This window comes from Gloeocapsopsis sp. IPPAS B-1203, assembly GCF_002749975.1.
Classification (GTDB): Bacteria; Cyanobacteriota; Cyanobacteriia; order Cyanobacteriales; family Chroococcidiopsidaceae; genus Gloeocapsopsis.
Map to the genome: position 1 here is coordinate 1 of NZ_PEIG01000006.1, position 115343 is coordinate 115343.

120 protein-coding genes, 4 tRNA genes and 3 pseudogenes (1 of these 127 running past the window's edge) are annotated in these 115343 nt (G+C 42.1%); 84 read left to right on the forward strand and 43 right to left on the reverse strand.

Features of this window, described 5'->3' with window-relative positions; translation table 11 throughout:
- Both CSQ79_RS27710 and CSQ79_RS11725 read right to left on the reverse strand, forming a co-directional pair.
- The coding region (locus CSQ79_RS27710; RefSeq protein WP_502693928.1) for an IS1/IS1595 family N-terminal zinc-binding domain-containing protein at positions 1-108 on the reverse strand (108 nt) is incomplete at its 3' end.
- Positions 109-338: 230 nt separating this feature from the next.
- A complete protein-coding gene (locus CSQ79_RS11725) occupies positions 339-974 on the reverse strand; it encodes a phage integrase N-terminal SAM-like domain-containing protein (RefSeq protein ID WP_502693926.1) in 636 nt (211 codons plus the stop codon).
- A gap of 427 nt (positions 975-1401) precedes the next feature.
- Between CSQ79_RS11725 and CSQ79_RS11730 the strand changes: the two genes are divergently transcribed.
- Together CSQ79_RS11730 and CSQ79_RS11735 are read left to right on the forward strand one after the other, a co-directional pair.
- Positions 1402-1602, forward strand: a complete 201-nt coding sequence (locus tag CSQ79_RS11730) for a hypothetical protein (RefSeq protein WP_099701375.1) — start codon at positions 1402-1404, stop codon at positions 1600-1602.
- A complete protein-coding gene (locus CSQ79_RS11735) occupies positions 1602-1862 on the forward strand; it encodes a ParE family toxin-like protein (RefSeq protein ID WP_099701376.1) in 261 nt (86 codons plus the stop codon). Before CSQ79_RS11730 ends, CSQ79_RS11735 begins: the two co-directional genes overlap by 1 nt.
- 100 nt (positions 1863-1962) lie before the next feature.
- Here the strand turns inward: CSQ79_RS11735 and CSQ79_RS11740 are convergent, their stop codons facing one another.
- The 7 genes and pseudogenes from CSQ79_RS11740 to CSQ79_RS11765 all read right to left on the reverse strand — a co-directional run bounded on the left by CSQ79_RS11740 (position 1963) and on the right by CSQ79_RS11765 (position 7664).
- Positions 1963-2724, reverse strand: coding sequence for a pentapeptide repeat-containing protein (locus tag CSQ79_RS11740; RefSeq protein WP_099701377.1), 762 nt, complete (start codon positions 2722-2724; stop codon positions 1963-1965).
- A 214-nt stretch (positions 2725-2938) separates the two neighbouring features.
- A pseudogene (locus tag CSQ79_RS28890) lies at positions 2939-3019 on the reverse strand (hypothetical protein); the annotation flags it as partial.
- A gap of 277 nt (positions 3020-3296) precedes the next feature.
- On the reverse strand, positions 3297-3935 hold the full coding sequence (locus CSQ79_RS11745; protein WP_099701378.1) for a peroxiredoxin: 639 nt from the start codon (positions 3933-3935) through the stop codon (positions 3297-3299).
- Between the two features lie 129 nt (positions 3936-4064).
- Positions 4065-5531, reverse strand: a complete 1467-nt coding sequence (gene glmM / locus CSQ79_RS11750) for a phosphoglucosamine mutase (protein ID WP_099701379.1) — start codon at positions 5529-5531, stop codon at positions 4065-4067.
- A 624-nt stretch (positions 5532-6155) separates the two neighbouring features.
- Entirely contained in the window at positions 6156-6455 is a 300-nt protein-coding gene (locus tag CSQ79_RS11755) for a DUF7734 family protein (RefSeq protein WP_099701380.1), read from the reverse strand.
- Between the two features lie 188 nt (positions 6456-6643).
- The gene (locus tag CSQ79_RS11760) at positions 6644-7240 is read right to left on the reverse strand and encodes a DUF3177 family protein (RefSeq protein WP_099701381.1); all 597 of its coding nucleotides are present in this window, start codon (positions 7238-7240) and stop codon (positions 6644-6646) included.
- Between the two features lie 202 nt (positions 7241-7442).
- Entirely contained in the window at positions 7443-7664 is a 222-nt protein-coding gene (locus CSQ79_RS11765; RefSeq protein ID WP_193931333.1) for a Calvin cycle protein CP12, read from the reverse strand.
- Positions 7665-8137: 473 nt separating this feature from the next.
- Here CSQ79_RS11765 and CSQ79_RS11770 point away from each other — a divergent pair, with 473 nt between their 5' ends.
- The 5 genes and pseudogenes from CSQ79_RS11770 to CSQ79_RS11790 all read left to right on the forward strand — a co-directional run bounded on the left by CSQ79_RS11770 (position 8138) and on the right by CSQ79_RS11790 (position 11944).
- Complete coding sequence (locus tag CSQ79_RS11770; protein WP_099701383.1) at positions 8138-8926, forward strand: SAM hydrolase/SAM-dependent halogenase family protein; 789 nt, start codon at positions 8138-8140, stop codon at positions 8924-8926.
- 63 nt (positions 8927-8989) lie between these two features.
- Positions 8990-9580: pseudogene (locus tag CSQ79_RS11775) on the forward strand (Uma2 family endonuclease).
- 236 nt (positions 9581-9816) lie between these two features.
- A complete protein-coding gene (locus CSQ79_RS11780; protein ID WP_099701384.1) occupies positions 9817-10110 on the forward strand; it encodes a type II toxin-antitoxin system RelE/ParE family toxin in 294 nt (97 codons plus the stop codon).
- A 23-nt stretch (positions 10111-10133) separates the two neighbouring features.
- Positions 10134-10448 (forward strand): HigA family addiction module antitoxin, encoded by a 315-nt coding sequence (locus CSQ79_RS11785; protein WP_099701385.1) that lies wholly within the window; start codon positions 10134-10136, stop codon positions 10446-10448.
- A gap of 137 nt (positions 10449-10585) precedes the next feature.
- Entirely contained in the window at positions 10586-11944 is a 1359-nt protein-coding gene (locus CSQ79_RS11790) for a TrpB-like pyridoxal phosphate-dependent enzyme (RefSeq protein ID WP_099701386.1), read from the forward strand.
- Positions 11945-11988: 44 nt separating this feature from the next.
- On the opposite strand, the gene CSQ79_RS27720 is transcribed toward CSQ79_RS11790, so the two are convergent.
- The 3 genes from CSQ79_RS27720 to hemC all read right to left on the reverse strand — a co-directional run bounded on the left by CSQ79_RS27720 (position 11989) and on the right by hemC (position 14761).
- Complete coding sequence (locus tag CSQ79_RS27720) at positions 11989-12150, reverse strand: hypothetical protein (protein WP_289501066.1); 162 nt, start codon at positions 12148-12150, stop codon at positions 11989-11991.
- An 11-nt stretch (positions 12151-12161) separates the two neighbouring features.
- The gene (glgA, locus tag CSQ79_RS11795) at positions 12162-13610 is read right to left on the reverse strand and encodes a glycogen synthase GlgA (protein WP_099701387.1); all 1449 of its coding nucleotides are present in this window, start codon (positions 13608-13610) and stop codon (positions 12162-12164) included.
- A 170-nt stretch (positions 13611-13780) separates the two neighbouring features.
- Positions 13781-14761 carry a hydroxymethylbilane synthase gene (hemC, locus tag CSQ79_RS11800; protein ID WP_099701388.1) on the reverse strand — a complete coding sequence of 327 codons (981 nt, stop codon included), beginning with the start codon at positions 14759-14761 and terminating at the stop codon, positions 13781-13783.
- Between the two features lie 377 nt (positions 14762-15138).
- On the opposite strand from hemC, the gene CSQ79_RS11805 reads away from it, so the two are divergent.
- A complete protein-coding gene (locus CSQ79_RS11805) occupies positions 15139-16119 on the forward strand; it encodes a cysteine synthase A (RefSeq protein ID WP_099701389.1) in 981 nt (326 codons plus the stop codon).
- A gap of 60 nt (positions 16120-16179) precedes the next feature.
- A complete protein-coding gene (locus CSQ79_RS11810; protein WP_099701390.1) occupies positions 16180-16497 on the forward strand; it encodes a (2Fe-2S) ferredoxin domain-containing protein in 318 nt (105 codons plus the stop codon).
- On the opposite strand, the gene ygfZ is transcribed toward CSQ79_RS11810, so the two are convergent.
- Entirely contained in the window at positions 16482-17546 is a 1065-nt protein-coding gene (gene ygfZ, locus CSQ79_RS11815; protein WP_099701391.1) for a CAF17-like 4Fe-4S cluster assembly/insertion protein YgfZ, read from the reverse strand. The genes CSQ79_RS11810 and ygfZ overlap by 16 nt on opposite strands.
- Positions 17547-17574: 28 nt before the next feature.
- A complete protein-coding gene (locus tag CSQ79_RS11820; RefSeq protein WP_099701392.1) occupies positions 17575-18078 on the reverse strand; it encodes a hypothetical protein in 504 nt (167 codons plus the stop codon).
- 529 nt (positions 18079-18607) lie between these two features.
- On the opposite strand from CSQ79_RS11820, the gene CSQ79_RS11825 reads away from it, so the two are divergent.
- Positions 18608-20914 (forward strand): NACHT domain-containing protein, encoded by a 2307-nt coding sequence (locus CSQ79_RS11825; RefSeq protein WP_099701393.1) that lies wholly within the window; start codon positions 18608-18610, stop codon positions 20912-20914.
- A gap of 64 nt (positions 20915-20978) precedes the next feature.
- Here the strand turns inward: CSQ79_RS11825 and CSQ79_RS11830 are convergent, their stop codons facing one another.
- Complete coding sequence (locus CSQ79_RS11830) at positions 20979-21467, reverse strand: NAD(P)H-quinone oxidoreductase subunit N (protein ID WP_099701394.1); 489 nt, start codon at positions 21465-21467, stop codon at positions 20979-20981.
- Between the two features lie 848 nt (positions 21468-22315).
- Between CSQ79_RS11830 and rplC the strand changes: the two genes are divergently transcribed.
- From rplC to prfA, 31 genes are all read left to right on the forward strand, one after another.
- On the forward strand, positions 22316-22954 hold the full coding sequence (gene rplC, locus CSQ79_RS11835) for a 50S ribosomal protein L3 (RefSeq protein WP_099701395.1): 639 nt from the start codon (positions 22316-22318) through the stop codon (positions 22952-22954).
- Between the two features lie 83 nt (positions 22955-23037).
- A complete protein-coding gene (gene rplD, locus CSQ79_RS11840) occupies positions 23038-23670 on the forward strand; it encodes a 50S ribosomal protein L4 (protein WP_099701396.1) in 633 nt (210 codons plus the stop codon).
- Positions 23663-23977 (forward strand): 50S ribosomal protein L23, encoded by a 315-nt coding sequence (locus tag CSQ79_RS11845; protein WP_099701397.1) that lies wholly within the window; start codon positions 23663-23665, stop codon positions 23975-23977. Before rplD ends, CSQ79_RS11845 begins: the two co-directional genes overlap by 8 nt.
- Positions 23978-24046: 69 nt before the next feature.
- The gene (gene rplB, locus CSQ79_RS11850) at positions 24047-24910 is read left to right on the forward strand and encodes a 50S ribosomal protein L2 (RefSeq protein ID WP_099701398.1); all 864 of its coding nucleotides are present in this window, start codon (positions 24047-24049) and stop codon (positions 24908-24910) included.
- A 29-nt stretch (positions 24911-24939) separates the two neighbouring features.
- Complete coding sequence (gene rpsS / locus CSQ79_RS11855) at positions 24940-25218, forward strand: 30S ribosomal protein S19 (protein WP_099701399.1); 279 nt, start codon at positions 24940-24942, stop codon at positions 25216-25218.
- Between the two features lie 41 nt (positions 25219-25259).
- Positions 25260-25628 (forward strand): 50S ribosomal protein L22, encoded by a 369-nt coding sequence (gene rplV / locus CSQ79_RS11860; RefSeq protein ID WP_099701400.1) that lies wholly within the window; start codon positions 25260-25262, stop codon positions 25626-25628.
- Between the two features lie 18 nt (positions 25629-25646).
- The gene (rpsC, locus tag CSQ79_RS11865) at positions 25647-26399 is read left to right on the forward strand and encodes a 30S ribosomal protein S3 (protein ID WP_099701401.1); all 753 of its coding nucleotides are present in this window, start codon (positions 25647-25649) and stop codon (positions 26397-26399) included.
- A 43-nt stretch (positions 26400-26442) separates the two neighbouring features.
- The gene (rplP, locus tag CSQ79_RS11870; RefSeq protein ID WP_099701402.1) at positions 26443-26862 is read left to right on the forward strand and encodes a 50S ribosomal protein L16; all 420 of its coding nucleotides are present in this window, start codon (positions 26443-26445) and stop codon (positions 26860-26862) included.
- A gap of 3 nt (positions 26863-26865) precedes the next feature.
- A complete protein-coding gene (rpmC, locus tag CSQ79_RS11875; RefSeq protein ID WP_099701403.1) occupies positions 26866-27093 on the forward strand; it encodes a 50S ribosomal protein L29 in 228 nt (75 codons plus the stop codon).
- Between the two features lie 6 nt (positions 27094-27099).
- Positions 27100-27351: a 30S ribosomal protein S17 gene (rpsQ, locus tag CSQ79_RS11880; protein ID WP_099701404.1), complete on the forward strand. Its 252-nt coding sequence runs from the start codon at positions 27100-27102 to the stop codon at positions 27349-27351.
- 18 nt (positions 27352-27369) lie between these two features.
- Positions 27370-27738 carry a 50S ribosomal protein L14 gene (rplN, locus tag CSQ79_RS11885; protein WP_099701405.1) on the forward strand — a complete coding sequence of 123 codons (369 nt, stop codon included), beginning with the start codon at positions 27370-27372 and terminating at the stop codon, positions 27736-27738.
- A complete protein-coding gene (rplX, locus tag CSQ79_RS11890; protein WP_099701406.1) occupies positions 27738-28094 on the forward strand; it encodes a 50S ribosomal protein L24 in 357 nt (118 codons plus the stop codon). The genes rplN and rplX overlap by 1 nt, the downstream gene beginning before the upstream one ends.
- A 45-nt stretch (positions 28095-28139) precedes the next feature.
- Positions 28140-28685, forward strand: coding sequence for a 50S ribosomal protein L5 (gene rplE, locus CSQ79_RS11895; RefSeq protein WP_099701407.1), 546 nt, complete (start codon positions 28140-28142; stop codon positions 28683-28685).
- Positions 28686-28704: 19 nt separating this feature from the next.
- The gene (gene rpsH / locus CSQ79_RS11900) at positions 28705-29106 is read left to right on the forward strand and encodes a 30S ribosomal protein S8 (protein ID WP_099701408.1); all 402 of its coding nucleotides are present in this window, start codon (positions 28705-28707) and stop codon (positions 29104-29106) included.
- A gap of 41 nt (positions 29107-29147) precedes the next feature.
- Positions 29148-29687, forward strand: coding sequence for a 50S ribosomal protein L6 (gene rplF, locus CSQ79_RS11905; RefSeq protein ID WP_099701409.1), 540 nt, complete (start codon positions 29148-29150; stop codon positions 29685-29687).
- On the forward strand, positions 29687-30049 hold the full coding sequence (rplR, locus tag CSQ79_RS11910) for a 50S ribosomal protein L18 (RefSeq protein WP_099701410.1): 363 nt from the start codon (positions 29687-29689) through the stop codon (positions 30047-30049). Before rplF ends, rplR begins: the two co-directional genes overlap by 1 nt.
- Before the next feature lie 62 nt (positions 30050-30111).
- Positions 30112-30639: a 30S ribosomal protein S5 gene (gene rpsE / locus CSQ79_RS11915; RefSeq protein WP_099701411.1), complete on the forward strand. Its 528-nt coding sequence runs from the start codon at positions 30112-30114 to the stop codon at positions 30637-30639.
- Between the two features lie 48 nt (positions 30640-30687).
- Positions 30688-31143 carry a 50S ribosomal protein L15 gene (rplO, locus tag CSQ79_RS11920; RefSeq protein WP_099701412.1) on the forward strand — a complete coding sequence of 152 codons (456 nt, stop codon included), beginning with the start codon at positions 30688-30690 and terminating at the stop codon, positions 31141-31143.
- Positions 31144-31211: 68 nt separating this feature from the next.
- Positions 31212-32525 (forward strand): preprotein translocase subunit SecY, encoded by a 1314-nt coding sequence (gene secY / locus CSQ79_RS11925; RefSeq protein ID WP_099701413.1) that lies wholly within the window; start codon positions 31212-31214, stop codon positions 32523-32525.
- Positions 32525-33082: an adenylate kinase gene (locus tag CSQ79_RS11930; RefSeq protein WP_099701414.1), complete on the forward strand. Its 558-nt coding sequence runs from the start codon at positions 32525-32527 to the stop codon at positions 33080-33082. The genes secY and CSQ79_RS11930 overlap by 1 nt, the downstream gene beginning before the upstream one ends.
- 221 nt (positions 33083-33303) lie before the next feature.
- Positions 33304-33528 carry a translation initiation factor IF-1 gene (infA, locus tag CSQ79_RS11935; protein WP_006276978.1) on the forward strand — a complete coding sequence of 75 codons (225 nt, stop codon included), beginning with the start codon at positions 33304-33306 and terminating at the stop codon, positions 33526-33528.
- Between the two features lie 109 nt (positions 33529-33637).
- Positions 33638-33751, forward strand: coding sequence for a 50S ribosomal protein L36 (gene rpmJ, locus CSQ79_RS11940; protein WP_099701415.1), 114 nt, complete (start codon positions 33638-33640; stop codon positions 33749-33751).
- A 76-nt stretch (positions 33752-33827) separates the two neighbouring features.
- The gene (rpsM, locus tag CSQ79_RS11945; protein ID WP_099701416.1) at positions 33828-34208 is read left to right on the forward strand and encodes a 30S ribosomal protein S13; all 381 of its coding nucleotides are present in this window, start codon (positions 33828-33830) and stop codon (positions 34206-34208) included.
- 52 nt (positions 34209-34260) lie between these two features.
- The gene (gene rpsK, locus CSQ79_RS11950; protein ID WP_099701417.1) at positions 34261-34653 is read left to right on the forward strand and encodes a 30S ribosomal protein S11; all 393 of its coding nucleotides are present in this window, start codon (positions 34261-34263) and stop codon (positions 34651-34653) included.
- A gap of 178 nt (positions 34654-34831) precedes the next feature.
- Complete coding sequence (locus CSQ79_RS11955) at positions 34832-35779, forward strand: DNA-directed RNA polymerase subunit alpha (protein ID WP_099701418.1); 948 nt, start codon at positions 34832-34834, stop codon at positions 35777-35779.
- A gap of 77 nt (positions 35780-35856) precedes the next feature.
- The gene (rplQ, locus tag CSQ79_RS11960) at positions 35857-36207 is read left to right on the forward strand and encodes a 50S ribosomal protein L17 (RefSeq protein WP_099701419.1); all 351 of its coding nucleotides are present in this window, start codon (positions 35857-35859) and stop codon (positions 36205-36207) included.
- A 32-nt stretch (positions 36208-36239) separates the two neighbouring features.
- Positions 36240-37133: a tRNA pseudouridine(38-40) synthase TruA gene (gene truA, locus CSQ79_RS11965; RefSeq protein ID WP_099701420.1), complete on the forward strand. Its 894-nt coding sequence runs from the start codon at positions 36240-36242 to the stop codon at positions 37131-37133.
- 70 nt (positions 37134-37203) lie between these two features.
- A complete protein-coding gene (gene rplM / locus CSQ79_RS11970) occupies positions 37204-37656 on the forward strand; it encodes a 50S ribosomal protein L13 (protein ID WP_099701421.1) in 453 nt (150 codons plus the stop codon).
- A complete protein-coding gene (gene rpsI, locus CSQ79_RS11975; RefSeq protein ID WP_099701422.1) occupies positions 37656-38075 on the forward strand; it encodes a 30S ribosomal protein S9 in 420 nt (139 codons plus the stop codon). Before rplM ends, rpsI begins: the two co-directional genes overlap by 1 nt.
- 94 nt (positions 38076-38169) lie before the next feature.
- A complete protein-coding gene (gene rpmE / locus CSQ79_RS11980; protein ID WP_099701423.1) occupies positions 38170-38409 on the forward strand; it encodes a 50S ribosomal protein L31 in 240 nt (79 codons plus the stop codon).
- 70 nt (positions 38410-38479) lie between these two features.
- The gene (gene prfA / locus CSQ79_RS11985; RefSeq protein ID WP_099701424.1) at positions 38480-39580 is read left to right on the forward strand and encodes a peptide chain release factor 1; all 1101 of its coding nucleotides are present in this window, start codon (positions 38480-38482) and stop codon (positions 39578-39580) included.
- 87 nt (positions 39581-39667) lie between these two features.
- Here the strand turns inward: prfA and CSQ79_RS11990 are convergent, their stop codons facing one another.
- Both CSQ79_RS11990 and CSQ79_RS11995 read right to left on the reverse strand, forming a co-directional pair.
- On the reverse strand, positions 39668-40195 hold the full coding sequence (locus tag CSQ79_RS11990) for a GrpB family protein (protein WP_099701425.1): 528 nt from the start codon (positions 40193-40195) through the stop codon (positions 39668-39670).
- A 53-nt stretch (positions 40196-40248) separates the two neighbouring features.
- Entirely contained in the window at positions 40249-41016 is a 768-nt protein-coding gene (locus CSQ79_RS11995; RefSeq protein WP_289501067.1) for a DUF4198 domain-containing protein, read from the reverse strand.
- Between the two features lie 501 nt (positions 41017-41517).
- On the opposite strand from CSQ79_RS11995, the gene CSQ79_RS12000 reads away from it, so the two are divergent.
- The 4 genes from CSQ79_RS12000 to CSQ79_RS12015 all read left to right on the forward strand — a co-directional run bounded on the left by CSQ79_RS12000 (position 41518) and on the right by CSQ79_RS12015 (position 46107).
- Positions 41518-43206, forward strand: a complete 1689-nt coding sequence (locus tag CSQ79_RS12000) for an ABC-F family ATP-binding cassette domain-containing protein (RefSeq protein ID WP_099701426.1) — start codon at positions 41518-41520, stop codon at positions 43204-43206.
- 217 nt (positions 43207-43423) lie between these two features.
- Positions 43424-45025, forward strand: coding sequence for a 2,3-bisphosphoglycerate-independent phosphoglycerate mutase (gpmI, locus tag CSQ79_RS12005; protein ID WP_099701427.1), 1602 nt, complete (start codon positions 43424-43426; stop codon positions 45023-45025).
- Between the two features lie 34 nt (positions 45026-45059).
- Entirely contained in the window at positions 45060-45293 is a 234-nt protein-coding gene (gene secG / locus CSQ79_RS12010; protein ID WP_099701428.1) for a preprotein translocase subunit SecG, read from the forward strand.
- A 22-nt stretch (positions 45294-45315) separates the two neighbouring features.
- On the forward strand, positions 45316-46107 hold the full coding sequence (locus CSQ79_RS12015) for a peptidase (RefSeq protein ID WP_289501068.1): 792 nt from the start codon (positions 45316-45318) through the stop codon (positions 46105-46107).
- Positions 46108-46166: 59 nt separating this feature from the next.
- Here CSQ79_RS12015 and CSQ79_RS12020 read toward each other — a convergent pair whose 3' ends face one another.
- The 5 genes from CSQ79_RS12020 to CSQ79_RS12040 form a co-directional block, all read right to left on the reverse strand.
- On the reverse strand, positions 46167-47315 hold the full coding sequence (locus CSQ79_RS12020) for a glycosyltransferase family 4 protein (protein ID WP_099701430.1): 1149 nt from the start codon (positions 47313-47315) through the stop codon (positions 46167-46169).
- 192 nt (positions 47316-47507) lie between these two features.
- Positions 47508-49031: an MFS transporter gene (locus CSQ79_RS12025; RefSeq protein ID WP_502693929.1), complete on the reverse strand. Its 1524-nt coding sequence runs from the start codon at positions 49029-49031 to the stop codon at positions 47508-47510.
- Positions 49018-50013, reverse strand: a complete 996-nt coding sequence (gene recO, locus CSQ79_RS28625; RefSeq protein WP_099701432.1) for a DNA repair protein RecO — start codon at positions 50011-50013, stop codon at positions 49018-49020. The genes CSQ79_RS12025 and recO overlap by 14 nt, the downstream gene beginning before the upstream one ends.
- Positions 50014-50077: 64 nt before the next feature.
- Positions 50078-50770, reverse strand: a complete 693-nt coding sequence (gene deoC / locus CSQ79_RS12035) for a deoxyribose-phosphate aldolase (RefSeq protein ID WP_099701433.1) — start codon at positions 50768-50770, stop codon at positions 50078-50080.
- A gap of 257 nt (positions 50771-51027) precedes the next feature.
- On the reverse strand, positions 51028-51663 hold the full coding sequence (locus tag CSQ79_RS12040) for a ribonuclease H1 domain-containing protein (RefSeq protein ID WP_099701434.1): 636 nt from the start codon (positions 51661-51663) through the stop codon (positions 51028-51030).
- Positions 51664-51907: 244 nt separating this feature from the next.
- On the opposite strand from CSQ79_RS12040, the pseudogene CSQ79_RS12045 reads away from it, so the two are divergent.
- A pseudogene (locus CSQ79_RS12045) lies at positions 51908-52207 on the forward strand (DUF29 domain-containing protein); the annotation flags it as partial.
- A 103-nt stretch (positions 52208-52310) separates the two neighbouring features.
- On the opposite strand, the gene CSQ79_RS12050 reads toward CSQ79_RS12045, so the two are convergent.
- A complete protein-coding gene (locus tag CSQ79_RS12050; protein ID WP_099701436.1) occupies positions 52311-53282 on the reverse strand; it encodes a metal ABC transporter solute-binding protein, Zn/Mn family in 972 nt (323 codons plus the stop codon).
- A gap of 127 nt (positions 53283-53409) precedes the next feature.
- Between CSQ79_RS12050 and CSQ79_RS12055 the strand changes: the two genes are divergently transcribed.
- Positions 53410-54213 (forward strand): metal ABC transporter ATP-binding protein, encoded by an 804-nt coding sequence (locus CSQ79_RS12055; RefSeq protein ID WP_502693927.1) that lies wholly within the window; start codon positions 53410-53412, stop codon positions 54211-54213.
- 149 nt (positions 54214-54362) lie between these two features.
- Positions 54363-55259 (forward strand): metal ABC transporter permease, encoded by an 897-nt coding sequence (locus CSQ79_RS12060; protein ID WP_099701437.1) that lies wholly within the window; start codon positions 54363-54365, stop codon positions 55257-55259.
- A gap of 18 nt (positions 55260-55277) precedes the next feature.
- On the opposite strand, the gene CSQ79_RS12065 is transcribed toward CSQ79_RS12060, so the two are convergent.
- Positions 55278-55886, reverse strand: coding sequence for a tetratricopeptide repeat protein (locus CSQ79_RS12065; RefSeq protein WP_099701438.1), 609 nt, complete (start codon positions 55884-55886; stop codon positions 55278-55280).
- 203 nt (positions 55887-56089) lie between these two features.
- On the opposite strand from CSQ79_RS12065, the gene CSQ79_RS12070 reads away from it, so the two are divergent.
- Positions 56090-56551 carry a peroxiredoxin gene (locus CSQ79_RS12070; RefSeq protein WP_099701439.1) on the forward strand — a complete coding sequence of 154 codons (462 nt, stop codon included), beginning with the start codon at positions 56090-56092 and terminating at the stop codon, positions 56549-56551.
- Positions 56552-56648: 97 nt separating this feature from the next.
- Here CSQ79_RS12070 and hpf read toward each other — a convergent pair whose 3' ends face one another.
- The gene (gene hpf / locus CSQ79_RS12075) at positions 56649-57284 is read right to left on the reverse strand and encodes a ribosome hibernation-promoting factor, HPF/YfiA family (RefSeq protein ID WP_099701440.1); all 636 of its coding nucleotides are present in this window, start codon (positions 57282-57284) and stop codon (positions 56649-56651) included.
- Positions 57285-57921: 637 nt separating this feature from the next.
- Here hpf and lipB point away from each other — a divergent pair.
- The gene (lipB, locus tag CSQ79_RS12080; RefSeq protein WP_099701441.1) at positions 57922-58644 is read left to right on the forward strand and encodes a lipoyl(octanoyl) transferase LipB; all 723 of its coding nucleotides are present in this window, start codon (positions 57922-57924) and stop codon (positions 58642-58644) included.
- Positions 58645-58712: 68 nt separating this feature from the next.
- Here lipB and CSQ79_RS12085 read toward each other — a convergent pair whose 3' ends face one another.
- Complete coding sequence (locus tag CSQ79_RS12085) at positions 58713-59480, reverse strand: amino acid ABC transporter ATP-binding protein (protein ID WP_099701442.1); 768 nt, start codon at positions 59478-59480, stop codon at positions 58713-58715.
- 140 nt (positions 59481-59620) lie between these two features.
- Here CSQ79_RS12085 and CSQ79_RS12090 point away from each other — a divergent pair, with 140 nt between their 5' ends.
- From CSQ79_RS12090 to CSQ79_RS12105, 4 genes are all read left to right on the forward strand, one after another.
- Entirely contained in the window at positions 59621-61153 is a 1533-nt protein-coding gene (locus CSQ79_RS12090; RefSeq protein WP_099701443.1) for an ABC transporter permease subunit, read from the forward strand.
- A gap of 128 nt (positions 61154-61281) precedes the next feature.
- Positions 61282-61551, forward strand: a complete 270-nt coding sequence (locus CSQ79_RS12095) for a hypothetical protein (protein ID WP_099701444.1) — start codon at positions 61282-61284, stop codon at positions 61549-61551.
- Between the two features lie 15 nt (positions 61552-61566).
- Positions 61567-62448, forward strand: a complete 882-nt coding sequence (locus CSQ79_RS12100; protein ID WP_099701445.1) for an SDR family oxidoreductase — start codon at positions 61567-61569, stop codon at positions 62446-62448.
- A 15-nt stretch (positions 62449-62463) separates the two neighbouring features.
- Positions 62464-62643, forward strand: a complete 180-nt coding sequence (locus tag CSQ79_RS12105; RefSeq protein WP_289501069.1) for a cysteine hydrolase family protein — start codon at positions 62464-62466, stop codon at positions 62641-62643.
- Positions 62644-62796: 153 nt separating this feature from the next.
- Here the strand turns inward: CSQ79_RS12105 and CSQ79_RS12110 are convergent, their stop codons facing one another.
- Positions 62797-63381: a thermonuclease family protein gene (locus CSQ79_RS12110; RefSeq protein ID WP_289501070.1), complete on the reverse strand. Its 585-nt coding sequence runs from the start codon at positions 63379-63381 to the stop codon at positions 62797-62799.
- A 232-nt stretch (positions 63382-63613) separates the two neighbouring features.
- Complete coding sequence (locus CSQ79_RS12115; RefSeq protein ID WP_099701446.1) at positions 63614-63952, reverse strand: hypothetical protein; 339 nt, start codon at positions 63950-63952, stop codon at positions 63614-63616.
- Between the two features lie 161 nt (positions 63953-64113).
- On the opposite strand from CSQ79_RS12115, the gene CSQ79_RS12120 reads away from it, so the two are divergent.
- Positions 64114-64857 (forward strand): rubrerythrin family protein, encoded by a 744-nt coding sequence (locus CSQ79_RS12120; RefSeq protein WP_099701447.1) that lies wholly within the window; start codon positions 64114-64116, stop codon positions 64855-64857.
- On the opposite strand, the gene CSQ79_RS12125 is transcribed toward CSQ79_RS12120, so the two are convergent.
- Entirely contained in the window at positions 64854-65198 is a 345-nt protein-coding gene (locus CSQ79_RS12125; RefSeq protein ID WP_099701448.1) for an S-layer protein, read from the reverse strand. The genes CSQ79_RS12120 and CSQ79_RS12125 overlap by 4 nt on opposite strands.
- A gap of 91 nt (positions 65199-65289) precedes the next feature.
- Positions 65290-66024, reverse strand: a complete 735-nt coding sequence (locus tag CSQ79_RS12130) for a sulfite exporter TauE/SafE family protein (protein WP_099701449.1) — start codon at positions 66022-66024, stop codon at positions 65290-65292.
- 824 nt (positions 66025-66848) lie between these two features.
- Between CSQ79_RS12130 and CSQ79_RS12135 the strand changes: the two genes are divergently transcribed.
- From CSQ79_RS12135 to purF, 3 genes are all read left to right on the forward strand, one after another.
- Positions 66849-67499 carry a hypothetical protein gene (locus CSQ79_RS12135; RefSeq protein WP_099701450.1) on the forward strand — a complete coding sequence of 217 codons (651 nt, stop codon included), beginning with the start codon at positions 66849-66851 and terminating at the stop codon, positions 67497-67499.
- A 77-nt stretch (positions 67500-67576) separates the two neighbouring features.
- Positions 67577-69898 carry a phosphoribosylformylglycinamidine synthase subunit PurL gene (gene purL, locus CSQ79_RS12140; RefSeq protein WP_099701451.1) on the forward strand — a complete coding sequence of 774 codons (2322 nt, stop codon included), beginning with the start codon at positions 67577-67579 and terminating at the stop codon, positions 69896-69898.
- Positions 69899-70133: 235 nt separating this feature from the next.
- Positions 70134-71621 carry an amidophosphoribosyltransferase gene (gene purF, locus CSQ79_RS12145; protein ID WP_099701452.1) on the forward strand — a complete coding sequence of 496 codons (1488 nt, stop codon included), beginning with the start codon at positions 70134-70136 and terminating at the stop codon, positions 71619-71621.
- 122 nt (positions 71622-71743) lie between these two features.
- Here the strand turns inward: purF and CSQ79_RS12150 are convergent, their stop codons facing one another.
- Positions 71744-72379, reverse strand: coding sequence for a DNA-3-methyladenine glycosylase family protein (locus CSQ79_RS12150; RefSeq protein ID WP_099701453.1), 636 nt, complete (start codon positions 72377-72379; stop codon positions 71744-71746).
- Between the two features lie 51 nt (positions 72380-72430).
- Positions 72431-73798 (reverse strand): MATE family efflux transporter, encoded by a 1368-nt coding sequence (locus CSQ79_RS12155; RefSeq protein ID WP_099701454.1) that lies wholly within the window; start codon positions 73796-73798, stop codon positions 72431-72433.
- Between the two features lie 426 nt (positions 73799-74224).
- Here CSQ79_RS12155 and pdxR point away from each other — a divergent pair, with 426 nt between their 5' ends.
- Positions 74225-75688, forward strand: coding sequence for a MocR-like pyridoxine biosynthesis transcription factor PdxR (gene pdxR / locus CSQ79_RS12160; RefSeq protein WP_099701455.1), 1464 nt, complete (start codon positions 74225-74227; stop codon positions 75686-75688).
- A 104-nt stretch (positions 75689-75792) separates the two neighbouring features.
- On the opposite strand, the gene CSQ79_RS12165 is transcribed toward pdxR, so the two are convergent.
- The gene (locus CSQ79_RS12165) at positions 75793-76410 is read right to left on the reverse strand and encodes a chorismate lyase (RefSeq protein WP_099701456.1); all 618 of its coding nucleotides are present in this window, start codon (positions 76408-76410) and stop codon (positions 75793-75795) included.
- A gap of 213 nt (positions 76411-76623) precedes the next feature.
- Here CSQ79_RS12165 and rpsP point away from each other — a divergent pair, with 213 nt between their 5' ends.
- From rpsP to CSQ79_RS12205, 8 genes are all read left to right on the forward strand, one after another.
- Entirely contained in the window at positions 76624-76884 is a 261-nt protein-coding gene (rpsP, locus tag CSQ79_RS12170; protein WP_099701457.1) for a 30S ribosomal protein S16, read from the forward strand.
- The gene (locus tag CSQ79_RS12175; RefSeq protein ID WP_099701458.1) at positions 76847-77278 is read left to right on the forward strand and encodes a KH domain-containing protein; all 432 of its coding nucleotides are present in this window, start codon (positions 76847-76849) and stop codon (positions 77276-77278) included. Before rpsP ends, CSQ79_RS12175 begins: the two co-directional genes overlap by 38 nt.
- Before the next feature lie 127 nt (positions 77279-77405).
- Complete coding sequence (locus CSQ79_RS12180) at positions 77406-78359, forward strand: PhoH family protein (protein WP_099701459.1); 954 nt, start codon at positions 77406-77408, stop codon at positions 78357-78359.
- 45 nt (positions 78360-78404) lie between these two features.
- Positions 78405-78812: a ChuX/HutX family heme-like substrate-binding protein gene (locus CSQ79_RS12185; protein ID WP_099701460.1), complete on the forward strand. Its 408-nt coding sequence runs from the start codon at positions 78405-78407 to the stop codon at positions 78810-78812.
- Between the two features lie 28 nt (positions 78813-78840).
- The gene (locus CSQ79_RS12190; protein ID WP_099701461.1) at positions 78841-79611 is read left to right on the forward strand and encodes a DUF6816 family protein; all 771 of its coding nucleotides are present in this window, start codon (positions 78841-78843) and stop codon (positions 79609-79611) included.
- Positions 79612-79760: 149 nt separating this feature from the next.
- Entirely contained in the window at positions 79761-81575 is a 1815-nt protein-coding gene (locus tag CSQ79_RS12195; RefSeq protein WP_099701462.1) for an ABC transporter ATP-binding protein, read from the forward strand.
- 179 nt (positions 81576-81754) lie between these two features.
- Positions 81755-81837: transfer RNA gene (locus CSQ79_RS12200), tRNA-Tyr, on the forward strand.
- Between the two features lie 11 nt (positions 81838-81848).
- Positions 81849-81920 (forward strand) — tRNA-Thr (locus CSQ79_RS12205).
- A 242-nt stretch (positions 81921-82162) separates the two neighbouring features.
- On the opposite strand, the gene CSQ79_RS12210 is transcribed toward CSQ79_RS12205, so the two are convergent.
- Positions 82163-82927, reverse strand: a complete 765-nt coding sequence (locus tag CSQ79_RS12210; protein WP_099701463.1) for an SDR family NAD(P)-dependent oxidoreductase — start codon at positions 82925-82927, stop codon at positions 82163-82165.
- 242 nt (positions 82928-83169) lie between these two features.
- On the opposite strand from CSQ79_RS12210, the gene CSQ79_RS12215 reads away from it, so the two are divergent.
- Entirely contained in the window at positions 83170-89076 is a 5907-nt protein-coding gene (locus tag CSQ79_RS12215; RefSeq protein WP_099701464.1) for a hybrid sensor histidine kinase/response regulator, read from the forward strand.
- Between the two features lie 6 nt (positions 89077-89082).
- Positions 89083-91194, forward strand: a complete 2112-nt coding sequence (locus CSQ79_RS12220; RefSeq protein WP_289501074.1) for a PAS domain S-box protein — start codon at positions 89083-89085, stop codon at positions 91192-91194.
- Positions 91195-91380: 186 nt separating this feature from the next.
- On the opposite strand, the gene CSQ79_RS12225 is transcribed toward CSQ79_RS12220, so the two are convergent.
- Positions 91381-91453 (reverse strand) — tRNA-Arg (locus CSQ79_RS12225).
- A 426-nt stretch (positions 91454-91879) separates the two neighbouring features.
- Between CSQ79_RS12225 and CSQ79_RS27055 the strand changes: the two genes are divergently transcribed.
- The 3 genes from CSQ79_RS27055 to cutA all read left to right on the forward strand — a co-directional run bounded on the left by CSQ79_RS27055 (position 91880) and on the right by cutA (position 95109).
- The gene (locus tag CSQ79_RS27055; RefSeq protein ID WP_289501075.1) at positions 91880-92863 is read left to right on the forward strand and encodes a helix-turn-helix domain-containing protein; all 984 of its coding nucleotides are present in this window, start codon (positions 91880-91882) and stop codon (positions 92861-92863) included.
- Between the two features lie 168 nt (positions 92864-93031).
- A complete protein-coding gene (locus CSQ79_RS12240) occupies positions 93032-94684 on the forward strand; it encodes a flavin monoamine oxidase family protein (RefSeq protein ID WP_289501076.1) in 1653 nt (550 codons plus the stop codon).
- A gap of 80 nt (positions 94685-94764) precedes the next feature.
- The gene (gene cutA / locus CSQ79_RS12245) at positions 94765-95109 is read left to right on the forward strand and encodes a divalent-cation tolerance protein CutA (protein WP_099701468.1); all 345 of its coding nucleotides are present in this window, start codon (positions 94765-94767) and stop codon (positions 95107-95109) included.
- Between the two features lie 61 nt (positions 95110-95170).
- On the opposite strand, the gene CSQ79_RS12250 is transcribed toward cutA, so the two are convergent.
- Positions 95171-95252, reverse strand: a tRNA-Leu gene (locus tag CSQ79_RS12250).
- A 148-nt stretch (positions 95253-95400) separates the two neighbouring features.
- Between CSQ79_RS12250 and accC the strand changes: the two genes are divergently transcribed.
- Positions 95401-96765 (forward strand): acetyl-CoA carboxylase biotin carboxylase subunit, encoded by a 1365-nt coding sequence (gene accC / locus CSQ79_RS12255; RefSeq protein ID WP_099701469.1) that lies wholly within the window; start codon positions 95401-95403, stop codon positions 96763-96765.
- 15 nt (positions 96766-96780) lie between these two features.
- On the opposite strand, the gene CSQ79_RS12260 is transcribed toward accC, so the two are convergent.
- The gene (locus CSQ79_RS12260) at positions 96781-97071 is read right to left on the reverse strand and encodes a YggT family protein (RefSeq protein WP_099701470.1); all 291 of its coding nucleotides are present in this window, start codon (positions 97069-97071) and stop codon (positions 96781-96783) included.
- A 351-nt stretch (positions 97072-97422) separates the two neighbouring features.
- On the opposite strand from CSQ79_RS12260, the gene psbX reads away from it, so the two are divergent.
- From psbX to CSQ79_RS12280, 4 genes are all read left to right on the forward strand, one after another.
- A complete protein-coding gene (psbX, locus tag CSQ79_RS12265; protein WP_099701471.1) occupies positions 97423-97542 on the forward strand; it encodes a photosystem II reaction center X protein in 120 nt (39 codons plus the stop codon).
- 208 nt (positions 97543-97750) lie between these two features.
- Positions 97751-98617 (forward strand): Ycf66 family protein, encoded by an 867-nt coding sequence (locus CSQ79_RS12270; RefSeq protein ID WP_099701472.1) that lies wholly within the window; start codon positions 97751-97753, stop codon positions 98615-98617.
- Between the two features lie 86 nt (positions 98618-98703).
- The gene (locus CSQ79_RS12275) at positions 98704-99261 is read left to right on the forward strand and encodes a TolB family protein (protein ID WP_099701473.1); all 558 of its coding nucleotides are present in this window, start codon (positions 98704-98706) and stop codon (positions 99259-99261) included.
- 120 nt (positions 99262-99381) lie between these two features.
- Complete coding sequence (locus CSQ79_RS12280) at positions 99382-99918, forward strand: TolB family protein (protein ID WP_099701474.1); 537 nt, start codon at positions 99382-99384, stop codon at positions 99916-99918.
- Between the two features lie 261 nt (positions 99919-100179).
- On the opposite strand, the gene CSQ79_RS12290 is transcribed toward CSQ79_RS12280, so the two are convergent.
- Complete coding sequence (locus tag CSQ79_RS12290; protein ID WP_099701475.1) at positions 100180-101172, reverse strand: succinate dehydrogenase/fumarate reductase iron-sulfur subunit; 993 nt, start codon at positions 101170-101172, stop codon at positions 100180-100182.
- 653 nt (positions 101173-101825) lie between these two features.
- Between CSQ79_RS12290 and CSQ79_RS12295 the strand changes: the two genes are divergently transcribed.
- Positions 101826-102239 carry an AbrB family transcriptional regulator gene (locus CSQ79_RS12295; RefSeq protein ID WP_099701476.1) on the forward strand — a complete coding sequence of 138 codons (414 nt, stop codon included), beginning with the start codon at positions 101826-101828 and terminating at the stop codon, positions 102237-102239.
- Positions 102240-102402: 163 nt separating this feature from the next.
- On the forward strand, positions 102403-103191 hold the full coding sequence (locus CSQ79_RS12300; protein ID WP_099701722.1) for a CPBP family intramembrane glutamic endopeptidase: 789 nt from the start codon (positions 102403-102405) through the stop codon (positions 103189-103191).
- Between the two features lie 54 nt (positions 103192-103245).
- Here CSQ79_RS12300 and cbiE read toward each other — a convergent pair whose 3' ends face one another.
- Both cbiE and CSQ79_RS12310 read right to left on the reverse strand, forming a co-directional pair.
- Positions 103246-104487, reverse strand: a complete 1242-nt coding sequence (cbiE, locus tag CSQ79_RS12305; protein WP_099701477.1) for a precorrin-6y C5,15-methyltransferase (decarboxylating) subunit CbiE — start codon at positions 104485-104487, stop codon at positions 103246-103248.
- A 15-nt stretch (positions 104488-104502) separates the two neighbouring features.
- On the reverse strand, positions 104503-105132 hold the full coding sequence (locus CSQ79_RS12310) for a cobalt-precorrin-8X methylmutase (protein WP_289501077.1): 630 nt from the start codon (positions 105130-105132) through the stop codon (positions 104503-104505).
- Between the two features lie 11 nt (positions 105133-105143).
- Between CSQ79_RS12310 and holA the strand changes: the two genes are divergently transcribed.
- From holA to CSQ79_RS12325, 3 genes are all read left to right on the forward strand, one after another.
- The gene (holA, locus tag CSQ79_RS12315) at positions 105144-106121 is read left to right on the forward strand and encodes a DNA polymerase III subunit delta (protein WP_099701478.1); all 978 of its coding nucleotides are present in this window, start codon (positions 105144-105146) and stop codon (positions 106119-106121) included.
- Positions 106122-106358: 237 nt separating this feature from the next.
- On the forward strand, positions 106359-106856 hold the full coding sequence (locus tag CSQ79_RS12320; RefSeq protein ID WP_099701479.1) for a DUF4168 domain-containing protein: 498 nt from the start codon (positions 106359-106361) through the stop codon (positions 106854-106856).
- 621 nt (positions 106857-107477) lie between these two features.
- Entirely contained in the window at positions 107478-109904 is a 2427-nt protein-coding gene (locus tag CSQ79_RS12325; RefSeq protein ID WP_099701480.1) for a PhoX family protein, read from the forward strand.
- A 112-nt stretch (positions 109905-110016) separates the two neighbouring features.
- Here CSQ79_RS12325 and CSQ79_RS12330 read toward each other — a convergent pair whose 3' ends face one another.
- Positions 110017-111858 carry an ABC transporter ATP-binding protein gene (locus CSQ79_RS12330; protein WP_099701724.1) on the reverse strand — a complete coding sequence of 614 codons (1842 nt, stop codon included), beginning with the start codon at positions 111856-111858 and terminating at the stop codon, positions 110017-110019.
- Positions 111859-112252: 394 nt separating this feature from the next.
- On the opposite strand from CSQ79_RS12330, the gene CSQ79_RS12335 reads away from it, so the two are divergent.
- Positions 112253-113581 carry an alkaline phosphatase PhoX gene (locus tag CSQ79_RS12335; RefSeq protein WP_099701481.1) on the forward strand — a complete coding sequence of 443 codons (1329 nt, stop codon included), beginning with the start codon at positions 112253-112255 and terminating at the stop codon, positions 113579-113581.
- Between the two features lie 68 nt (positions 113582-113649).
- Here the strand turns inward: CSQ79_RS12335 and CSQ79_RS12340 are convergent, their stop codons facing one another.
- Both CSQ79_RS12340 and hisG read right to left on the reverse strand, forming a co-directional pair.
- Positions 113650-114351: a class I SAM-dependent methyltransferase gene (locus CSQ79_RS12340; RefSeq protein WP_099701482.1), complete on the reverse strand. Its 702-nt coding sequence runs from the start codon at positions 114349-114351 to the stop codon at positions 113650-113652.
- Positions 114352-114448: 97 nt separating this feature from the next.
- Positions 114449-115093: an ATP phosphoribosyltransferase gene (hisG, locus tag CSQ79_RS12345; RefSeq protein WP_099701483.1), complete on the reverse strand. Its 645-nt coding sequence runs from the start codon at positions 115091-115093 to the stop codon at positions 114449-114451.
- 66 nt (positions 115094-115159) lie between these two features.
- Here hisG and rppA point away from each other — a divergent pair, with 66 nt between their 5' ends.
- On the forward strand, positions 115160-115343 hold the beginning of the coding sequence (gene rppA / locus CSQ79_RS12350; RefSeq protein ID WP_099701484.1) for a two-component system response regulator RppA. 503 nt of this gene lie beyond the right edge of the window; only the first 184 of its 687 coding nucleotides appear in the window; it begins with the start codon at positions 115160-115162; its stop codon lies off the right edge, out of view.

Below are 115343 nucleotides of genomic sequence, written 5' to 3' on the forward strand. Positions count from 1 at the left end.
ATACGATTCTACAAACTGGCGACCACACTGTTTACAAACATAGTTTTGTTTGCCGTGGTGACGACCGTTTTTACTGATTTGAGTTGATTCACATTTAGGACATTTCATACTCCTATTATGCAACACCTAAAAATAAGATGCATTTATAAATAAAAGCTTAATTCAATCAGCACTCTATCTGCGTAGGCTCAAGTTCAAAATGTCAGTAATATGGGTTCTACATCAACATCGTGGTGTCAATTGACACATTTATCGCCTTAACGATCTAGTGTTGGACTCCGGTTTCCTGCAGGTGATGCCGTCGTGTTACACCACTGCGCGGGTCTTGTGATAGGCGATCAGCAGGAAACACATACTGCCAAATCCAAGCCGCGATCAGCGTGAGGGTACTTGCGCTCCAAGGCAAACGGAAGATAGACTGAGCCATAGCCGCGATCGAGGTCTTGCTGGTGTAACTGCCGCACAGTCTGAAGATGCGCTTGCAGCGGTTCTATCACACGGTTCGGCAACATCGTCACCCGACTCTCTTGGTCCTTCGTATCCCGAATTACTAATTGCTGTTGAGCGAAATCAATGTCTTTAACTCGCAACTGCAACCCCTCACTTAATCGTAGCCCCCTCCCATAGAGCAGTTGACCCACTAGCTTGTACACCCCATACAGATAAAAAATGACTTGCTGTACTTCATCGGGGGTCAAAACTGTAGGCAAATAGCGCGATTTCTTTGCCCGCACTGCGTTAATGCCAACTAATTCTTGTTGCAGGACGACACGATAAAGGAAAACGATGGCATTGAGCGCTTGGTTCTGGGTAGTTGCAGCAACATGTTCAGTCACAGCTAGGTGAGTTAGAAATTGCGTGACTTCTGGTGTACTCATCTCGTTGGGATGGCGTTTGTCGTGAAACAGAATGAAGCGGCGAATCCAGTAAACGTAAGTCTTCTCAGTGCTATAAGAGTAATGCTTAACCCGCACTGCATCCCGCACCTGGTCGAGCAGTTTTCGAGGACGAGGTTCTAATATCAGATGGTTATTATCTTTTGTATAAAATATATCTTTATGTTGTAGTCATTTTACTGATGCTGCTTGAGCGAATATACAAAACTGTAATGCAGACCCACCTTAATTAAGGCAGATACACAGCAGCCCTGCTGTAGATCCAACCATCTGGGGTAAATCTACAGCAAAGAGTTTGTTTATTCACTATCGAAAGGGTGGATCTACAGCTAAACTCTGTACAATAAATTGTTATGCCGATAGTCCTTTGGTGGGGGCGCAGCCGTAATCTTATCTATCGGTGTTCAAGAGATGTCAGTGAAGACTTGGTAGCCAAAAGTGCAGAGTGTTCTACCCTTTTTGGTGAAGCTATAATTTCCTCAAGGGCAGAGAAGTACAACTGGTTATGTCAAACCTTGAGCAAATCGAAGCGGCAATTCTTTCATTACCATCCAATGAGTTTGAGAAGTTAAGGTTGTGGTTCCTTGATTTAGACTACGAACGCTGGGATGAACAGATAGAGCAAGATATTGAAGACGGTAAATTAGAGGCATTTGCTCAAGAGGCGATCGCTGAGTTTGAAGCGGGGCATTGCCGAGAAATTTGATGCACTACACAACGCGACGGTTTTGGCAATGCTACAACGCTCTACCCGAAATCGTTCAGCGAACAGCAGACGAGTGCTACGAGTTGCTCAAAGCTGACTCATCCCATCCATCTTTGCATTTCAAGAAGTTGGGCAAGAAGTATTGGTCAGTTCGCGCAGGGCTAAGTTATCGAGCTTTGGGTGTTGAAGTCGAAAATGGTATTTCCTGGTTCTGGATTGGAACACATACAGAGTATGACAAGTTGATTGGCAAGTTATAGCGCAGCATAACAATTCAAATGCAGTGGACATACCGAGATGCTTTCTGCTTCGTTTCAAACCCTCTGCTGCCGCTGATTTGAGCCGTTACCCAAAAAATATTTAAAATAAAAATCTTAATAAAACCGAACCTACCGCGCCTAAAAAGTTTATAAAATTTGGTTTACTTTTTGGGACAGAATCGCTTGGAGGATTTTCTAATTCTGTAATGAAGATTTGTGTTGTTTGTAACCCATCGTTATTAGCTTGCGCCGCAAAAAGTTTTTCGGCTTGTTTAGCATCTTGAAGTGCACCAGGGCGATCGTAAAGTTGGTAACGCGCCACACCTCTTGCGAGATACGCCGCAGCATAGTTAGGCTTAATACTTAATGCTTGATTGAAGTAAGCGATCGCACCTTCTGGATCTCCTTTTTTTCCTTGTACGACACCCCAACCATAAAAATCTTCCGCATTTCCTATTTGCGGTGGTATCCCGACTGCACCTTGTAAATTAGCGCCACCCAACTGCGCACCAGTTAAATTGGCGTTTACTAAAAAAGTATCTCGCAAGTCAGCCGCACTTAAATCCGAACCACTCAAAATAGCGCCACTTAAGTTTGCCCCAAATAAACTTGTACCAACAAGATTTGCACCAACAAGGTTAGCACCAACAAGGTTAGCACGGCTGAGATTAGCACCACTTAAATTTGCACCACTCAAATCTGCACCTGATAGATTAGCCAACACTAAACCAGCACCGCTCAAGTCACAGTTTTGACACTCCTTTGTTGCTAGGAGTTGTTGAATTTGCTCAGTATTAGCCGATGCACGAGGTATGACAGAAAGTGCGAGTAATACAGTAATGGCTATAAAAGAAGCTTTCATCAAGATTAGGATGGCAAAGAATAACTATGCGGCTGAAGATTTATCAAACAAGCAACAACAATAGAGCATTTTTCTAAGCTTAATGTATCAACTAAAAAATGGGTGTAAAAACCGTGCAAACGCGGAGCCAAAGTGTAAATCATTAGCAATAGCTCAGTAGTTTTACTTGAATTACTGGTAGTGCATTAAAGATACAGTGGGATAAGTAACGAGATCATGCCAAGTCCAAGGTTGTTGGGTCAGTCCTGCTCGTTGCGCTGCTATTGAACGTTTGCTGGCATTGCGGGCAGAAATACCGTTGGCTCCCAACGGGGGCTTTACCATGTTGTGGGTGTTAAGATAACCGCACAGACGACATTCCATAGGTTCGGCTTCGCAATAGACACCCTTCTACTTTAACTGCCCCACTATACTTTGATGCACTACCCAAAATTCTTTATAATTCAAAACTCTTGACACTTTGCCTGGATAGCCCCGACTTTAGTCGTAGGGCATCTGTGATTCATGGAGGAAGTCTATAAACTTAAAAAAAAGGTGGGTACAAGCCCACCAAAATCACTCACAAGATTAAATTATTTATTGGGTTGGGGAGTCATCCGCAAGTAAGGTTTAAGTTCGGTATGACCTTTGGGGAATTTCTGCTTAATTTCTTCTGGATCTTTGATAGAAGGAACGATAACACAGTCATCGCCGTCTTTCCAGTTTGCTGGGGTAGCCACGCTGTAGTTATCTGTAAGTTGCAGTGAATCTATGACGCGCAAAATTTCATCAAAATTGCGTCCAGTACTGGCAGGGTAAGTAAAGTTGAGACGCAGTTTTTTGTTTGGATCAATGATGAACACTGAGCGTACTGTCAGAGTATCGTTTGCATTGGGGTGAATCATATCATACAGGTCAGAAACCTTTTTGTCGGGATCTGCCAAGATGGGATAATTCAGACCAACGCTTTGAGTTTCTTCAATATCTCCAACCCAACCTTTGTGAGAATCTACATCATCAACACTAAGGGCTAGTGCTTTGACATTGCGTTTGTCAAACTCTGGTTTGAGACGAGCAACTTCACCAAGTTCTGTGGTGCAAACTGGGGTAAAGTCTTTAGGGTGAGAAAATAAAATTACCCAGCTATTGCCTGCCCACTCGTAAAAATCGATTTCTCCTGCGGTAGAAGCCTGCTTAAAGTTTGGTACTGTGTCACCTAGTCGAAGAGCCATAACTCGTTTCCTATGCTCTGAAAGTCTTTAACTCGTTTACTTTGCGATCATGACATAAAACCCCAGTTCTCCGGTCGGAGTTTAGCGGTTTTCAACAAAATTTTAGGTTTGGTAATTCAGTCTACAGATTTAGTTATTGACGTATTGTTGAACTGCAAGTACTAGGTTTTCTGTCCAATATTGAGTTAAATCGGTACTAGCTGCTTCGACCATGACGCGAATCACTGGTTCAGTACCAGAGGCACGGACAAGAATTCGTCCTTGGTTGCCCATTGCAGCTTCGGCTCGTGCGATCGCTTGCTGTATCGCTGTACACTGATTCCAACTCATGCGGCGATCGCGGTCTTCTACACGAACATTGCGTAACAACTGAGGATAAGTCGCAAAGCTTTGACTGACCATTTCTGACAGCGGTACTCCTGCATACTGAACTAAAGCCGCAATATGCAAAGCTGTTAACAATCCATCACCTGTAATACCGTAGTGACGACAGAGAATGTGTCCTGACTGCTCACCACCTAACATTCCTCCAGTCCTTACCATTTCTGCTTGCACATACTGATCGCCCACTGGAGTACGAATCATTCTACCACCAATCTTTTCCCAAGCACGCTCAAAGCCAAGATTTGCCATCACTGTGGAAATGATCAAGTTCTCTGGGAGTTGTTGCCTTGTTTGTAAAGCTTTACCCCACAGATAAAGAATGTAATCTCCATCAACAGGTCTACCTTTGTCATCTACAGCAAGAACTCGATCTGCATCACCATCAAATGCAAAACCCAGCGTAGCACGATGTTTTTGTACAGCGGCTTGTAAAGATGTTAAGCAAGTAGAACCACACTCGACATTGATGCGATCGCCATCAGCGCGATCGTGTAAACAAATGACTTCAGCACCTAAATCTTGAAATACGGCAGGTGCAAGGTTTACTGCAGCGCCCCATGCTAGATCCAGTACAATACGCATTCCAGCAAAGTCGCGATTTTGTAGCAAAGGTTTTTTGAGTGATTCTGTGTAATTTTGTACTAAGTCTGAACGCAGATAAGAACGTCCCCAAGCATTTTGACCGATATAAAGGTCGGTCTGGCTGCGTACTCCTGCTTCGATTTCGGTTTGCCAAGATTGAGGTAATTTTGCGCCATCTCTACCAAAAAACTTAATGCCGTTGTCTGCTGGGGGATTGTGGCTAGCAGAAATCATGACTCCACCCACAGCATTGGTGATACTCGTCAAGTAGGCAACACAAGGCGTGGGACACAAACCCAAATGCCACACTTCTAGCCCAGAAGAAGCTAAGCCAGAGGCAACTGCCATCGCTAGCATATCGCTTGAGTTACGCGAATCCTGCCCGACAATGACTGGTCCTAAGTTCTGAGAATTTTGACGCAGCACAACTCCAGCCCAAAACCCCACTTGCAACGCTAAGGATGCAGTGAGTAAATCTCCAACTTTTCCACGGATACCATCTGTGCCAAATAAAGGAGAATTTGGGAGAGCGATCGCTGATGATTGATAGTTTGCTGCTGTTTGCAGTGATGCTAACCGAGTAGATGCTGTATCTGTAACACTTTGAATGCCAATAGGAGACGAGACCATAAGTTTTACCCCTCACACAACTAGTTCACGCTAGGAGAATATCATTTTCTAATCTGATGCTTAATATTGTTTTAATGTTATTGCAGCTTTATTAAATAGATATAAAGAATTTATTGTATGAATATATGTTTCACCTCAGTACAATCCGCAATTTCTTTATCGATACTTTACAATTCTGTGATGGTTTAGTTTATAGACAATACGACCTACGATGTCAGGTATTTCGTAATTCAGTAACATATGTTATAAATTATACTTTTGCAATCAAAGATTTCGTCAAGGGCAAACTGAGAAAATACGTAATATAGATATACGTATGAAGAAACAGTTAAGTGTCTGTGGCAGTTTTATTTAAGTTGTAAGATTGTCTGGAAAACCACAAAGCACGCCAAGGAAATACCGCCGTGCAAATCATGGCGTGACGCAAAGAAAAAACATGAAAAGAAATTCTTACAAATAATCTAGCACTGTTCCAGGATTAAATTGTCGTTTCCTTAGTTGGTGCTAAGTACGTTCAATTCATAAAAGTATCTTATCTACCCACACTTCACAGCAAGGATGGCTATCGTGCGTTTAGTTAACTTAGATCCTAATAAATTAATGCTAGTTACTAATCTGAAGACTTTAAACTCCAGCTTCTGACAAAAGTGATTGAATACTGTTCCACGTAAGTCCTTGCTGGATATAATTTGGTGCTTGAGGATTATAGGGACTTGCTACTCTATCAATAGCAAGAATTTTGGCATCATCTGGTAGTACTGGTATTTCTGGATCAAATGCTGTTGCACGCACTAATGAACTAGAAAAACCCTTAAATATTGCAATCTGGTCTATTTCTCCAGAGATGTTTGCTGTTACAATCAGTACTTCTTGAGGTCGCTTTGCAGTATATTGTTCTAAGCGCTTTTCTACAGAATCATTCATCATGACTTGAAAGTGTTGCGTGCTAGAGAAATTCACAAGTGAGGAACTAGGAGCAAGTAAAAGAGTAGTCAATGGCTAGTTTTGAGTTGAACTTCTAATTCAGAACTGATAACTCCTAGTCTCCTTGTTTCCCAAAATCAAGAATACTCTCTTCACCTCTGCACTGCTTGAAGTAACTTCAACCTTCATTATTGCGGTAAAGCAGAACGTCCTTGTTTGCCTAGTTTAAATAGCACAAAATAGCTTAAGCAAACAACGTAAAAGATTAAACCAACTACGCCTAAAAAGCCCAGGAATTGAGGCGTGGAGTTAGCATGAAAGTATTCTCTGAAAAGTAAAGGTGGCTCTCTTAGTATTGTGCACAAAGGAGTAGCTAAGGCTTCTCTAGAAAAGGCACATTGAAGAAAGGGTATGCTAGCGATCGCTCCTAATACACTATATATAGTCATAGCCCAGCGCCAAGAATTAAATGTGAGTTTTAATACTCCTCTTGGTTGATCGTCAATTTCTTCATTAAGATCTATCCAAAACCACAGCGCAATAGGAATCAGAACTCGAGCGATTGTCCCTGAGATATATCCTACTGGTATTGCTGCAATTAGGAGGTAAACCGTGATTGCCAGCAGGCTTGATACACGCCAATAAATAGTTAATAGGCGTTGAATTGCTTCATCTTTTTGAACAAATGCCCATACAAGCAATATCAAAGGTACAAGAACTGTAAATAATACAGCTAAACGATAGTCCATCCAAACTAGGGGACGTAACCAAACTTCATTTTGCATAACTCAGATGATTTAGGCAGTAAAAAATTCTTTTGCGATGCACTAATAAGAAACAATGATTTAGCAAATCAGTTTTTTTAATCTTCAATTAGATGGCTATAATATCTAATTTCAGAAAAATAATAAAAAGGGACACTTTGTCAAGTGCCCTTGTGAATTGTACATTATGCACGTTGTACAGAATTACACTTGATTGATGATTTTATTCATCATAAATGCGGCATTCAGCAGCTTCTGGGTTCTCATCACAGTATTGTTCGAGAGAATTTTTGGGTTTGGTTTGCTTCTGATGAGAAGCTTCTGCTTGTAGTTCTTCTACTGCATCCCAGGCAGCGGCGCATTCACCAGAACTAGCACCACTGGTGTCACAGATAGAACGTGCTTGCTCTCTTTCTTGTTCGATTTGTTCTTGGATGTTGCTCATAGATTTTGTTGTTTCTGTCATCTTTTAATAGTATAGAAAACTTACAATGCTCTATGTTTTGTGCGTTATGGACTTCTAACGTACAACTCGAGCGTTGCACTTCAATAAATATTGATCGCCTTATAGAGGATAACTCTATAAACAGGGATCAGCAATGGTAGCACTTTATTACTACCATTCATTGATACCAAGCCATGAAGACATGTTTTGTAAATTGATTTTAAGTCTTAATATTTCAGCAACGATCCAGCGAAAGAAAGAATCTATGAGATAGAGATTAGGGATAACTGCGATCGCTTGAGCAAGAATTTGCTAACAAGCTCTATCTTAGGTTGTAGCTCTTCTCAAGTAATAGCTCTGAGTTCTGCTAAGTAGAACGCCTTGATTGTCAGCAAAGCTAAAGAACTCTAGAAAATAAGTTTAAACATGAGGCAATATCGTCTAGACTAATCATGCCTTTATGAACTGGCGTTATGCTCATTAGCTTAATTGCAGATTACGGAAACGGCGATCCAGCTTTTGCTGAAGTAACTCAACGTTTATTGTTAGCTTTACCCAAAGCGCAAGTTAGCTTATTGTCTGTTCCTCCCTTTAGCACTTTAGCTACTGGGTTTTGGGTAGCGCAACTTGGTCTTAATCCTGGTCCACAAGAACGTTTAATTTATCATAATTGCGCACCTCGTCAAGATAAGTCTGAACCAAGATTAGACAATGAAGGGGAGGGGTTAACTTATGCCTTGCTAACTAATGGGGTAAAAGTTGTAGGGGTAAATGCTGGATATACACTATCTTTTATCAAGAATTATTCACAAGTTGTTCAAATAGTCAAGGTATCGCGGGGGGGATCGCAATTTCGTTCGCGAGACGTCTTTCCGCAAGCCGCAGCAGCGATCGCTCAAGATGATTTCAGCCTTTTGGGAGATGAGATAAGTTCTGAGCAAATTCCCGATGCACCCAGCGATCGCGTTGCGTGGATTGATGGCTACGGTAATATTAAAACTACGATTCCTGCGCATAGTATCAACCTGAATCCTGAAGATAAAGTCATTATCCGTGTTGGTGATGTTGTGAGTGATGCGATCTATTCTGATGGCAGTTTTAGAGTACCAGAAGGTACTTTAGCTTTTGCACCAGGGAGTTCTGGCTGGCAAGGAAATGACGGTAAGCCAGTACGATGGATGGAATTATTCTTACGCGGTGGGAATGCGTGGGAACGTTTTGGTAGACCAAAAGTAAATCAAGTTGTGACTCGATTAAGCTAGGAGTTGTGGTAGCGATCGCTTCTGAGATTCCTCATCATTTTACTGAGTCTGCAGGTTGCGGATATGGTACAAACACCAAATAAAGCCTTGACACTAGAAGAGTTTCTTCAACTGCCAGAAACAGAACCCGCTAGTGAATACATTCATGGGCAGATCGTTCAAAAACCAGTGCCGCAAGGGGAACATAGCGCGATTCAAACTGAGTTGTCAGCAGCAATTAATGCCGCACTTAAACCACAACGAGTTGCTAGAGCATTTTGTGAACTTCGCTGTACGTTCGGCGATCGCTCGATTGTTCCAGATATTGCAGTGTTTACCTGGAATCGGATTCCGCGCAAGGAAGATGGTGGAGTTGCTAATGTGTTTGCGATTGCGCGAAGCGCAGCGCCAGAGGTGATCGCACCAGATTGGGTTATTGAAATTCTCTCACCTGACCCAAGCCAAACGAAAGTCACAAAAAATATTTTGCACTGTCTGAAACACAATACGCAAATGGGTTAGTTAATCGATCCTGGAGAGCGATCGGTGTTTGTATATCGATCAGATCAGCCAACAGATGTTTTTGATAAACCAGAGATAAATCTACCTGTACCAGCATTTGCACAAGATTTTAGTTTATCGATGAAAGCATTGTTTGATTGGATACTGGAGTAATCAAACGCAGTAATATCAGAACACACTCGCTAGGGAAGGAAATTACAAAAAAAGAGATCGAGTATAAGCTGCGATCGAGAACCATTGAGGTTGTGTAGAAATGGATGGTGTAGTGATAGCAGTCAGCCACAGTGCGACACATACACAAAAAAAACACCAGCCTCTTGTTCAGGTTTGATAAGGATTGTAGAAGCTTAGCTCACTGCGCTAGCATGGTATCCGTATTAATGTAATACATGATATTAAGCTTTAAAGACGAAAGTACAAAGGATGTGTTTGACGGGTTAGACACAAAGAAAGCTAGAAAAGTCTGCCCTCAAAATTTGTTAGCAGTAGCAAGGCGGAAACTAGATGCAATAAATGCTGCTACGAATCTGAATGATTTAAGGGTTCCGCCAAAAAACTACTTAGAATCCCTTAGTGGCGATCGCCTTGGACAGCATAGTATCAGAATTGATGACCAGTACCGCATCTGCTTTGTTTGGACTGAACAAGGCGCTGAGGAAGTTGAAATAGTAGATTATCACTAATTGGCAAAACTAGAGGACGACTTATGCGTATCCCTGCAAACCGCCCGCCTACCCATCCAGGGGAAATTCTCAAACAAGAGTTTCTTATCCCTATGGGCATTACGCAACAAGAATTGGCAAATCAGCTGAAGATGTCTTATCAAAGAATCAATGAAATTGTCAATGAAAAGCGGGGTATATCAGAAAGTACAGCGCTAAGACTTGCTAAATTTTTTGGGACTTCTGTAGAGTTCTGGCTTAATCTCCAACGAGCTTGTAACTTGTACGATGCTCAAAAAAAAGAATCTAAAATACTAGAATCTATAACTACGGTTAGTGAATTTAAAACATCAGCTTAGCGGCTAGAAACCACAGCTTTTGCTCAAGCTTCTCTTAAAATGCCAAAGTGCGATCGCGCTTCACCAAATGTGAAACCTTCTTAGATTATTAAGTGCGTTTCCGGTATAATGTGTGGCTTCTTACCACAACACCACTAATGGAAACAATTAAATATACGCTTACAGAAGACCAAATGCCGACAGCTTGGTACAACATTCAAGCTGATTTACCGACTTCAATGCCACCTGTTTTACATCCTGGAACAGGACAGCCAATTACTCCAAGCGATCTTGAACCTCTGTTTCCGATGGAGTTAATCGTGCAGGAAGTGAGTCAAGAACGATGGATCGAGATTCCTAAACAAGTACAATCAATTTATCGTCAATGGCGACCAACACCACTGTATCGCGCCCGACGTTTAGAACAAGCCCTCGATACTTCTGCCAAAATTTATTACAAATACGAAGGTGTTAGCCCTGCGGGTAGCCATAAACCGAATACAGCAGTCGCGCAGGCGTATTACAACAAACAAGCCGGAATCAAACGTTTAACAACTGAAACAGGTGCAGGACAATGGGGATCGTCACTAGCGTTTGCTGGGGCGTTATTTGGGTTAGAGGTAGTCGTGTATATGGTGAAAGTCAGCTACCGACAAAAACCTTATCGGCGGGCGTTGATGGAGGCTTATGGTGCCAAAGTCATTGCCAGTCCTAGTGAAGAAACAGCAGCAGGTAGAAAAATTCTCGCGCAGTTTCCTGAAAGCAACGGTAGTTTGGGGATTGCGATTAGTGAAGCTGTGGAAGCTGTACAGGATCAGCACACAAAATATGCTTTAGGTAGCGTCCTGAATCATGTACTACTTCATCAAACTGTAATTGGGTATGAAGCGATCGCACAGTTAGAACAAGCCGGAGATTATCCTGATATCGTTGTTGGCTGTACAGGCGGTGGCAGTAACTTCGCGGGAATTGCTTTTCCTTTTATCGGGGCAAAGCTACGCGGCGAACAAAATAATATCAGATTTGTTGCAGTTGAACCAGCAGCTTGTCCGACACTCACCAAGGGTAAATATACATATGATTTTGGCGACACAGCGCATTTAACTCCCTTAGTAAAAATGCACACTTTAGGAAACTCTTTTATGCCTGAAGGCGTTCATGCTGGTGGGTTGCGGTATCATGGCATGGCTCCCTTACTGAGCCATATTGTCGAGTTAGGACTAATTGAAACTCGTGCCGAACCACAACTTAGTTGCTTTGCTGCGGGGCTGACATTTGCAAGGGTTGAGGGTATTCTTCCTGCACCTGAAGCGAATCATGCGGTAAAAGCTGCGATTGATGAAGCGTTGTGCTGTAAAGAGGAAGGAACGAGTAAGACTATCTTATTCAATCTCTGCGGTCACGGTCACTTTGATATGCAAGCTTATATGGATTATCAAGCTGGATTGTTGCGTGATACAGAATACAATGCAGAGGAAGTCGCAATGGCGCTAGCAGGATTGCCTGTGTTTAATTAGGTATAAGCTAATCCAGGTTGAATTGTTAAGTAACTGTAGCCTCTCTAGCCCCCTAAATCCACGCCAGTTGCTCTCACGCGTAGGAACCACTGCGGTGCAGAGGTTCCCCAACTCCAAATCAAAGCCTGACGAGTGGACACTCTTAAGTGCGAGTTTTGTTGATAAGTCCACGCAGGTGGACTTAGTTTTTCTAGCAGCGAATTCATTCGCCAAGCTTTTATTCCGCAGCAACAGAAGCTAATTCTTCTTTGGAGTCAGAATCTTTAGTATCTGGTTCGACAACTTCCTCTTCTGGCAAACCAAGCATGGATTTATACAGCTTGATGTAATCTTTGGCAGATGTTGTCCAACTGAAATCTTGGTTCATACCGCGTTGTTGCAGGGCTTGCCAGTATTCTTTATAGCGGAAGCTTTCCCAAGCTCTTACCATACACGTGTAAAGATCCAAAGGTTCGTAACGGTCAAAGCAATAGCCTGTACCAGCATGATTGATAGGCTCGTGGTGCGATACGGTATCAACTAAGCCACCTGTACGGCGCACAATTGGCACACAGCCATAACGAAGCGCAAGCATTTGGCTAATACCGCAAGGCTCAAAGCGACTTGGCATAAGGAAAGCATCACTACCAGCGTAGATACGTCGTGCTAGGGCATCGTTGTAGAGTAAATAGGTTGCCATTCGACCAGGAAAACGGGACGCCATTTGCCACAATTGGCTTTCATAATAGCGATCGCCTGTTCCTAGTACTACGAACTGGGCATCAGTATAAGCTAAGAACCGATCGAGCGTTTGTAAAATCAAATCGATACCTTTTTGTTCGACTAACCGCGTAACGATACCAATTAAAAAAGCACCCGAATTAACTTCTAAACCGACTTCTTCCTGTATTGCGACTTTATTTGCCTTGCGCTGGTCTAATGTATCAGTCGTAAATGTTTGAGCAATGTATTTATCGGTGACTGGATCGTAAACTTCAGTGTCAATGCCATTGATAATGCCAGACAGCTTACCACTAATAAACGACAACAAGCCTTCCAACGTTTCACCATACTCGACTGTCTGAATTTGCTGCGCGTAGGTGGGAGAAACTGTCGTGACGCGATCGGCATATTGTACGGCAGCTGCCATCGTGTTGTGTCCTTGCATATACCACGGACACCAAGTAATTTTCTCTAAGTACCAGCGCCACGGTCCTTGATAAGCTAAGTTGTGAATCGTAAACACTGTGGAAATATCTGGAGACTGGTGCATCCATACAGGAATCATTCCTGTATGCCAGTCGTGACAGTGAATAATTTCAGGCTTCCAATAGTTCCAAGCAAATTCCGCTGCACCGTTGGCAAAGAATGTAAACCTCCATTCTTCATCTTCCCCAGCATAAATGCGACGGGGTGAAAACGCTGGATGTCCAAATAGATACAAGGGGACATCGGTGCCAGGAAGGACAGATTCGTAAACTGCGAATGACTGAAACATCGCATTACCATGCCAAACTGGATCTTTGGGAATCTCCATTTTGTCGGGCAAAAAGCCATAGTATGGCATGAATATACGGACATCATGCCCCATTGCTCTTAACACTTTGGGTAAAGCACCAACAACGTCTCCCATTCCACCGACTTTGGCGATGGGGGCTGCTTCTGCGGCAACAAACAGAATTCGCATCTTAATATTTATGTCCCCTATTCGTATTGCGTCGAGATCATGATAGCGGATGTGAGGGGCGAGGAGCGAGGGGTGAGTGAGCGTGTAGACGTGTGGGAGTGTTGTAGAGATTAAAAGATTTAATTGCTTTTTTCCCTACTACCCTACTACCCTCTACTCTTTTCATCCACTCATCCACGTTGCACAGTTTGGAAGATCTCTTCGAGGATCTCTTGCGCACCTTGTTGACGAAGGCGTTGGGCAAGTTCAGTTCCTAGTTGTTCGGCGGTGCTAGCGCTACCTGTGACGGTGTCTTTGACAAACTTTGTGCCGTCTACACTTGCAACTATACCTGTTAGTGTTAAAGCATCGCCGTCGAGTTGAGTGTTGACACCGATAGGGACTTGACAACCGCCTTCGAGAGAGCGGAGAAAGGCTCGTTCAGCTAATGTGCGATCGCGTGTGGGTACGTGTTCAATTGCTTTAATTAATGACAATACTTCAGTATCATCAGTACGACATTCGATGCCTAACGCACCTTGTCCAACAGCGTGTAACGAAACTTCTGCGGGTAAAACTTGGTGAACGCGATCGCCCATTCCCAATCGTCGTAAGCCTGCTACGGCTAAAATAATTGCGTCATATTCGCCTGCATCGAGTTTTGCTAAACGAGTATTTAAGTTGCCTCGGATATCTTTAAAAGTTAAATGGGGAAAGTGATAGCGTAGCTGTGCCAATCGTCGTAAAGAAGATGTTCCGACAACTGCGCCTTCGGGTAAAGTATCGATTTGTTTATCTTTATGCTTTTCGTGTACGACTAATGCATCAGCGGGATCTTCGCGTTCAGTGACAACTCCTAACATTAACCCTTCCGGTAAGTTTGTCGGCAAATCTTTGAGCGAATGCACCGCAAAATCAATTTCATGCTGTAGCATTCCGACTTCAAGTTCTTTAGTAAATAGCCCTTTATCACCAATCTTAGCGAGAGCTACATCCAAAATCTTGTCACCTTGAGTAGACATCGTGTGGACTTCAAAGGTGCGATCAGGAAAGGCTTTTTGTAGTTGTTCTTGCACCCAGTAAGTCTGTACTAGCGCAAGTTGACTTTTACGCGAACCAATCCGAATTGTGCGAGTAGAATTGGAAACGGTGGGAGAAGCGTTGGGGGACATATAAGCAGTTCAAAATTCAAAATTTAAATGTCTAACAGCGCGTTGCGTTGTAGCAGCACAAATTAAATCACTTGATCTAGACTACCGCAGTGCTTGACCAAGATAGGCAATACCAATTCGGAACATTTGTAATTCTTTATTCTCTTGTGTACCTAAGCTATCTCTGCTCAATTGGTCCATGCACCATCTGGAATTCGTCTGCCAAGGAATTTTCTCAACTCATAATTCTCTTAAACTCACCTCTCAACGCCACTTGCTACAACAGGGGACACCCCCAAAGGCGCAGTGGCTCCCCCTCACCCCTCTGCAATGTCAAAAGGCAGTATGAGAAAATAGACTGTGAGTAGTAATGTCAGAAAGACTGGAATTAAATCGCAGTGGATATTAAAAATGGTTTTGTAGATACCGTTGGTAACACACCATTAATTCGGTTAAAGCGCTTCAGTGAAGAAACAGGGTGTGACATTCTTGGTAAAGCAGAGTTTCTCAATCCTGGTGGTTCTGTCAAAGATCGAGCAGCACTTTACATTATCAAAGATGCAGAAGAAAAAGGATTGCTCAAACCTGGTGGTACTGTCGTAGAAGGAACTGCTGGCAATACTGGTATTGGTTTAGCCCATATATGCAACGCCAAAGGCTACAAATGTCTAATTGTGATTCCTGAAACTCAATCACAAGAGAAAATGGATGCTTTGAGAACCTTAGGCGCCCAAGTCCGTCCAGTACCAGCCGTGCCCTACAAAGATCCAAACAATTACGTCAAACTCTCAGGTAGAATTGCCTCAGAGATGGAAAATGCTATCTGGGCAAATCAGTTCGATAATTTAGCAAACCGTCAAGCTCATTACGAAACTACAGGATTTGAGATTTGGCAGCAAACCGATGGTAAGGTCGATGCTTGGATAACTTCTACTGGCACTGGTGGGACTTTAGCTGGTGTTGCCATGTTCCTCAAAGAGAAAAACCCAGCAGTTAAAACTGTTTTAGCCGATCCTATGGGCAGTGCGCTATACAGTTACATTAAAACTGGTGAAACTAAAAGTGAAGGTAGTTCGATTACCGAAGGCATTGGGAACAGTCGTGTAACTGCAAATATGGAAGGTGCGCCAATTGACGACGCTATTAGAATTGAGGATCCTGAGTGTATCCGTGTTGTTTATCGATTACTGCGTGAAGAAGGAATCTTTGTCGGTGGTTCTTCTGGAATTAATGTGGCAGCAGCAGTCACCCTTGCTAAACAAATGGGCCCAGGACACACGATTGTGACAATTCTATGTGATAGTGGAGGGCGTTATCAATCACGACTTTTTAACCAAGAATGGCTGGCAACAAAAGGGCTATCACCCAATGTGAATTAGCCGCCCAAGCATAACAATAACATCGTTATCCCTTTCCCTCATGACAACGCTTGAGTATTGATGTCGAACACATTTTTTAACAGGCGATCGCACTCTCAACAAGACAATCTTTCCAGATGCGTCATGGTGTGCCAACATCGCACTTGTCGTAAACAAGGCGCGGCAAAAGTACTTGCTGCTTTTCAATCTCATCCAGTTGCGGGGATTGATATTGTCAGCAGTAACTGCCTAGGGCAGTGCGGTAATGGACCTATGGTACTAGTGTTACCAGAGCAAATTTGGTATAGTCGCGTTCAACCTGCTGAAGTACCAGCAGTAGTAAAAAGACATCTTCTGGGCGGATGTCCTGTAGCAGCAATGCTTTACTCACCTCGGTAGTATTCATGAGTAAGAAAGGGAACATCCACTACTTCTCCCACAATATCTCCTACTTTTACCTCTAAACCAAGTCCGCCTGCTTTGTTGCGGATGTAACCTAATCCAAAGTAACCTTTCTCAATAGCAGTACAACTAGTAAGCTTGCCAACTTTTTCGTCTCCCACTGTAATGACACTTCCAGGTTCTACTTGCGAATCGAGGCGAATACCCCACAGATGTTGTTTGACTCCTTTGTATGTGTTGAGACGGGCAATAGTTTCTTGTCCGATGTAGCATCCTTTATCGAAGGAAATAGAGTGCCATAATCCTGCTTCTAAAGGATTATAGTCTTCGGTAAGTTCTTTTTCTGGTGTTGGGCGACCTTGGAGAATGCGTAGCTGTTCCCAAACCCGATCGCCTATCGGTTTTACTCCTACTTGGATAATAGTACTCCATACATTTGCCGCAGCTTCAATAGGAATAATCAATGTGTACCCTGGTAACGCCAAGCCACTACCGGCTGCAATGCGCACTTCACTTTCTGCAAACTTTACGACTTGATGATGTGCATACGGCTGATTGATAATTGCACTTGCTCCCAATTGCTCTAAAACTGCATCACTTTTTGGTCCAATCAAACTAAATGTTGCTGTTGCATCTGTGATGTCTTTTAACTGCACTTTATCAGCAAAAAAGATATAGCGGTCTAACCAGTCAATCAGAAACTCGCGGCGATTGGGTGAAACAATTAACAAAACTGCATCTTCACCAACATAAGCTGTGACTAAATCAATTGTCCGCGCAGTAGAAGTAATAAAAACAGTATCGCAGCCTTGTCCTGGTTTGAGTTGCTGAAAATTATTAGTACTTTGGTTATGCAAAAACCGCAGGCGTTCCTCATCACTAACTTGAATTCGTCCCCAATGTGAGCGATCGCATAAAACAACCTCCTCTTGAGAAGCCTGCAGTGCAGCTGCATCATTGCCAAAACTGACTGGAACATCACAATCTTGCGTGCTTTCAGCAAACTTTGCTCCAGTATGAAGCTGAATATTTCGCAGTTGCTGCATAAAATTTACCTTTCTACTATTAGCTTATTTATACATCTGGCAGGTTAGCAAACAACTGCGCAACTAACTCTCCTGCTTTTTCATCTAACTGTTGCCAGTCGATATCGCCAGTTTCATCAATCAGACTCGTATCAATTTTAATGTCGTTTGAATGTGTTGTACCTGATGGGTTGTAGCTACAAAAGCAAATTTGATAACACAGTTCCCATAAATTCACCTCAACTTCTGGTACACCCTGATGATGTAAGCACAAGTGATATTCTGGTTGTGGTGTTGGTAAATGAATTAATCTTTGTTCTATCTCTGTCACTTGGTCTGGAGAAGCAGTATCTAAGTAGTGTACGAGTTGTGTTACAGTTCCTTTTACTTCTTCTGTTGTGCCTTCAGGCCAAACCATAACGTCTTTGTATGTTCCTCGCCAATTCGATGCTTCAAGTTGCTTACCAATATGATCAATAACTCGAATGAACGCTGGTTGCATTAATATTTCAGCTTGCTGCCAAGCTAGAGGATCTGTAATTTTGGGTAGCATAAGATGATTTTGTAGGACTAAATGCAATAAAGTACAAAAGCTTTTCTGTATTCTTACAAAAATTTTGTTAGCTTTGCGATCGCCTTATACTGGTATAAATTAGTGTTTGATACTACTGAACAACGTTTATTAAGTATCGATAGTATAAACTCGCTCTTAATTATTCATGTTTTAGCATGTATTTTTAGCTACCACCACTTTTAATACTAGTAAATTTTCCTAATAAATTGCATGGCAAAAAACTATATCCTACGATAGGATACATGGTTAGAAAATGTCATATAATAATTTTTAAGATATAGAGTTAAGTAGAAAATCTAAAGTATTTAAAATACTCCTTTTTAATTATTAAGAGGAGGTCAAATTTTAATAATCTTGTTTACGTAGTAGTTAATAAATCGTTCTTAATAAGAAATTGACTAAACGGCAGTAGTATATTAAATTAGATATTTTTGACTTTATTTATACCTTTTCTTTAAAAAATATATAAAGCAATTTTTTTTATCTTTGTGCAGATTTCAAACATTTTATGAAAACGCGAGCAAGTCGTTCACTAAAAGCTACAGTAGAGGGAATCAAGCAAGCCAATAAAGCTGTACTGAAATTTGCGACAAAAACAGAGTTAGCAGTAGAACTAGAAGTTTCTCGTGCCACTGTACAAAATTTTTTTGCAGGAAAACCAGTTGCTAGAGAAAATTTCCATAAAATCTGTGAAAAGCTAGGCATATCTTGGCAAGAAATAGCAGACTTTCCAGAACAATATCTATTGTCAGAAAGCACAGTAAATATATCTTGTCAAGACTTTTCAGGCTTTATTTCAAGAAACATACAGCAAAATATCCAAACTGTTATTCAGCAAAAATGCGGTAGTTTTAGAGTTTTAGATATGTCACAGCCTAGAACTCTACAGGAAGTTTATACTAGTCTTAACATTTTAGAGAACATTAGTAATCGTAATTGGCTAGAGATAGAGCAACTTCATCAAAATTTTAATTTAATAGATGATAACAAAATAGTCTCGAGCAATAGTAAAATACAGGATTTCTCAGCATTACAAGCTGTCAAAAAATACTCCAAACTAATTCTTTTAGGGAAACCAGGTTCTGGCAAAACAACACTTCTCAAACACATTGCAATAGAATCTGTTTCAGAAAATTTAATAATTCTAAAAATCCCTATCTTTATTACACTCAAAAATTTTGCAGAAAGCCGATATAAACTTAGCTTAGTTACGTATATCAAACAAGAGCTAGCTAGCTATGGCATCAATAAATTATTTGCTACTCAAATATTAAATCAAGGTCAAGCACTAATTTTATTAGATGGACTAGATGAAGTAGGTCAAAAAGATATTTATTGCGTTTTACAGCAAATCAGCGAAATTAGTACTAAATATCACACTAATCAGTTTATTTTGACCTGTCGTATAGGATCAACAGAGTACAATTTAGAACACTTTACTGAAGTAGAACTTACTGATTTTAATCAATACCAAATTAGTAGTTTCGTAAAAAAATGGTTTGCGGGGACAGCGATTGATAAAGGCAAACGTTTTCTTCTCAAATTACAACAAAACCCGCGCTTGCAAGAACTTGCGACAAACCCCTTACTATTAACGTTACTTTGTTTGGTGTTTGCAGAAGCCGGACATTTTCCTACCAATCGGAACAAGTTATATCAAGAAGCATTGGATATTTTACTTAAGAAATGGGACGCTAAGCGCTATGTTGAGCGTGATGAAGTTTACAAACAGCTATCAGTATCGCGAAAGCATGAATTATTAAGCTACATTGCACGAAATACATTTGAGAAAGGAGAATACTTCTTTAAACAGCAGGATCTAGAACGGTATATTGCAGAATATATCTATAACTTCCCAGATGTATGTGCATGTGGGCAGAGTTTATCGTTCAAACCCGAAGCTATACTTAAAGCAATAGAAGCCCAGCATGGTTTACTTGTAGAACGTGCTAAAGGGATTTACTCTTTCTCCCATCTAACATTTCAGGAATATTTTACTGCAAAAAATATTGTTTGTAACGCAGAAGCCAAAGGTGATAAAGCATTAACGCAACTTGCGAATTGTATTACTGATAAGCGCTGGCAGGAAATATTCATACTATGTGTAGGAATGCTGCCACAGGCAGACTATTTATTACTGCTAGCAAAGAAATACATTGATTACTTATTAGCCGACGACATCCAATTGCAACAATTTTTGAGGTGGCTAGATGCCAAGTCATACAATACATCAAGTTCTTGTTCTTTGTTGAACTTGCGAGCCTTTTATCTTGACCTAGAACTTAGTCGGACTTGTGGAATTATAGAAGGCAAATTAGAGTTATCTAAAGCTTGTAATCCCGCATTTACTCGTTATATCAACTCCGAATTATCTCTCGATCTAGCTCTAGACCGCGTTCTTACAATTGACTATATTTTGAAACAAACCACTCAACCCGTATTAATTTATCATCGCGTTTTAGATCGAGCAATTGTGCGTGCTAGTCTTGTTGCGCCTGAATTAAGACAAGTACTACAAGCACTTAAGCAACATACAATAGATTATTGTCAGAGTAATGACAGCTTTATTAAGTGGTGGATAACTGCTGGTCAAGATGAAATAACATTATTGAGAAACGCGGTCATTCAGCAGCGTAACTTTGCTTACGATTGGCATTTTAATCCTCATCAACAAAACTTGTTGAAGCAGTATTACGATACTACTATACTATTGCTCAACTGCTTAAATTCTAACTGCGTTTCTATTGAAGTTCGACAGAAAATAGCAAATTCTATATTGCTACCTTCAGCAAAGCTATCTCAGGTTGCAGTATAAAGTTAAGAGGAGAATCCCCTTACTTTATACTTAAGAATTGCGATCGCACTTTACGTCCAGCAGGCTATGCACTTTGATAGCTACTTGGTAGTGTATCTTTTAGTGGTGTCCACCGAAAATAGCGATCGCCACCTCTTTCTAGCACAACTTTTACTCGTGGTTCTAAGCTTGCTAAATTTGCTAAGTATTCAATCTCTTGACTAGCAAGCAAATGTCCTTCAATCATCCACAGAACTAATCCTTTTGATTTCGGTGGTAGTTGTTCTAGATGATACGTAACTATCGGTGGTGCATAGTAAACATTTCCTACTGCGGCGCCTTTGCCAACACTTTTTTTGCCTAAGTGTGGAGGACGTATTCCGTGAACTCTAGTCAAATATGCTGCTACATCACCCAAAGAGCGAGCTGTAATGTGTAAGGTAGTATATCCTGCTGCTCGTAGTCGGCGTTGATAGCGACCTTCAAAACCTCCCTCCAGTGGTACATAAACTCCAAGTGCACCAGACTTTTCCAAGTCTTTGATAAATTTATTGCCAGTAATAATTAGTGCCATAAGTTTTTTGTTCTCATTGAAACGTCAACGCCTGCTATTGTGATATATCAACCAATAGTGGATGGTTACTGCTATGTCTAGCAAGACTGTTCCTTACTCGTGTATTATCTCTAATTTTAAGTATCTATGCTTAGCTATAAGAATTCTCATTATTTTTTGGATTGATAAAAACAAATTATATTTTGATTCTCAATTTTGATCGCACAAATCTAAGAGAACTTCATAGCACTTCAATTTTCAGCATCCAATGTAGACAAAAAAATCATATTGGTTTATGATGTTAGATTGTGACCAAAATGCCTCAATCGTGAGCCAACAACTTTATTACTAGGGTTGTCGGCAGCGTAAACTATTTGGCAGCACGGACGTGTTGATTGCTAGATTTAAAGGGTAGCGTTATAATTTTTTATGGCGTTATGCTATCAAACTGCGCTCTCCAAATAGAGCAGACGGCAAAGCTAATTGTATTGGCTAGCGCCCAAAGTCGCATGAGGCACATACGCTGGGAGCTTGGCATTTCCAAGCAGTTATCTAATTGAACCTTGGTTCAATGGGCGAGTAGTAAAGCAGAAGTAGACAGCAATGTGTTAACACCTGCGGTACAGTCTAAAGCTCATCAGCATAGATACTAAACGGCAAGCCGTTTAAGTCTAGGTGAGGTCATTAACTGCAAGAGCGATCGCTCTAAATCTGAAGTGTATGTCCATGCGTAGGCATTAAACCAAAAGTGACTTCTTTTTTACTCATACTTTGAGTAGTGGGGAAGAAACTTTCTAGTGAAACCGGTTGCAGCGAATCAGCGTTATCCGGTGCTAATTCAACCTTGAAAAAAGGAGAAACCAGTTACTGTGGCTGTAGGTATCCTCGGCACAAAGCTGGGCATGACCCAAGTGTTTGACGAGGCAGGAAAAGCAATTCCTGTAACTGTAGTTCAAGCCGGTCCATGCACAGTTACGCAAATCAAAACGAAGGAAACAGATGGCTATACTGCCATCCAAGTTGGTTACAAAGAAGTGAAGCCCAAAGCATTAAACAAACCGCTTCTGGGTCATCTTGCTAAATCATCTGCTCCATCTTTGCGTCACTTACGTGAGTATCACTTAGATAACCCAAGTGAATACGATCTAGGTCAAGAAATCAAAGCAGATATCTTTACTTCTGGGCAGATGGTCAATGTCATCGGGACTAGCATTGGTCGTGGTTTTGCCGGTTATCAAAGACGGCATAACTTTGGTCGCGGACCAATGTCTCATGGTTCTAAAAACCATCGATTACCTGGTTCAATTGGTGCAGGGACAACTCCAGGGCGTGTTTATCCTGGTAAAAAGATGGCAGGTCGTTTGGGCGGAAAGCGCGTGACAATTCCTCAATTGACAGTAGTACAGGTAGATTCAGAGCGTAACCTACTCCTGATCAAGGGCGCAGTTCCAGGTAAGCCTGGTGCTTTATTAAACATTGTGCCAGCACGACGAGGTAGTCAAACGTAGGGCGAAGCTATAGGAATTGCCACTACAGGTGATTGGGGTAAATCTTGATACCCAACACCGAGCTACAAAGAAAGGATAAACAAATGGTAGATTGTGTAGTAAAAAACTGGCAAGGAGAAGAGGTAGGACAAGCAACACTCGATTTGCGCGTTGCCAAAGAAGATAGTGCTGCTCATATTGTCCACCGAGCCTTGGTACGGCAAATAACCAACGCCAGACAAGGTACAGCAAGTACTAAAACTCGTGCAGAGGTTCGTGGCGGTGGTCGCAAACCTTGGCGGCAAAAAGGAACGGGTCGCGCGCGTGCTGGCTCAATCCGTTCTCCACTGTGGCGGGGTGGTGGTGTCATCTTTGGACCAAAGCCGAGAGATTATGAAATTAAGATGAATCGCAAAGAGCGGCGGTTAGCTTTGCGTACAGCTTTGACAAGTCGGGCTGCGGATATGGTAGTGGTAGAAGATTTTGCGAGTGAGCTACCAAGACCAAAAACGAAAGACCTCTTAGCAGCGATCGCACGTTGGGGAATTGACCCAGAAACAAAGGTTCTGTTAATTTTGCCTGAGCTTGTAGAAACTGTTTATCTCTCAGCACGAAACGTTGCTCAAGTCAAGTTAATTGCTGCCGATCGGTTGAATGTTTACGACCTATTAAATGCTGACCGAATCGTGACTACGGTAGCTGCCATTGAAAAGATTCAGGAGGTCTACGGTGCCTAAGATAGATCCGCGATCGCTACCTGATTTAGTCCGTCGTCCCATACTAACTGAAAAGGCGACTCGGCTAATGGAGGAAAACAAATTCACATTTGAAGTGATTCCTCAAGCTACCAAGCCAGACATCAAAGCAGCGATCGAAGACTTGTTTCAAGTCAAAGTTATTCAAGTAAACACTCAGCAACAACCACGCAAGCAACGTCGAGTAGGGAGATTTATTGGCTTTAAGTCTCAATACAAAAAAGCGATTGTTACGGTAGCGACTGGGGAAGAAGACAAAATTAGAAAAGTCCTGTTCCCAGATGTTTAGTGCGTTGTCAGTTGTTATATAGACAATTCAATCAACAACTTGAACTTTTAAACACAACAAACAAAACTTATGGGTACACGTTCTTATCGTCCATATACACCCAGTACGCGCCAGCGTATTGTCTCTGACTTTAATGAAATTACTAAAACTGAACCAGAGCGATCGCTAACAACCTCAGTTCACCGTCCTAAAGGTCGAAACAATCGTGGTGTCATTACCAGTCGTCGCCGAGGTGGCGGACACAAGCGTTTATATCGGGCGATCGACTTTAAACGCAATAAACATAATATTCCCGCCAAAGTAGCCGCGATCGAATACGATCCCAACCGCAATGCTCGCATCGCTCTGCTGTATTACCAAGATGGAGAAAAACGGTACATTATTCAACCGAATGGCTTGAAAGTGGGACAAACCGTAATTTCCGGTCCAGATGCACCTTTTGAAGATGGTAATGCTCTCCCACTTAGCAGAATTCCTCTAGGAACAACAGTTCACAATGTTGAACTCTATCCTGGTCGTGGTGCTCAAATTGTTCGTGCTGCCGGTGCTAGTGCGCAAGTAGTTGCGAAAGAGGGTAACTACGTTACACTCAAGCTTCCTTCGGGCGAAGTCCGGCTTGTGCGCCGCGAATGCTACGCCACAATTGGGCAAGTTGGCAACATTGATGTACGCAACCTTAGCTCAGGAAAAGCAGGACGAAATCGTTGGAAAGGACGCCGACCTAAGGTCAGAGGTAGTGTAATGAACCCAGTCGATCACCCACATGGTGGTGGTGAGGGTAGAGCACCAATTGGTAGATCAGGACCTGTGACACCTTGGGGTAAGCCAACCTTAGGAGCTAAAACACGTAAGCCAAAGAAAGCTAGCAATGCTCTCATCATTCGTCGTCGTCGCAAGTCTTCCAAACGCGGTCGCGGTGGCAGAGAATCATAAATCTAAAATCTAACATCCAACATTGAGCTATGGGTCGTTCTTTAAAAAAAGGTCCTTTTGTTGCTGATAGTTTGCTCAGCAAAATCGAAAAGCTAAATACAAAAGGCGAAAAACAAGTCATCAAAACATGGTCGCGAGCATCTACTATTTTGCCTCAGATGGTCGGTCACACAATCGCTGTCCACAATGGACGGCAACACGTGCCGGTCTTTATCAACGAGCAAATGGTAGGACACAAACTAGGTGAGTTCGCTCCGACACGTACCTTTCGCGGTCATGCCAAAAGCGATAAAAAAGCAGGGAGATAAATAGCTGATAGCTGTGAGCTAACAGCTAAAGGAGAAATGTTATGGCTAGTGATACTACAGAAGTAAAAGCAAGCGCCCGTTACATCCGGATGTCTCCCTACAAAGTACGTCGCGTTCTCGATCAAATTCGCGGGCGATCGTACCGAGAAGCGTTGATAATTCTGGAATTTATGCCCTACAGAGCCTGCGATCCAATCCTCAAAGTGCTCAGAAGTGCAGTTGCTAATGCTGAACATAATGCTGGCTTAGACCCAGCAGAGCTAAAAATTACTCAAGCGTATGCAGATCAAGGACCAGTGCTTAAGCGTTTTCAACCAAGAGCACAAGGTCGAGCTTACCAAATTCGCAAGCCTACGTGTCACATTACAGTGGCAGTTGCGACAGACACAGCGTTAGCAGCAGAAAGTTAGTCACAAGAGGAAGTATTTGTGGGACAAAAAATTCATCCAATCGGGTTTCGCCTAGGAGTTACCCAAGAACATCAATCGCAGTGGTTTGCTGAACCAGGGCGTTATCCTGAAATTCTTAAAGAAGATCATAAACTACGCAATTACGTCGAGCAAAAGCTGGGCAGATTAGCGCAAAATAATAACGCAGGAATTTCTGAAGTACGGATTGAGCGTAAGGCAGATCAAATCGACCTTGAAGTCCGCACAGCTCGTCCTGGAGTCGTCGTCGGTCGTGGTGGTACTGGAATTGAATCACTGCGCACAGGATTACAAGAATTACTCGGTGGAAACCGTCAAATTCGCATTAATGTTGTCGAAGTACAACAAGTTGATGCTGATGCTTATCTCATTGCTGAGTACATTGCACAGCAGCTGGAACGCCGCGTTTCCTTCCGTCGCGTCGTTCGGCAAACAATTCAACGCGCTCAAAAAGCTGGTATTCAAGGTATCCGGATTCAAGTCAGCGGTCGGCTCAATGGTGCAGAAATTGCTCGTACTGAGTGGACTCGTGAAGGCAGAGTACCGCTACATACATTAAGAGCGGACATTGACTATGCCTATACGACGGCACGAACCATCTATGGAATTTTGGGAATTAAAGTGTGGATCTTTAAGGGAGAGATTATTCCTGGACAAGAGCAAACACCAACACCGACAACAACTCAACCGCGCCGTCGCCAACCACAACAGCGCCGTCGTCAGCAGTTTGAAGACCGTTCCAACGAAGAATAACAGCCGTTAGCAAGAATGCTAATTGCTTTAAAGGTACCCAATCATGCTAAGTCCTAGAAGAACAAAATTCCGCAAACAACAGCGCGGACGAATGGAAGGAATCGCCACTAGAGGTAATAATCTCAATTTTGGTGATTTTGGTCTCCAAGCTTTAGAACCCGCTTGGATCACTTCACGTCAAATCGAAGCTTCACGTCGGGCAATGACTCGCTATATTCGTCGTGGTGGCAAAATTTGGATTCGCATATTTCCTGATAAACCTGTAACGATGCGCCCAGCAGAAACGCGGATGGGTTCAGGTAAAGGTTCTCCTGAATATTGGGTGGCAGTTGTTAAGCCAGGACGAATTTTGTTTGAAATTGCCGGCGTTCCCGAAGAAACAGCACGGGAAGCAATGCGTTTAGCAATGTATAAGCTACCAATTAAAACAAAGTTTGTTGTGCGTTCAGAGGATGAGGTTTAGAGTATGCCACTTCCGAAAATTTCCGAAGCAAGAAATTTAAGTGATGAAGAAATAGTTGCCCAAATCACTGCCTTGAAGAAGCAACTATTTCAACTGCGCCTCCAAAAAGCCACGCGACAGTTGGAAAAACCACATCAGTTTAAGCACGCTAGACATCAACTAGCACAATTACTCACTGTGGAACACGAAAGAAAAGCAGCAGCACAATCTCAGTCTGGTGCAAAAGAATAGGTAACTATGGCAATTAAAGAACGAGTTGGCGTTGTAGTCAGCGACAAAATGGCAAAAACGGTGGTCGTCGCCGTTGAAAACCGCGCTTCTCATCCCAAATATGGAAAAATCGTCGTCCAAACGCGGCGCTATAAAGCTCACGACGAAGCAAATGAATGTAAAGAAGGCGATCGCGTCCGCATTCAAGAAAGTAGACCTCTCAGCCGCACAAAACGCTGGGTGGTTAAAGAAATCCTTAGTAGTGCCACTACTAGCTAGACAATCGGGAGATTAGCTGTGATTCAACCCCAGTCTTACCTTAATGTTGCTGATAACAGCGGTGCGCGAAAATTGATGTGCATTCGTGTTATGGGTGCAGGTAATCGCCGTTATGGCGGTGTCGGCGATGTAATTATCGCTGTAGTCAAAGATGCCATTCCGAATATGGCAGTGAAAAAATCAGATGTTGTGCGTGCAGTGATTGTCCGGACGCGTAAAGGATTGCGTCGCGATAGTGGCATGAGTATTCGTTTTGATGACAATGCAGCAGTCATTATCAATGCCGATGGTAATCCTCGCGGTACTCGTGTTTTTGGACCAGTTGCCCGCGAACTGCGCGACAAAAACTATACGAAAATTGTTTCCCTGGCTCCGGAGGTGCTGTAATGGCTGCACAGAAGAATGGATCTACACCGATTCGCTACAAAATGCACGTCAAAACCGGAGATACCGTACAAGTGATCTCAGGTAGCGACAAGGGCAAAGTCGGTGAAGTCCTCAAGACATTTCCTAAATTAAGCAAAGTGATCGTTCAAGGCGTGAATGTCAAAACCAAGCACGTCAAACCCACACAAGAGGGCGAATCCGGTCGCATTGTAACTTCAGAAGCACCGATTCATAGCTCTAATGTCATGCTCTACTCGACAAAGCAAAACGTTGCTAGTCGCGTTTGCTACACCTTTAACGAGCAAGGACGTAAAGTCCGCATGCTCAAAAAAACTGGTGAAATCCTTGATAAATAGCTTAATTTTCCTGACCAAGACCAGGAAGTAGTAGAAGTAAAAACTATGACAGCACGACTCAAAAGCTTATACCAAGAACAGATAGTCCCGCAGTTGATGGAGCAGTTTCAGTATATAAATATCCATCAAGTGCCAAAGTTGACAAAAGTAACAGTAAATCGAGGTTTGGGCGAAGCCGCACAAAACGCGAAAGCGCTTGAATCGTCCATTAACGAGATTGCCACAATTACAGGTCAAAAACCCGTTGTTACGCGTGCCAAAAAAGCGATCGCTGGCTTTAAAATTCGCCAAGGTATGCCAGTTGGCTTGATGGTGACATTGCGTGGCGAACGGATGTATGCCTTTGTAGACAGACTTGTTAACTTGGCATTACCTCGTATTCGTGACTTTCGCGGTATCAGCCCTAAAAGCTTTGACGGACGCGGTAACTATACCCTTGGTGTTCGCGAACAACTGATTTTCCCAGAAGTTGATTACGACAGCATCGATCAAATTCGGGGTATGGATATTTCCATTATCACTACAGCAAAAAACGATGAAGAAGGTCGCGCATTGCTCAAAGCAATGGGAATGCCTTTTCGGGATCAATAACGTTTATTAAGAGGAAACGATGGCGGCTAACGACACAATTGCAGATATGCTGACGCGCATCCGCAATGCAAATATGGCGCGGCATCAGACAACACAGATACCAGCCACAAAAATGACCCGCAGCATTGCTCAAGTATTAAGGGAAGAAGGCTTCATTGCCGATTTTGAAGAGACAGGCGAAGGCGTTAAACGCAATTTAGTCATCTCACTCAAATATAAAGGCAGAAATCGCCAACCTTTGATCACTGCCTTGAAGCGAATTAGTAAACCAGGTTTACGAGTTTACTCTAACCGCAAAGAGCTACCACGGGTACTCGGAGGCATCGGGATTGCGATTATTTCTACTTCTAGCGGCATCATGACCGACCGAGAAGCCCGACGTCAAGGCTTGGGTGGTGAAGTGCTTTGCTATGTTTGGTAAGACAGCTAGCTATTAGCTGGTTGATTAGGAGTTAATAAGTCATGTCTCGAATTGGTAAGCGCCCAATTACGATTCCCGCCAAAGTCCAAGTGACTATTGACGGGTCACAAGTTAAAGTCAAAGGTCCGAAAGGCGAACTCTCGCGCATGCTGCCAGCCGCAGTAACAATCGCCCAAGAGGGTGAAACATTACTAGTTAAACGAGTTGATGACTCGCGAACAGCCCGTCAGATGCATGGTTTGGCTCGCACCTTGGTTGCCAATATGATTGATGGAGTCTCGCAAGGATTTCAACGTAGGTTAGAAATTCAAGGAGTTGGCTATCGTGCTGCAGTTCAAGGTCGCAACCTCACACTTAACGTAGGATACAGCCATCCAGTTCAAATCGAGCCTCCTGAAGGAATTCAATTGGCAGTAGAAAATAATACCAACGTTATTGTTAGTGGTTTTGATAAAGAACTAGTAGGCAATACGGCGGCAAAAATTCGCGATGTTCGCCCTCCAGAACCTTACAAAGGAAAAGGCATTCGCTATTCTGGTGAATTTGTCAGACGCAAAGCTGGTAAGGCAGGTAAGAAGTAATGAAGTTAGATCGCAGAGAATCTAAAAAGATTCGCCATCGTCGCATTCGTGGGAAAGTGAATGGTTCCTCAGAACGCCCTCGTTTAGCAGTGTTTCGTTCCCATCAGCATATCTATGCTCAAGTAATTGACGATACACAACACCATACAATTGTTTCGGCTTCAACGCTCGATCCAGATTTAAAACCATCCCTGAAATCTGGTGCTACTTGTGAGGCATCTACAGAGGTCGGTAAATTAATTGCGCAGCGATCGCTAGAAAAAGGTATATCAAAAGTCGTGTTTGATCGTGGTGGTAATCTCTATCACGGTCGCGTTAAAGCCTTAGCTGAAGCCGCACGCGAAGCGGGATTAGATTTTTAATTGTGCTGGTGGCTAACCAATCATTAGCAACAAGCATGAAATTACTAGAAAGGATACAAACTATGGCAACTGGTGGTCGTCGTAAAAGTAACCGCGCAAAAGAAAAAGAAACAAATTGGCAAGAGCGAGTTATTCAAATTCGCCGCGTTAGTAAAGTTGTAAAAGGTGGTAAAAAACTCAGCTTTCGTGCAGTTGTTGCCGTTGGTAACGAACGCGGTCAAGTCGGAATCGGCGTTGGTAAAGCTGGAGATGTCATTGGTGCTGTCAAAAAAGGTGTTGCTGATGGAAAAAAACACCTGATTGATGTTCCACTTACAAACTCTAACTCAATTCCACATCCGACCAATGGTAGCGGTGGTGGGGCAAAAGTAATGATGCGCCCTGCAGCACCAGGAACAGGCGTAATTGCTGGTGGAGCCGTTCGTACTGTATTAGAACTTGCTGGCGTGCGCAATATTCTAGCAAAGCAACTAGGTTCTAATAATCCACTTAATAATGCTAGAGCCGCCGTTGACGCGCTATCGACTTTACGGACTTTTTCAGAAGTCGCAGAAGAGCGTGGCGTTCCAATCGAGAATCTCTACGCCTAAACTCACAAGTTAAATAATTTTGTCCAACTCAGAACTAGCATCAAGTCAATGAGACTAACTGATCCTAAGCCTCAAGCAGGCTCAAAAAAACGCCGTCGTCGTGTTGGTCGTGGTATTTCTGCTGGTCAAGGAGCAAGTGCAGGTCTAGGTATGCGCGGGCAAAAAGCTCGTTCGGGTAGCAGCACCAGACCAGGCTTTGAAGGCGGTCAACAACCTTTATATCGCCGCATTCCGAAGCTAAAAGGCTTTCCGATCGTTAATCGTAAGCAGTACACTACGATCAATGTATATAAGCTGGCATCACTTCCTGCCAACACAGAGGTAAATCTAGCTTCATTACGCGAAGCTGGAATCATTACTGCTGTAAAAGGACCACTAAAAATTTTGGGTGATGGGGAATTAAATGTTCCTTTACAAGTTCAAGCAGCAGCTTTCACAAAGCAAGCACGGGAAAAAATTACCGCAGCTGGTGGAAATTGCGAACTCGAATCGTCCAAAGTATAAGTATCCTGTTTTTTGGTAGACGAGTACCTTAAACAGCGCCAGCTAGATGATAAAAAAGGTACCTCTTTATGATCAGTAGAGACAAAGCCCCGACGGCGCAAGAAACTTTTATGCAGATGGCACAAGCAGCTGGTTTACGAAGGCGGCTGCTTGTCACTGTTGGTATTTTAATGTTGGCTCGCCTTGGCGTTTTCTTGCCTGTTCCAGGAATTAATCGCGATTTATTTGCTCAAGCAAGTCAAACTGGCAATAATGCTTTATTCGGTTTCTTAGATATCTTCTCTGGAGGCGGACTTTCTACCTTAGGAGTTTTTGCTCTAGGAATTTTACCGTATATTAATGCTTCCATTATCATCCAATTGTTGACTGCTGCTATTCCAGCTTTAGAAAATCTTCAGAAAAATGAAGGTGAGGCTGGACGAAGAAAGATCTCACAAATTACGCGTTATGTGTCTTTAGGTTGGGCAATTCTCCAAAGTATCTTTATTGCTGCTTTTTGGTTGCAACCTTATGCTTTTAACCCAGGACCTGTCTTTGTCGCCGAAACGGCGATCGCACTAGTAGCAGGTTCTATGTTTATCATGTGGGCGTCTGAATTAATTACCGAACGAGGTGTTGGTAACGGAGCATCTCTTTTGATTTTTGTCAATATTGTTGCTTCCTTGCCAAGAGCCTTAGGAGACACGATCGCATTTGCTCAAACTGGCAGTCGAGAAGCAGTAGGAGGCGTTGTTGTCCTGCTATTAGTCTTTCTCGTCATGATTGTTGGTATTGTCTTTGTGCAAGAAGGAACCCGTAGAATTCCGATTATTTCTGCACGCAGACAAGTTGGTCGGCGCTTTTTTCAAGAACAGCGTAGCTACCTACCTTTACGACTGAATCAAGGCGGCGTTATGCCGATCATTTTTGCTTCGGCTGTTTTAATATTGCCAGCGTCTTTAGCAAGTTTCACGCGCAATGAATTCCTTTTAAGAATTGCTAATTATCTCAGTCCAAATGGTCCTACGCCTTGGGTCTACGCTCTAGCTTATCTTGTTTTAATTCTCTTTTTCAGTTACTTCTACGCTACTTTGATTGTTAATCCAGTAGATTTAGCACAAAACTTAAAGAAAATGGGAGCTACCATTCCTGGAATTCGCCCAGGTCGAGCGACAAGTGAGTATGTAGAACGAGTCTTGAATCGATTAACTTTTTTGGGAGCAATCTTTTTAGGTCTAGTAGCAATTGTGCCAACGGCTGTCGAAAGTGCGACTCAAGTCCGAACATTTCAAGGATTAGGTGCAACGTCTTTACTGATTTTGGTTGGTGTTGCTATTGACACAGCAAAACAAATTCAAACATACGTCATTTCACAACGTTATGAAGGAATGGTGAAACAATAGTGACGCGATTGATTTTCCTGGGAGCGCCAGGTGCTGGTAAAGGGACTCAAGCTGAAACTTTGGCTCACCACAGGAATATTCCTCATATATCAACTGGTGATATTTTGCGCCAAGCCATGCAAAAGCAAACGCCCTTGGGTGTTAAAGCGCAAGACTATGTTTCGCGTGGTGAATTAGTTCCCGACCAACTGGTTAATGACTTAGTCAAGGAACGCCTTGATGAACCGGATACTGAGCAAGGATGGATTCTTGATGGATTCCCGCGCAAAGTTAGTCAAGCAAGCTTCTTGGATAAACTGCTACAAGAAAAGCATAACCATCAAGTTGTGCGAGTTGTTAACTTGGAAGTACCTGATGATATTTTAATGGCACGATTATTAGCACGCGGTCGTGCAGATGATAACGAGGAAGTTATTCGGCGGCGTTTAGAAGTTTACCGCGAACAAACTGCACCTCTGATCGATTTTTACCGCGATCGCCAACAACTTATTTCTGTAAACGGCGATCAATCTTTGGATGAAGTCACTGCTGAACTACTCGACGTGATTGATTCTTGAGAAGCATGTTGAATTTAGAAGCATCGGTAGTAATACAGTTAACTTCAAATTACAGCTTACTGCCAGCTTCTAGTTTTACATCTCAAATCCCAAGTCAATCTTTAATAAGATATATTAATAGTAATTTGGGATGTTTTAAGGTTTGTCATCGCTCAAAACAACGATGATGCTATTAGCTGCTTTGGATGACAAACAGCTTATTGAGTTGAGGAAAATTCAAATTGTCTAAACAAGATTTAATTGAGATGGAAGGCACGGTAACTGAATCCTTGCCTAATGCAATGTTTCGCGTGGATCTTGATAATGGTTTTAATGTTTTAGCACATATTTCGGGCAAGATCCGCCGTAACTATATCAAAATTTTACCTGGCGATCGCGTCAAAGTAGAGCTAACGCCATACGATTTAACAAAAGGAAGAATCACATACCGTCTGCGTAAGAAATAACTTCTTTTGTTGAGGATTAAAGGCGATTCCTGGCTGACAACAGGCTCTTTGAGCCTTGCTTCACTCATAAAAATATTGATATAATATAGAGTTTGTAATAAAGGAAAAGATGAAAGTTAGAGCATCAGTCAAGAAAATTTGTGAAAAGTGCAGCATTATTCGCCGCAAAGGTCGAGTTATGGTAATCTGCCAAAATCCAAAGCACAAGCAACGTCAAGGCTAAACAGTAACTGAAACAATGTCTGTTAAGGCATTACTAATATTATCGTAGCGATCGCAGGAATAGGGAGAAGTTTATTGTGGCAAGAATTGCAGGTGTAGACCTTCCACGCGATAAGCGTGTCGAAATAGGTCTTACATATATATACGGGATAGGGCTGACTCGTTCAAAAGAAATTTTGGCTCAGACGGGCGTTAATCCGGATACTAGGGTAAAAGATTTAAATGACACAGATGTTGCAGCATTAAGAAGCACAATTGAAAGCAACTATCAGGTCGAAGGAGATCTCAGGCGCTTAGAAGCAATGAACATCAAGCGCTTAGTTGATATTGGGTCTTATCGTGGACGTCGCCATCGTATGGGCTTACCCGTACGCGGACAACGGACTCGGACAAACGCACGAACTCGTCGTGGTAGACGCCAGACTGTAGCAGGTAAGAAGAAAGCACCTGGTAAGTAAGACTTGAATCATGCAGATCCACAAAAAGTAAAGCCAATTATTTCTTAGTGTTATGGCGCGACAACAAAAAAAATCCGGTGCGAAAAAGCAAAAACGCAATGTACCAAATGGCATTGCTTACATTCAATCTACTTTCAATAACAGTATAGTCACGATCGCTGACCAAAATGGAGACGTCATCTCCTGGGCTTCAGCTGGTTCGAGTGGCTTCAAAGGTGCCAAAAAAGGAACACCATATGCTGCACAGACAGCAGCAGAAAGTGCAGCCCGACAAGCAACAGACCAAGGTATGCGTCAAATAGAAGTCATGGTCAGCGGACCAGGCGCGGGCAGAGAAACAGCAATTCGAGCATTGCAAGGAGCAGGGTTGGAAATTACGTTAATTCGAGATATTACCCCAATTCCTCACAATGGTTGCCGTCCACCAAAAAGACGTCGAGTTTAACTCAAAGCAAGCTTCTTAAACAAAGCTTAGACCATGTTGCAAGCAATATTAAGAGCAAATTGTCTCGTCTGCCTCCGCTGCAGTTCATAAACGAGTGACAACGGGGCATTTGCTCAATTTAAGTCAGGCAAACAACTTTGCCTAAATTGGCATCTAAATTACTAAGGGAGGTTACTCCGTGGCGCAGTTTCAAATTGAATGTGTCGAGTCTAATACTCTAGAGAATCAGAGTCAATACAGTAGATTTGTCCTGGAACCTCTTGATCGCGGTCAAGGGACAACAGTTGGAAATGCGCTCAGACGAGTTTTACTGTCTAATCTTGAAGGTACAGCAATTACTGCTGTCCGGATTGCAGGTGTCAGTCACGAATTTGCGACGATTCCAGGAGTTCGTGAGGATGTGCTGGAAATTCTGATGCGCATGAAAGAAATCGTTCTCAAAAGCTATTCTTCACAACCTCAAATTGGGCGTTTACTCGTTACTGGACCTGCGACAGTAACTGCCGAACATTTCGATCTTCCTTCAGAGGTAGAAATTATTGACCCCAGTCAATACGTTGCAACCGTTGCTGAGGGCGCAAAAATAGAGATGGAATTTCGGATTGATAGAGGCAAGGGATATCGCACTGTTGAACGAGGACGCGATGAAGCTACTGCTTTAGATTTTCTGCAAATTGACTCGATTTTCATGCCAGTTCGCAAAGTTAATTACAGTGTTGAAGATGCTCGTGTTGACGGTTCGATGCAGAAAGACCGCTTGATTTTAGAAGTTTGGACTAATGGTAGCCTAACTCCACAAGAGGCACTTTCCTCTGCAGCAAATATTTTAGTGGATTTATTTAACCCACTCAAAGATATCTCGCTTGAGGCAATGAAAGATGAATTGCCAACAGATGAAGATCCTACTAGCCAAATTCCAATCGAAGAACTTCAGCTTTCTGTAAGAGCTTATAACTGCTTGAAGCGGGCACAAGTTAATTCAGTAGCAGACTTGCTAGATTACACTCAAGAAGATTTGCTAGAGATCAAAAACTTTGGGCAAAAATCAGCAGAAGAAGTCATCGAAGCTTTACAAGATCGTTTGGGCATTACTCTTCCTCACGAGAAATCCGCAAAACCTTCATAATTGCTTAGCTGTAGTAAGTTTCTAGCAGTGATTCAAAATATTCACAAAACTTCAAATTGTAGAAATTAAACCTCGCCATGCGTCACCGTCGTCGTGTTCACCAACTTGGAAAGCCAGCTGACCAGCGTCGTGCTCTTTTAAGAGCATTGACTACAGAGTTAATCCGTCATGGACGAATTACCACTACGAAAGTCCGCGCCAAGGCAGTCAGATCAGAAGCCGAAAAAATGATTACTTTAGCCAAAGATGGTTCTCTAGCTGCTCGTAGAGAAGCACTAGGTTACATCTACGACAAACAACTTGTTCATGCCCTATTTGAACAAGCACCTAATCGTTATGGTAGTCGAGCTGGGGGATATACTCGAATCTTACATACTGTCCCGCGTCGAGGCGATAATGCTGAAATGGCGATTATCGAACTCGTGTAGATCAATCGAATTTCTTGTTTTTGAGAAGTTGTATGGTTGCCCCAAACTACGAGCTAAAATACCGAGTAGCCTTAGTAATTCAATACTTGGGTACTCACTTTCATGGCTGGCAACGGCAACTTCAGCTACGTACTGTACAAGCAGAAATTGAAAAAGCTATCGAGCGCGTACTCGGTTATCCAGTGACGCTTCACGGTGCAGGGCGAACTGATACTGGTGTTCATGCAGCAGCACAAGTTGCACATTTCGATGCCACTAGTCCAATTCCAGCAGAGCGTTGGGCACCAATTCTTAACAGTTATCTTCCTGACGATATTTTGATTCGTGGATCTGCATCTGTCAACAGTAACTGGCACGCTCGATTTGATGCTAAGTGGCGGCGCTATCGCTACACGCTATACACCGAACCTCGACCGAACTTGTTTGTTAAACCTTTTAGTTGGCATTATTATTATGCAGCTTTAGATGAAAATCTCATTCGCTCGGCACTACAACCGTTACTTGGGAAACATCACTTAGCAGCCTTTCATCGGGCAGGTTCTCGTCGAGTGCATTCATGGGTAGAAATACAAGCAGTGGAGTGCGATCGCCAAGGAGCATTTATCAATATTGAAATCCAAGCGGATGGCTTTTTGTATGGGATGGTACGGTTACTAGTAGGATTACTTGTTGACGTGGGGAGAGGTAGTTTATCGCTCGATAAGTTTACAGAACTTTGGCAGCAGCAGCAACGAGAGTATGTTAAGTACGCTGCACCTCCTCAGGGTTTATGCTTATTGCGGGTTGGTTATCCTGATTTTCCTTTTTCTCAAGAAGTTTGGTACGAAACTCTACCACAATTAGTGCTGCCAGCTATCAACAATGTTGCACAAGAAAAGAGGCAAGTCATAAACCAAGACATCCTTTCATCAAGTATCAACATTTAAGTACCAGTAACTCAATCGTAAACAAAATATTACATCGTTTTTACAATATCAAGAGGATACTAAAACACTAATGAACAAAACCTATGTCCCAGCCCAAGATTCCGTCAAACGTGATTGGTATGTCGTCGATGCAGCTGATCAGCGTCTAGGTCGGCTAGCTACTGAAATCGCGATGATTTTACGCGGTAAAAACAAACCAGAATTTACACCGCACATGGATACAGGCGGCTTCGTAATCGTGCTCAATGCCGATAAAGTTGTTGTGACTGGGAAAAAGCGCAGCCAAAAGCTTTATCGTCGCCACTCAGGACGTCCAGGCGGAATGAAAACAGAAACTTTTGCGCAACTACAATCTCGAGTTCCCGAAAGAATTGTAGAACACGCTGTTAAAGGAATGCTGCCCAAAAACAGTTTAGGACGGCAATTATTTACCAAACTGAAAGTTTACGCTGGTGCAGATCATCCTCACCAAGCACAGCAACCACAGGAAATTAAAATTCAGACAATTCCAGGAGAGCAATAATGCAAGCAATAGATACGACTACTAGCGATCGCGTAATGTATAGAGGAACTGGTCGCCGTAAATCTTCCGTAGCGAGAGTGCGCTTAGTTCCTGGCGATGGACAAATGATCGTCAATGGTAAACCAGGAGATCTGTATTTTCAATTTAATCCTAATTACCTCTCAGTCGCTAAAGCTCCACTAGAAACCTTAGGGTTAGAAAGCGAGTACAACATTTTAGTCACTGCTCATGGAGGCGGATTAACCGGACAATCTGATTCAATTCGTTTAGGAGTCGCCCGCGCACTGTGTCAGCTCGACCCAGAAAACCGCTCGCCATTGAAATCTGAAGGCTACCTAACACGCGACCCCAGAGCAAAAGAGCGGAAAAAATACGGCTTACATAAAGCACGGAAAGCGCCTCAGTTCTCCAAACGATAAAAGTTCACAGCTTTTAGATTTTAGTGTTCTGAAGGTATGTTGAGCGCTGAAGTCTAAAAGTTACAATAGAGATAAACATACAAAAACATATATCATGGCAAAATCTGATCTTCATCCTCAATGGTATCCAGAGGCAAAAGTTTACTGTGATGGGAAACTAGTTGCTACAGTAGGTTCGACTAAACCAGAACTGCACGTTGATGTGTGGTCAGGAAATCATCCATTCTATACAGGTACGCAAAAATTAATCGATACCGAAGGTCGAGTAGAACGCTTCTTACGCAAGTATGGCATGATGGACGCTGAGCAATCTACAGGCGACGACAAGAAGTAGCTGGGTTAGATAGTTGAACCGAAGACTGCTTTTGTGAACTTCTACTATCTTGCTTGAGCGATCGCACTTTATGCCTGAAACTTACCTGCTAAACAAACTCAAATCTGTCGAACAAACTTTTAACGAACTCACTCGCCGCCTGGCTGATCCCGATATTGCTAGAGATCCTAGTGAATATCAAAAGATCGCTAAGGCACGTTCTTCCTTAGAAGAAGTCGTAACTACTTATGAAACCTGGAAAACTACTCAAGATGAATTAGTGGGAGCCAGGGAAGTCATGAAAGAAGCAAATGGTGACTCAGAGCTACAAGAAATGGCAGCTTTAGAAGTCGCAGAACTAGAAGAACAACTAGAGCAGTTAGAAGTTCGCTTGAAAATCTTGCTACTACCACGCGATCCTAATGATGAAAAGAACATTATGCTCGAAATTCGGGCGGGAACTGGTGGTGATGAAGCAAGTATTTGGGCAGGTGATTTAGTACGAATGTACTCGCGCTATGCTGAAAGCCAAGGGTGGAAAGTTAAGCTCGTGAGTGAATCGCTAGCAGAAATGGGCGGCTTCAAAGAAGCCATTTTAGAAATTCAAGGCGATCAAGTTTATAGCAAGCTAAAGTTTGAAGCAGGAGTTCATCGCGTCCAACGAGTTCCTGTTACTGAAGCAGGCGGACGAGTCCATACATCAACAGCTACTGTAGCAGTGATGCCAGAAGTTGATGATGTCGAAATTGAAATCGACCCGAAAGATATTGAAATGTCAACAGCGCGTTCGGGTGGTGCGGGTGGACAAAATGTCAACAAGGTAGAAACAGCGGCTGACTTGTACCACAAACCCACCGGAATTAGAATTTTTTGTACCGAAGAACGCAGCCAGTTGCAAAATAAAGAACGCGCCATGCAAATCTTGCGGGCAAAGCTGTATGAAATGAAGTTACGCGAACAACAAGAATCTGTGACTTCGATGCGGCGATCGCAAGTTGGTACAGGATCGCGTTCGGAAAAAATTCGTACGTACAACTACAAAGATAACCGCGTTACCGATCACCGCTTAGGGCAAAATTTCTCTTTAAGTCCATTTTTAGAAGGAGATTTAGAGCCAGCCATTCAGGCTTGTATTTCTCAAGATCAGCAAGAACGTTTGGCAGAATTAGCTACTTCGGGTACAGCTTCCTAGTTAAGGTGAAGTGATTGTAAATAGTGGCTAATGCATGAATTTTGTAGAGCAAGTGTGTTTTAAGTAACAATCTAGCTAGTTCGCTTATTAGTTTTTATTATTGTGGTGGCGTGCTTTTGCCATGATAGCTTGAATATAGTCAGTCTTGGCATTAGTATAAGCTTCGCGATCGGTTTTGAAACGTTCGGCTAATTGACGTTTCAGAGCGGTGTAATATTGTACTTCTTCGGGATGCGATCGCAAATAATCGCGAAATAACACACGTTCCCATAAAGTACTATCTGCCTGAACTATATGTAGGTGGTGAGTGCGCTGCAAACCATAAGGTGGCATTCCTTTAACTAAGAACATTCGCTCGTCGCGATGGGGATCTTCTTGCCAGTAAACGTATTTCAGTGCTTCTAATAGTGAAACGTGACGTTTAGCTTCTTCTAAAGAATGCACGCCAACCAAAAGATCAAGAATTGGTTTCGCGGCTAAGCCAGGAACTGCAGTGCTGCCAAAGTGTTCAATTTGTGTAACTAATTCTCCCAGTACTTGCCAAATCGTTGTGGCTTCCTCTTCAAACTGCTGCGACCAACGGGGATCGTATTCAACAATAATTATTTCATCCATAGATCATATCTAAAGCTAGGGTTTAGCAATGCCAAACCCTACTTGTCTAACTTCTAGAATCCTCTTTTATCAATTGTTAAACTGCTAGCATGACCAATTTCATCAGCAGCGGGATCTTGCGAAGGTACACTATACTCTGACTCAATGACATGAAATGATCCTTGCCCGAGTGTTACAAACGCAAATCCATTTCCATTTGTTGTTAACATTTTGCCTCTATATTCCACAGTAGCTCCCTGCTGGGGTTTACCTCTGTACAATACAAGAACTTTTAAAGTTCCTCCTGCGCCAACTGTAAAGGGGTCTTGCTGTGGAATGATTTCTAAAGGTAAACCGAACCACAACGAAACTAATCCTGATGATTCATAAAAGGCTTTTGCATACTTGTAAGTATGAACAACATTGGTTTGTTCGTTGTTAGCCGCTAGCGCATCAGGGCGAAAAACATTGATATAGTTATTGTCTCTAACAACGAAGTAGCCATTATTATGGCGAGCAGTTAAAGCAACAATCTTACGTTGTGGAACTAAAGTCACACCATTATATCTGCGCTGCACCGAAAGCTGAACAGGATGTACTGCTTCATCGTAAGCTCTGGCACTTTGAAACTTAATTGAATCATACGGGTCTGCTTCGTTAAGTTCTGGATGACCGTATAAAATCTTTAATTCTCCTGGTTTTTCTTCTCTATCAATCCAAATACTATGAGCAAAAGCAGGTTGAATTAATAATGGGAGAAGTGTTGCACTCAGCACCAATTTTAAAAACTTGAGCGCCATTTGAGTTTCCTCGTCAGTTTTTGTTGTTCGTACTTGAACCACAAACTTATTTTTTGAGAATGATAATCAAGTACTAAAGCTATAAATAAACGGTGTTTTGATCGCACCACAATCCCTGGGCAGGGCATTTATTTGTTAGTTGTAAAATAAATAAAATAAACTTTAAAAATAACAACAAAATTAATTGATTTTTATAACTTAATTGAATACTGTTTATCTTGATTTAATTGAATTTTAATGTATTGCGTTGTACGTAATACGTAAAATGTTGAGGAATAAATGAAGATAAAGCTATATAAAGAAATGCTTATTGAGAGATTTAACTCACCATATTAAACTTATAAAATATATCAAGGTGATAATCAATTTTGAAATAGTAAATACGCAGGCGATCGCAGTCGCAGCCGAATAATGCTATGACTGAGAACAATCGGTTTTTCGAGCAAAATGTAAAGAGTCACCAACAGCCGAAATTTGGAATTAAATTTTGTTAAGATTGGAGGCGACGAATAGCGATCGCCTTTTTGCGCGTGGAGACTTTGAATGCTGCGACTAGAACATATCAGTAAAATCTACCCCACTGGCGAAGTTCTCAAGGATGTTAACTGGGAAGTCAAAAGTGGCGATCGCATTGGTTTAGTTGGAGTGAATGGTGCAGGGAAATCCACTCAACTAAAAATTATTGCTGGAGAAATTGAACCAACATCAGGAGAGGTTATCCGTCCAGCTAGTCTACACGTTGCTTATTTGACGCAAGAATTTGAGGTCGATCCTGGGCGCACAGTCCGCGAAGAATTTTGGACAGTATTCAAGCAAGCTAATGAGGTGCAACAATTGCTTGCACAGGTACAGCGCGATATGGAAACTGCGACGCCTGAAGAATTAGATCGCTTAATTCATAAACTTGATCGCCTGCAACGTACCTTTGAAGCATTAGATGGATACGGACTCGAAGCACAAATCGAGAAAATTTTACCAGAAATGGGTTTTGAGCCAACTGACGGCGATCGCTTAGTCAGTTCTTTTAGTGGCGGTTGGCAGATGCGGATGAGTTTAGGCAAGATTCTCCTGCAAAAACCAGACTTATTGCTGCTAGACGAACCAACAAACCATCTTGACTTAGAAACTATTGAGTGGCTAGAAAACTACTTAAAAAACTTGACCACTCCGATGGTGATCGTTTCCCACGACCGCGAGTTTCTCGATCGGCTGTGTACGCAAATTGTCGAAACTGAACGCGGCGTTTCCACGACTTATTTAGGTAACTATTCTGCCTACTTACAGCAAAAAGCAGAAGCACAAGTTGCACAAATGAGTGCTTACGAACGTCAGCAAAAGGATTTAGAAAAGCAACAAACGTTTGTTGATCGCTTTCGTGCCAGCGCAACACGCAGTACTCAAGCGAAAAGCCGCGAAAAACAACTTGAAAAAATTGAGCGAATTGAAGCACCAGTAGCAAGTTTAAGAAGTCTTCACTTTCGCTTTCCACCTGCACCTCGTAGTGGTAGAGAAGTTGTATTGATCAAGGACTTGGTACATATTTATGCAGAGAAGATTCTCTTTTTAGGCGCGAATCTGTTAATCGAGCGCGGCGATCGCATTGCCTTTCTTGGTCCAAATGGTGCAGGTAAATCTACTCTCCTACGCTTAATGATGGAGTTAGAGCCACCTTCTGAAGGCATCGTTAAGTTAGGAAATCATAACGTAATTCCTGGTTATTTTGAGCAAAATCAGGCGGAGGCGTTGGAACTTCATAAAACTGTGATGGAAACAATTCACGATGAAGTCCCAGATTGGAAAAACGAGGAAGTCCGGACGCTGCTAGGGCGCTTTTTATTTAGTGGTGACACAGTATTTAAGCAAGTTGCTGCCTTGAGCGGAGGAGAAAAAGCACGACTAGCTTTAGCAAAGATGCTTTTATGTCCAGCTAATTTACTGATTTTAGATGAACCGACGAATCATTTGGATATTCCTGCTAAAGAAATGCTTGAAGAAGCAATTCAACACTATGATGGAACAGTAATTATCGTTTCCCACGATCGCTATTTTATTTCTCAGGTAGCAAACAAAATAGTTGAGATTCGCGATGGAGAATTTCGGCTGTATAACGGAGATTATCACTATTATTTGGAGAAAATAGCTGCTGAAAAAGAACAAGCACGGTTAGCGGCGATCGCTGCTGAAAAAGCTGCCAAGAAAGCAGCTAAAGCAACTACCAAACGGAAATCATAAATGCTTTCTCTACGGGGATCAAAGAAAAGCACAAGGATTTTAATGTTAAATCCAAAAAAACTGAGAATCTTGACACAAACAGCGATCCCCACTTTAAAAAGTCACCAAAGTGGCAAAAATATCTGATAATTGCAAGAATAGGCAAAAATATACTTGCAGTAGCAAGTAGCAATGGTATCATTGCGGTGAGTTATTTAAAGTAAAGGGCAACAAAATTATGACCCAAGCACCTGTTGCTCCCGTGGTGCTAGTCATTTTAGACGGGTGGGGCTATCGAGAAGAAGCAGACGGTAACGCGATCGCTGCGGCTAAAGTCCCAGTAATGGATAGCCTCTGGCACACATATCCTCGAACTCTTATCAAAACTTCAGGTAAGGCAGTAGGTTTGCCAGAAGGTCAGATGGGAAACTCTGAAGTAGGGCATCTTAATATCGGTGCAGGGCGCGTTGTACCACAAGAATTAGTACGAATTTCTGATGCAGTAGAAGATGGATCAATCCATCAAAACGCAGCGCTATTACAAGTGTGTCAAGATGTTCGCGAGCGTAATGGCAAGTTGCATTTGATTGGTCTTTGCTCAGAAGGTGGTGTTCATTCTCACGTTAACCATTTGTTAGGATTGCTTGACTTTGCTAAAGCCCAAGGCATGACTCAAGTATGTATTCATGCAATTACAGATGGTCGCGATACAATGCCCACAGAGGGTGTTGGTATCATTCAGTTGATTCAAGACTATACCGCAAGGATTGGTATCGGGGAAATTGTCACAATTAGCGGACGATATTACGCAATGGATCGCGATCGCCGTTGGGATCGAGTTAAACTTGCCTACGATGTGATGGCTCAAGATGGAGAAGGAGATGGTCGCTCTGCTCTTGAAATTTTACAAGCTTCCTACGATGCCGGAGTCACCGATGAGTTTGTCGTTCCTCATCGTGTAGCATCAGGAGCGGTAGCATCAGGTGATGGAGTTATCTTCTTCAATTTTCGTCCAGATCGAGCAAGACAACTTACCCAAGCCTTTGTTGCGCCAGAATTCGATGGCTTTGAGCGCAAAGAGAAGATTAAACCTTTATCCTTTGTCACATTTACGCAGTACGATCCTGAGCTATCAGTAGCGGTTGCTTTTACACCACAAAACTTGAACAATATCTTAGGGCAAGTAATCTCTGAACATGGGCTTAAACAATTTCGCACAGCAGAAACCGAAAAGTATGCCCACGTTACCTACTTCTTCAACGGTGGTTTAGAAGAACCATTTGCAGGCGAAGAGCGAGAACTTGTCATGAGTCCGATGGTAGCAACTTACGATCGCGCTCCGAGTATGTCAGCTGAAGCTGTGACTGATGTTGCTACTAATGCAATTAAACAAGGTATTTACTCCTTGGTGGTGATCAATTACGCTAATCCTGACATGGTGGGACACACAGGACAAATAGAAGCAACCGTCCAAGCACTAGAAACAGTTGATACTTGTTTAGGACGTTTGCTAGAAAGTATCAGTCAAGCAGGTGGCACTGCTATTGTCACAGCAGATCATGGCAATGCTGAATATATGCGAGATCCACAAGGCAATCCTTGGACGGCGCATACAACTAACCCCGTACCGCTGATCTTAATTGAAGGCGAACGAGCTAAAATACCAGGGTATGGTGGAGACGTCAGTTTGCGTAGCGGTGGTCGTTTGTGTGATATTGCTCCAACTATTTTGGACATACTCCAGCTACCGCAGCCATCCGAGATGACTGGACACTCGCTGCTAAAACCAGTTGGGGATCAGAATCAAAGAATACGTACTCCCGTGCAATCGGCTCTATAAAGCCCGTTAGTTTTTATTTTTGGAGTTGATCGGCATGACAGTTTACAACATTGTAGAAGTCCTCTGGGTAATATCTGCGATTGGTTTAACAGTTTTGGTACTGTTACATAGTCCCAAAGGAGATGGTATTGGTGCGATCGGCGGACAAGCACAATTATTTAGTAGCACTAAAAGCGCGGAAACTACCCTAAATCGCGTGACTTGGACACTTGCAGTACTTTTTCTGAGTTTCACTGTTGTTCTTAGTGCTAATTGGTTAACTCAGTAACCTAGTTGCATTGATTTTATTAATGCGAATCAAGTCTGTTTTACGGCAGATTTTTATGTGGGGATTAGCTGCGATCGCAGCACTGTTAGTTGTTTTACACGGCAATAGTGTTGGTAGTAATTCATTGGTTATCGCAGCGGAAACACCTCAATCGCAACACAGTGAATCAGTAATTTTACCACCTTCAAAGCCACATCCTCTTCCCGCTACCTTAGCTCAGTGGTACGATCAAACTAATAGTGATGATTACTTTCTAGAAGTTAAACCAACAAAAATTGGTTACTTGATCTGGTCGCAATTTCCAATTAAGGTTTATATCCAACAACCACAACTAGAAAGTAGCGATGCAGATATCTTACAAAGCTGGGCGAATGAAGTTTTACAGGCAATTCAAGAGTGGAGCGTCTATCTACCTTTGCAAGTGATAGCACAACCCGAAGGCGCTGACATCAAAATTATGCGCTCATCTCCTCCATTAAGAATAGCCCCTAATCAAATGCCACGAGCACGTTCTGCAGAAACAAGCTACGAGTTTTACATTAACAGCAACAACTTGCTATCACATCGTTGCTCTATTTTACTTAGTCCTAGTCAAGCAGGTCAGTATCTTCAAGCGGCAGCACGGCATGAGTTTGGTCATGCCTTAGGAATTTGGGGACATAGTTCATTACAAAGTGATGCTTTATACTTTGCTCAAGTACGCAATCCTCCCCTAATCTCTGCTAGAGATGCGAACACGCTCAAGCGTATCTATGAACAACCAACACAATTAGGATGGTCATTACAGAGACATAGAGCTGATATCAACTCGTAATACTCTCTTCTCCTCTGTCCTACTTCTTCACCCTACGGGCAAAGCACCACCTTGCCCCTCTATGCTCCGCGACTCAAATGAAAATGTTGTTGCTCCAAAACTTGAGCATACAGCTTTTCTAACTGAGTAATGTTCTGGCTAAGCGTATAGCGTTCTACAACTCGCTGACGTGCTTTGTCACCTAATAAAGTGGTTAACTCAGGATGGTCTTGAAAAAGTGGCAGCAAGGTTCGTAGCTGCGATTCTACCCGACGTGGAGTGAGAATAACACCAGCACCAGCTTCTAAAACTTCTCCATCTGCACCAACATCAGTCGCTAAGCAAGCAACACCGCAAGCCATAGCCTCTAGTAGAGAAATCGAAAGTCCTTCGACCAAGGATGGCAAAATAAATACGTCACAACCTCGGAGAATTTCAATTCGCTGTTCTTCTTCTGCAATAAAACCAAGCCAATGAATCCCATGTTCAGGACCATAGAATGGTTCTAGCGAAGGTGTTAAAGGACCATCACCCACAATGAGCAATTTACTCTGTGGATGCATTTCTGAATACTTCCAGGCGCGTAGCAGTGGCTCTACATTCTTCTCTGGAGCAAGGCGACCTTGGTAAATAAATAAACGCTTGGCGTTGAACCTTGCTTTGATTTTCGATGAGCCAGGAGAGTATTTATGAATTTCTACTCCATTGGGGATGACAGCAATATTTTCAGGTAAGAGTCCCAATCGAGATAATAACTCACGCTGCACCTGAGAAAAAACGATGACGCGATCGTAGTTTACTAAAAATGGAGCATAGAGTTGGTAAGCCAAAAGCTGTGTTCCCGATTTCAGCTTCGCTCCCTTGCCAGCAAAAGGAGTATGAAAAGTTGCAATCAGTGGCAAATTCAATTCTCCACAGATATCTGGTAAGAGAAAGTCAAGTGGGGACAATGTTAATGACGCATGCACTAAGTCAGGTTTGAGTTGCCGTAAAGATTGACTCAAGACCTTGGCAGCTTTGAGAGTTGGAATTGTATAAACTTGCGATTTGTACAGAAATGGCAAAGAAACTTCTGGACAATCGGGCCAGTTATCTGGCTCTGCCTCCTCTTGCGCAAAGTGAAGAAAGCTGACTTGATGTCCCCGTTCCAACAAAGCATTGGTGACTTCTCGGCTATACGTGACATTGCCACAAAAGGGTGATTTTTTTCCAATCCAGGCAATATGCATTCAGGTTGAGGTGCGATTTTCTCAGTTAAGTAAGCATGAAGGTGAGAGGCACTAAGGTACTTGTAGGCACTTGGGTGGAAACAGAAATACGCCAGCAACAAATTTTGATTGGCTAACGAGTTATCTTTTCTTACGCCTCATGACTTTTACCGTTAGTCCTTTTCCCATACCTTGTTGATTAAAGTTGAGAGTTTATGTCTCTGTACGGCAAATATACCAGGTTAGGATACCTCCTGCGATCGCAGCTGCGGCTAAACTCAAAAAAACTGCCTGTAATCCGATGAATGTCTCGGCTACTCCGGCTAAAGCTAGTGGTAGGGTTAAAGCAATGTTGATTACATTGTTTTGCAGTCCGAAAATTTTTCCCCGCATTTCTGGAGAAGTTTCCTTTTGAATTGCCGTTTGCATGGGAATCGCGACTAAAGAGGCAAACCCGCCTAAAAGTGTAATCAATAGCAGTACTAACAAAAGATTTTCAGTAAATATAGCTAAACCAATTAGACACCCCGCAATTCCCATCGAGCCATAAAGACTCAGTTGAATCGCAGCAAAGCGCTGACCATATTGACCTAAAAGTGTTGCACCAGCAGCAATTCCCACACCTCCAGCAGCGAGTAAAAAGCCAAACTGAGAAGATTTCAGCCCAGGAATAACTTCAGCCATGCGCACAGCCAAAACAGCAAGTGCTGCAAAAATTGAAAACAAGATCACCAGTTGAATTAAAGCAGTACGAATCCGGTGGTTTTTTCCCAGATATTGGAATCCATCACGCAAATCTTGCCAAACGTGAGGAGATTCTTGCTCGAATCGACGCTCTTTTTCTCCAGTCTTCAACAACATGAGCAAGCAACCAGCGATCGCATAACTACCACCAACGACGAGTTCTTTGCCAATTTCAGACCCAAATTGCATTGTCACTGCATCAGCAATTGCGAGTAGCGGTTCACCTACAGCAAACCCAACGACAACTAATGCCATCATTGTTGTGGTGTACAAAGAATTTGCTGACAATAAATGACGTCGTTCTACTATCAAAGGAATTGCAGCCTGCTCTGCCGGAGCAAAAAATTGTGTCAACGTAGAAACTAGAAAAGACAATGCCAATAAAATGGCAAAACCTGTTGGTAGGCTACCTACTGCGTTCCAGTCCTGAGTCATCCATAAAAGTACTGGAATTGCCAGAACCAAGCCACCACGTAATAAATTAGTGACTACTAGCACTGCTTTTTTTGACCATCTATCTACAAACACACCTGCAACTGAACCAAACAATACTGCAGGAATTGTAAAAGCCATCATAATTGCTGATACCCAACCGCTGATACTTTGATTGCTAGCTTGGAAACGACTGGAAATAATCGCAATCATTAAGACTAAATAAACTTTATCTGCCAGCTGAGAAAAAACTTGACCGCTCCATAAAGCAAGAAAATTGCGATTTTTTAAGACAGGCAAAAAACCTAATTCTTCTGGTTCATTATCAACTGACGTTGTTGCTGTAGAGTCTTCTATAATATCCTGACTGTTGTGTCTAGGAATACTACCGCTAACTCCTCGATCGACTTGGCTTCCAGAACTGCTCGTCGTGTTTTCTTGTGAAACTTGATAAACATAGGAAATATCCGGAGATTGACGAGCAGATGAGTCCTTACACCTATGGATACTATTGCAGTTAGGAGATGGTAAAAAATTTGTATTAAGATTAGACGGTTGCATCATCATTTGTAGAAGTCGGCAAAGCAAAATAACTATCGATTAGGGCAGCAGAGCGAATTGGGCGACCGAAATGATACTGAGCATATTGTCGTAAAATTTGCTCAATGAATATCCAGTTAACATCTGTATTAGTGTCTGTTGTTAATGCTTTGAGTTGATTTAACTCAGCTTGGGATAGCTGTTGTAATATGGTCAGTTCTTGAGAATCAATCCGGCTAATTAACATAGGTGTTTCTTGCCGATGCACAATCGTCTGATAGCTTTGCCCATGCTCTGTTACACTTCTTGGTTGAGGAGTAGTTTTGGTTGGATAAGTTCCATCAGAGGCATCATGGTAAGGTTCTGCGCTCGTGCTTACCGAACCAGTTTTAGGTGATATGTTGCGCCCCTCCTTTTGCATGTGTTCCAGTGCAGTTAAACTGACAATTCCACCTGCAGCAGCACTAAATCCTACTTGCCACTGCGAATTGCTGAAGTCGGGTTTTAACGAAATTCCGCTTAAACAACAACTTTGCACTTGAGGGGCAATTCCTGCGAGTGCAAGCAAGTGAAAAACTGCATGACACAGATGGGCGATCGCCAAACGCGGCTGATTTTTAGGTAGTTTTTCTAATCTACTCAGATGCTCGCTAAGTAAACAAAATAGCTCTTCTTGCGGTTGTTCGCTCAATGCTTGATACAAAGTCATTTCTGCCAAGTATTGGCTAGCAGCTAACTTACCAAGATCTTGATTTAAACCTGGGTATGATTCCTGGGTTTCGGCTTGTGTAATTTTATCAAGCGATCGCCCTTTAGCAATTAACAATTCATTAACAACAAACAAGCCACTTCTGCCACTTAAGCTGGAATTGTGTTTTCGCGAACCAGGCGCTACTGCTCTAATTAAACCAAACTCGCGCGTTAGGATCGTCAGCAATCGATCTGATTCACCTAATGCCATACTTTTCAGATTTATCCCAGTGGCTTTGTAAGTTCGACTCATAAATTAGGTGCTAAGGGCTAGAGATAGAAAATCAATTGTCAATAACGATAAGGCAACAATCCTCTTAGTTACTGATGATTTCCTGATCTATATCCAGGTTATCGCGTTGGCGAATCAATTCTGGACCTCGCGAGGTTCCTAATCGTGTCGCACCGGCTAAAATTAACTCAAACGCTTGTTCAATTGTACGAATTCCGCCGGACGCTTTAATTCCGACACGATCTCTGGCAACTTCTTTCAAAAGTCGCACATCTGCAACTGTCGCACCTCCATGCCAACCAGTACTCGTTTTTAAAAATGCGGCTCCAGCATCCATACATATTTCTGCGGCAAGGCGTTTTTCTGCATCTGTCAGCAAGGCAGTTTCTAGAATAACTTTGACAGTTCTACCCACTTCACAAATCTCAGCAATTTCCCGATGTAATTGCTCAGTTTTACCCGCTTTGAGCCAACCGAGGTTAATGACAACATCTAATTCTGTTGCACCATTATCTACTGCTTCTTGTGCTTCATAAAGCTTTACATTTGAGGTGGTAGCGCCTGTCGGAAATCCAATCACTGTACAAACTCGCGGATTCTTTCCGTGAAGCAGTTCAGCCGCTTGGCGTACATGAGTAGGGTAAACGCACACTGCTGCAAACTGAAAGCGATCTGCTTGTTCGCACCACTGTTGCACCTGCTCTGAAGTTGCTGTGGGATGTAGGAGCGCGTGATCGATTAATGGCGCAATATCTATATCTGGATAATCAGCAGCCATCATTTATCTCCGAACAAAGTATATTTTGATCAGAATCTTAAGGAAATTTAAAATCTTAAGCTCAGAATACCTTAAAACTAGCGATCGCGAAGCAAAAGATTGCTAATCTTCTATATCCCTCTAGTAACTTTTGTGCATTCGTCTGCTCAAAAGTCATGATGACAACCTCTTAGCTTAAAAGCTCTTTTGACTCAAAGACAATTTTCTTGGAGAAGACATCACCATATGCTGGCTCTTCTCAAATAGAGTGCTGTAACTTATTTGCGACCAAAATCAGCAGGAATTTCACCCCAACATGCCGTATTCCATTTCAAAATAGGATTGGTATATTCATTATTCTCTAACCACTTTAATCCTCTTTCTACCAAGTCAAAAATTTCTTTATTGCTATCACTTTTTGGCAGTTTTGTTCGGACTTTCTTGTTCCTAACCCAAAGAATAGCAGTCTCTGAATCCGAATAAATAGGTAGATGACTTCCTTGCTTTTTTAGATAAGCAAGTCCATGAACAATAGCTAAAAACTCTCCAAGATTATTCGTACCATTCGCCATTGGGCGTTTGTGGAAAATTACCTTGTGCGTTGCTGTACACATCCCTCTGTATTCAACATCACCAGGATTACCAATGCACGACGCATCAACACAAACGCTATTTATAATAAATTTATTTACTGGTAAAACTTTATTTTGTGTTTCCCAAAAGCTTACTTGCTTTGGTTCAACTCGAAAAAGTAGCATTTGATCAGTTAGTCCTAATGCTGCTTCTTCTCTAGTTTTGAAGGATTTATATAGTGCACCACTAAACCCTTTAATTTGCTCTTCACATTCTGCCCAGCTTGTAAATATTCCTGTCTCTCTACCTTTAAAAACTGCATAGTATTTCTTGGTTGTCATTTTGTTTCTCTGTGGCCTTCCAAGACTAGGATTCCCCAAATCCTTAACTACTAGGCAAGATAACTTAAGAAGATTACCCCACTAACAAAATCCAAACTGCTCACTGACAAGCTTATGCCAACTCAACCCAATAGAGTTTTTTTACTCAAACATGTATTAGTGTGTAATTAATCATTGATGGCGATTAGTTCATAGCTTACTATTACCCATTACCCTTATCAGATAAATTTCTTTATTGACCAAGATGCATGCACCTTCGCTTTATGAAACTGATTTCTATGCATGGACTGAAGAGCAAGTCAATTTGCTCAAGAATCAGCAGTGGGAGCAAGTAGACGCCACTAACTTAATCGAGGAACAGGAATTGCGAGATAGATTAGGAGTGTTATTAGGACATCTTTTGAAATGGCAATTTCAATCTGAAAAACGTAGTAGTTGGTTAAGTACGATTCGAGAACAACGAATTCAAATCAAATTACTTTTGGCGGATAGCCCCAGTTTAAAACCATACTTAAATCAATTTTTTTTGGCTGCTTACGAACTATGAATCCTGACTTCTTGCCCGAACCAGATATAATGAAGCTTGGCGAGTGAAGTCAATCTTCGTGAACTAATAAAAAATATAGCTGTAAAAATTTTGGGGCTTCTTACAGCAGAAACGGCGTATAGTTTCCGCCTAATGCTTCGACAACAGTGCGAGTATTAGCGATAATCATTTCAATGTAAGAATCTGCATCGCTTCCTGGAGGACCTATTGAGTCTGAGTACAAAGGTTGCGTAGCTAATTCAACTCCAGCTTCTGCAGCGACAGTTTGAATTAAGGCTGGATTAATTGTTGTTTCAGCAAAAATCGTGGGAACGTTTGCGTCTCTAATAGCATCAGATAATTGTCGTACTGTCTGGGCACTAGGTTGCTCTTCGGTACTGATACCAATTAAAGTCCCAAAAATTTTTAAGCCATAAGCATTAGCATAATATTGAAACGCATCGTGGGTCGTAACAAGCCGACGATTTTCGGGAGGAATAGTTTGAATTTGCTGACCAACCCAAGTGTGAAGTTGCTGCAATTGTGTTGTATAGTTTGCCGCATTTTGAGTCAAAACTTCCTGTTCTTCTGGTAATAACTCAATGAAAGCATCTCGAATCGCGTTGACGATCGCGATCGCATTTTGGACATCTCCCCAAACATGAGGATCGGGAACCGTTGTTCCTTGTTCTTCTAGCTGTAGTGGTTGTATAACTTCTCCGACTGCAAGTTTTCGTGCATTAACCCCTGCAGCATTCATGAGCCTAATCAAGCCAGGCTCTAAATTATAGCCGTTATAAAGAATCAAATCAGCTTTTTCAAAGGCAATACTATCTCGCGGGACAGGTTCATACACATGAGGGTCATCGCCTGGTTGTAAAATTCCTGTCAGTTGAATTTGCTCTTTTCCTAGTTGGGTAGCCCAGTCAGTAATAATTGTGCTCGTAGAAACAACACGAGCCTGAGCATTAGCCCCAGGATCGGCGCGATTGGTCATTGCTGCGCCACATGCACTCAACCATAACCCCAGCAAGAAGCCAACGACAACTTGCCATCTATAGTTTCTGCCTTGCGACCGAGTCCTCACTTTCATGGAATTGATACATTAGTTTTCATATTCTTTTCATTTTTCAGCATATACTGTTTTCATATTCTTTTCATTTTTAACCTTAGACGCGTCGACATTGTTACTTCTTACTTCATCGCTATAGAGCAAAAACATGACCCTTCTGCCCTTTCCTAGCCGTACAAAATCACATCTACCAGCGCCAAAAGACACTTTGATGGAAGACGCAGCAATTACTGTCAGCCATCTAGGAGTTCAATATCGAAATGTTGAAGCATTGCATGATGCTAACTTCGAGATTTACCCTGGAAGAATAACTGGAATTATCGGTCCTAACGGTGCTGGTAAGAGTACCTTAATCAAGGCAATGCTAGGGCTAGTTTCAGCAAGCAGTGGCACTGTATTGTATCGAGGTGAGCCGCTCAAGTCTCAGTTAGAGAAAGTCGCTTATGTTCCGCAACGCTCGATGATTGATTGGAGTTATCCTGCTACTGTGTGGGATATCGTTTTGATGGGGCGAGTGCGTAAAGCTGGTTGGTTTCGCCGCTTTTCTCATGTTAGCCGCCAAGTGGCTGCTGCTGCGTTGGAACGTGTGGGAATGAGTGAGTATCGCGATCGCTCAATCGGGCAACTCTCTGGTGGACAACAGCAACGAGTTTTTCTTGCTCGTGCATTAGCAGAAGAAGCAGAGGTATTCTGTTTTGATGAACCACTAGCAGGCATTGATAAAAAAACTGAAGCAGTCATTTTTGAGGTTTTTCACGAGCTAGCCGCAGCAGGTAAAATTGTGCTAGTTGTTAACCATGACTTGGGTGAAGCAATTACTAATTTTGACGACCTCATTTTATTGAATAAAGAAGTTATTGCGAGTGGTTCGCGTACTACTGTCTTACAACCCGAAAACATGAACCGCGCTTATCGAGGACAAGTTGTGTTTTTTAATGGAGAAGCAGCATGAAAAAACTATTAGCAATTAGCTACTCTGGTAATCGGTAATTGGTAATTGGTAATTGGAACTACCGATTCTGTTTCCCAATAAAATATATCTAAAATTTCTGAAGAACTCTAAAAGCCAAAAGCTAACCACTAATTGCTAATCGCTGATTTATGCTAGAAGCTATTATTGAACCGTTGCAGTATGGTTTTATGCAGCGATCGCTTGTGATTGCTGTTTTGGTTGGGGTGATTTGTGCGATTGTGGGTAGCTATTTAATGGTACAACGCCTAGCGTTACTTGGAGATGCAATTAGCCATTCAGTATTACCAGGACTCGCGATCGCTTTTATAGTAGGAGCAGATATTTTTGTCGGTGCTTTTATTGCAGGAGTCGTTAGTACACTTGCTATTGCTTTGATTCGGACGCGATCGCCGATTAAAGAAGATGCCGCAATGGGAATTGTTTTTTCTGCCTTTTTTGCGTTAGGAATTACGTTAATTACTATTGTGCAGAAAACAAATAAAATCGATCTCAACCATTTCTTATTCGGTAACATTTTAGGTGTTACTTCTCAAGATGTTTGGAATACAGCAATTATTTCTTTATTTGTGATTGCTGTTGTTTTTTTACTCTATAAAGAATTATTGTTTTATACTTTTGATCCTGTGGGTGCGCAAGCAGCAGGATTACCTGTCAATCTCCTCAATTTTGGCTTGATGGTGTTAATTGCCTTGACAATTGTAGCGAGTCTTACAGCAGTTGGTGTCATTTTAGTTTTAGCGCTATTGATTACACCAGGAGCAACAGCATACTTACTTGTCAAACGCCTCAATCAAATGATGATTTTAGGTGCAATTATAGGTATTGTTGCTAGTATTAGCGGTATGTATCTTAGCTACTTTTATAATTTACCTTCGGGTCCAGCGATTGTTTTAGTCGCATCTGGCATTTTTGTATTAGCACTATTATTTAGCCCAAGTCAAGGCATCTTAACCTATCCACAGTCTCATTCACAGGGATGGGCTTTTTGGAAAGAAATTAAGAATTTACTGCGATCGCGTTCTTAAGTCAATTAGCTAACAGTTTTAGTCTGCTGGCAATGATATCTGGTTGAGAATAACTCCCACTTCTTCCATACCTGCGGAATTGTTTTGCATAGCATAAAGTTCTCTTGCTTTTTGTAGTGATGCAACTGCTTGAGAAACTTTACCTTGACTCCAAAACGCAACTCCTAAGTTTTGGCGAGAGACTGGATCGCTTGGGTTAATCTGAATGGCACGATTAAACGCCGCGATCGCTTCAGCGAATTTACCTTGACTTCCTAGTGCAATTCCCAAATTGTTGTAAGTTTCAAAATTTTGAGGATTAATTTCAATAGCACGATTGAACGCCGCGATCGCCTCAGCAAATTTGTTTTGATTACCAAGCGCTAGTCCAAGATTATTATGGGCGTTTTCGTATTCTGGATAGATTGAAATAGCACGATTAAACGCCGCGATCGCTTCTGCTAATCTTCCTTGTTCTGCTAATTCTACTCCTTGGTTATTATGAACTTCTGCCTGCTGTCTACTGGCGATAGATGGCATATCAGCCGAAATAATATATGAATCTAACGCTAAACTTGGCTGAATCCATATAAAAACGCTAGTAAATCCTACCGCAATCAACCCAGCAAGAATATAAGGCTTTTTCATAAACAACTCCGCCTGGAGATACAGATAAATGTTGGTATGAAACGAGCTTTTTGATTCTTTTAGCTTAACTGGTTTAGAAAAGTGACTTCTTATAACAAGTTCTACCAGTTTTCCATCTTAGGTACTCGTGACATACTTCTTGCTCCCTACTACTTGGAGATGCGATCGCGTTAAGATAACAAAAGTTCACATTTGAGGGTGCTATGGCAGTTAAAGTTGGAGATACCGCTCCTGATTTTACTCTTCCTTCGCAATCGGGTACAGCGGTTAAACTAAGTGACTTTCAGGGGAAATCTGTTGTTTTGTACTTTTATCCTAAAGATGACACCCCAGGATGTACGAAAGAATCATGTGCCTTTCGCGATCAGTATGAAGTTTTTCAAAATGCTGGTGCAGAAGTCATTGGAGTAAGCGCTGACTCTCCCGATTCACATCAACGATTTGCAGCGAAATATCAATTACCTTTTACGCTTTTAAGTGACGCTGGCAATCAAGTCAGAAAGTTATATGGCGTTCCTGCAACCCTCGGTTTATTACCTGGAAGAGTGACTTATGTGATCGATCAACAGGGAGTTGTCCAGCATATTTTCAACTCCCAGTTTAACTTTCAAGGTCACGTTGACGAAGCGTTGAAGACTTTGCAACAAATAGGGGCGAGAGGCTAGTTGTTAGTTTTGAGTGATGAGTTTTGAGTTAATAGAATTTTCTTAACTCTTCTACACCTCAGATCTCCTCTGCACTCAAATTATGCAAAGCTATAACTTAATGATGTGCTTTCTCTGCTCGTGATGTACTTTCAGCGTTGCCATTGTTGCTGTTGCCGTTACTATTGCGCGGTTGAATCACGCCATAACCACCGTGGTTGCGTTCGTAAATAACGTTGATTTCTCCTGTTTCCGCATTGCGGAACATATAAAAGTCGTGATCGACTAATTGTAGCTGTTCTAATGCTTCCGTAATTGTCATGGGTGGCATAGCAAAGTATTTAGTTCGCACGACTTCTTCAGGAAGTTCAGGAGTGCGATCGCCAATGAGATCTTCTACAACAGGTGTTGGTTCTATTGCTATGCTTGTTTTTTCTGGAACCTGTGTTTTCTTGTCGTGGCGCTTCTCTTTGTATTTCCGCAGTTTCCGCGCAATTTTATCCGCTACCATATCGATACTAGCGTATAAATTCTCACTACTCTCCTCGGCACGAATTACACTTCCGTTGGCGTAAATCGTCACTTCTGCGGCTTGCTTGTCATTGATGCGTGGATTGCGTGCTACAGATAAATGCACATCCACTTCGTTAGTTAAATTTTGAAAGTGATTTACTGCCTTTTCAATTTTCTGATGTACATATTCGCGAATTCCATCAGTAATTTCAATGTTTTTGCCGTGGATGACTAGTTTCATATTCAATTCTCCGGCTAGCGTACTGTCTAAAACGAAACGAAATTTGCAAGAGGAAATACTACTTTTTATGACAACAAATTGTTGTTTGAGCTACTAAGTACTAAAGCAGATGTTTCACTTGTTTAGTGTTTCAGCACAAACCTAAAATTAGTTGCTATTTTTACCACACTCGCATAAGATTACAAAATCTTATCTCTGCGTTGAGATAATGGTTTTGTTACCAGAATTTGCTTTGCTTTCTTGAACTTTTCAGCATAATACATCTATTTTATAACCTTTATAGCACTCCTATCTGAGTTGTCACTGCCCTTACCATAAAGTGTCTGTGATAACAAAAGAAATAAGGGGAGTTTCATAAACAATTTAGGTATTGCTATGGAAGGTTTTCTATTATGCACTCACTTTCTCTAGTAATGCTACTGGTTTGTATATTATCTTCCAACTTGCCAGGTGTGGTGATGTAAGAAGTAGTTCTCTCCATGTCCATTTGAGGTTATATGTTTACCTTAACACTTTGTATTCTCCCAAACATAATACTTTTATACTCTCTTTAAGAACCTTTGCAACTTTTGACATTTCTTGATTTGTGCTTTGAAAATGAAATGAATTGTGTTGGTGATTAAGCTTAAATTCTGTTATGTTTTTTGATACAAAGAAATTATTTCATACTTCAGAAGTGAGCCAAAATCGCAAATGTTTGTTATGCAAACCTGGAGTAGTTCCCTACCAAATAGCATGGCAATGGCAGCGATCGCTACAACAACGTGTCTATGACTCTGACTCGGAAGATGTCTTGATTTTGCTCGAACATCCCCCCGTGTATACTTTAGGGCAAGGTGCCGATCCTAAATTTATTAAATTTGATCCTGACAAGAGTAGATATGATGTGTATCGAGTCGAACGCGGCGGCGAAGTGACGTATCATTGTCCTGGTCAACTCGTTGGTTATCCAATTTTAAATCTGCAGTATTATTACAAAGACTTACACTGGTATCTTCGTCAGTTAGAAGAAGTAGTTATTCAAGTATTAGCCGTTTACGGATTGCCAGGAGAACGTTATCCAGGATTAACAGGTGTTTGGCTAGAAGGCTATAAAGTTGCAGCGATCGGGATTAAAGTTAGTCGCTGGGTGACAATGCACGGATTTGCTTTAAACGTGTGTCCCGACATGACAGGCTTTGAGCGCATTGTTCCTTGTGGTATTTCTGATAAACCTGTTGGTAGTCTATCGCAGTGGATTCCTGACATTACTTTAGAACAAGTCATTCCACACGTCACTCAAGCTTTCGCTACAGTATTTGATGTCAATATGGTAAAAACTGAAGTAAAACATTTACAAATTCTAGCCACTAGTCACTAATCACTCCTCACTCCTTCATTCAACTTTAAAGAGTGAAACATCTGAAGAAGCTGTGTCAACACTAGTCACTAATCACTCCTCACTCCTTCATTCAACCGACTCAAGAAAGCCCGCAAGCGATCGCTTTTAGGATGCGTTAATACTTCACGCGCTGCACCTTGTTCTTCGACTTGACCTTGATTCATAAACATTACCCGATGAGCAACTTCCCGTGCAAATTGCATTTCATGGGTAACGACTACCATTGTCATGCCATCAGCAGCAAGTTGTTGCATCACTTGCAAAACTTCGGATACAAGTTCGGGATCTAAGGCGCTGGTTGGTTCGTCAAATAGTATCACCTGCGGATTCATACATAAACTACGAGCGATCGCCACGCGTTGCTTTTGTCCTCCTGAGAGTTGTTCGGGGTAAGCACTTGCTTTATCAAACAACCCGACTTTTTCTAAATACAATCCTGCAAGTTGGGCGCTTTCTTTGGGTGATTTACCTAATACCTTACGCTGGGCGATTGTCAGATTCTCTAATACGCTCAAGTGCGGAAACAAGTTAAATTGCTGAAATACCATTCCTACTTGCGATCGCAATTGTCGCAATTGACGATAATTCAACTTGGGCTGAGACAAATCCATGTCATTGACAATCAAGCGCCCACCATCAATTGCTTCAAGACGATTAAAGCAACGTAACAACGTACTTTTGCCACAACCTGATGAACCAATAATTGCCACAACCTCCCCACGATGGATTTCACCACTAATTCCTCGCAGTACTCGCAGCGAACCAAAATTTTTTTCGATATTCTCAAACCTAATTGCGGTGGTGGAGTTAACCATATCCCTGTCTCACAAGGCGAAGTTTTGTAGAAATTATTTCAGATACACCACAGTTGATTGTAATCTTGTCTACATCCGAGTCAACCTACTTGAGATTGAATTTGCATTTAGGACGCAGAAATACCGAGGAGAAAAACAATATGGAGGAATCACTAAGGCGTTGGCTGCGTCTGAGTGCGGTTGTTGGGTTGTGTTGTTTACTCTTATTTGCAGGTTGTAACAATAATTCTGGTTCCTCTGGGGGTGACAGAACTTTAACAGTTGCTGTTGAAGGGACATATCCTCCATTTGAGTTTCAATCGCCGGATGGAGAATTACAAGGTTTTGATGTTGACTTGATGAATGCGATCGCCCAAGAGGAAGGCTTTACAATTCAGTATCAAAATTTGCCATTTGCGGGGATGATTCCTGCATTACAGGCGCGAACCATTGATGCTGCAATTGCAGCAATGACGATTACCGAAGAACGTGCCAAAACCGTTTCTTTCTCGCGTCCTTACTTCAAATCAGGACTGGCGATCGCAACTAGTGCCAATAATCAAGATATTACCAGTTTTGAGTCTCTCCAAAATCGGCGCATTGCGGTTCAAATCGGTACAACTGGGGCGCTAGAAGCCGCGAAAGTTCCTGGTGCGCAAGTTCGCAGCTTTGATGACGCGCCGACCACTTTACGCGAATTACTCAACGGTAATGTTGACGCAGTACTCCACGATCAACCTGTCATTTTATACGCAATCCAAACGGGTAACGTCCAAGGAGTTCGAGTTGTTGGCGATCTCCTGACTGAAGAATATTTTGGCATTCCCACGCCCAAAGGTTCGCCAAACTTAGCCTTAATCAATCAAGGATTAACAACTCTACTCGAAAACGGCACGTATAACCAAATTTATCAAAAATGGTTTGGTGTAGAACCTCCCCCCTTACCTGAAAGACTACCTTTCCAAGAAGAAACCGCCACAGGTGGCGCACCGTTTATCGTCACCGCAGTGAACGTCATCGTTCGCGCATTACCATCTTTACTGCGTGGTGCTTTAATCACACTACAACTGACGGCGTTTTCTGTTGTTTTAGGCATGATCGCGGGTTCGCTGATTGGAATTATCCGCCTTTCTAAAATTTTGCCAATTCGTTGGGCTGCTAGAGCATATATCGATTTCTTTCGCGGTACGCCCTTACTAGTACAAATTTTTATGATTTACTTCGGTATACCTGCGATCGCCCAAGAACTTGGTTTTACTTTCAATCTCAATCGTCTCGCCGCCGCTGTACTTGCTTTAAGTCTCAATAGCGCGGCTTATATCGCAGAAATTGTCCGTGGTGGGATTCAATCGATTGAGTCTGGACAATCAGAAGCTTCGCAATCATTGGGGATGAGTTCGGTACAAACGATGCGTTATATCATCTTTCCCCAAGCCTTCCGCCGGATGTTACCTGCTTTGGGCAATGAGTTTATTAGCTTGCTAAAAGATACCAGTTTGGTTGCGGTAATCGGGTTTGAAGAACTGTTCCGCGAAGGTCAACTCATTGTTGCAGAAAATTATCGCTCGTTTGAAATTTATGCCACCGTTGCTGTAATTTATCTCTGTCTGACTCTACTATCTTCACAAGCTTTCAGCTACTTTGAGCGCTGGATGAATCCTGCTGCGCGATCGCGTCACAAAGTCCGTGCCTAATATTATTTTGCCTGATGTCGCATGAAATCTATATAGGGGGCTGAGGAAATAGAGGTTTCGACAATCCTAACTTTCAATTACTTTGCGTTTTCATTCAAAATTTATGACACGAGTTAAGAGTAAGCGCAATGTCAGAAGCACAATCTTTAGTTGTTGACTTTACTCAAGAAGATAATGTTTTAATGTTTTACCCCGCCCGCCGCTGCGATCGAGTGAAAACTTGGGGTGGAATGGTATTTATGTCCAACAACAATGGACAATGGCGATCGGCATCCGATGGCAAAACTTGCCCCACGATTAGCCCGATTACAGATGCCAAACCGAAGTGTAGTTTGATGACCGTTGCGAATCCTGGAACTGCGACTATGTCAGACCAATATGTAAGCGATCGAGAATAGGAGGCTTAGCTTATTATGACGATTCTTGTCACTGGTGCAACTGGAAACATTGGTGGAGAAGTGATTCATCATCTTCTGAACAAAAACGCCACAATTAGAGGATTGGTACGCGATCGCAAAAAAGCAACCAAACTACAATCTCAAGGCGTTGAACTTGCCCAAGGCGATTTTTCACAACCCGACAGTTTAGATGCGGCTTTGCAAGGAATTGAAACTGCCTTTCTTGTGATGCCCAACGATCCGCGCCAGGTTGAATTAGAGTGCAATTTTATTGATTCAGCAAAACGCGCCGGAGTTCGTCATATTGTGAAACTATCGGTATTGCGTTCCGGCGAACTTCCTAGCACATTTCAGCAATGGCATCGCCAAATTGAAGAACATTTAGAAAAATCAGGCATGAGTTGGACTCATCTTCGTCCAAATATGCTCATGCAGAATATGCGTTGGTTTACTTCTACGATCTCGCAACAAGGTGCGTTCTATCACTCGGTAGGAGACACAAAAATCTCCCATGTCGATGCACGCGACGTAGCCGCCGTAGCCGCTGTTTGTTTGAGTGAATCTGGACATGAAAATCAAGCTTATGATTTGACGGGATCTGAAGCGGTTTCCTTTGCTCAAGTTGCCGACTATTTGACAGCAGCCCTCAACAAACCCGTGCAATACATTAATGTTGCGCCTGCTGATTTGAAAGCTGCACGACTCGCAAATGGGGAACCAGAATGGTATCTCGATGCAGAAGCTCAGTTATTTGAGTGTTGGCAAGCGGGAGCAGGATCAGCAGTGACCAGCACGATCGCAGACCTTTTGCATGACTTTCCCACATCGTTTGCAGCATTTGTTCAAGATTACGTCCAGTCTCACGCGCAAGACTTTTTAACAACTGTAGGAGCTTAATGATGCAATCTGCATTTGGACTCTCTATGTTATTTTTTACCTGATTTTACTGCTCACGCTGTCGTTTCCGATTTAGCACCGCTACCGTCAGAAGTTGCGTTTGACAAACTAACAATGTCAGCATTTGTGGGATCGTATCTGGATCTAGCGCTGCGTCATGCTGCAGATTTAGGATATGTACCAGTACAAAGATGACTGTTATCCATTCCCACAGCAGAATCGAACAAATTCTCTCTTAGCCCTTTAATCTACCAGTTTGATTGCTGATATCAATACATTCCATACTACGTTAGAGCGAGTGCATCAAAATGAGGTGAATGTTATTTAGCGCAACAATTTCTACTTCCTTCATTTTCGGCTACGGTACTGCCAAGGCTCGACAAAACGCGCATCACTCCATACACCTGTGCGTTGACTTTTAGCTTTAGCTTCCGCTTGTTCAACAGCAGTAGCACTCGGACAATTTTTAAGATAAGGACGGTAAACGAGTGCGAGTCCTTCACGCGCCAAAACTTCTTGAATCAAAGTTCCATTAGCAAGACGTACTTCACCAATTTGGCGACCGTAGCGATCGCTATCCGTAATCTTTAAAGTAACGCGATCGCCTTCCTGATCGATCAGTTGCTGAACGCGTTGTTGAGCTTTGATACCCCAGTTGAATTGATTACGCGCAATCCTACTTTTCGTGTATTTTTCTTGATTAGAATGCGGTATTTCTGGAGCATCAACACACGCGAAGCGGACGTGAATTTTAGCTCCTTTGGTATCAGTCACAGTAATCGTGTCGCCATCACTGACTTTTTGTACAGTGTATTGTTCGCGTGGAATCAGAAATTGACACCCACTCAACCCGAATAAAATAATAATCGCGTAGATCAGAAAAAGCGATTGCGCTTCGCGCACCGTTAAAAGCGATCGCACAGATAGTTTCACAAACTCAAAACAAAATTGTCACCCGTGCGATATTAGCAAATATGAGGGGCATTGATAGTGACTTGTGGGAGAGTAGGAGTGTGGGAGTGTGGGTAATAGAGTTTTGTTAGCGTAGCGGTGCCTTAGCACGTTTTGTTAGCGTAGCGGTGCCTTAGCACATTTTGAGTTTTCTTAACTCATAACTCATAACTCAACATTCATAACTCTCTTAGTCTTCCCGCCTACCCTCTGCTTACTTCCGGCTACCAACTAACTCGCGTTCTACTTGCTCAACCACCGGAGTATCAATCATTTCTAGTGCTTCGTACTCAGCGCGATCGATAACAGGATCAGAGTGACGCAAACGGCGTGACAGATAGATACCACCCACTGCAAGTAAGCCTGAGAGTAGAGTGAATCCTGCTAAGTTGGAATTATTTGTTGTCGGATTGATGCTTGGTGATGACTGATTTACAGAATTAGCCGAAAGCTTAGAGCTAAAGGGACATGCTTGAGCCGAATTAAAAGTAACAAAAGTGCTACCTGCGATCGCCGCAACCGACAAAAGAGTAATTAGATGACTTGGTTTCATAATGTTTTGTAGTAGAAAGTTGTTCCAGGTTGTTCTTAATTTTGCATAACATTCAAAATACTGCCAAATATAAATTGCTGATGTATCACATCTTGCAACCCTAATCAAAAATTAGCGACTAGGATCAAAGATGTAATCTCCTTACACAGCACAAGTAGCTCATGAACTTTCTCACACACGTTCTACACTTAGCTGGTTCAAGTGCTGCAGCGTTTGTCGCAGCGCAGCAAATTCGCGACCCCCTAACACGTCCTAATGTTCTTGCTGGGTTTCAACTTGCAGAATCAGGTTCAGTTCCGTTTTTAGAAGCACTGAGTCAACGAGCAGCCGCTGAGGGCGATTCTTGGTTAGCGGAAAAACTAACGAAACACGCCGCCGATGAAACAAGACACGGTCATATTTTTGCTCATGCTTTAAAACAACTCGACAAACAAGTTATAGACTTCAAAAACTTACCTAAATCGTCTGATAATAAGCCAAATGAGCGGCGCAGTCCTTTTTTCGCAGCTTACTTCGACGGGTATTCTCCCGAACAGCTTAAACCAGACAATATTGACTGGAAAGTTTTTATGGCTAGCACTTATATATTGGAGCTAGATGCAAGTAAAGACTTTGCGCGAATGGCAAACGTGTTACCAGAAGATGATGCAACTGCACGAAACCTCAAAAAAGGAATGCTCAGTATTGCCCAAGACGAAACAGGTCATGCCGCATATTTATACGAAGCAATGACCCGTAGAATGTCAGTTATTGAAGTACAACAACTCGTTGATGATTGGCGAACCCGTAAAGTTAACGCTTTACTCGCAATGGTTAGTGGTTTGCTACAACGTACTGGACAAATGCCTTCGCTTGTGCAAGATGCTGCACCCGCAGACATGTCTGACGAACTGGCTGCTGCCTAACTATTAGGTGCGACTGGTGCGCTAAACTCGATGGTGCTTTCTGTGGGGTTAGTCTGCTGACTTTGTGTCGGTGTTGATTGCTGAAACAAAGACGGTGGTGCAGCCTGACGGAAGGCACCACAATAATACATTGTCATGACAGCTTTAAAAGCCCAGTGATCGGGCGAAACATCGCTAAAAGGTACAGGTAAGGTTTCTGCTTGGTTTTGAATACAAGCGTTGGCGACTGGATTTGTTGTCGGTGTCGTTGGCGATTCGGTTGCGGGTGTTTGGGCTTTAACTGGAGCAATCAGGCTAACCGTAGATAAAAATACCGTTGTTGCTAAAATTCGTAAGTTCATAAATACTTGAATATGCTGCTTTCTCTAGTCTAGTTTTTATTTTGAGTAGCGTATTGTAGAAGTAGAGCACCTAGAGTGGGAGATAGCAACTTCACCACGAAAAGAGAAGCTTTAGTCCAGCAACAACTAATAAAATGGATAGCAGCCTTTGTAAATTTGCATTTTTGTGCTTGCTGCCATACTCAGCACCAATAAAACCACCAAGAATTGCAGATGGTGCCCAAAATACAATAGCTTTGGGTAATAATGCAGCGTGCGAGAGATGTCCGAGTAATCCAGCAGTTGAGTTGACAAGAATGAATGCTGCAGATACTCCTGCTGATTGACGCGGATTTGCCCAACCCATGAGTAAAAGTAGTGGAGATAGAAAAATTCCGCCACCGATACCAGTGACTCCTGAGAGGAAACCAATCGCTGCGCCTGACGAAAGTGCAGCAAATAGCGGAATCGCTTGATGCGTTACAGCAATTGTGTGATGAGTGCGAAAAAGTTTATACGCCGCAACAAGCAAAGCACTACCTGTAATCGGATTGTAGAAAGCAGCAGGTAACGTTAGATACCCCCCAATAAAAGAGCATGGTATAGAAGCGATCGCCAGCGGTAAAAATAACCCCCAAGAAAAGTATCCGGCACGATAAAATTTCACAGTAGCAATAACTGCAACTAAAATATTCAGCGTCAAAGCAGTCGGTTTCATCACCTCTGGAGCGATACCCATTAATGCCATAATTGTCAGATAACCTGACGAACCTGCATGACCGACTGAGGAATACAACATTGCTGCTACAAAAATTAAGACAGCAAGTATCAAGATTGTGGCATTCACTAAAAATTACTCAAACACGACTATCAGAATTTTTTGAAGCACGATTGCATCCACTTCATTTTTAGTTTGTTACTCTCACTAAGTCAAGATTGCTTCTGACACTTACAACTAATATCATCTCCGGTTAAATAACCAGAATATCGGTATCGTTACGCTGTTATTAGTGGCTAGTGGCTAGTGGCTAGTTACTAACAACCCTTCACCTTTACTGACCATTTTTATTAACACTAATCAACCGGATTTGATATAAAATTTGTGGCTCAAGTTTAATATTAATTAGCAACAAAAGGTTAAACCTCGGCAATACAAGCTAATTTAAGCCTGCTAGCAATTCCCTATTACCAATTTAGTTGACTTAACTAATATTGAAAAATCCGCCAGTGCAGGATAACTGGCGGTGTATCTAGAAGCAGGAGAGGAATCGCGTTAACTGAGCTAATTGTACTTGCTAAGTTCTAGGATAATCTCCAGTATAATCACGGTTTTTTAATTGATAAAAAATTAAGTTTCAGGGTTTTCTGGGTAGTCAAAAGAGTAAAATTGTGACAATTATTTAAGCACTTTTTGTTATGAGCGGTTCGGTTTTAAAAACACTACAACTTAAATAGAAGATATACAAAATAACAAAAACTAAACCAAAGAATCTACTCAAAATTTCAAAAAGCCGAGTTGTATCATTTTAAATCGAAATTCAAATTTATTTCTTTAATCAATCATGAAACATGGGAACAATACACTAAATCAGGCGATCGCTTATACTATATGGGACAAAAAACTGTTGAACCTTCTTAATTCTCTATAGCAATCTTTTGTTTGATAAATTCATGAAAACACATCAGCTTATTTACTTAATAAGCAATATTTTTTTACTAAGTATAACAGCCTGTTCTTTTCCTACTATAAAAAATACAAATAACAGCACTTCCGATATAAACATAAGAGATTTAGCACAGGATACACAACCTACAGACACTCAAAAAACACCAACGAAGACAGCCACTATTGATATTGAAGGCGAACAGACAACTGTTTCTTTACAACTGTATAGCCATCCATTCTTTACTACCTACCCAACTCAAGATTTTCTCTCGGAATCAGTTGCTTCCGGCGAAGGCACCGCAGTTTGGTTTTACGCCAACTTTGGTGGTACAAAAAATGAATCAGCTTATGTTCAATTCTTCTTTCCAGGCTATGCTAAGACACTCGACCAGTTGAAACAAAATTGGATTGAAGGAGAAAACGGTTTACTTGCCTCAAATGGCTGGCAAATTATAGAGGTTGTAGGAGAAGTTGCGTACCCCTGGGCTAAAGAAAAAATTAATTTTCATCAACCTGAAAAAAATATTATAGGTACTGTATATCTCGGAGAAGCCGAAGGCAATGCATTCTATGTTGTTACACACTATCCAGTAGAATACGGAGATGGATTTGTGCCTAGAGCTAATGTCATTCTCCAAAATTTAGAGATTAACTAAGCCAATATAAGCTAAAACTTAAGCGAAGGCATGCGCTCAAATCGATAAAATAATTCTTTATCCTTCCTAATACAGTTATGTCTGTCCTCTCTTCTGCACCTTTTTCTCCTGAAGAAATCGCAAATGAAGGCTTAAAACCTGAAGAATATGAAGAAATTGTGCGGCGGCTAGGACGCCATCCAAACAAAGCTGAGCTAGGGATGTTTGGCGTCATGTGGTCAGAACATTGCTGCTACAAAAATTCAAGACCACTCTTAAAACAGTTTCCTACAACAGGTTCGCGCATACTAGTTGGACCTGGAGAAAATGCTGGCGTGGTAGATTTAGGTGACGGACTGCAACTAGCTTTCAAAATTGAATCGCACAATCACCCTTCAGCTGTTGAACCATTTCAAGGGGCTGCAACAGGAGTTGGCGGCATTCTCCGCGATATTTTTACGATGGGAGCACGTCCGATCGCATTACTCAACTCGCTGCGCTTTGGTTCTCTAGAAGATGCTAAAACACGACGTTTATTTACGGGTGTCGTGGCTGGTATTAGCCACTATGGTAACTGCGTTGGTGTCCCTACTGTTGGCGGTGAAGTTTATTTTGATCCGGCTTACTCAGGTAATCCTTTAGTCAACGTGATGGCCTTAGGATTAATGGAAACCGAGGAAATTGTTAAATCTGGCGCTTCAGGCTTAGGCAATCCTGTATTATATGTCGGTTCTACCACAGGACGCGATGGGATGGGCGGTGCAAGTTTTGCGAGTGCAGAACTTAGTGATGAATCTGAAAAAGATCGTCCCGCAGTGCAAGTCGGCGATCCTTTTTTAGAAAAATCTTTGATTGAAGCTTGTCTAGAAGCTTTTAAAACAGGTGCAGTTGTAGCAGCACAAGATATGGGTGCAGCAGGTATTACCTGTTCAACATCAGAAATGGCGGCTAAAGGAGGGGTAGGAATTGAACTTGATTTAGATAAAATTCCAGTTCGCGAAACAGGGATGGTTCCCTACGAATACCTGCTTTCCGAATCGCAAGAGAGAATGCTATTTGTTGCCGAAAAAGGCAGAGAACAAGAACTCATTGATGTTTTCCACCGTTGGGGACTACACGCGGTTGTTGCTGGTACGGTAATTCGCGAACCAATCGTGCGCATTTTATTTCAAGGTAAAGTCGCAGCAGAAATTCCCGCAACCGCTTTAGCCGAAAATACACCGATTTATCACCGCCAATTACTCAGCGAACCACCCGAATATGCCCGTAAAGCTTGGGAATGGACAAGCGATCGCCTCCCGCCATGTAGTGCATCGGGTATAGAAATTCAAGACAATCACGCTTGGAGTGAGATTTTACTTGCACTGTTAGATACACCCACAATCGCCTCTAAACGTTGGGTATACCGCCAGTACGATCACCAAGTTCAAAATAACACTGTCATGCTTCCTGGTGGTGCAGATGCTGCAATTGTTCGCTTGCGCCCTCAAACAAAATCGACACATTCAAACTCAGCAGTCGCCGCAACCGTTGATTGTAACCCACGTTATGTGTATCTTAATCCCTATGAAGGAGCTAAAGCCGTTGTCGCTGAAGCCGCACGAAATCTTAGCTGTGTCGGTGCAGAACCTTTAGCCGTCACAGATAATTTAAACTTTGGTAGTCCAGAAAAACCTGTAGGTTATTGGCAACTAGCGGAAGCTTGTCGTGGTTTAGCAGACGCTTGTCGAGAATTTCAGACACCTGTCACTGGTGGTAATGTATCACTTTACAATGAAACACTCGATTCTTTTGGTAATCCACAACCCATTTACCCGACTCCTGTCGTGGGGATGGTGGGGCTAATTCCTGATCTGACGAAAATCTGCACTCAAGGGTGGAAAACACCAGGTGATATTATTTATCTTCTCGGCTCATCCTTAAAATCGCATATTACCTTGGGTGGTTCTGAGTATCTTGCCACAATTCACGATATGGTTGCCGGATTACCGCCACAAGTTGATTTTGATTTAGAACGTCAAGTACAAGCGGCTTGTCGCGAAGGAATTCGTCAAGGTTGGATCAATTCAGCCCATGATTGTGCAGAAGGTGGAATTGCGATCGCCTTAGCTGAAGCTTGTCTTAGTGGTAATTTAGGCGCAAATATTACCCTCGTACTAGATACTCAGTTACGCTGGGATGAGCTACTTTTTGGTGAAGGTGGTGCAAGAATTCTTGTTTCTGTTTCACCAGAACAACAAACGCAATGGGAATCTTATTTACAAGAGCATCTAACTACACACTGGCAAAAAATTGGTTTGGTAGAGAATCCTGACACATTCTTACGGATTTCTACGTCCGATCAGCTATTAATCGAAGTTACAATTGAATTGATGCGCGATCGCTACTGCAATGCAATTCCCAGACGTCTCAGCGTTTAGTGAAAGAGGGCTGCTTGAGTGAGGAGTTAGGGAAGATGAAAATTCCAACATAAATATTCTCTTAGACTTCCATACTCGCTCCTTTCTTCCCTGACCTCTTCTACAATAAGCATTCTTACGCTACTGTGGTAAGTGGAATAGTTAACGATTTATTAAGCTCGGTTAAACATTCTGAAATTTCAGCTAGAGATCAACTTTACTGAACCAACACCCCGCTCAGGAGCAAAGCAGCAGCATGATTCCCAACCATTCCCATTTATTGCCCAACGCCGAAGCAGTAGATATTGATGGCGTAACGCGTCCTGATAAACCTGAAGAAGCCTGCGGCGTGTTTGGTGTCTATGCACCAGGGGAAGATGTTGCCAAATTAACTTACTTTGGTTTGTATGCGCTACAGCATCGCGGTCAAGAGTCGGCAGGGATTGCGACCTTTGTCGGGGATAAAGTTTACTTGCATAAAGAAATGGGGTTAGTTTCCCAAGTCTTTAATGAATCAATTTTACAAGAATTACCTGGTGATATTGCTGTAGGTCATACCCGCTATTCCACAACAGGTTCGAGTCGCGTTGTCAACGCTCAACCAGCTGTTGTCCCCACTCGTTTAGGTTCACTTGCTTTAGCACATAATGGCAATCTAGTCAATACGGTGCAACTGCGCGAAGAACTACAAAAAGCACACTGTAACTTAGTTACCACAACAGACTCAGAATTAATTGCATTGGCGATCGCCGATGAAGTCAACAGTGGTAAAGCCTGGTTAGAGGGTGCGATCGCAGCTTTTCAGCGCTGTCAAGGCGCATTTAGCTTAGTTATCGGCACTCCAGGGGGTGTAATGGGCGTTCGCGATCCAAATGGGATTCGTCCTCTTGTGATTGGTACTTTAGCTGATAACCCTCAACGCTACGTATTAGCTTCCGAAACTTGCGGTCTAGACATTATTGGTGCTGATTATCTCCGCGATGTCGAACCAGGAGAATTAGTCTGGATTACCGAAGCAGGACTCGCTTCATTTCATTGGGCACAACAGCCACAACGCAAGCTGTGTATTTTTGAGATGATCTATTTTGCCCGACCTGATAGCGTGATGCACGATGAAAGTTTGTATACCTATCGCCTGCGTTTAGGAAGACAACTTGCCCAAGAATCTCCTGCTAAAGCAGATATTGTCATTGGTGTTCCTGATTCGGGTATCCCTGCTGCAATTGGTTTTGCCCAAGCATCGGGAATTCCTTATGCTGAAGGACTCATCAAAAACCGTTACGTTGGACGCACTTTTATTCAACCAACACAAATGATGCGTGAATCAGGTTTACGCATGAAACTTAATCCTCTCAAAGATGTCCTCGCAGGCAAAAAAATTATTATTGTAGATGACTCAATTGTGCGCGGGACAACAAGCCGCAAACTCGTTCGTACACTGCGAGATGCAGGGGCTACTGAAGTGCATATGCGCGTCTCTTCACCCCCAGTCACTCACCCTTGTTTTTATGGTATTGACACAGATAGCCAAGATCAATTGATTGCTGCAACTAAATCTGTAGCTGAAATTGCTGCCCAAATTGAAGTTGATTCTTTAGCGTATCTCACTCAAGAAGGAATGCTGAAAGTGACTCGAGAAGATACAGATACTTTCTGTACTGCTTGCTTCAATGGCGACTATCCAATTACTGTACCTGAAACTGTAAAGCGATCCAAACTCATGCTCGAAAAAGTTGTCGTTTAACTTGATTTCTTTGGCTGCTGGTTTTGGATTGACTAGCAGCCCTTTGTTTTTAATGCGATCGCAAAACTAAAACTTAAGCATAAGTTGAATCAATTTCGCTTTAGTTAGATGGTATTTGCAATTCATGTTTTTAATTTTAAACTTTGCCACAGATACCATGATGCAACTGTACGGTAAGGTTGCCAAACCTGCCCAAGCTGATTTACAGCTTTCTTATTTGGTAAATCTGGTAGGTTATAAGCTTTATAAATTGCTGCTCGAATTCCTAAATCATCCGCAGGCAATACATCCCAGCGATGTAGGCGAAAAATCAACACCATTTCTGCTGTCCAACGACCAATACCTTTGACTTGAGTTAATGTCTGAATAATAGATTCATCATCCATTGTTTCTAAATCATTTAGCGTTGGTAATCCATCCAGATTTTTTTGTGCTAGTCCTTTAAGATAAGCAATTTTAGGACGAGAAATTCCTGCGTTTCGGAGAGTTTCATCCGAGGTGTCAAGGATACTCTGTGCGGATAGTTCCGAATATAATTCCAAAAAACGTTGGTGAATAATTGACGCTGCTTTGACAGAAAGTTGCTGATAAATAATCGCTTCACACAGGCTAGATAACAAATCGCCTGTTTGTTGTTCTTGCGCTAAAGTACAATCGCCAACTTGCTCAATGATACTTGCTAATATCGCATCAGACTGTTTGAGTGCAGTAGTTGCAATCTGGTAATTGAGGTAAACCAGTTTTTGAGAGTTTATCATTCACTAAAGCCAACACGTTCTTAATCAGAATCGCAGTTTCAACAAATTGAATTAGTCAGTTCCCATTTTCCTAGAGATTAGGTTGCCAAAGCGCCAAACATAGACGGTGGCTGCCATTAAACTGCCAAGGTAATAACCTACCCATAATCCGACACCGCCTAAGCCAACAGTAAAGCCTAAAACATAGCCACTGACTAATCCAACACCCAAAAAAGACAAAATACCAAGCAGCACGGGAATGCGAGTATCTTGAAGCCCATACAGCGCACCCAAAGCTGTCTTTTGTAGTCCATCAAAAACGTGACCGATCGCAACAACGCTGAGCATAGGAATAACAAGTTGCAGTAGTTTGGCATTCTCAGGATTGCGAATATCTACATACAACCCGACAACTTGCTGACGAAAGGCGAGTAGAGCGATCGCAACCACTATTGTCGCCCCTATGACAATGCCAGAACTCACAAATCCTGCCCGTCTTATGCCTTCAAGGTTTTGCCACCCTAACCACTGACCAACACGCGCCGTAGTGGCAAACGACATTCCTAACGGAATCATAAACACAATCATTCCAGTTTGCAACGCAATTTGATGCGCCGCTAGCACATCGGTTCCCAAGATTCCCATAAGATACGTCATTATCAATACCAAGCCATACTCGAAGGTGATGGAAACTCCAATCGGTACACCAATGACGAGCAATTCTCGCAATAAGTTTAATCGAAGCTGATACCACTTCTGAAAGCGGTAGATTCTTAGCTGCGGGTGTTTGAACAGGTAAACAATCAACACCAAAAACATTCCCCACCACGATAGAGTGCTAGCTAATGCCAACCCTGCTAACTCCATACGTGGAAAACCAAATTTACCAAAACCCAAAACGTAGTTGCCCGCTATGTTAAAAAGCGTTCCTCCCATCACAATAAACATGATAGGACGAGCTTGTGACAATCCAGAGACAACTCCTCTGAGCATGGCAAAGCCAACCGCAGGAAACAATCCCCAAAGCATGACATTGAGATAACTACTTGCTAAGGTAACGGTTTCAGGAACTTGCCCCAGTTGCAGCATCAAGACATCCATATGCGCTATTATCCACATGGTTGCAATTGATAACCCGACTGTGAGCCATAATCCTTGTTGTGTAACCTGCTCAATTCGAGTTTTCCTTCCTGCGCTAAAGGCTTGAGCAACGAGTGGACTTACCCCCATCACAACACCGCCTAGAACATTTAGAAAAACTTGAAAAGTGAATGAGGCTAATCCTCCTGCAGCTAAAGCTTTCCATCCTAAATGCCCCATCATTACAGTATCGACAAACCCTGTAGCCGATTGAGCAATTTGGGCACTCACTAGAGGAATCGCCAGTTTCAGAAATGCTCTGATTTCGGCTTGAACTGGAGAAACTGAAATTGAAGTCATGATAAATTTTCAAAAAAACAGCACGACAAATTCAGCAACAATCTGATTGATTAGCAGCGTTTAGAGTATTGCCCACTCTTCCACCCTGAACTAAAGTTCGGGTTAACAGCCAAAGTCTGATTCATCAGACTAAGCCAAGTATTCGAGTCCACTTCAGTGGACTTGACCTATTAGCCTGTGAATTAATTCATAGGCGGGTTGTATGGTTAACTCGTTGCAATTGCCTGCATCAGTTGCGTTTGCTGATCGGCAACTAATAAAATCGCGGTATCTATTTCATCTAATAGCAGTTCCATCACATATCCCTCAGAATTAGCGCAGTCACTGAGTTTAATTGCTCACTCTTTTGTTAAAGTAATAAAAGTTCTGGTATGCCACAAGTACCAGTTTTAGGGTTTTATATCAGACCAGTTATGCAAACTCATGATGGATCTCGCACTCAAGCTGGAAACAACTTCGACAATTCCATTACACAAACAGCTTTATGAAGAAATCCGCCAAGCGATTTTGTCAGGGCGGTTAAAGTCTGAACAGCGGATGCCTTCAACGCGTGCATTAGCAAAGATGTTAGGTATCTCGCGAGCAACCGTTTTGTTTAGCTACGATCAATTACTTAGTGAAGGTTATCTACAAACGATTCCTGCCTCTGGAACCTTTGTGGCTTGCCAACTACCGGATGAACTACTGCAATCAACTTCTTTCCCAATTTCACTTGCATCCCCATCATGGCTTGAGTTATCTACCTATGGCACAACTTTGGCAACAGTAAACTTGCCACCTCCACCAGGACAAAAACCTCTAATCAATTTTAGTTGCTATGGCAGACCTGCCTTTGATGAATTTCCGATCCAAATCTGGCGGCGGTTGTTGTCTCGTGCGTGTTGCTCTAGCACAACGATACTTGATTATCCTGCTGATCCATTGGGATACAAACCATTGCGCGAGGCGATCGCCCGCTATCTTACTCAGTCGCGTGCAGTACGGTGCGAACCCGATCAAGTCGCGATCGTGAATGGTTCTCAGCAAGCTTTGGATCTGATTGCTCGGTTATTTTTGAATCGAGGCGATCGCGTTGTCATGGAAGATCCTGGCTACACTGAGGCGCGGTATATCTTCCAGGTACAAGGTGCAGAGGTATTACCTGTGCGTGTGGATCGCTCAGGATTAGTCATGGAACATCTTTCAGCCCTGACAACACCTATTAAGTTAGTTTATGTCACTCCTTCTCATCAGTTTCCCACAGGAGCCGTGTTGTCGTTACCCAGACGATTGGCGCTGCTAGCCTGGGCGCAACAAACAGGTGCCATTATTCTAGAAGACGACTACGATAGTGAGTTTCGTTATGACGAACGCCCAATTCCTGCGCTGCAAGGGCTAACCAGCAGTGATTCGGTTATTTATATTGGCACTTTTTCCAAAGTTATGTTTCCCTCGTTGCGAATGGGGTATCTTGTTATACCGCAACAACTTGTTTCGGTAGTCGCTCGTGCCAAATGGTTGGTTGATCGCCAATCTCCTCTACTAGAGCAACACGCTTTAACCGATTTCATCAACGAAGGACATTTGGAAAGCCATATTCGCCGCATGCGATTGCTGTATGCTCAACGTCGGAGAACTCTCGTGCAAGCTTTAACTCAACATCTAGAAAATCAAGTGACAATTATCGGCGAGAATGCTGGGATGAATGCGATGGTGCAATTTCATACCGACCAGAACGATGAAAAGATTATCGCTCAAGCAGAACAGAAGGGTGTGGAGTTAATTAGTGCTCGTTCATGTTACATGAATGCTGAAGATGGCAATAGAAAGTTTCTGCTGGGATGTACCGATCTCAATTCAGAGGCAATACAAGAAGGTGTGCAGCGCTTAGCTCAAATTCTTAAGGCATAAGTTGCTGGTTCTTAGTTGCTCAATTTGCGATCGCATATAGGTTTGCGCATGAATCTAATAACTTGAGATAGTGTTTGATTCAGCAATTAGCTAAGCGCCAACAGCTAATCGCTTTCTAAATGCGTCGCGCCGAGGTATTTTGTCAGGTAAGGTGAGAAAACCTCGTAAATGAGCGTTAACGGCTGTCCGTGATGCCAAAATAGGTAATGACGACCCCAAAAAGGACCTAACTCAGAAAAAGCCGACTCTAGAGCTTCTGAGTGACCGTAGTAAAGTCCTTGGACATCTCGATACAACTCAGTACGTAGACGAGTTAAGCTAGCCCAGATTGGTAGATTGCGGTTCTGTAAATACTCATCTACATGACTTGCTTCCCACCAAGAAGTTGCGTACGCCAGTCTTTGTCCTGAAGCAGTCCGCAGCCATACTTGACGTCGCAAACGAGGTCCAGGCACAGCTTGAATTTGCGTCGGTGCGCCATCCAAGTCCATGCCAACTGCAGACATATCGATCACATCGACTTCTGTCGGTTCCCCTGTCAACAATTGCAGGTGTCTTGTCGGAGAACCATCGCCCAACAATAATAGTTGCCAAGCAGGTGCTAACTGAGTATGTGGTAAGCCTTGCTGTACAGCTGCCTCTCCACCTTGCCACAGTGGTGTCAAGCAGTGCCAGGCAGTTGAGATTTTTACGTTATCGGCTGGTTTAAAAAGTGCAGTCAATTTATTTTACAAAACTTCATACCTTCTTATCAAATCATAAACAATTTTGCTTCGCCAAGGAACGAGGTAAAGATTTTGCTTTAAATTTAAACAAGTCTTCTCAGCTATCTGCTTGAAGCTGAAGGAGAATAAGTGGTATTATAATTTATTCAGCTAATCATAAAATATCAATCGATAGCTCATTGCTAGGAACAGGAGTAATTAATTTCCAACATGATCAAACTGCGATTAAAGAGATTCGGTAAAAAACGGGAAGCGAGTTACCGGATTGTTGTCATTAATAGCCGCTCTCGCCGTGATGGTCGCCCCTTGGAAGAAGTGGGATTCTACAATCCAAGAACTGATGAAACAAAGTTGGATGTTCCTGGAATAGTAAAAAGACTTCAACAGGGCGCTCAACCCACCGATACCGTGCGTCGCATCCTTGAAAAAGCCAATGTCTTTGAACAGCTCAGTGCCTCAACAAACCAGTAAAATTAGCTCTAGTCAGGTCAATACCCCTGACTACACTAAATTGGTAAAGTTTCTCATTCAGCCATTTTTAGAAAATCCTGACTCTTTGAGTGTAGACTGCGAAGTGTCTCAAAGTAATAGGAAAGTTTGGGTGCGTGTAGCCTTTGAAAGTGAAGATAAAGGCAAAGTTTATGGTAGAGGTGGACGCAATATTCAAGCAATTAGAACCGTCATTGCAGCAGCCGGTGCAATAGCAGAGCAATCAGTCTACCTAGATATCTACGGTGGTGATGCTCAAGAGCGCGATTTGACAGCGGATACATCTGCAGAGACCGGAACTAAACCATCTCAAGAAAAGCGCAGAACAACTTCTAAACCTAATGTTAGACCGCGATCGCGATCGAGCGTTCAATAGAAAATATCAAGGATTCACTAACGAACTTGATGAGAAAAGCGCAAAGTGAATGATTGGGGGTTGGTTCAGAAGCTCGAACTAACCCCTAAAGTTTAGTTATTAAATTTATCAAGACTTAAGATATTTTATGGCAGAGGCATCAACGATTCAACTGCCGAGTACAGAAAGTGCGATCGCACTTTCTGGAGAGCATGAAGAAAACTTAAAAACTCTATCGCGACAAACTGGCGCAACAATTGTACTACGCGGACAAGAACTACACATTTCCGGAACCGAAAAGCAAATTGAACTTGCCCAAACATTAGTGCGATCGCTATCTGATCTATGGCTCAAAGGAAACAGTATTGCTCTAGCCGACATTCTCACAGCACGTCAAGCATTAGATACTCACCGCGAACACGATCTGCAAGATTTGCAGCGCAATATCTTGGCACGTACCCGCCAAGGAGAAGAAGTTCGCGCTAAAACCTTCAAACAGCGGCAGTACATTCAAGCAATCCATAAAAGTGACTTGACTTTTTGTACAGGACCTGCAGGTACAGGGAAAACCTTTTTGGCAGTTGTCATTGCGGCACAAGCCCTCTTAGCAAATCAGTACGAAAGGCTTATTCTCACGCGCCCAGCGGTAGAAGCAGGTGAAAAACTCGGCTTTCTACCAGGAGACTTGCAGCAAAAAGTTAATCCTTTTTTGCGTCCGCTTTACGATGCCTTACATGAATTTATTGATCCTGAAAAAATGCCCAGTTTGATGGAACGAGGCGTGATTGAAGTTGCTCCTTTAGCTTATATGCGCGGGCGAACTTTAAACAAAGCTTTTGTGATTGTCGATGAAGCCCAAAATACCACACCAGCCCAGATGAAAATGGTGTTAACACGTCTTGGTTTTCGTTCGCGGATGGTAGTTACTGGAGATATGACACAAACTGACTTACCAGGACACCAAGAGTCAGGATTAGCTGTAGCACTAAATATCTTACGTCATGTCGAAGGTATTGGCTTTTGCGAATTTTCTCAAAAAGACGTTGTGCGACATCCTCTAGTGCAAAGAATTGTCGAAGCTTACGAACGCTACGAAAAATAAGCTATTTCTATTACCAATTACCCATTACCAATTACCAATCTATATATGAGTACTACATTAAAAGAATTTCTTGAAGCTTGTGAAACGTTATCAACATTGCGTTTAATTGTGACGAGTAGTGCAGCAGTTTTAGAAGCACGTGGCAAGTTAGAGAAGATATTTTATGCCGAATTGCCTAAAGGAAAATATGCAAATATGCATACTGAAGGGTTTGAGTTTCATCTGAATATGGATGAAATTCAGCAAGTAAAGTTTGAAACGGGCGAGGCAAAGCGAGGTAACTTTACAACTTATGCAATTCGGTTTTTGGATAAAGAGGAAAAACCAGCACTAAGTGCCTTTCTTCAATGGGGAAAACCAGGAGAGTACGAACCAGGACAAGTTGAAGCTTGGCAAGCTTTACGCGAACAATATGGTGAAGTGTGGGAACCGGCTCCCGTGGAGAGTTTGTAGTGGGAATTGAACCACAGAGAACACAGAGATTAGAAAAGTGCAAGTAATTTGGAGTTTGTGTCTCTTTGTTGCCTTGTTTTTGGGTAGTGGAGAGGCTGGGGCTGGGCAATTAGCTGAACGATTGGCAAATTTTCCGCAGTGGGATAAGCCTGCGGTACAGGTAGCTAAAGGAGACTTAGCATATCCAGACTGGATGGCTGGGACTTGGACTGTTAAAAGTACGCTGATTGATGCTGTTGCACCGTTAGCGCCCAATATTGTGTCTCCTGGTTTTGAGAGTAATCGTCAAAATTTACAGCAACCAGTGAGTTTTCAAGTTCGGTTTGGGAAAGATAAGTTATTTAAATCTTCTGCGGTAGTTGCAGATCGAGCTTTTAATGGGTTGAGTTTGGCAAAAGCGTATCTGGGAAACACAGTCATTGCTGTAAAAGTCGATCCAAAGTCTCCTAATCGTCAGATTACGTTACTCAAAGGCGATCGCCAGTTAGTTTCAATTGTCTCTGGTCGTGCTACAGAAACACCAAAAGACGATCAATTTATCACAACCGAAGTGTTTCAACAGTTCTTTCGTGCTGCCGAGTCGCGTCCTTATTTTAATGAAGTTGAATCAACAACTGCTTACCAATACTTGCCACAATCTCCTCCTACGATTGAAGCCGATCAAGTGACTGCTGTCTTTTTATCTCCTCAAGATCCAGATTACTTTACTGCGGCTTCTCGACCTGTGGCACTTTATCGCTATCGGTTAGAATTTAGTCCTGTTGATGTGCCAAAAACACAAAAGAAAGCCAGCGGTTGAAACTGCGGCTACATACACAAAACCTGTCTTCACAGGTTTTTACACCATGAGTTTGTTCTATCTATACAAGAAAGTCACGTATTTTTTGTAGTATTTGTATTACAATGTATTACTAGCTGCGCTCGCAGCCGTTTAGTTGGTACAGCAATATGGCAAATTTGCGCGATATCCTCAATTACTATAAAGATTATCGAGCGATCGCAATTTTTAGTATTGCGGCAGCTAGCGTGTTTGAAATTATCGATCTGATTGTGCCGTATGCGATCGGACAAATTTTAAATGTACTCTCAAATCAACCTGTAGATGGAATTGTCCAAAGTGCGATCGCAACTATTTCCCAGATAACGCGATCGCCTGTCAATCAGTGGTTTTCGTTAGCAGTACTATTAGGTTTAGTCTTCTTAGTGACTGTAGTACGCGCACCACTACAAGTTTGGTTAAGCTGGTGGTTTCATTGGGATATTGCCTTGCGTACCCGTCGCGATCATGCCCAAAAAACACTAGAAAAAATCCTCACACTACCACTAGAGTTTTATGATGAAAATAATCCTGGAAGAATTGCAGGACGAGTAGCAAGAGGACTCGAAAATCACACTTGGACTTATCCTGAAATTGCCGGACAATTGATTCCTAAGTTATTGAGAGTCTTAGGCATTTTCCTGATTATTTGGTTTATTGAGTGGCGGATTGCGTTGTTGTTTCTCGTATCCTTCATCTTCATTCTCAGTTTTAGTCTGAAAGACTTAAAGCAGTTGATGGATCAAGAACGACGGCTAGATCGGTATATGGAAAATACCCAAAGTCGTACCTCGGAGATTGTTACCAATATCAAAACTGTCAAAGCTTTTGCCACCGAAGCCGCAGAGTTAAAACGCCAACGACAACGCTTAGATCGCGAACTGCAAGTCGTTATTTATCGCATTCACTTGGGTTACATCAAGTTATCAACTTGGCAAAGAACTATCGTTCAGTTTTGTGTTTTTGCCGTGTTAGGTTTAGCACTTGCAGCTACTTTAGGAGGACAAATTTCTATTGGACATTTTGTTACGACCTTAACGATTTCTAGCATGGCATATGCCGAACTCGAACCAATCAGTAACTTAGCAGAGATTTTTGCACGCCGTTATGCTTCCATGCTGCGTTTTCATGAGTTTATGCAGCAACCAACAGGAAAAGATGCAGCAAGTTTAGTTACATCTTCAAAGATAGGGACGTATGACTTTACAGGTAAAATCGAGTTTTCTCACCTGACTTTTGGTTATGACCCCGATCGCCCAGTTCTCAAAGATATTAACTTGTTAATTGAACCTTATCAAACTGTGGCACTTGTTGGACGTTCAGGTTCGGGTAAATCGACTTTAGTGAAACTACTGTTTCGTTATTTTGAACCGAATCAAGGTCAAATTCTAATTGATGGTCAAGATATTCACGATCTAGATGTTGCTGGATATCGCCGCCGCTTGGCAATTGTGCATCAAGAAGTTGATGTTTTTAATGGAACTTTGTTCGATAACTTAACTTATGGTAATCCTCACGTCAGTTTCGCACAGGTTGAAGAAGCTTGTCGGATTGCGAGATTAGATGAAGTCATTCAACAAATGCCACAAGGATACAACACAGTAGTTGGTGAAAGGGGTTTGCGGTTATCAGGTGGACAAAGACAAAGACTCGGAATTGCGCGATCGCTATTAGTCGATCCTGATGTTTTGATATTTGATGAAGCCACCTCAAGTCTGGATTACGAATCGGAACGTTCGATTCAACTTGCCATGCGCTCAATTTTGGGTACGCGGACTACAATCATTATTGCTCACCGTCTCAGTACTGTACGCGAAGCGGATAAAATCGTTGTTCTCGACCAAGGTAAGATTGTTGAAGTCGGCAGTCACGATGAATTACTGCATCAAAAAGGTCTTTACCGTCGTCTGCACTCACTGCAAGAAACTGGTGAACTTTTGAGCTAAGTAGACGAGTATAAGTCAGGTAAACGGTAATGGGTAATGGGTAATGGGGACTCTTTTCAATTACCAATCACCAATTACCAATTACCAGTTACCAATTACCAAGCTTTAAAGGCAAATAATTGTAAAAACGCTTTCTTTTTTCAAAAAGTTACGCTATCATAATAAATCGTGGGTTAAAAGGGTCGATGCCCGAGTGGTTAATGGGGGCGGACTGTAAATCCGCTGGTTTACACCTACGCTGGTTCAAATCCAGCTCGGCCCACCTCAAATTTTGCCCATGTAGCTCAGTGGTAGAGCACTTCATTGGTAATGAAGAGGTCACGAGTTCAATCCTCGTCATGGGCTTTTAGGTTTTCTAAAAGCTCTCATAAGTTTAACTCGTCAAGTGTCCTCTTGGTGGTTGTTCAATAATGATGCTTTCGACTGAAGTCGGGGCTACTTAAGCAAAGTGTACCTTCGTACACTAAAGTAAGGTTTAAAGGTAAGTCCGCCTCCGTGGGCTTTGTTTAGTGCATTTTTTTCGAAGAAAGGTGCCGGAGGTATTAGAATTTTCTTAACTTTCTTAAACTCAATACTCAAAACTCTCCTCACCAAGGTAGACGACTGCCATCCCAAGAGAAAAACTGCCCGCTATCATTTGGTTGCAATCCCTCAATGACTTTCAAGAGTTGGGTTACACTCCGTTCGACAGAAAATAACTTGTCTGGGCTGACACTGCGCTGGAAGGGCTGAGACAAACGTGTATCGGTTGTGCCAGGATGAAGTACAACAACAAGAGTACGAGGGCTTTTGCGACTGTATTCGATTGCTGTGGTGCGTACGAACATATTCAAGGCTGCTTTTGAGGCGCGGTAGCCATACCAGCCCCCCAAGTGATTATCTCCGATGCTACCAACCTTAGCAGAAATACAAGCAAACACACTGCGATCGCCGTGCTTGAGTAATGGTAGTACGTGTTTAGCAAGCAGCACCGCGCCGATACTATTAACTTGAAAATAGCGTAGCAAATGTTCAGCACGAATTTGCTGTAAACTTTTTTCTGGTTGAATGCTGCCTTCATGGAGAAAACCGACGCAGTAGAGTACAAGATGTAGTTTGTTAACTTGATGCTTGATTTGAGCTATACCTTGGGTAATTTGCAATTCATCGGTGATGTCCATTGAGATTAAACTGAGGCGTTGCGGATGTTGTTCTTGGAGTGTCGTTAATTCTGCACTCGCTAAATTACGATAGGTAGCATAAACTCGTCCTACGCGATCGCCTTGCAATAGATTTTGCACAAATCCTAGTCCAATTCCTCGATTTGCACCAACAACCAGCACGTTAACTGATTCGCTTTCAAACACAGACATTCTTCAATTTATTCTCCACTGCTTTCTGATCGTACACAGAGCACTGAAGTTTAATTCTGTAACGTTCTACTTAATACAGAAACGTGAAGAGTGCGATCGCCAATAATATAAATCTCATAGTATTCAGCTATATGACTCCTGACAACCTGCTTGCTGCACAATCGCTTTAATTGAGGTAACGTGAAAATACCCTTTGAAAGCTGCCAATTTTGCACTGCATACTTCATAAGCGTTGAAAGAATATGAGCCTTGCGATCGCTGGTTATACACCGCTAGACATTATTTGCCAAAGTACAAACACGATTACCTATCGCGCTTATCGAGAGTTAGACCAAACCTCAGTTATTATTAAAACACTTAAAGCTGAGCAGCCATCCATTGCAGAACTGACTTACTTAAAACACGAGTACAAAATTCTCCAAGAATTGAACATAAACGGACTGCTTAAACCACTGTCTTTGGAAAACTATCAAAATGGTTTAGCTTTAATCTGTGCAGATTTTGCTGGGGAATCTTTAGAGAAATTAATTACCCAACATTTTGAGTTAAAAGAATTTTTAGCGATCGCTATCCAAATAGTCACAACTGTTGCTGAATTGCACCAAAACAGCATCGTCCATAAAAATCTTCAGCCTTGCAATATCTTGGTTAACCACGACCAAATTCTCATTATCGATCTTAGTCTTGCTTCACGCTTATCAAGAGAAAATCAAAGTATTCGTCACCCTCATTTACTTGAAGGTAATCTTGCGTATATATCACCTGAACAAACGGGAAGGATGAATCGCTCAATCGATTACCGAACCGACTTTTATTCTTTGGGTGTCATCTTTTATGAAATGCTGACAGGACAGCGACCTTTTCAAACAAATAATTCCTTAGAACTCGTTCACTGCCATATTGCAAAAATAGCACTATCACCTAAAGAAATCAATCCTGAAATTCCTCAAGTTATTTCAGAGATAGTCATGAAGTTGTTAGCAAAAACCGCAGAAGAGCGCTACCAAAGTGCCTTAGGTTTAAAGGCTGACCTAGAAAATTGCCAAAGAATGCTACAGACACACAAAGAAATTTCTGACTTTGCTGCTGGAAAACTAGATTCATACAGTCAATTTCTGATTCCCCAAAAACTTTATGGTCGCGAACAAGAAGTTGATCTCTTAATTAACGCTTTTAAACGAGTCAGCCAGGGAGCAACTGAAATAATGTTAGTCAGTGGTTACTCTGGAATTGGTAAATCTTCTTTAGTTAATGAAGTTCATAAACCAATTGTTGCAGCACAGGGTTATTTTATTGCGGGAAAATTCGATCAGTTTAAGCGTAATATTCCTTATGCTTCTCTCATTCAAGCATTTCAAGAATTAATTCGACAGTTGCTTACAGAAAGTAGCCATGCAATTACCATATGGCAAACTAAACTTTTAACAGCGCTAGGTTCTAATGGTCAGATTATTATTGATGTCATTCCTGAAGTTGAACGCATTATTGGTACGCAACCAGCAGTTCCTATTTTAGGCTTAACTGAATCTCAAAACCGATTTAATCGAGTCTTTCAACAATTTATTTGCGTATTTACTCAGCCAGAACATCCACTAGTCATCTTTCTCGATGATTTGCAGTGGGCAGATTTAGCTTCTTTAAAACTAATTCAATTAATTGCTAGTAACCCAGATAGTCAATATCTGTTGCTGATTGGTGCTTATCGCGATAACGAAGTTAGTGCAACACATCCATTAATGTCAACTTTGGAAGACATGCAACAAAGCGTGACAGTAAATAATATTGTTCTCCAACCTTTGCAAATCAAGCATGTTAACCAATTAGTGAGCGACACTCTCCGTAGTCATACAAGACAAGTAGCATCATTGGCTGAGTTAGTATTTCACAAAACCCAGGGAAATCCCTTTTTCTTAACTCAGCTACTCAAATCGCTTTATCAAGACAATCTCTTACGTTTTGATTTCAGTGAAGGTTGCTGGCAATGGAACATTGATCAACTGCAAGGTATTGCGATCGCCGACAATGTTGTCGAATTAATGGTTAGTCAAATTCAAAAATTATCGCCAAAGACGCAAAACGTTCTGAAGTTTGCTGCTTGTGTAGGAGATAAGTTTACTTTAGATGTTTTAGCTATTGTTAATGAACAATCTCCATCCAAAACAGCTATCGATTTGTGGGAAGCACTACAAGCTGGTTTCATTCTGCCACTTTCCGAAACTTACAAAATTCCCTTGGCACTCGATCTCAACTCAGTAGCACAATTTGAATCATTAAAAATTAGCTATAAATTCTTACATGACCGCGTACAACAAGCAGCTTACTTGCTTATTCCAGAGTCACAAAAAAAACTAACTCACTTAAAAATTGGTCAATTATTATTACAGAATACCAAAGTTGAAGAACGTGAAGACAATATTTTTTCTTTAGTGAATCAACTCAATTATGGTGCTGACTTACTTACCACTGAATCAGAAAAATATGAGCTAGCCCAACTGAATCTTATTGCAGGTCGCAAAGCAAAAATAGCAACGGCATATGACTCAGCAACACAATATCTCAATGTAGGATTAGGGTTATTAATAGTTAATAGCTGGCTTCATCATTACGAAATCACACTAGCACTTCATGAATTAGCAGCAGAAACAGCTTATCTTAACGGCAATTTTGAGCAAATGGAGAAATGGGCAACAGATGTTCTTCAACATGCAAATACTGATATTGACAAGATGAAAGTCTATGAAGTTAAAATTCAAGCTTGCATGGCGCAAGTTAAACAACTCGAAGCTGTCAAAATTGGATTACAAGCACTGGAGCTACTAGGGATAAAGTTGATAGAGGAGCCTAGCCTTTCAGATATTCAGCAAACATTAAATCAAACAGCCAGCAACCTAACTGGAAAGAATATCGAAGATTTGATCGATCTACCTGTGATGACAGAGGTAGACAAGCTAGTAGCCATACGTATGCTCACAAGTGTAGGTTCTCCTACCTATCAAGCTGCACCTGCACTGTTTCCGCTAATTGTGTGCGAACAAGTGAATTTATCACTTAAATATGGCAATGCACCTTTTTCTGCTTATGGATATGCCTGTTATGGTGTCATTTTAAACGGAGTTGTTCAAGATATTGAGTCAGCTTACAAGTTTGGCAAGTTAGCTTTCAGTTTAGTTGAAAAGTTTAATGCTATAGAACTCAAGGCAAGTGTATTCTTTGTTGCTGGAGCGTGTACAATTCATGGAAAAGTTCATGCTAGGGAAACTTTACCGCTTTTACTTGATGGATATCAAAGCGGGCTAGAAAATGGTCATTTTGAATATGGTGGCTATGCTGGAATGCAAAAAAGTCAATATTCTTACCTGATTGGTCAAGAATTGACAAGACTTGAACAAGAAATGGCAACTACTAGTAGTACTTTGGCTCAACTTAAACAAGAAAATGCCTTAAGTTGGAATCAAATTTTTCAGCAAGCAATTCTTAATCTGTTAGATTCATCTGAAAACCATTGCTATCTACTTGGCAAAGCATACAACGAGCAGCAATCACTACCACTGCTCGAAAAGGCAAATGACCGAACTGGATTACATTATTTTTATTTAAATAAGCTCATTCTTTGTTATTTATTTAGAAAATACGATCGCGCATTCGTCAATGCTGTTCGCGCTGAAGAATATTTAGACGGGGTAAAAGCATTTCTTGTTGTACCAGTATTCCATTTCTACGATTCTTTAACACAATTAGCGCTATATTCATCAGCACCTCCTACACAGCAAGAACACCTTTTGCATAGAGTAGAGAACAATCAAGAAAAGATGCAAAAATGGGCAAACCACGCCCCCATGAATTTTCAACATAAATATGAGTTAGTAGAAGCAGAGAAAGCACGGGTATTAAGTCAACATTGGCAAGCGATGGAGTATTACGATCGCGCGATCGCCCAAGCCAAAGAGCAAGGTTATCTGCAAGAAGAAGCTTTAGCAAATGAATTAGCTGCAGAATTTTATTTTTCCCAAGGTAGAAACAAAGTTGCCCAAGTTTATTTAGTTGAGGCTTACTACGGCTATCTACGTTGGGGAGCAACTGCAAAAGTTAAAGATCTCGCAACTCGATATCCTCACATTCTGGCACAAACGAAGCAAGGCAACAGTGAAGAGGGATCAAGAAACCTAGATTTAGCAACAGTAATCAAAGCCTCGCAAGCGCTTTCAGGAGAAATTGTCTTAAACAACTTACTCACAAAGCTGATCCAAATTGTGCTGGAGAATGCAGGTGCTCAAAAGGGCTTTTTACTTTTAGATCAAGCAGGAGAACTTGTGATTAAAGCATCTGGAGGCGTCGTTGATGAAACAGTAAGCGACGATCGCCTACTTCCTATCTCCGTAATTAATTATGTTGCCAGAACTCAAGAAGCGATCGTTCTTAATCATGCAGCAACAGAAGAAATCTTCTCTAGCGATCTTTACATTATTGAACGCAAACCAAAATCGGTTTTATGCACGCCCATTCTCCACCAAGGTCGATTAACAGGTGTTCTTTATTTAGAGAACAATCTAACAGTAGGAGCTTTTACGCGCGATCGCCTAGAAGTTTTACAACTTTTAGCAGCGCAAGCAGCTATCTCAATTGAAAACGCTCGTCTCTACGAAGATCTGGAAAACTACAACAGAACACTAGAAGCAAAAGTAACAGAACGAACCCTAGAGTTACAAGATAAGAATTCACAACTGCAACAAGAAATTCGCGAACGCCAACGAGCCGAGGAAGTTGCTGAATCAGCGAATCGTGCCAAAAGTCAATTTCTCGCCAATATGAGCCACGAATTGCGCACGCCGCTCAATGGTATTTTGGGTTATGCTCAAATTCTCAAAAAAGAGAAAACCTTAACTGAGCAGCAAAAGAATGGTTTAGACATCATTCATCGCTGCGGCGAGCATCTCCTAATTCTGATCAACGATATTTTAGATTTGTCCAAAATTGAAGCTCAGAAAATGGAACTCGATCCCCATGATTTCCATTTTCCTTCGTTTTTAGAGGACATTGTAGCAATCTGCCAAATTCGTGCAGCACAAAAACAAATTTCTTTAACAGCCGAATTACCATCAACACTTCCTCAATTTGTGCGAGCTGATGAAAAGCGACTGCGCCAAATATTGCTCAACTTATTAGGTAATGCGATTAAGTTTACCGAGAAGGGTAGCGTGAATTTTCGAGTATGCGATCGCGATCGCATACTGTTATTTCAAGTCGCAGATTCAGGCGTTGGCATAGCAACAGAGCAATTGTCAGAAATCTTTTTGCCATTTCAGCAGGTAGGCGAACATCGCCGTCATACTGAAGGAACAGGCTTAGGTTTAGCCATCAGTCGGCAGTTAGTTCAAATGATGGGTAGTGACATAACAGTGCAGAGTACTTTAGGTCAAGGAAGTGTCTTTTCATTTGCATTAGATCTACCCAGGTGCCAATCGACTCAAGTTATTAGCCCAGATGTTCGCCGAATTATTGGTTTTGAAAGCAACAAACGAAAAATTTTAGTCGTAGACGACAAGTCATCAAATCGTTCTGTGTTAGTCAATATGCTAGAGCCACTAGGGTTTGAAGTTGTAGAAGCTACAGACGGTTTAGATTGTCTTACCAAAGTTCAAAGTTTCAAACCTGATTGTATCTTTATAGACTTAGTGATGCCTGCAATGGATGGTTTTGAAACGACTCGTCAGTTAAGGACATTACCCGATCTCGCAGATGTTGTTGTCATTGCTATTTCAGCAAGTGTCTTTGAATTTGATCAACAGCAAAGCCAATCAGTAGGTTGTGACGATTTTCTCTCTAAGCCAATTCGAGAGGCAGAGTTGTTAGAAAAATTAAAAATTTATTTGGGTTTAAATTGGGTGTATGAAGAAGAAACCACAGCGCAAGATATAGATAATTCACAACAGCGAGCGCAAGCAGACATTATTCCTCCTCCAGCAGAGGAAATAGCAGCCTTACTTGATTTGGCAATGATGGGCGATCTTAAAAGTATTCTTGAACAAACCGCTAAAATCGAAGCATTGGATCGGCGATATCTAGCATTTGCCCTCCATCTCCGTCAACTTGCCAAGAGTTACAAAGAAAGACAAATTTTGGAGTTTGTCAAAAAATATGCAGGGGTTTAAATAAGGATGGCGACAACAGAACATGTCATCTTAATTGTTGATGACACGCCTGCTAATTTAGAGGTGTTGTTTAGTTTTTTAACTGATTGTGGTTTCAAAATATTAATTGCAGAAGATGGTGAAAGTGCCCTTCAGAAGGCAGAATATGCTTTACCCGAACTGATCCTGCTTGATATTGTGATGCCAGGTATAGATGGGTTTGAAACGTGTCGCCGTCTCAAAGCGCAAGCAGCTACGCGCGACATTCCAGTCATTTTTATGACTGCTTTATCTGAAACAGTAGACAAAGTGAGAGGTTTACAGGTAGGAGCAGTTGATTATATTACCAAGCCGCTGCAGCATGAAGAAGTTTTAGCTAGGGTACAAACACATCTGCGTCTGCGCAATCTCAATAAGCAACTACAAGCACAAAATCTACAGCTAGAGCAGGAAATTAAGCAACGCCAGCAACAAGAGGAAGCACTGCGCCAAAGCGAGGAACGATTTCGCTTGGCAATTGAAGGTGTTAAAGACTACGCAATTTTTATGCTTGATGCTGAAGGTTGCATTGTCAGTTGGAACACAGGTGCAGAACGCATTAAAGGTTATCAAGCAGCAGAAATTATTGGACGACATTTTTCCTGCTTTTATCCTGAAGCAGATTGGCAGAGTGGTAAACCTCAGCAATTACTCCAGATAGCCGCACAGGAAGGTCAAGTCAAAGATGAAGGATGGCGAGTTCGTAAAGATGGTTCGCGATTTTGGGCTGATGTTGCGATCGCCGCATTACGAGATGAAAAAGGACTGCGTGGCTTCTCAAAAGTGACACGCGACATTACCGAACGCAAGCGAGCCGAAGAAGAACTTCAACGCCAATATCAGCGATCGCAGTTGTTTGCTGAAGTCACACTCAAAATTCGTCAATCTCTCCAAATCGGAGAAGTTCTACAAACTGCTGTGACTGAAGTTCAGAAAATTCTCCACGCTGATCGAGTTTTAATTTATCGCTTTTGGTCGGATGGTACTGGTAGCTCAGTTGCAGAAGCCGTTCTTCCTGGTTGGGTTGCAATTTTAGGACAAAAATTTCCAGAGGAAGTTTTTCCGGAAGATTACCGCCAGTTATACTTGCAGGGACGTATTTGCCGAATTCCTGATATCGAAAAAGAAGAAAACATCTCTCCTTGTTTAGTCGAGTTTGTTCGGCAGTTTAGTGTTAAGGCAAAACTCGTTGTTCCAATTATTATCAAGCAAGAACTTTGGGGTTTATTAATTGCTCATCAATGTGCTAACTCCCGCTACTGGACTAACTTTGAAACAGAACTGCTGCGCCAGCTAGCAGATCAAATTGGGATTGCTTTAACTCAAGCTCAACTTTTAGAACAAGAAACCCGATTCTCGCAGCAGCTAGCCCGCTCTAATGCTGAACTGCAACAGTTTGCCTCGATTGCGTCTCACGATCTGCAAGAACCACTACGAAAAATTCAGGCATTTGGCAACCGACTCCAAGACAAATATCGCGATGTACTCAATGAACAAGGACGTGACTATATCCAGCGGATGCAGAACGCAGCTCACCGAATGCAAACTTTGATTGACGATTTATTAATATTTTCTCGTCTGACTACTAGAGCGCAACCCCTCGTTTCGGTTGTTCTTGCTGAGGTGATCACAGAAGTATTGTCTGATTTGGAAGTGCTAATTCAGCAAACTGGGGGGCGTGTGGATGTAAGCGAGTTACCTACTATCAGTGCCGATCCTTTACAAATGCGTCAGTTATTCCAGAATCTAATTGGTAACGCCCTCAAATTTCGTCGAGCAAATGAACCTCCTTGCGTGAAGATCTCTAGTCAGATCATTGAACAACCACAATTAATTGCAGATTCAGGCGGTGCTGAGCTTTGTCAAATTGCAGTAGAAGATAACGGTATTGGCTTTGACGCGAAATATCTCGACCGCATTTTTCAAGTTTTTCAACGGTTGCACAATCGCAGTGAATACGAAGGCACCGGCATGGGATTAGCAATCTGCCGTAAAATTGTGGAGCGACACCGAGGCACTCTGACAGCAGAAAGTCAGCCAGGGCAAGGAGCGAGATTTATTATTACGTTGCCTGTCAACCAGTTGTCGCTAGACAAATAGTAAGCCCCCTTTGCGGGGGCTGGTTAACATATTGCTTTCCTTATATGCCCTTATTTTGCCTGGTAACTGTGGTGTATAGCTTGAGTGCGATCGCTGAACCAAACATGTTCAGTTTTTTGTGCCTAGTTCCGTAACTTTACTTGCGATCTCAAAATGGTACTTTTATACTGTTGGCTACACTAAAAGCCCTGCCGGAGGGATTCGAACCCCCGTGATACAACTTAGAAGGTTGTTGCCTCATCCACTCGGCCACGGCAGGATAAAAAACTACTTTGCTATGATAGCAACTAGAACTCGTTCTTTAGCATTTTTTTGATTTTTATCAAGCTTAGCCTATAGTATCAAAATTCCATGTAGATCTTTTGACCACCAAGGAAAACTACGGCATCACTCAATACACGATGAAAATTGTCGCTACAATAGGGACAAGTGGCGTTTAAGGCGGAGGTTGTACCAAGCCTTGACAAAGAATTTTGACAAACAGTGTTTTAGTTACTAATTGGCCAATAGGCAATTAACTTGACTACACCAACAAAATTAAAAGCTTTTACAGGTAGACTTCAACGAAGTTGTTTCTATTTCTGATACAGTATTGTCTGTTAATAAGCGCTGCTATATAACATAAAGTACTAATCCGATTTTGCTGCGAGCTGTAAGCAGAAGCGGGCTGTGGAATAACTGTGGTATGACCGTGAAAAAACTATTGGATGCTGACAAAAGTGAAATTCTTAAACTGTATCGGGAAACCGGAGAAACAACCTCGACGTTGGCAGAACGATATGGTGTCAGTAATTCGACAATTAGCCGTCTACTAAAAGTTACCTTACCAGAAGCTGAGTATGAATCTTTAATCGCTTCAAAACGGGCTGCACGCACTCCTCACTCAGAAAGTACGCGAGATGAGGCTCATGCGCCGGAATCAGTTGATAGTAAAATCCAAATAGAAGAAGCACCACAGTCTGAACAAGTCGAACCAGTCCGTACTTCTAGTCGCAGAGGCAGACGCGCCACACCAAAGCCACAGCCAAAATTAGTTAAAAAACCAGCAGCGCAACAACTGCAACTACTCGATACATTGAGTGCAAATGTTGATAGCAACTCAACACCAAACCAAGAAGAGAGTCCTCAGCTTGCGATTGACAACAATCCTGCTGCGATCGCAGCAGATGTCGAAGAGGACACTGACACAATTACAGAAATTCTTGGGGAAGATTTAATTGACGAAGATGAAGATGACGTCGATGACTTGGAAGATGATTTAGACGATGACGATCTTGACGATCTCGACTTGGATGACGATTTTGATGAAGAACCTTTCACAGTTTCTAGACCAATAAAAAATAGTAGAGTTTCACTACAAGTTCTACCGCTATCAGAAGCGTCTTTACCGAAAACTTGCTATTTGGTCATTGATCGAGCATCTGAGTTAATTACACGTCCCCTAAGAGAGTTTGGGGACTTGGGACAAATTCCTACTGGTGAAACACAGGAAAGAACTTTACCTGTGTTTGATAACCATCGAGTCGCACGTCGTTTTTCAACGAAACGAGACAAAGTCATCAAAATTCCAGATAGCAGATTGCTGCAAAAAACGCGATCGCATCTCCAAGCTAAAGGAATTACAAGACTACTTGTTGATGGTCAAGTTTATTCCCTATCTATAACTTAAGCTATTTTAGAACTGCAATCGTACCAATATTATGTCAGTGTTGACTATTGTCTGAGAATCACTCTCAGTAGATTTTCGCATAGACAGACAAATAGAGGTAGCGCTACTTTTATTTTGTATCGAGTCTAGAGCTACCTGACAAACTTGGCTTTTCAGCGGATTTAATAATTGAGTACAGCGCCAGGCAGACAAGTTCTGACTCAAGGTAGTGCTGACAGCTGGCTGTATGACAGTAAACAAATGGCTAAATTCGCCTTAATTAAGACATTACGTCGTGCTTACAATATTGCTCGGTTATCATGCAAAAGTAAAATTCCGACAGATGAATTAATTGAAATATTGCATCAGCAAACTTCACGACGACGATTACTCCAGGGAGGACTCTTTGCCACAGGCGCGATCGCTGGAGTCACTTTAAGTTATCAAAGGCATAGTATTGCTAGTGGTACAAGTTCTAAAGTACTTATTGTTGGTGCAGGAATTGCGGGATTAACAGCTGCCTATCGACTACATCAAGCTGGAGTGGGTGTTGAGATTGTTGAAGCAAGAAATGAGATTGGTGGAAGAATCCACAGTCTCGCCAATGCTGCTGGAACTTCCACAACAGTTGAATTAGGAGGAGAATTTATTGATTCAGAGCATCGGAATATTCAAGAACTTGCTGCTGAACTAGGCTTGCAGCTTAGCGATTTGTCAGCTGTAGATCGAGGACTAATAGAGGATACTTGGTACTTTGAGGGCAAAAAAATTCCCTTAGAACAGATTGTTCAAGATTTTATCCCCTTAACGCCAATTCTGGAGAAAGATGCAGCGATCGCAGAAAATCTCACATCTCCAGAAGCAATTAAACTAGATCGAACTTCAATTACACAGTATTTAGCACAACAGCCAATTAGCCCAACTTTACGCAAACTGATCGCAACTGCTTACACAGTAGAATATGGTCGTGAAGCCGCAGAACAGTCAAGTCTCAACCTCATCTACTTAATTGGCACAAGTACCGAGGACTTTAGCATTTATGGTAATAGTGATGAGCGCTATCACATTATCGGAGGGAATCAGCAACTGCTCCAACGACTGGCACAGCCACTGACAAGTTTTATTGAACCAGAAACTGAATTAGAAGCAATCCGCAGTTTATCAGATGGTCGTTATCGCGCTAGTTTTCGGGCGGGGACTAGAGTATTTGAACGTAACTACGAACGAGTTTTACTCGCTATACCTTTTAGTGTTTTACGTACAGTACGCCTTAGTGTCGATCTACCACCTGCAAAACGTCAGGTAATTAATAGTTTATGTTACGGTACAAACTCTAAGTTGATTACTGCATATAAAGAGAGAGTTTGGCGCGATCGCTATCAATCCACTGCTTCTCTATTTACTGATTTAGATTTTCAAAATACTTGGGAACCAACGCGCTATTCTTCAGGAAAAAGTGGGTTGATCACTAATTTTTGTGGCGGGCGTTATGGATTTGAACTAGGAAAAGGAACCACGCAAGCGCAGGCGCAAAAATTTTATGGGCAAATTGAAAAAGTTTTTCCTGGACTTCGCAGCCAACGTACAGGTGAAGTCATTCGCGCTTACTGGACAGGAGAACCCTACAGTGCAGGTTCTTATGCTTGCTATTTAGTTGGACAGTGGTCTCAGTTTTATGGTAGAGAAAGAGAACGTGTAGGAAACCTTTTGTTTGCTGGCGAACACTGCTCCCAAGACTATCAAGGTTATATGGAAGGAGGCTGTGAAACAGGTGAAATTGCCGCACAAGAAATCTTGAAAGACTTAAACATCAAAAAAGCAACAGCTTTAAAACATCGCTAGACGACCCAGTAGTATTGATCTGCGTAAAAAGGTTCAAGGACAATTAATATAAAGTTCTAATAATTGGAATAAACTCAATTATGAGCAGTACTTTTGATGTAACTCAATACAGTGTGGTATTGGTCAGTACTGGTTCGCAGCAAGAGGCAGAAGCGATCGCCACTTCTTTAGTTAAATCTCAGTTGGCTGCTTGTGTCAGTATCGTCCCAGTTTCGTCAATTTACACTTGGCAAGGAGAACTTTGTCAAGAACCAGAGTGGCAGTTAATTATTAAAACAGATTTAAGTCAATTTCCGGCTTTAGAAGCAAAGATTCAGGAGCTGCATTCTTACGAAGTTCCAGAAGTGATTGTACTTCCTATTATTGCTGGTTCTAGCACTTACCTCAATTGGCTCTCTGGACAATTAAAGAGGAGCGAGGAGTGAGGGATATTTTACTGTTCCCCCTTACTCCTAAATCCTCGCTCCTCACCCCTTCTTGATAAAATGCGGATGGCGAGACTCGAACTCGCAAGGCGTAAGCCACACGCCCCTCAAACGTGCGTGTCTACCAGTTCCACCACATCCGCTTGTGACTAATTATAGATAGTAGCAGATTCAGCGCAATTTCGTCCTATATTTACTGTATGCTGAAGCTACGCGATCGCGTAGCGCTGTAGAAATGTTCTAGGAGTTAGCGAAAGCATTTACTCTAGCTGTTGGTATATTTGCTGGCAAATGCATTTTTCTAAAATACTAATCGCCAATCGGGGAGAAATTGCCCTCAGGATTATCCGTGCTTGTGAGGAGATGGGAATTGCTACTGTTGCAGTTCATTCAACGGTTGACCGTGATTCTCTTCATGTCCAACTTGCGGATGAAGCAGTGTGTATTGGTGAAGCTCCAGGGAGCAAAAGTTATCTTAATATTCCCCGTATTATTGCTGCAGCTTTAACACGTAATGCTACCGCAATACATCCTGGTTATGGCTTCTTAGCTGAGAATGCCCGATTTGCAGAAATTTGTGCCGATCATCAAATTACTTTTATTGGTCCATCACCCGAAGCAATTCGCGCTATGGGTGATAAATCAACCGCCAAAGAAACGATGATTCGAGCCGGTGTACCAACTGTTCCTGGTAGCGATGGGTTGCTCAAAGATGAACTTGAAGCACAAGCGATCGCTCGTAAAATTGGTTATCCTGTCATCGTCAAAGCTACAGCAGGTGGTGGCGGACGTGGAATGCGCCTTGTCCGCGACGACAACGAAATCACTAAATTCTTTTTAGCGGCTCAAGGCGAAGCGGAAGCTGCCTTTGGTAATCCTGGACTGTATCTTGAAAAATTTATTGAACGCCCTCGTCATATTGAATTTCAAATTTTTGCAGATAGCTACGGTAATGTGATTCACCTCGGCGAACGTGATTGTTCCATTCAACGTCGTCATCAAAAATTGTTGGAAGAAGCACCAAGCCCAGCACTGAACCCAGCACTCCGCGAAAAAATGGGAGAAGCCGCTGTTAAGGCAGCCAAATCAATTGATTATGTCGGTGCGGGTACTGTTGAGTTTTTACTTGCCCCTAACGGCGAGTTCTACTTTATGGAAATGAACACGCGGATTCAAGTTGAGCATCCAGTCACAGAAATGATTACTGGACTTGACTTAGTTGCTGAGCAAATTCGCATTGCTCAAGGCGAAAAACTTCAGCTGACTCAGGATCAAGTAGTACTACGCGGTCATGCGATCGAATGTCGGATTAACGCTGAAGATCCAGATCACGATTTTCGTCCTTCTCCTGGTCGCATTAGCGGCTATTTACCACCAGGTGGACCAGGCGTACGTATGGATTCCCACGTTTACACAGATTATCAGATTCCTCCCTACTACGACTCGTTAATTGCCAAATTAATCGTTTGGGGTCCCGATCGCCCTAGCGCTATCAAGCGGATGAAACGCGCTCTACGCGAGTGCGCACTGACTGGCTTACCAACAACAATTAACTTTCACCAAAGGATTCTAGAAACACCAGAATTTCTTCAAGGTGAAGTTTTTACAAACTTTGTTGAACACGTTATGTTTCCAAAGAAAAACTCTAGCAACTAACCACTCACCATTCCCTTATTGCAAGCGAGAAGCCATTGTCAGTAGCCCTTGCTGACCTAAAAGCAATTCTCTCAACAAGCTGAAAACACCCAGCCAAATAACAGGAGTAATATCGACTCCACCAATAGGTGGTATTAGCTTGCGCAAAGGAGCTAAAAATGGTTCGGTCGTTATAGTAATTACATTAAACGGACGTTTAAGTTCAATTTGGGGATACCAGGTCAAAACGATGCGAAAGAGAAACAACAAGATCATTAATCCAAAGATCAGACCCAGAGTCCAGCTAGTAAGAGTAACAGCGCTCATATCAGGTTAACGGTGAAACAACTAGAAAAGTGACCAAGAATTTGGAAAACAGAAATAGGAGTGAAGGAGTTTAAGTGCTCCTAACTTCTAAACTATAGATTCTTCACATACAGCAATTGATATTTTAATTTTTGTAAACTTTTCATGACTTTATTCTATTTTAACTGTAGAGAGGCTTATGAATAGTGCGGATAAAAATACCTGTAGCTCATAGAAGACTTTTGGGTATCCTGGGCTATTTCTGCTTGTTATTTATCGAAGTGTAAATTCAAAACATTATTAGACAAGCTTCTCAACGGTGTAACAGAAGATTAAAATTAAGATCGAAGTGTGCAAAAAGGTTGCGAATCTATGACACCCTCTTTAATGAATTTCTTTTACAGTTTGCTTGCAGGACTGTTAATCGTTGTCGTTCCGGCAACTGTTGGGTTGATTTTTATTAGTCAAAAAGATAAGGTCGAGCGTTCATAAATCTGTGTGGGAGTCATTATGACTCCCGCTCTATGAAGGTCGGCGCTAGATTTGTGCCACAATTATACGATGTGTAAGTTAGTTGCATACAGTAATCTGTATAAACAATAGTGAACTAGTAGTATGCAACGTAATTAGAATGCCCAGAGATTCCTATGGTTATTTTAAGCTGAACTCGTTAGGATAAGACATACTTGAGAGAATAGAAATGGTTAACTTTGGACTTAACCCAGCGAGTATCCTGGGCATTTTCTTAGCTGTAGCTGGTGCAGGGTTATATTTCCTGCGTTCAGTACGTCCAGAGCTATCGCGAGATCATGACATCTTTTTTGCTGCTGTCGGGCTGCTGTGTGGCTTTATTTTGCTGTTTCAAGGCTGGCGGTTAGATCCCATTTTGCAATTCGGTCAGTTACTACTGACTGGTTCAGCAATCTTCTTTGCAGTTGAAAGTATTCGGCTACGGGGTGTTGCTACTGAGCAAGCAAAACGTAATACGCGAATTGTTGACGAAGAAAGACCAGTCAGTCCAGTTTATGAATATCAAGCAGAGTTAGACGAACTTGAACCACTTTATGAAGAGCGTCCGACTATTAATCCTAGAAGAAGAATTCAGGGAACGAAAGAAACACGTCCTGCAAGAACAACTGACTACGAAGATCAACCTCGACGTAGTATAGATGAATACGACGATGAACCTCGGCGTCGTTACTCGAATCGGGGAGGTAATTCAGAACGGTTAGCGCCAGCAGCAGATAAACCCACTAAGCGGCGTCGTCCTTCTCGCCCGACAAGTCGTCCAGTAGAAGAACGCTCAGGTGATGAATGGGGCTATTCTAAGCAATCAGATAGCTGGGAGGATGCTGGGAGTAGCAGTGCTAACAGACCGTCTCGTTCTTCAAGAAGTAGTGATTCTTCATGGGAAGATAAAGATACCTCTAATACAGTGCCTAGATCGAGAAAGCGACGTTCCTCACAAGATTCGAGAAAAAGAGGAACTGACGCCGAAGCAACACCAACAGACTATGTAGATTACAAACCCATTGATCCATCAGATAGCAACTTTGACGAACCTTAGCTCTAAAAAGTTGTAGGTCTTATGTCCCAAAAGTACTAAAATTCTGAATGTGTCAGCTTGGATAGGGGCATAAAAGCAAATCTGAGGTGAAAAAACTTTTAGCGAAATGGTGGCTCCAGCATTGGTTTCTTTGTCTAAGCTTGGGGTTGTTGGTTTTTGTGATGGCTTGCAGTCCTAGCGATCGCTTAATGAGCAGTCCTGGCAGTCTAAACAGCCGTTATACTGACGAACAACCAGCATTAAGTGGCAATGGTCGCTACGTAGCATTTATCTCTAACCGCGATAGCAGTCGTAATCTCTTCTTATATGACTTGCAAGAGCAGGTGTTTCTGCCCATACCACGCTTACAAAATCGTCCAGACGCGATCGCTCAAAGCCCTAGCATTAGCTATACAGGACGCTACATAGTCTGTATTGTCAATGATCGCGGTAAACCAGACTTAGTCCTTTATGACCGCGTTACGCAACGCCCACAGATATTAAATCAGTGGTATCAAGGATGGGTTCGTAATCCTAGTATCAGTCCTGATGGTCGTTATGTCGTATTTGAAAGTAGCCTTCACGGTCAGTGGGATATTGAAGTGCTAGACCGAGGTTCTAACATTGAGTTAGATATTCCCGATGGTGTTCCCGTTAATGAGTAAAAATCAGGGCAGAGGGTAGTAGAGTAGGCGGGTAGGCGGGTATAAGGGAACAATAGCAATTACATCACTCCCACGCTCCCACTCTCCAGTCACTAGCCACTAGCAACTAACTACTAACTTGTGAAACGCTTCATTATTTTCTTGGCAATAGTCTTAACGCTAACATCTATCTTAATAGTATTAGGTAGTTATGGAAGCTCCGCCCGTTTATTAAGCTTCCCCTCAGATTCAGGAGGAAAAAGTCTCAACAGCCCTGCTGCTGAAATGACTCCGCGTGTTTCTGGGAAATATATTGTGTTTAGTTCTGATCGCTTGGGGCGTCAAGATATCTACTTATTTGATAGGGTCAGCCGTAGCTTAGTTGACTTACCAGGACTAAATTCATTTGATGCGATCGCATCGAGTCCTGCAGTATCAGAAAATGGTCAGTATATTGTCTTTTCTAGCAATCGCCAAGGGAGATCTGGAATTTTTTTGTACGATCGAGACACAAGGCAATTACGGAACTTAACAAAGAACTTACAAGCTGAAGTTCGCAACCCTACAATTAGCGCTGATGGCAGTAGAATTGCTTTTGAATCAAGTATCAACGGACAATGGGATATTTTAGTATACGACCGCTCTGGACAACCAATTAATGTTTCGATTCCTCAGTAAGATTGGGCGAGGAAACGCTTGCCTAATTCATTTGCTCAGATTGGTAGATGGTAGTTCGCGAAATTTAACCAAGGTGATAGAACATAAATTAAAGGAAGAAATAGTATCCCAACTAATAACAGAAAGCGCACCACCTTTTCCTGAGTGCTTATTCAGTCATCAATAATTGTGTTCTGCTTTTGTTTTCGCTGGTGAGGAATTCTGACGAGCAACCATAGCATCATTCCAATTGTGAAAATGATTTTTGAGGTCAGTGGATTCTCACTCCTCACCCTTCTTTCGTTGCACTGACTCAATGAGCGATCGCACTTCTTCGGTACCTGTTGAGGGTTCAAAATGAATCGGAAATTTACCCCGAATCAGCATTCTTAAGCCCAGTGGTCCAATTCGTAGTAAACCTCTGAGATCGCGTAAGTAATCACCGACTACCTGAAAAACAAACTTTGGTTCATTAATCCAGCCACCCTGTTTTACAAGTTCAATTAATCCCTTACGATGGCGAATGGGAATACTATCTGGTACTTCCTGATCAGCCAAGATTTCTTGTTTGATTTTGCTAATTTGATCCAAGGGTGCAACATCCATCGGGCACACACTGTTGCAATACAAACAGCGCGTACAACCCCAGACACCTTGAGTTCCAATATTATAATTTTCCAAACGTGCTTCAGTTTGAGTATCGCGAGAATCTGCTACCATGCGATAAGCTTTGGCAAGAGCATGAGGACCAACAAAATCTGGATTAATTTCTCGCGCGTTACATTCTGAATAGCAAGCACCGCACATAATACAATTACCAGTTTGATCGAGACGCGATCGCTCTTGTGGTGTTTGTAAAAATTCTCGTTCTGGTATTTTTCTGGCGCTGCTACTTACATAAGGTTCTACAGCCTCTAAATGGTTCCAGAAACTACTCATATCTACTACCAGGTCTTTAATAACTGGCATATTTCCTAGAGGAGCAAGAATAATTTCTGGAACTGGAGACTCAACACCAGTATTTTGTAGTCTTTGAACTTCGGAGTCAACATTTTCCTTGCACGCCAAAGCTGAACGTCCGTTAATGCGCATCGCACAGCTACCGCAGATAGTATTGCGACAATTCTTCCGAAACGCTAAACTACCATCTTGCTCCCATTTAATTTGATTGAGACAATCCAGAATGGTCTTACTTGGTTCAACCTCTAAATGATACGTCTGAGCTTGCACTGGAGAATTTTCTTTTTGCCGAATAACTTTAAAAATAACTTGCATTCTTACAAAGCCTTACACTTTTCTATATGGATACCGATGAGTCTAATAATCTTGCTGATATTTACTCACTAAGACTATTATTTCCTCAGCTATTGCTATTGTTGTTGCACTTTTGCGTTTGGCAGGTAATTTGGGTGTTGCTTCTAGTTTAAGAAACATTGAGGAACTTTAGTTATGCTAGCCTTTCTACTACTTCAGCAGGGTTATGATTAATGATTTGTCGAAGATAAACAGCAAATGTTACAAAAAATATGTCTTAAGAATTATGTGTCCTAGCTTGACATAATATCTTAGCTAGGATTGAGTAATCGCATAAATCAATAAACTGCTACCGGTTGTTTATTAACATAGACGCTTCGCATAAAGCAAAAGAGTTAATTTAAGAGATCTTTAGGTTGATATTTTCAGAAGGACAACATATAGTTTCATCGCTGGCAGGATAAAAATATCTGGAGACGACAAATGAAATGTCCTCTTGCTTTGATACTTTATCATTTAAAAAAAATTGCAAATATAAATTAACAAGAGATAAGATGTAAATATTCCCAGATTATTTTGCTAAAAAGTAGAGATAAGAGGATATATTTTTTATAATGTCAATGTTGTAAAAGACATTGAAAGCAACTTGGAGAACGTAAGGATTTAGAAGTGCGATGACAGAAACTGCAACTGCACCGTTAACGGGAAAAGCATTACTGCAAAAGGTAAAAGAATTATCTGACTTACCACGACGAGAAAGAGCAAAGCGCTGTGGTTATTACACAGTAACTAAGAATAAACAGACTCGCGTTAATCTCACTGATTTTTATGATGCATTATTAGCAGCTAGGGGAATTCCCCTCAGTCCAGAAGGACCAAAAGATGGACGCGGTCGCGAACCAACCTATCGTGTTAGTGTTCACAAAAATGGTCAAATTGTTATAGGTGCAACCTATACCGAAGCAATGGGACTCAAACCTGGAGATGAATTTGAAATTAAATTAGGATACAAGCACATTCACTTGATTCAGCTAGATAGTGATAAAAGTGCTAACCAGGATGAAGACGCGGATGAAGATGAAGAATAATTTTTTCCAAAAAAGGATTAAGGTTGATTCCTTGATATCGGAAGTCAGCTTTTAGTCTGACCTTTTTATTATTCAATCAACAAAATCTGGCAATTTGACAGCAGTTTTGATCGGTTTTAACTATGCAGCATATAGTTTGCTAATAAATTTGGCAGCTACCCCAGTGTCATTGCTACAAGTAATAAGTTTTTTTCTTACTTGGGCTGGGTGTTGGTTGCCAATAGCAATTCTGCTGTTGATCGCCCGTGGTTGGCAAATTGGAACTTTAGAACCAGCGCAGAAACTTCCCTTATTAGGCTCTCTGTATCTACTTGCTCCTATTATTCTTTGGATAGCTAGCTTAATAACAAATAGCAGTTTCCGAGATTATGGCTTAGTTTGGAATTTTGCCATTCTTCGCTCTTTGAGTGTAGGTTTAGCGATCGCAGTGCTAAGCCTAACTATTTTATTCGCAATTCAAACAATTTTGGGTTGGGTGAAATGGCAAAAAATATCTGCCCAGCAAATCACAAGTGTCGTGCTACCTACATTAGTTTTAGCGCTATGGGTAAGTGCAACAGAAGAGTTAATTTTTCGTGGTTTTGTCTTAACCCAATTACAGCAAGATTACACACTTGCGATCGCTGCGATCATTTCTAGCGTGATTTTTGCAGTACTGCATCTTGTGTGGGAACAACGCGAAACAGTACCGCAACTTTTCGGATTATGGTTGATGGGACTTGTTCTTGTGCTAGCACGACTCGTCGATGATGGAAGTTTGGGATTAGCTTGGGGATTACACAGTGGTTGGGTTTGGGCGATCGCATCTATCGACACGGCGGGGATATTAACTTACACCGGAAATGCCCCCGAATGGGTGACAGGTAAATATGGCAAACCACTAGCTGGAATACTAGGAATTTTCCTCTTACTCGCAACTGGAGGGATGTTAGTTTTGAGTTTTGAGTTTTGAGTTTTGAGTTGAAGAAGAGTGATTAGTTTTGAGTTTTGAGTTGGTAATTAGCTTTTAACGCTGACCTCTGACCTCTACTACGGCACTCAAAACTGTCACAGGATTGAGGGGTGTAAACCGCGTTAAGTTCCCGATTGGTACAGATCGCGATAGTTGTACTTGTAACATTTGATAATGCCATTGTTGATGTTTTAGCCAATCTAAAGCAATAGTAAGATGTTCTACAGTTGCTAGAGCCAAGACAACAATAGCTTGAGGAGAAACGGGTAAAGCTTCCAAAATGGAAACTAAATTACCGCCACTACCACCAATAAACACGCGATCTGGTGTTGGAAGTTGGGATAGAACTTCTGGGGCGCTACCATGAACCGTAACAATGTTTTTGACTTGCAAGCGATCGCAGTTTTTTTGAATAAGAGTTGCACCTGCTGTTGTTTTTTCGACTGCATAGATGCGAGATGTAGGAAATAAACGGGCAATTTCAATTGCGACTGAACCTGTACCTGCACCAATATCCCACACAATTTGTCCAGGTTGTAGCGCCAATTCTCCTAAAACTAATACGCGGACTTCGCGCTTTGTCATTAATCCTGGGCGATCGCTAAAACTCAGGAAAACACGATCAGGTAAACCTAATTGTGGTAGTGTTGCTAAGTCTAAGTTATTGAGTTCACTTTGACGCAGTAAAATAACAATATTGAGAGGTGCAAACGTTTCTAACTGGACTTGTTCGAGTGACCAAGATTGAACTCGTTCTTGCTTGCTACCTAAATTTTCACACACCCACAACTGATACTCACTAGGTAAGTCTAATGATTGCAACAGACAAGCGATCGCACCAGGATGATTAATATCATCTGTTAAAATGGCGATTTTCTCAATGCCTTGCTGCAATACTGGAATTAATTCTGTTAACGAGCGTCCGTGAACGCTAATAACTTTGGCATCATGCCAAGAAACCTTAATTGCATTGAATGCTAACTGTACTGAACTTAAATGTGGGTGAAAGACAAGTTTTTCTGGCGGAAATTCAGCTAGTAGTAATCGCCCCAAACCAAAAAACAGGGGATCGCCTGTGACTAAAATAACAACATCACTAGTTACTTGCTGCCGAATGCATTCAATCGCTGAGGTGAAATCGCCAAGTACTTGTTTTTGAGCGGGATGCTGGGGAAAATAGCTTAAATGGCGATCGCTTCCAATCAACAACGTCGCCTGTGCAATAATCTGCTGTACTTTCTGACTCAGCCCTACTTTTCCATCCAAACCAATTCCGACAACATGAACCACACTCATGAATTATTCTGCTTCCTAATTCTCTAGCGCTAACATTATTAAGGCATTAAGAATTGCTGCGGCGACAGACGATCCACCTTTACGACTTTCAACGCGAATTTGCTCAACTGGTGTTTGGGCTAATGCTGCTTTCGATTCCAACACTGAAATAAAGCCTACGGGAGCACCGATAACCAACGCAGGTAAAATAGAATCAGTCGTGATGCGATTGCACAAAGCAAGTAAAGCGGTGGGAGCATTACCAATAACATAAATGGCGTCAGGGTATTTTTGCAAACATTGCAGTAACCCTGTTTCTGTACGAGTTTTTCCTGGTAACGCAATACTCGCTTGTTCAACAGCACTGATGAGTGGATTATTAAAGGTTTTTGTTACCAACCCCGCAATACCTTGTTTCACCATGCTGACATCAGTCACAATCGGAACACCACACCGCAGCGCCGTTATTCCGGCGGCAATTGCATTTGGACTAAAAGAAACAAGATGTTTAAATTCAAAGTCAGCAGTAGTGTGAATGACACGCCGGACAATCGCATATTCTGCAAAACTCAAGTTGTGTGCGCCGATTTCGCGATCAATGACTGCAAAGCTTTGCTCCATAATTGGATGGACTAATCCTATACCTTCGCTTTGTTTGCGCTGCACAAGTAATTCCTATGCCAATATACGTTTACTGGGGTGAAGATGATTTCGCGATGCAAAAAGCAATTCTTCGCCTGCGCGATCGCTTCGTTGATTCCCAATGGCTTAGTTTTAACTATACTGCACTTCCGGCTTCTCAACCAGAAGTTGTTCTCCAAGGACTAACTCAAGCTATGACGCCTCCTTTTGGTGCTGGAAGTCGTTTTGTCTGGCTTGTCGATCCCACAATATTTCAGCAGTGTTCTTCAGACTTATTAGCACAATTACAACGATCGCTACCGATTATTCCGGATCACTCAATTTTACTCTTTAGTTGCCGTAACAAACCTGATGGACGTCTCAAGTCTACTCAGTTACTCCAAAAGTTGGGTGAACTTCAAGAATTTTCTCTCATTCCACCGTGGAAAACTGAGCAACTCATCCACAGAGTACAACAAGCAGCTCAAGAACTAGACATGAAACTCACCGCACAAAGCACCCAGATGCTAGTAGAAGCTGTCGGCAACAATACACGACAAATGTATAACGAACTAGAGAAATTACGGACTTTTAAAAGTTCTGACACACAACCTATAGATGTAGTAGCTGTAGCTGCCTTAGTTAGCAATACTACTCACAACAGCTTGCACCTTGCCACCGCAATTAAAGACGGAAACTCGGATTCGGCACTGGAGTTAGTCACACAGCTAATCAACCAAAATGAACCGGCTTTACGCATTACTGCAACTTTAATAGGGCAATTTCGTACCTGGTTGTGGGTTAAGCTAATGAGTGAGGCAAAGCATGATAATGCAGCAATAGCCCAAGCTGCTGAAATTGCAAATCCCAAGCGCGTTTACTTCCTTCAACAAGAAGTAAAGAGGATTTCTGTGCAACAACTTGTTTCTACATTGCCAATATTGCTTGAACTCGAAGTCAGCCTTAAACAAGGATTTGAGGAAGTTTTGGTGCTACAAACAAAAATTATGGAACTTTGCCAAATTTTTTGCTAAAGCCAGTAAAAGGAAGTGTTATTTAATTGTCAGTAAAAAAATCGGTAGAATGGAGCATCTCAAAAGAAGGTCAGAAATGTTAGGGGTAAATACGGAGATTGAAGGAGAATAAGTTTCCTAATATCAGCATTCCTTTATAGCTATTGACTCGAGAATAATTCTATTTCTGGAACTTCTGAGTGATAAACTACTTCAAAACAATTGTTACCCTAAGTACTGTATGTTGTCTCTCGTTGTATGATATCTTATTGGTATAAAGTCTACAGCTCTAGTCGCTTAAGCCAAATGCTATCGCGATCGCTAATTATCGCCACTTTAAGTAGTGCAAGTGTGCTTTCTGGATGGGTACCTAATTTAGTGGGAGCGCGACTATTGGAATTTTCTTCTGTTGCTTATGCACAAGCTGTTAGCAACGCAGAGGTGACACAATATGCTCGTTCTGTGTTAGTTATGGAACCAGTGCGTCAAACAGCATTTAACGAGATTAAGAGAATTATTGCTTCAGACAACGTTCCGTCGATTATCTGTAACCAACCTCGAAGCTTTAGTTCTCTTCCCACGAATGCAAGGAATATTGCAGTAGACTTCTGTAAGCGTTCTAGACAAATAGTAGAAAGTAATGGATTGCCTATTGATCGCTTCAATGCAATTACTGTAAATTTGCAAAGTGATGCTAATCTAGAACGAAGAGTTAAAAATGAGCTACTTCGTCTACAAAATACTTCAGCTAATTAGTTATATCAGAAGATTAGTAGCATAACAAATTAATTTTCTACATTAATGTCATTAATATTAAGTAGTCTAGACTTTTTCTAACTAGACAACAGACGATAATTCTAGTTATTAAACAAAATTGCTGTGTTTTTAATTAGGAAAATAGCTGACGCCTGACGAGAATTAATATCTCCTATGCACCCAGAACTGCCTATCCATATCAATTGGATAAGTTAATTGTCAAGTTAGAGTGGTTAAGATTCTTGATATCTAATCCTAAATACTTATTTTGTTTAACTTGGTTTACACATTAGATCATAGAAAAGGCTAGTTAACATAGGCACTACTCTTTCGTTAATACTGAAGACCGCCAACTATTGAGTTAAGTAAGATTGTCATTTTTTGTTATTAGGGTACTGTAATTAAGTATTCAAACAACAAATAGATAGTATTAACTAAGGCATTAACTAACCTTAATCTTATATAGGTATTGTAGTTAGCTGTAACAATGTGAGTTTACAATGCCGAGCTACGGTATAAGCTTTTGTAAAAACTATTAAAAGTTTGAGCTTAGTACGCACTGTGCAAGCTTATAAGTGGCTATTTGGCTATTGTAGCTATTCTGACAAGAAGAGGAGATTCATGTCTAAGCTTACTCGCAGACAGCTACTTGTGTTCTTTGGAGCCAGTGCTGGTACTGCTGTATTAGCACCTGTCTTAGGGGAGAGATTATTAGGTAATGGGTCTACTTATGCCCAGACTACTGTACCTTTGAGCTTTACTCCTGTACGTCTGCCGCATCCTTTACCGATATATCAAAACCAAGTAAGTTATTTACCAACAGGAATTGCCAAAGGAAATATATTACAGCCAGCATCAGATGTTAAATTAACAACTTACACTGTTCTTGACGATGTTATTGTACCGCCGGAGTACGAGCGGTATGTGATTGTGCGCTGGGGCGATCGCGTTTTCCCTAACAAAAACGATTACTTCGGCTTCAACTGCGACTATACTTCGTTTGTTCCTATCAAGGGCAACCTCAACGATGGCTATCTTTGGGTCAACCATGAATACGTTGGCTACCCAATGAGTGCTTTTGCACCAGGTACACCAGAAGATGTCACCGATACATCACAGTTTCCTGAGGCTTTTCCTGCTGTCGTTGGATTCAAAGCTTCGGAGAAAAACCGCGCACTTTTAGGCGAATTCCTCTACAACGTCGGTGGATCTATTGTGCGGATTGCAAAAGATAACAACGGACGTTATCAGGTAGTTAGCGATCCTAACAATCGCCGCATTCATGGTCTTTCCGGCTTAGCAATCAATAGCCAACGTAGCGACCAGTACAAAAATGTCACATCTTGGGGTAACTCCAGTCACCAAAAAGGAGATAACAACTATCTAATGGGGACTGGATCTGCTGCTAAAGAGGTGTTTAATCTGAGTGCCGATGGCTTAGGTAATAAGATTATTGGAACCGCTTATAATTGTTCTGGCGGTACGACTCCTTGGAATACGATTCTGTCTGCTGAGGAGAACTTTCAAGGAAATTCAACCTTCTTTGTTAGCGTCACCGAAGCAGTAAAACCTGATGGTACCCAGCTAGAATATACCGAAGGTACTACAGGTATTGAGTTTGGCTTAGTTGGGGAAAAATATGGTTGGATGGTAGAAATCGATCCCTACAATCCTAATTTCCGTCCCCGCAAACACACTGCCCTCGGTCGCTTCCGTCATGAGAACATTGCCTTCCGCGCAGAAGTTGGTAAAAAGCTAATCGGTTACATGGGTGACGATCGCCGCGGCGGTCACACCTGGAAGTTTGTTAGCAAAGGCACAGTTGTTAATCCGGTTGACGGTAATAACCGCAAAGATAACAGTGTGTTATTTGAAGGAGGAACTTTATACGTTGCCAAATACAATCCTCCTTCTGATCCTAACAAAGCTGAGGGAACAGGTGAATGGATTCCATTAGTCTTAAATACTGCAACTAATCCAATTGCACCGTCGGTTTTAGCCTCTGTTGAATTGGCAGCTTTAGGTACAGCATCAAGAGACGGTTTAATCAAGTTACCTAGCCGGATCAGCACAGGTCAAGAAGTAGATGGTGGTGGATTTGATGTCACAATCGCTAACGAAGCTACCGCACTTCCACCTTACAAAGGCAAAAAGTTATCCGATTTCTACACTAGTCAAGGTGCAGTCCTTGTGGATGCTTTCCCTGCAGCTAACTTAGTAGGCGGAACTCCCACAGCACGCCCCGAAGACTTGGAAGTTAATCCCCGCAATCCGAGAGAAGTCTTCATTGCTTACACTGATGGTGCAGCAGGAAGTGACGGTTATCCTGATTCGCGGATTTTTGTCGTTTCTAAGTACAGTGAAGCGATAACTGCTGCGCAACCTTCGGGAGAACTCTTCAAAATTATAGAAGATAGCGCAGATAGTACTGGCACGACTTTCCGCTGGGAACGATTTGTTAAAGGTGGAGAAGCAGCGTCAGAACCTGGTGATGGCTTTGCTAACGTAGATAACTTAGCATTCGATCCCCAAGGTAATATTTGGGGCGTGACAGATATGTCCACCTCAGCACACAATGGTTTTAATGTTGGTGCTGCGGGTACGCCGTTGGATATAGAACATACGGTTGTAGGTTCGGAATCACCTAGTGTTATTGATTCCAACAAAAATGTAGAAACTTCAAACCTTATTGGTGTATTCGGTAACAATTGGTTATTCTTCATTCCTACAAGTGGTTCTGATGCTGGAGAAATCGTACCATTTGCTTATGGTCCACCGCGCTGTGAGATGACAGGGCCAACATTTGTTGGCAATGACACTTTGATTCTTGCTGTACAGCATCCTGGTGAAGATTGCCCCTTCACTCCGCAAGTTACTTTGAGCCGAGATATTGAAATGCTCAACTTAGATGGTACGCTCTTTAAGCAAAAACGTACTGTACCGCGTGGTAGCAATTGGCCTAGCAATATTGAAGGTAAACGTCAGGGTCCACCTCGTCCATCAGTCATCGGTATTCGCCGCAAGGATGGTAAGAGTACATTTATTTAAGTTGTTGTGGTAGTTTTCAACTTAGTTAAAAATGGTGGTTATTTCGTTTGAAATAGCCACTTTCTTTTATGGCATAAATGCCTGTCCCCCATAAATGTCCTGAATAATGTTTTTACTCAGCTCCTAACATCTGTAGATTGTGCAGACTGGCATATAAACCGCCTTGCTGTAGTAATTCCTCGTGAGTGCCTGATTCAACAAGTTGACCGCGTTTAAGAACAAAAATACGATTCACGTTGCGGATAGTTGACAAGCGGTGGGCAATAATAATTGCTGTGCGCTCTACGAGTAACTGATCCAAGGCATCTTGAATTAAAGCTTCGGTGCCAACATCTAAATTAGCCGTTGCCTCGTCTAATACAAGAATATGAGGATCGCGAATTGCTGCACGGGCAAAAGCGAGAAGTTGTTTTTGACCACTCGAAAGATTGGTGCCACGTTCTCTAAGTTGAGTATTGTAGCTTTGGGGTAATTGTTCAATAAATTGATCGATGTTCGTTTGCTGTGCAGCCGTGGTAATTTCTTCAAAGGAGTAGGAATCACCTAATGTGATGTTACTTTTGACATCTCCTGCGAACAAAAAGCCTTCTTGCAGAATCACTGCCATGCGACTTCTGAGTTCTGCCTGTGGTAGATCGCGAACATCAATACCATCAACTAAAATCCGCCCACGACTTGGTTCATACAAGCGGCACAATAGTCTGATAATAGAACTTTTGCCTGCACCCGTGGGACCGACTAAAGCAACTTTTTCCCCAGGATGAATGACAAAGTTTAAATCTTTGATGATGTAATCATCATCTTTGTAAGCAAACCAAACGTGTTCAAAGCGAATTTCTCCAATTGAGGGGTGAGGAGCGAGGAGTGAGGAGTGAGAGATGTTGTTTTGATTGTTGTGTTCTGGATCGCGAATTTCAATCGGCTCATCAAGAATATCACTGACACGTTCTACAGCAGTGAAGCCTGCTTGAATCGCTGTAAATTTTTCGGCAAATTGTCTTAGGGGGTCAAATAGACGTTGCGCAAAGAGAATAAATGCAGATAGCGTACCAAAAGTCAACTGTTCGCGTAGGACAAAAAAGCCACCTAACCACAGGACAGCAGCGATCGCAACTAATGCAACCCATTCTAATGTTGCAGACACGGCTGAGTCGTGAAAGATGGTTTTATCAACTTCACGCACATATTGTCTGTTGGTCGTACGAAATAGTTGCGCGTTGAATTTCTCTCGCCGAAATAACTGCACTACATTGATACCAGTAATATTCTCTTGTAATGTGGAATTTAGCACCGAAAGTTCTTCTCTAGCTTTATAGTTTGCTTTGCGGTACTGTTGCTGAAAATAAATAATTACTCCTGTCACCGGAAACAGCATTAACGTCAGCATCAAAGCAAGTTGCCACTGCAAAGTGAACATGGTAATTAAAATTACCAGCATTGAGAAAATATCGCTGATAATCCCGATCGCACCAGTGGTAAAAACATCACCTAGGGCTTCGACATCGCTTGTCAAGCGAGTAATCAGCTTACCTACAGCAGTACGGTCAAAAAACCGCACTGCAAGTGAAGTAACGTGTTCAAATAAGTCGTTGCGGATATCAGCAGTAATTTGTTGTCCAACTTTTTGAACTAAGTATCCTTGAACGCCAGTGAAGAGCAGCCGGACAATGATTGCGATTAGTAACAGAACTTCTAGTAGTACTAATCCTTCCGATAAAGGACGATTCCGCAAAAACTCATACACATTTGGTTCTTGACGAATCAGAGAAATTGCTTGTCCAATAATCAAAGGTTGCACTGCGCCAGCGATCGCTACGGGAACAAGCAGCAACATAGATATTATTAACAACCGCCCGTGACGACGTCCATAAGGAACTAACCGTAAGAATAATCGCCAGTCGTTTTCGCGGCGACGATGTGTCACTGGCTGCGAAAGTGGCGCTGAACTAGTCATGCTAAAACCTAATAAACTAATCTTTGAAGCACAAGGCACGCTTATCGAGTTTAGCGCTAGCACATGCTAAGTCACCATGCCTGAGCAGGAAACCCTACAATTACAAAAGTACTAAACACTCATCATTTTTAGTTAAGTTACTAATTGAACTTCACTCTTTTGCTACTATTTCAGTCATACTTAAATGCCAGCCTAAAATACAGGGAAAACAAGCAAATTATTTCTTTTTTGACTAAAGAGTGGGTAAGAGCTTCTAAAATCTTAATATTTCTTTCATTTAATTTTTCATACTTAGAAATAATTTTAATCTAAGCTTAACCGTATCTTTCGCTACATTTAGTCGGTGTTGAGTAAACTGCTACCGTCGATAGTTGACATAAAGAGAGCAGAACCCTTGTCTTTTTCACGCCGTCGTTTTTTAACCTTAGCAGGAACCACTACTGCTGGAACTGTTCTTGCATCTCCTTTACAGATGCTTTACGCCCGTGTTGCTAATGGTCAAACAATTCTTGCTGAAGGATATGGTTCCTTAATTTCAGACCCCAATGGTCTACTCGATCTTCCTCGTGGGTTTCAATACCGTGCCTTTTCGCGAGTTGGCGACACAATGAGTGATGGCAGACTGGTGCCGGATCGCCATGATGGTATGGCTGCCTTTCCTGGACCTAATAATACGACAATTCTCGTAAGGAATCACGAGCATAGTCCTGGTGACTCTACTGGTGTTGAAGCTCCTGATAACCTCAAATACGATCCTACGAATAAAGGAGGAACGACAACTTTAATTGTCGGAGCAAATCGCAAGTTAATTCGAGATTATGCTTCCTTAGCTGGGACATATCGCAACTGTGCGGGTGGAGTAACTCCGTGGAATTCTTGGATTAGCTGTGAAGAAAATACCTCAACTCCAGAAACAAATCGACCAGGAAATGCCAATAATGTGACGAAACGTCACGGCTATAACTTTGAGGTTCCCTCTCTCGCACAGGGAATCGTGAATCCAGAACCCTTAGTTGCTATGGGTCGCTTTAACCACGAAGCCGTTGCCATCGATCCTCGAACCGGAATTGTTTATGAAACCGAAGATAGAGGAGATGGTTTATTCTACCGTTTTATTCCTACGCAGCCTGGTAACTTGACAAATGGAGTCCTCGAAGCTCTGCGAATTCAGGGACGACCTCAAGCCATTACTAGAGTAGGATTTCCTGTCGGTCAAAAGTTTGCAGTCGATTGGGTCCGGATTGAAGACCCCGATCCTGCTGCTGATACTGTTAGAGTTGAAGGCTTTACTAAAGGGGCTGCTCAGTTCACTCGAGGGGAAGGTGCTTGGTTCGGCAACAATGAAGTGTACTTTACCTGCACTAATGGTGGTCTTGCTGGAGTTGGTCAAGTCTGGCGTTATATACCTGGTGCTACTGCTCAAGATGGAGGCACCATTGAACTGTTTGTCGAATCACCTAGTCAAGAAGTGCTAGATTTTCCTGACAACATTGTCGTTTCTCCTTTTAACGATCTGTTCCTCTGCGAAGATGGTGAAGGAGAGCAATTTGTGAGAGGGGTGACTTCTCAAGGGCAGATCTACTCTTTTGCGCGGAATGCTTTCAACACCTCCGAGTTTGCTGGAGCCTGTTTTTCACCGAATGGTCAAACAATGTTCCTTAACATTTATAGACCTGGAATTACCTTTGCCATTTGGGGTCCTTGGAATAGGCGCAAGAGTTAAAGTCTTAACTAATCTTGAGGGGATGGACAACACATCCATCCCTTTTCGCAGCAAGCCATAGAGAAAAATTAGATTATAGTCGCTAGCCAACCACCAATCCAAAGTCCGGTATAAAATCTAGTAATATTACCAAAACCTGCTTGCTGTAACAATTCGATTGTGCGTGATTCTGCAATAGGATAAACCATTGTATTAATCCTTTCCAAAATCTCATTTATTTGTTCTGAAGACATTCCCATATCTTCCCAGAAGATTTTAATAATAGCAGCCGTTTTCTCAAATTCGCCTGAACCTTTTTCGCCAAACATATCTACTAAAACAAATGCAGCTGATGATTTGAGTCGTTGGGCAATACTTTGAAGTAACGCGAGTTTGCTACCATCATCAGGCAGAAAATGCATCACTAAAATACACGTCGCGGCGTCATAAAGGGGAGTTTTGGGTAAATCGTGGGTGTAGCCTTGAAACAGCTTGACACGATTCGATAAGTCGTTTTGAGTGATTTTTTGTTGAGCGATCGCCAACATGTTATTCGATGGATCGACACCTAGCAATTGCCACTGCGAGTTACTCTTCCCAAGCTTTACCAACTCCATTCCAGTACCAGCACCGACAATCAATAAATTTGCGGTTTCAGGTAAATGCAATTTTAGAAATGACAATGCCATTGTATGCATTTCTTCGTAACCAGGAAGTGCCTTGCGCGCGCGAGCATCATATTCTGTGCTAGCCACTGGATCAGCATCAAAATCAATCGTTTGCTTTTCCATATCGATTTATGAATCAAACTTTAGACGCATGGGGGTATTCTAGCTTGATGCAAAATTTATGTATAAAGACAAGCCGTCGAACGTTATTTATTTGAAGTTAAATTGCAGCTAAAGTTGTACACCGGAGCTTTTCTATGACTTCACTCAAATTATCAGTATTTAACCGATAACTTAATGGATGAGCAATTAATCGTGCGGTGCTTTCGTAAAGTATTTCAATCTCAATTAAGCCATTCTCGCGCAAAGTCCGCCCAGTAGAAACTAAATCAACGATCGCCTCGGACATTCCTGTTATTGGTCCTAATTCTACTGAACCGTATAAAGGCACAATTTCGACAGGTAAATCAATACTATCAAAGTATTCCCGCGCACAATGCACAAATTTAGACGCAACTCGACTATTGGTTGGTAATTCTACCGCCGAACGATATGGACTCGAAGCTTTCACTGCGACTGACATCCGACAGCGACCGTATCCTAAATCGATTAGATGTGCAACTTGAGGTTTCTTTTCTCGTATTACGTCGTAACCTGCAATTCCCAACTGGGCTTGACCGTATTCTACATACACAGGAACATCATGCGTTCGTACGAGTAATGCTTGGGCTTTTCCTGTCGGATCTTGAATTTGCAGTTGGCGATTAGCAGAATCCAAAAAGGCACTAAAATCTAATCCTACAGATTGCAATAAGCTAATGCTATCTTTCAAAAGAGCGCCTTTCGGCAATGCCACAGTAAGCATAAAAATCAAAATGAGGAGTTACTAAAACTAACACAAATTCTATACCCTCACCCCTCACCCCTCACTATGCGAATTCTTTTAGTTGACGACGAAGTTGAACTTACCGATCCTTTAAGTCGCGTTCTTAGCCGCGAAGGCTATAGCGTTGACGCTGCTTATGATGGCGCAACTGGTAGTGAATTAGCGGCACAAAAAAGCTATGACCTCTTAATTTTAGACTGGATGCTGCCGTTTAGAACTGGTTTAGAAA

Coding starts and splice junctions, on each gene's coding strand:
- CSQ79_RS11730 (WP_099701375.1), top strand. CDS start 1,402: ATGTCAAACCTTGAGCAAATCGAAGCGGCAATTCTTTCATTACCATCC.
- CSQ79_RS11735 (WP_099701376.1), top strand. CDS start 1,602: ATGCACTACACAACGCGACGGTTTTGGCAATGCTACAACGCTCTACCC.
- CSQ79_RS11740 (WP_099701377.1), bottom strand. CDS start 2,724: ATGAAAGCTTCTTTTATAGCCATTACTGTATTACTCGCACTTTCTGTC.
- CSQ79_RS11745 (WP_099701378.1), bottom strand. CDS start 3,935: ATGGCTCTTCGACTAGGTGACACAGTACCAAACTTTAAGCAGGCTTCT.
- glmM (WP_099701379.1), bottom strand. CDS start 5,531: ATGGTCTCGTCTCCTATTGGCATTCAAAGTGTTACAGATACAGCATCT.
- CSQ79_RS11755 (WP_099701380.1), bottom strand. CDS start 6,455: ATGAATGATTCTGTAGAAAAGCGCTTAGAACAATATACTGCAAAGCGA.
- CSQ79_RS11760 (WP_099701381.1), bottom strand. CDS start 7,240: ATGCAAAATGAAGTTTGGTTACGTCCCCTAGTTTGGATGGACTATCGT.
- CSQ79_RS11765 (WP_193931333.1), bottom strand. CDS start 7,664: ATGAGCAACATCCAAGAACAAATCGAACAAGAAAGAGAGCAAGCACGT.
- CSQ79_RS11770 (WP_099701383.1), top strand. CDS start 8,138: ATGCTCATTAGCTTAATTGCAGATTACGGAAACGGCGATCCAGCTTTT.
- CSQ79_RS11780 (WP_099701384.1), top strand. CDS start 9,817: ATGATATTAAGCTTTAAAGACGAAAGTACAAAGGATGTGTTTGACGGG.
- CSQ79_RS11785 (WP_099701385.1), top strand. CDS start 10,134: ATGCGTATCCCTGCAAACCGCCCGCCTACCCATCCAGGGGAAATTCTC.
- CSQ79_RS11790 (WP_099701386.1), top strand. CDS start 10,586: ATGGAAACAATTAAATATACGCTTACAGAAGACCAAATGCCGACAGCT.
- CSQ79_RS27720 (WP_289501066.1), bottom strand. CDS start 12,150: ATGAATTCGCTGCTAGAAAAACTAAGTCCACCTGCGTGGACTTATCAA.
- glgA (WP_099701387.1), bottom strand. CDS start 13,610: ATGCGAATTCTGTTTGTTGCCGCAGAAGCAGCCCCCATCGCCAAAGTC.
- hemC (WP_099701388.1), bottom strand. CDS start 14,761: ATGTCCCCCAACGCTTCTCCCACCGTTTCCAATTCTACTCGCACAATT.
- CSQ79_RS11810 (WP_099701390.1), top strand. CDS start 16,180: ATGTCGAACACATTTTTTAACAGGCGATCGCACTCTCAACAAGACAAT.
- ygfZ (WP_099701391.1), bottom strand. CDS start 17,546: ATGCAGCAACTGCGAAATATTCAGCTTCATACTGGAGCAAAGTTTGCT.
- CSQ79_RS11820 (WP_099701392.1), bottom strand. CDS start 18,078: ATGCTACCCAAAATTACAGATCCTCTAGCTTGGCAGCAAGCTGAAATA.
- CSQ79_RS11825 (WP_099701393.1), top strand. CDS start 18,608: ATGAAAACGCGAGCAAGTCGTTCACTAAAAGCTACAGTAGAGGGAATC.
- CSQ79_RS11830 (WP_099701394.1), bottom strand. CDS start 21,467: ATGGCACTAATTATTACTGGCAATAAATTTATCAAAGACTTGGAAAAG.
- rplD (WP_099701396.1), top strand. CDS start 23,038: ATGGTAGATTGTGTAGTAAAAAACTGGCAAGGAGAAGAGGTAGGACAA.
- rplB (WP_099701398.1), top strand. CDS start 24,047: ATGGGTACACGTTCTTATCGTCCATATACACCCAGTACGCGCCAGCGT.
- rpsS (WP_099701399.1), top strand. CDS start 24,940: ATGGGTCGTTCTTTAAAAAAAGGTCCTTTTGTTGCTGATAGTTTGCTC.
- rplV (WP_099701400.1), top strand. CDS start 25,260: ATGGCTAGTGATACTACAGAAGTAAAAGCAAGCGCCCGTTACATCCGG.
- rplP (WP_099701402.1), top strand. CDS start 26,443: ATGCTAAGTCCTAGAAGAACAAAATTCCGCAAACAACAGCGCGGACGA.
- rpmC (WP_099701403.1), top strand. CDS start 26,866: ATGCCACTTCCGAAAATTTCCGAAGCAAGAAATTTAAGTGATGAAGAA.
- rpsQ (WP_099701404.1), top strand. CDS start 27,100: ATGGCAATTAAAGAACGAGTTGGCGTTGTAGTCAGCGACAAAATGGCA.
- rplX (WP_099701406.1), top strand. CDS start 27,738: ATGGCTGCACAGAAGAATGGATCTACACCGATTCGCTACAAAATGCAC.
- rplE (WP_099701407.1), top strand. CDS start 28,140: ATGACAGCACGACTCAAAAGCTTATACCAAGAACAGATAGTCCCGCAG.
- rpsH (WP_099701408.1), top strand. CDS start 28,705: ATGGCGGCTAACGACACAATTGCAGATATGCTGACGCGCATCCGCAAT.
- rplF (WP_099701409.1), top strand. CDS start 29,148: ATGTCTCGAATTGGTAAGCGCCCAATTACGATTCCCGCCAAAGTCCAA.
- rplR (WP_099701410.1), top strand. CDS start 29,687: ATGAAGTTAGATCGCAGAGAATCTAAAAAGATTCGCCATCGTCGCATT.
- rpsE (WP_099701411.1), top strand. CDS start 30,112: ATGGCAACTGGTGGTCGTCGTAAAAGTAACCGCGCAAAAGAAAAAGAA.
- rplO (WP_099701412.1), top strand. CDS start 30,688: ATGAGACTAACTGATCCTAAGCCTCAAGCAGGCTCAAAAAAACGCCGT.
- secY (WP_099701413.1), top strand. CDS start 31,212: ATGATCAGTAGAGACAAAGCCCCGACGGCGCAAGAAACTTTTATGCAG.
- rpmJ (WP_099701415.1), top strand. CDS start 33,638: ATGAAAGTTAGAGCATCAGTCAAGAAAATTTGTGAAAAGTGCAGCATT.
- rpsK (WP_099701417.1), top strand. CDS start 34,261: ATGGCGCGACAACAAAAAAAATCCGGTGCGAAAAAGCAAAAACGCAAT.
- rplQ (WP_099701419.1), top strand. CDS start 35,857: ATGCGTCACCGTCGTCGTGTTCACCAACTTGGAAAGCCAGCTGACCAG.
- truA (WP_099701420.1), top strand. CDS start 36,240: ATGGTTGCCCCAAACTACGAGCTAAAATACCGAGTAGCCTTAGTAATT.
- rplM (WP_099701421.1), top strand. CDS start 37,204: ATGAACAAAACCTATGTCCCAGCCCAAGATTCCGTCAAACGTGATTGG.
- rpsI (WP_099701422.1), top strand. CDS start 37,656: ATGCAAGCAATAGATACGACTACTAGCGATCGCGTAATGTATAGAGGA.
- rpmE (WP_099701423.1), top strand. CDS start 38,170: ATGGCAAAATCTGATCTTCATCCTCAATGGTATCCAGAGGCAAAAGTT.
- prfA (WP_099701424.1), top strand. CDS start 38,480: ATGCCTGAAACTTACCTGCTAAACAAACTCAAATCTGTCGAACAAACT.
- CSQ79_RS11990 (WP_099701425.1), bottom strand. CDS start 40,195: ATGGATGAAATAATTATTGTTGAATACGATCCCCGTTGGTCGCAGCAG.
- CSQ79_RS12000 (WP_099701426.1), top strand. CDS start 41,518: ATGCTGCGACTAGAACATATCAGTAAAATCTACCCCACTGGCGAAGTT.
- gpmI (WP_099701427.1), top strand. CDS start 43,424: ATGACCCAAGCACCTGTTGCTCCCGTGGTGCTAGTCATTTTAGACGGG.
- secG (WP_099701428.1), top strand. CDS start 45,060: ATGACAGTTTACAACATTGTAGAAGTCCTCTGGGTAATATCTGCGATT.
- CSQ79_RS12015 (WP_289501068.1), top strand. CDS start 45,316: ATGCGAATCAAGTCTGTTTTACGGCAGATTTTTATGTGGGGATTAGCT.
- CSQ79_RS12020 (WP_099701430.1), bottom strand. CDS start 47,315: ATGCATATTGCCTGGATTGGAAAAAAATCACCCTTTTGTGGCAATGTC.
- CSQ79_RS12025 (WP_502693929.1), bottom strand. CDS start 49,031: ATGCAACCGTCTAATCTTAATACAAATTTTTTACCATCTCCTAACTGC.
- recO (WP_099701432.1), bottom strand. CDS start 50,013: ATGAGTCGAACTTACAAAGCCACTGGGATAAATCTGAAAAGTATGGCA.
- deoC (WP_099701433.1), bottom strand. CDS start 50,770: ATGGCTGCTGATTATCCAGATATAGATATTGCGCCATTAATCGATCAC.
- CSQ79_RS12040 (WP_099701434.1), bottom strand. CDS start 51,663: ATGACAACCAAGAAATACTATGCAGTTTTTAAAGGTAGAGAGACAGGA.
- CSQ79_RS12050 (WP_099701436.1), bottom strand. CDS start 53,282: ATGAAAGTGAGGACTCGGTCGCAAGGCAGAAACTATAGATGGCAAGTT.
- CSQ79_RS12055 (WP_502693927.1), top strand. CDS start 53,410: ATGACCCTTCTGCCCTTTCCTAGCCGTACAAAATCACATCTACCAGCG.
- CSQ79_RS12060 (WP_099701437.1), top strand. CDS start 54,363: ATGCTAGAAGCTATTATTGAACCGTTGCAGTATGGTTTTATGCAGCGA.
- CSQ79_RS12065 (WP_099701438.1), bottom strand. CDS start 55,886: ATGAAAAAGCCTTATATTCTTGCTGGGTTGATTGCGGTAGGATTTACT.
- CSQ79_RS12070 (WP_099701439.1), top strand. CDS start 56,090: ATGGCAGTTAAAGTTGGAGATACCGCTCCTGATTTTACTCTTCCTTCG.
- hpf (WP_099701440.1), bottom strand. CDS start 57,284: ATGAAACTAGTCATCCACGGCAAAAACATTGAAATTACTGATGGAATT.
- lipB (WP_099701441.1), top strand. CDS start 57,922: ATGTTTTTTGATACAAAGAAATTATTTCATACTTCAGAAGTGAGCCAA.
- CSQ79_RS12085 (WP_099701442.1), bottom strand. CDS start 59,480: ATGGTTAACTCCACCACCGCAATTAGGTTTGAGAATATCGAAAAAAAT.
- CSQ79_RS12090 (WP_099701443.1), top strand. CDS start 59,621: ATGGAGGAATCACTAAGGCGTTGGCTGCGTCTGAGTGCGGTTGTTGGG.
- CSQ79_RS12095 (WP_099701444.1), top strand. CDS start 61,282: ATGTCAGAAGCACAATCTTTAGTTGTTGACTTTACTCAAGAAGATAAT.
- CSQ79_RS12100 (WP_099701445.1), top strand. CDS start 61,567: ATGACGATTCTTGTCACTGGTGCAACTGGAAACATTGGTGGAGAAGTG.
- CSQ79_RS12115 (WP_099701446.1), bottom strand. CDS start 63,952: ATGAAACCAAGTCATCTAATTACTCTTTTGTCGGTTGCGGCGATCGCA.
- CSQ79_RS12120 (WP_099701447.1), top strand. CDS start 64,114: ATGAACTTTCTCACACACGTTCTACACTTAGCTGGTTCAAGTGCTGCA.
- CSQ79_RS12125 (WP_099701448.1), bottom strand. CDS start 65,198: ATGAACTTACGAATTTTAGCAACAACGGTATTTTTATCTACGGTTAGC.
- CSQ79_RS12135 (WP_099701450.1), top strand. CDS start 66,849: ATGAAAACACATCAGCTTATTTACTTAATAAGCAATATTTTTTTACTA.
- purL (WP_099701451.1), top strand. CDS start 67,577: ATGTCTGTCCTCTCTTCTGCACCTTTTTCTCCTGAAGAAATCGCAAAT.
- purF (WP_099701452.1), top strand. CDS start 70,134: ATGATTCCCAACCATTCCCATTTATTGCCCAACGCCGAAGCAGTAGAT.
- CSQ79_RS12150 (WP_099701453.1), bottom strand. CDS start 72,379: ATGATAAACTCTCAAAAACTGGTTTACCTCAATTACCAGATTGCAACT.
- CSQ79_RS12155 (WP_099701454.1), bottom strand. CDS start 73,798: ATGACTTCAATTTCAGTTTCTCCAGTTCAAGCCGAAATCAGAGCATTT.
- pdxR (WP_099701455.1), top strand. CDS start 74,225: ATGGATCTCGCACTCAAGCTGGAAACAACTTCGACAATTCCATTACAC.
- rpsP (WP_099701457.1), top strand. CDS start 76,624: ATGATCAAACTGCGATTAAAGAGATTCGGTAAAAAACGGGAAGCGAGT.
- CSQ79_RS12175 (WP_099701458.1), top strand. CDS start 76,847: ATGTCTTTGAACAGCTCAGTGCCTCAACAAACCAGTAAAATTAGCTCT.
- CSQ79_RS12180 (WP_099701459.1), top strand. CDS start 77,406: ATGGCAGAGGCATCAACGATTCAACTGCCGAGTACAGAAAGTGCGATC.
- CSQ79_RS12185 (WP_099701460.1), top strand. CDS start 78,405: ATGAGTACTACATTAAAAGAATTTCTTGAAGCTTGTGAAACGTTATCA.
- CSQ79_RS12195 (WP_099701462.1), top strand. CDS start 79,761: ATGGCAAATTTGCGCGATATCCTCAATTACTATAAAGATTATCGAGCG.
- CSQ79_RS12210 (WP_099701463.1), bottom strand. CDS start 82,927: ATGTCTGTGTTTGAAAGCGAATCAGTTAACGTGCTGGTTGTTGGTGCA.
- CSQ79_RS12215 (WP_099701464.1), top strand. CDS start 83,170: ATGAGCCTTGCGATCGCTGGTTATACACCGCTAGACATTATTTGCCAA.
- CSQ79_RS12220 (WP_289501074.1), top strand. CDS start 89,083: ATGGCGACAACAGAACATGTCATCTTAATTGTTGATGACACGCCTGCT.
- CSQ79_RS27055 (WP_289501075.1), top strand. CDS start 91,880: ATGACCGTGAAAAAACTATTGGATGCTGACAAAAGTGAAATTCTTAAA.
- cutA (WP_099701468.1), top strand. CDS start 94,765: ATGAGCAGTACTTTTGATGTAACTCAATACAGTGTGGTATTGGTCAGT.
- accC (WP_099701469.1), top strand. CDS start 95,401: ATGCATTTTTCTAAAATACTAATCGCCAATCGGGGAGAAATTGCCCTC.
- CSQ79_RS12260 (WP_099701470.1), bottom strand. CDS start 97,071: ATGAGCGCTGTTACTCTTACTAGCTGGACTCTGGGTCTGATCTTTGGA.
- psbX (WP_099701471.1), top strand. CDS start 97,423: ATGACACCCTCTTTAATGAATTTCTTTTACAGTTTGCTTGCAGGACTG.
- CSQ79_RS12270 (WP_099701472.1), top strand. CDS start 97,751: ATGGTTAACTTTGGACTTAACCCAGCGAGTATCCTGGGCATTTTCTTA.
- CSQ79_RS12290 (WP_099701475.1), bottom strand. CDS start 101,172: ATGCAAGTTATTTTTAAAGTTATTCGGCAAAAAGAAAATTCTCCAGTG.
- CSQ79_RS12295 (WP_099701476.1), top strand. CDS start 101,826: ATGACAGAAACTGCAACTGCACCGTTAACGGGAAAAGCATTACTGCAA.
- cbiE (WP_099701477.1), bottom strand. CDS start 104,487: ATGAGTGTGGTTCATGTTGTCGGAATTGGTTTGGATGGAAAAGTAGGG.
- holA (WP_099701478.1), top strand. CDS start 105,144: ATGCCAATATACGTTTACTGGGGTGAAGATGATTTCGCGATGCAAAAA.
- CSQ79_RS12320 (WP_099701479.1), top strand. CDS start 106,359: ATGATATCTTATTGGTATAAAGTCTACAGCTCTAGTCGCTTAAGCCAA.
- CSQ79_RS12325 (WP_099701480.1), top strand. CDS start 107,478: ATGTCTAAGCTTACTCGCAGACAGCTACTTGTGTTCTTTGGAGCCAGT.
- CSQ79_RS12330 (WP_099701724.1), bottom strand. CDS start 111,858: ATGACTAGTTCAGCGCCACTTTCGCAGCCAGTGACACATCGTCGCCGC.
- CSQ79_RS12340 (WP_099701482.1), bottom strand. CDS start 114,351: ATGGAAAAGCAAACGATTGATTTTGATGCTGATCCAGTGGCTAGCACA.
- hisG (WP_099701483.1), bottom strand. CDS start 115,093: ATGCTTACTGTGGCATTGCCGAAAGGCGCTCTTTTGAAAGATAGCATT.